The 115,343-nt window shown below is 39.6% G+C and carries 113 protein-coding genes, 2 tRNA genes and 1 pseudogene (1 of these 116 cut by a window edge); 28 read left to right on the forward strand and 88 right to left on the reverse strand.

The window, feature by feature from the left end; genetic code table 11:
* Positions 1-178: 178 nt before the first annotated feature.
* The 6 genes from BN2458_RS05135 to pheS form a co-directional block, all read right to left on the reverse strand.
* Positions 179-2,458 carry a PD-(D/E)XK nuclease family protein gene (locus BN2458_RS05135; protein ID WP_034343722.1) on the reverse strand — a complete coding sequence of 760 codons (2,280 nt, stop codon included), beginning with the start codon at positions 2,456-2,458 and terminating at the stop codon, positions 179-181.
* Between the two features lie 42 nt (positions 2,459-2,500).
* Positions 2,501-2,941 (reverse strand): hypothetical protein, encoded by a 441-nt coding sequence (locus BN2458_RS05140; protein WP_034325666.1) that lies wholly within the window; start codon positions 2,939-2,941, stop codon positions 2,501-2,503.
* 36 nt (positions 2,942-2,977) lie between these two features.
* Positions 2,978-3,457 carry a hypothetical protein gene (locus tag BN2458_RS05145; protein ID WP_034343724.1) on the reverse strand — a complete coding sequence of 160 codons (480 nt, stop codon included), beginning with the start codon at positions 3,455-3,457 and terminating at the stop codon, positions 2,978-2,980.
* Between the two features lie 264 nt (positions 3,458-3,721).
* Entirely contained in the window at positions 3,722-5,665 is a 1,944-nt protein-coding gene (gene tkt, locus BN2458_RS05150) for a transketolase (RefSeq protein ID WP_034325662.1), read from the reverse strand.
* A gap of 24 nt (positions 5,666-5,689) precedes the next feature.
* Positions 5,690-8,095, reverse strand: coding sequence for a phenylalanine--tRNA ligase subunit beta (gene pheT / locus BN2458_RS05155; protein WP_034325660.1), 2,406 nt, complete (start codon positions 8,093-8,095; stop codon positions 5,690-5,692).
* Complete coding sequence (gene pheS / locus BN2458_RS05160) at positions 8,095-9,084, reverse strand: phenylalanine--tRNA ligase subunit alpha (protein ID WP_034325748.1); 990 nt, start codon at positions 9,082-9,084, stop codon at positions 8,095-8,097. Before pheS ends, pheT begins: the two co-directional genes overlap by 1 nt.
* A gap of 193 nt (positions 9,085-9,277) precedes the next feature.
* On the opposite strand from pheS, the gene BN2458_RS05165 reads away from it, so the two are divergent.
* Positions 9,278-9,619, forward strand: coding sequence for a histidine triad nucleotide-binding protein (locus BN2458_RS05165; RefSeq protein WP_034343726.1), 342 nt, complete (start codon positions 9,278-9,280; stop codon positions 9,617-9,619).
* Positions 9,620-9,702: 83 nt separating this feature from the next.
* Complete coding sequence (locus BN2458_RS05170; RefSeq protein ID WP_034325656.1) at positions 9,703-11,058, forward strand: MATE family efflux transporter; 1,356 nt, start codon at positions 9,703-9,705, stop codon at positions 11,056-11,058.
* Between the two features lie 6 nt (positions 11,059-11,064).
* On the opposite strand, the gene BN2458_RS05175 is transcribed toward BN2458_RS05170, so the two are convergent.
* Together BN2458_RS05175 and BN2458_RS05180 are read right to left on the reverse strand one after the other, a co-directional pair.
* Entirely contained in the window at positions 11,065-12,177 is a 1,113-nt protein-coding gene (locus tag BN2458_RS05175; RefSeq protein WP_034343728.1) for a glycosyltransferase family 8 protein, read from the reverse strand.
* A 1-nt stretch (position 12,178) separates the two neighbouring features.
* Positions 12,179-13,786, reverse strand: a complete 1,608-nt coding sequence (locus BN2458_RS05180) for an ABC-F family ATP-binding cassette domain-containing protein (RefSeq protein WP_034325651.1) — start codon at positions 13,784-13,786, stop codon at positions 12,179-12,181.
* A 204-nt stretch (positions 13,787-13,990) separates the two neighbouring features.
* On the opposite strand from BN2458_RS05180, the gene ccoG reads away from it, so the two are divergent.
* From ccoG to BN2458_RS05195, 3 genes are all read left to right on the forward strand, one after another.
* Positions 13,991-15,385 carry a cytochrome c oxidase accessory protein CcoG gene (gene ccoG, locus BN2458_RS05185; RefSeq protein ID WP_058122059.1) on the forward strand — a complete coding sequence of 465 codons (1,395 nt, stop codon included), beginning with the start codon at positions 13,991-13,993 and terminating at the stop codon, positions 15,383-15,385.
* A 375-nt stretch (positions 15,386-15,760) separates the two neighbouring features.
* Positions 15,761-16,741 (forward strand): glycosyltransferase family protein, encoded by a 981-nt coding sequence (locus tag BN2458_RS05190; protein WP_034343247.1) that lies wholly within the window; start codon positions 15,761-15,763, stop codon positions 16,739-16,741.
* A gap of 237 nt (positions 16,742-16,978) precedes the next feature.
* Positions 16,979-17,776, forward strand: a complete 798-nt coding sequence (locus tag BN2458_RS05195; RefSeq protein WP_231944731.1) for a methyltransferase FkbM — start codon at positions 16,979-16,981, stop codon at positions 17,774-17,776.
* Positions 17,777-18,145: 369 nt separating this feature from the next.
* Here the strand turns inward: BN2458_RS05195 and BN2458_RS05200 are convergent, their stop codons facing one another.
* The 13 genes from BN2458_RS05200 to folD form a co-directional block, all read right to left on the reverse strand.
* Positions 18,146-19,267 carry a hypothetical protein gene (locus BN2458_RS05200; protein ID WP_034343240.1) on the reverse strand — a complete coding sequence of 374 codons (1,122 nt, stop codon included), beginning with the start codon at positions 19,265-19,267 and terminating at the stop codon, positions 18,146-18,148.
* A gap of 44 nt (positions 19,268-19,311) precedes the next feature.
* Complete coding sequence (locus BN2458_RS05205; protein ID WP_034343239.1) at positions 19,312-20,883, reverse strand: PoNe immunity protein domain-containing protein; 1,572 nt, start codon at positions 20,881-20,883, stop codon at positions 19,312-19,314.
* Positions 20,884-21,159: 276 nt separating this feature from the next.
* The gene (locus BN2458_RS05210) at positions 21,160-21,387 is read right to left on the reverse strand and encodes a hypothetical protein (RefSeq protein WP_034343236.1); all 228 of its coding nucleotides are present in this window, start codon (positions 21,385-21,387) and stop codon (positions 21,160-21,162) included.
* Positions 21,384-21,827, reverse strand: coding sequence for a hypothetical protein (locus tag BN2458_RS05215; RefSeq protein ID WP_034343233.1), 444 nt, complete (start codon positions 21,825-21,827; stop codon positions 21,384-21,386). The genes BN2458_RS05210 and BN2458_RS05215 overlap by 4 nt, the downstream gene beginning before the upstream one ends.
* Positions 21,827-22,675, reverse strand: a complete 849-nt coding sequence (locus BN2458_RS05220) for an ankyrin repeat domain-containing protein (protein ID WP_034343230.1) — start codon at positions 22,673-22,675, stop codon at positions 21,827-21,829. The genes BN2458_RS05215 and BN2458_RS05220 overlap by 1 nt, the downstream gene beginning before the upstream one ends.
* 162 nt (positions 22,676-22,837) lie before the next feature.
* The gene (gene ychF / locus BN2458_RS05225; RefSeq protein ID WP_034343229.1) at positions 22,838-23,938 is read right to left on the reverse strand and encodes a redox-regulated ATPase YchF; all 1,101 of its coding nucleotides are present in this window, start codon (positions 23,936-23,938) and stop codon (positions 22,838-22,840) included.
* The gene (locus BN2458_RS05230; protein WP_034343228.1) at positions 23,939-25,357 is read right to left on the reverse strand and encodes a leucyl aminopeptidase; all 1,419 of its coding nucleotides are present in this window, start codon (positions 25,355-25,357) and stop codon (positions 23,939-23,941) included.
* Between the two features lie 12 nt (positions 25,358-25,369).
* Positions 25,370-26,149 carry a DedA family protein gene (locus tag BN2458_RS05235; RefSeq protein WP_052082157.1) on the reverse strand — a complete coding sequence of 260 codons (780 nt, stop codon included), beginning with the start codon at positions 26,147-26,149 and terminating at the stop codon, positions 25,370-25,372.
* A complete protein-coding gene (locus tag BN2458_RS05240; RefSeq protein WP_034327193.1) occupies positions 26,149-26,688 on the reverse strand; it encodes an adenine phosphoribosyltransferase in 540 nt (179 codons plus the stop codon). Before BN2458_RS05240 ends, BN2458_RS05235 begins: the two co-directional genes overlap by 1 nt.
* A gap of 27 nt (positions 26,689-26,715) precedes the next feature.
* Positions 26,716-27,066 (reverse strand): membrane protein, encoded by a 351-nt coding sequence (locus BN2458_RS05245; RefSeq protein WP_034327191.1) that lies wholly within the window; start codon positions 27,064-27,066, stop codon positions 26,716-26,718.
* A 26-nt stretch (positions 27,067-27,092) separates the two neighbouring features.
* Positions 27,093-27,533, reverse strand: coding sequence for a ribose 5-phosphate isomerase B (rpiB, locus tag BN2458_RS05250; protein ID WP_081951479.1), 441 nt, complete (start codon positions 27,531-27,533; stop codon positions 27,093-27,095).
* Positions 27,534-27,597: 64 nt separating this feature from the next.
* Positions 27,598-28,611: a signal peptidase I gene (gene lepB, locus BN2458_RS05255; protein WP_034327190.1), complete on the reverse strand. Its 1,014-nt coding sequence runs from the start codon at positions 28,609-28,611 to the stop codon at positions 27,598-27,600.
* Positions 28,612-28,624: 13 nt separating this feature from the next.
* Positions 28,625-29,479 carry a bifunctional methylenetetrahydrofolate dehydrogenase/methenyltetrahydrofolate cyclohydrolase FolD gene (gene folD / locus BN2458_RS05260; RefSeq protein WP_034327189.1) on the reverse strand — a complete coding sequence of 285 codons (855 nt, stop codon included), beginning with the start codon at positions 29,477-29,479 and terminating at the stop codon, positions 28,625-28,627.
* A gap of 73 nt (positions 29,480-29,552) precedes the next feature.
* On the opposite strand from folD, the gene BN2458_RS05265 reads away from it, so the two are divergent.
* The gene (locus BN2458_RS05265) at positions 29,553-29,921 is read left to right on the forward strand and encodes a c-type cytochrome (protein WP_034327188.1); all 369 of its coding nucleotides are present in this window, start codon (positions 29,553-29,555) and stop codon (positions 29,919-29,921) included.
* A 102-nt stretch (positions 29,922-30,023) separates the two neighbouring features.
* Here BN2458_RS05265 and hemC read toward each other — a convergent pair whose 3' ends face one another.
* The 12 genes from hemC to BN2458_RS05325 form a co-directional block, all read right to left on the reverse strand.
* Positions 30,024-30,980, reverse strand: coding sequence for a hydroxymethylbilane synthase (hemC, locus tag BN2458_RS05270; protein WP_034327187.1), 957 nt, complete (start codon positions 30,978-30,980; stop codon positions 30,024-30,026).
* A 32-nt stretch (positions 30,981-31,012) separates the two neighbouring features.
* Positions 31,013-32,779 (reverse strand): proline--tRNA ligase, encoded by a 1,767-nt coding sequence (locus BN2458_RS05275; RefSeq protein ID WP_034327186.1) that lies wholly within the window; start codon positions 32,777-32,779, stop codon positions 31,013-31,015.
* Positions 32,780-32,788: 9 nt separating this feature from the next.
* Positions 32,789-34,114 carry a glutamyl-tRNA reductase gene (hemA, locus tag BN2458_RS05280; RefSeq protein ID WP_052082156.1) on the reverse strand — a complete coding sequence of 442 codons (1,326 nt, stop codon included), beginning with the start codon at positions 34,112-34,114 and terminating at the stop codon, positions 32,789-32,791.
* Positions 34,115-34,123: 9 nt separating this feature from the next.
* Positions 34,124-35,035 (reverse strand): polyprenyl synthetase family protein, encoded by a 912-nt coding sequence (locus BN2458_RS05285; RefSeq protein WP_034327185.1) that lies wholly within the window; start codon positions 35,033-35,035, stop codon positions 34,124-34,126.
* Positions 35,036-35,095: 60 nt separating this feature from the next.
* Positions 35,096-35,584, reverse strand: coding sequence for a hypothetical protein (locus BN2458_RS05290; protein WP_052082155.1), 489 nt, complete (start codon positions 35,582-35,584; stop codon positions 35,096-35,098).
* Positions 35,577-35,840 carry a DUF2018 family protein gene (locus BN2458_RS05295; RefSeq protein WP_034327184.1) on the reverse strand — a complete coding sequence of 88 codons (264 nt, stop codon included), beginning with the start codon at positions 35,838-35,840 and terminating at the stop codon, positions 35,577-35,579. The genes BN2458_RS05290 and BN2458_RS05295 overlap by 8 nt, the downstream gene beginning before the upstream one ends.
* Before the next feature lie 10 nt (positions 35,841-35,850).
* On the reverse strand, positions 35,851-37,164 hold the full coding sequence (gene hisD, locus BN2458_RS05300) for a histidinol dehydrogenase (RefSeq protein WP_034343226.1): 1,314 nt from the start codon (positions 37,162-37,164) through the stop codon (positions 35,851-35,853).
* 308 nt (positions 37,165-37,472) lie between these two features.
* Positions 37,473-38,396, reverse strand: a complete 924-nt coding sequence (locus BN2458_RS05305; RefSeq protein WP_058122060.1) for a class II fructose-bisphosphate aldolase — start codon at positions 38,394-38,396, stop codon at positions 37,473-37,475.
* A gap of 20 nt (positions 38,397-38,416) precedes the next feature.
* Positions 38,417-39,250, reverse strand: a complete 834-nt coding sequence (locus tag BN2458_RS05310) for a peptidylprolyl isomerase (RefSeq protein WP_034327178.1) — start codon at positions 39,248-39,250, stop codon at positions 38,417-38,419.
* 65 nt (positions 39,251-39,315) lie between these two features.
* Positions 39,316-40,017, reverse strand: coding sequence for a uroporphyrinogen-III synthase (locus BN2458_RS05315; RefSeq protein ID WP_034327176.1), 702 nt, complete (start codon positions 40,015-40,017; stop codon positions 39,316-39,318).
* Positions 40,010-40,525 (reverse strand): HdeD family acid-resistance protein, encoded by a 516-nt coding sequence (locus BN2458_RS05320; protein ID WP_034327175.1) that lies wholly within the window; start codon positions 40,523-40,525, stop codon positions 40,010-40,012. The genes BN2458_RS05315 and BN2458_RS05320 overlap by 8 nt, the downstream gene beginning before the upstream one ends.
* 25 nt (positions 40,526-40,550) lie before the next feature.
* Positions 40,551-41,735 carry an FtsW/RodA/SpoVE family cell cycle protein gene (locus BN2458_RS05325; protein WP_034327173.1) on the reverse strand — a complete coding sequence of 395 codons (1,185 nt, stop codon included), beginning with the start codon at positions 41,733-41,735 and terminating at the stop codon, positions 40,551-40,553.
* Positions 41,736-42,012: 277 nt separating this feature from the next.
* Between BN2458_RS05325 and BN2458_RS05330 the strand changes: the two genes are divergently transcribed.
* Entirely contained in the window at positions 42,013-42,525 is a 513-nt protein-coding gene (locus BN2458_RS05330) for a DUF4149 domain-containing protein (RefSeq protein WP_034343224.1), read from the forward strand.
* 65 nt (positions 42,526-42,590) lie between these two features.
* On the opposite strand, the gene BN2458_RS10390 is transcribed toward BN2458_RS05330, so the two are convergent.
* The gene (locus BN2458_RS10390; protein ID WP_231944732.1) at positions 42,591-42,848 is read right to left on the reverse strand and encodes a hypothetical protein; all 258 of its coding nucleotides are present in this window, start codon (positions 42,846-42,848) and stop codon (positions 42,591-42,593) included.
* On the reverse strand, positions 42,841-43,338 hold the full coding sequence (locus tag BN2458_RS10395; RefSeq protein WP_231944733.1) for a class I SAM-dependent methyltransferase: 498 nt from the start codon (positions 43,336-43,338) through the stop codon (positions 42,841-42,843). Before BN2458_RS10395 ends, BN2458_RS10390 begins: the two co-directional genes overlap by 8 nt.
* Positions 43,339-43,551: 213 nt before the next feature.
* Between BN2458_RS10395 and BN2458_RS05340 the strand changes: the two genes are divergently transcribed.
* Together BN2458_RS05340 and BN2458_RS05345 are read left to right on the forward strand one after the other, a co-directional pair.
* Positions 43,552-44,394 (forward strand): hypothetical protein, encoded by an 843-nt coding sequence (locus BN2458_RS05340; RefSeq protein ID WP_138117640.1) that lies wholly within the window; start codon positions 43,552-43,554, stop codon positions 44,392-44,394.
* Positions 44,395-44,476: 82 nt separating this feature from the next.
* Positions 44,477-44,686 carry a hypothetical protein gene (locus BN2458_RS05345; protein ID WP_034343220.1) on the forward strand — a complete coding sequence of 70 codons (210 nt, stop codon included), beginning with the start codon at positions 44,477-44,479 and terminating at the stop codon, positions 44,684-44,686.
* A 12-nt stretch (positions 44,687-44,698) separates the two neighbouring features.
* Here the strand turns inward: BN2458_RS05345 and gltS are convergent, their stop codons facing one another.
* Complete coding sequence (gene gltS, locus BN2458_RS05350; protein ID WP_034343389.1) at positions 44,699-45,934, reverse strand: sodium/glutamate symporter; 1,236 nt, start codon at positions 45,932-45,934, stop codon at positions 44,699-44,701.
* A gap of 548 nt (positions 45,935-46,482) precedes the next feature.
* On the opposite strand from gltS, the gene BN2458_RS05355 reads away from it, so the two are divergent.
* A tRNA-Val gene (locus tag BN2458_RS05355) sits at positions 46,483-46,558 on the forward strand.
* Between the two features lie 54 nt (positions 46,559-46,612).
* Here BN2458_RS05355 and lspA read toward each other — a convergent pair.
* Positions 46,613-47,092, reverse strand: a complete 480-nt coding sequence (gene lspA, locus BN2458_RS05360; protein WP_034328378.1) for a signal peptidase II — start codon at positions 47,090-47,092, stop codon at positions 46,613-46,615.
* Between the two features lie 127 nt (positions 47,093-47,219).
* A complete protein-coding gene (gene glmM / locus BN2458_RS05365; protein WP_231944734.1) occupies positions 47,220-48,665 on the reverse strand; it encodes a phosphoglucosamine mutase in 1,446 nt (481 codons plus the stop codon).
* Between the two features lie 86 nt (positions 48,666-48,751).
* On the opposite strand from glmM, the gene rpsT reads away from it, so the two are divergent.
* From rpsT to BN2458_RS05380, 3 genes are read left to right on the forward strand one after another with little or no spacing between them, the layout of a single operon-like run.
* Positions 48,752-49,024: a 30S ribosomal protein S20 gene (gene rpsT / locus BN2458_RS05370; protein ID WP_034328380.1), complete on the forward strand. Its 273-nt coding sequence runs from the start codon at positions 48,752-48,754 to the stop codon at positions 49,022-49,024.
* A 39-nt stretch (positions 49,025-49,063) separates the two neighbouring features.
* Complete coding sequence (gene prfA, locus BN2458_RS05375) at positions 49,064-50,128, forward strand: peptide chain release factor 1 (protein ID WP_034328381.1); 1,065 nt, start codon at positions 49,064-49,066, stop codon at positions 50,126-50,128.
* On the forward strand, positions 50,128-51,150 hold the full coding sequence (locus BN2458_RS05380) for a glycosyltransferase family 10 domain-containing protein (RefSeq protein ID WP_052082154.1): 1,023 nt from the start codon (positions 50,128-50,130) through the stop codon (positions 51,148-51,150). Before prfA ends, BN2458_RS05380 begins: the two co-directional genes overlap by 1 nt.
* A gap of 106 nt (positions 51,151-51,256) precedes the next feature.
* Here BN2458_RS05380 and BN2458_RS05385 read toward each other — a convergent pair whose 3' ends face one another.
* The 3 genes from BN2458_RS05385 to gyrA form a co-directional block, all read right to left on the reverse strand.
* Positions 51,257-52,588 carry a sigma-54-dependent transcriptional regulator gene (locus BN2458_RS05385; protein WP_034343216.1) on the reverse strand — a complete coding sequence of 444 codons (1,332 nt, stop codon included), beginning with the start codon at positions 52,586-52,588 and terminating at the stop codon, positions 51,257-51,259.
* Positions 52,585-53,061 carry a hypothetical protein gene (locus BN2458_RS05390; RefSeq protein WP_034327719.1) on the reverse strand — a complete coding sequence of 159 codons (477 nt, stop codon included), beginning with the start codon at positions 53,059-53,061 and terminating at the stop codon, positions 52,585-52,587. The genes BN2458_RS05385 and BN2458_RS05390 overlap by 4 nt, the downstream gene beginning before the upstream one ends.
* A 113-nt stretch (positions 53,062-53,174) precedes the next feature.
* Positions 53,175-55,643, reverse strand: a complete 2,469-nt coding sequence (gene gyrA, locus BN2458_RS05395) for a DNA topoisomerase (ATP-hydrolyzing) subunit A (RefSeq protein WP_034343214.1) — start codon at positions 55,641-55,643, stop codon at positions 53,175-53,177.
* Between the two features lie 119 nt (positions 55,644-55,762).
* Between gyrA and BN2458_RS05400 the strand changes: the two genes are divergently transcribed.
* Positions 55,763-56,389: a LysE family translocator gene (locus BN2458_RS05400; protein ID WP_034327716.1), complete on the forward strand. Its 627-nt coding sequence runs from the start codon at positions 55,763-55,765 to the stop codon at positions 56,387-56,389.
* 57 nt (positions 56,390-56,446) lie between these two features.
* Here BN2458_RS05400 and BN2458_RS05405 read toward each other — a convergent pair whose 3' ends face one another.
* The 26 genes and pseudogenes from BN2458_RS05405 to BN2458_RS05530 all read right to left on the reverse strand — a co-directional run bounded on the left by BN2458_RS05405 (position 56,447) and on the right by BN2458_RS05530 (position 83,965).
* Positions 56,447-57,319 (reverse strand): ankyrin repeat domain-containing protein, encoded by an 873-nt coding sequence (locus BN2458_RS05405; protein WP_034343211.1) that lies wholly within the window; start codon positions 57,317-57,319, stop codon positions 56,447-56,449.
* Complete coding sequence (locus BN2458_RS05410; RefSeq protein ID WP_034327714.1) at positions 57,316-57,819, reverse strand: HIT family protein; 504 nt, start codon at positions 57,817-57,819, stop codon at positions 57,316-57,318. Before BN2458_RS05410 ends, BN2458_RS05405 begins: the two co-directional genes overlap by 4 nt.
* A 24-nt stretch (positions 57,820-57,843) precedes the next feature.
* Positions 57,844-59,322 carry a Mur ligase family protein gene (locus tag BN2458_RS05415; RefSeq protein WP_034343210.1) on the reverse strand — a complete coding sequence of 493 codons (1,479 nt, stop codon included), beginning with the start codon at positions 59,320-59,322 and terminating at the stop codon, positions 57,844-57,846.
* Between the two features lie 8 nt (positions 59,323-59,330).
* Entirely contained in the window at positions 59,331-59,621 is a 291-nt protein-coding gene (locus BN2458_RS05420) for an acylphosphatase (RefSeq protein WP_034327710.1), read from the reverse strand.
* A complete protein-coding gene (locus tag BN2458_RS05425) occupies positions 59,618-60,409 on the reverse strand; it encodes an alpha/beta fold hydrolase (protein WP_034327707.1) in 792 nt (263 codons plus the stop codon). The genes BN2458_RS05420 and BN2458_RS05425 overlap by 4 nt, the downstream gene beginning before the upstream one ends.
* A 3-nt stretch (positions 60,410-60,412) precedes the next feature.
* Positions 60,413-61,480: a D-alanine--D-alanine ligase gene (locus BN2458_RS05430; RefSeq protein WP_034327705.1), complete on the reverse strand. Its 1,068-nt coding sequence runs from the start codon at positions 61,478-61,480 to the stop codon at positions 60,413-60,415.
* Entirely contained in the window at positions 61,477-64,359 is a 2,883-nt protein-coding gene (gene uvrA / locus BN2458_RS05435) for an excinuclease ABC subunit UvrA (RefSeq protein ID WP_058122061.1), read from the reverse strand. Before uvrA ends, BN2458_RS05430 begins: the two co-directional genes overlap by 4 nt.
* Before the next feature lie 19 nt (positions 64,360-64,378).
* A complete protein-coding gene (locus tag BN2458_RS05440) occupies positions 64,379-64,765 on the reverse strand; it encodes a putative Se/S carrier-like protein (protein WP_034342257.1) in 387 nt (128 codons plus the stop codon).
* Positions 64,766-64,793: 28 nt separating this feature from the next.
* A complete protein-coding gene (gene serA / locus BN2458_RS05445; protein WP_034342259.1) occupies positions 64,794-66,374 on the reverse strand; it encodes a phosphoglycerate dehydrogenase in 1,581 nt (526 codons plus the stop codon).
* Between the two features lie 19 nt (positions 66,375-66,393).
* Positions 66,394-66,858 (reverse strand): hypothetical protein, encoded by a 465-nt coding sequence (locus tag BN2458_RS05450; protein WP_034327698.1) that lies wholly within the window; start codon positions 66,856-66,858, stop codon positions 66,394-66,396.
* 13 nt (positions 66,859-66,871) lie between these two features.
* Positions 66,872-68,520: pseudogene (locus tag BN2458_RS05455) on the reverse strand (30S ribosomal protein S1).
* 94 nt (positions 68,521-68,614) lie between these two features.
* On the reverse strand, positions 68,615-69,436 hold the full coding sequence (locus BN2458_RS05460) for a 4-hydroxy-3-methylbut-2-enyl diphosphate reductase (protein ID WP_034327692.1): 822 nt from the start codon (positions 69,434-69,436) through the stop codon (positions 68,615-68,617).
* Between the two features lie 9 nt (positions 69,437-69,445).
* Positions 69,446-70,750 (reverse strand): 3-phosphoshikimate 1-carboxyvinyltransferase, encoded by a 1,305-nt coding sequence (aroA, locus tag BN2458_RS05465; protein WP_034342264.1) that lies wholly within the window; start codon positions 70,748-70,750, stop codon positions 69,446-69,448.
* Between the two features lie 48 nt (positions 70,751-70,798).
* Positions 70,799-71,845, reverse strand: a complete 1,047-nt coding sequence (locus BN2458_RS05470) for a sensor histidine kinase (protein WP_034342267.1) — start codon at positions 71,843-71,845, stop codon at positions 70,799-70,801.
* Positions 71,835-72,191: a rod-binding protein gene (locus tag BN2458_RS05475; protein ID WP_034326028.1), complete on the reverse strand. Its 357-nt coding sequence runs from the start codon at positions 72,189-72,191 to the stop codon at positions 71,835-71,837. Before BN2458_RS05475 ends, BN2458_RS05470 begins: the two co-directional genes overlap by 11 nt.
* Positions 72,192-72,327: 136 nt before the next feature.
* A complete protein-coding gene (locus BN2458_RS05480; protein WP_173644097.1) occupies positions 72,328-73,347 on the reverse strand; it encodes a flagellar basal body P-ring protein FlgI in 1,020 nt (339 codons plus the stop codon).
* Positions 73,348-73,571: 224 nt separating this feature from the next.
* Positions 73,572-73,649, reverse strand: a tRNA-Pro gene (locus tag BN2458_RS05485).
* A 597-nt stretch (positions 73,650-74,246) separates the two neighbouring features.
* Positions 74,247-75,770: a flagellin A gene (locus BN2458_RS05490; protein WP_034342269.1), complete on the reverse strand. Its 1,524-nt coding sequence runs from the start codon at positions 75,768-75,770 to the stop codon at positions 74,247-74,249.
* A gap of 610 nt (positions 75,771-76,380) precedes the next feature.
* Positions 76,381-78,549: a ferrous iron transport protein B gene (gene feoB / locus BN2458_RS05495; protein ID WP_034326032.1), complete on the reverse strand. Its 2,169-nt coding sequence runs from the start codon at positions 78,547-78,549 to the stop codon at positions 76,381-76,383.
* A 161-nt stretch (positions 78,550-78,710) separates the two neighbouring features.
* Positions 78,711-79,952 carry an Opr family porin gene (locus tag BN2458_RS05500; RefSeq protein ID WP_034342270.1) on the reverse strand — a complete coding sequence of 414 codons (1,242 nt, stop codon included), beginning with the start codon at positions 79,950-79,952 and terminating at the stop codon, positions 78,711-78,713.
* A 21-nt stretch (positions 79,953-79,973) separates the two neighbouring features.
* On the reverse strand, positions 79,974-80,798 hold the full coding sequence (gene panC, locus BN2458_RS05505) for a pantoate--beta-alanine ligase (protein WP_034342272.1): 825 nt from the start codon (positions 80,796-80,798) through the stop codon (positions 79,974-79,976).
* A 9-nt stretch (positions 80,799-80,807) separates the two neighbouring features.
* Complete coding sequence (pyrF, locus tag BN2458_RS05510; RefSeq protein ID WP_034326037.1) at positions 80,808-81,506, reverse strand: orotidine-5'-phosphate decarboxylase; 699 nt, start codon at positions 81,504-81,506, stop codon at positions 80,808-80,810.
* 2 nt (positions 81,507-81,508) lie between these two features.
* A complete protein-coding gene (nusB, locus tag BN2458_RS05515) occupies positions 81,509-82,000 on the reverse strand; it encodes a transcription antitermination factor NusB (RefSeq protein WP_034326039.1) in 492 nt (163 codons plus the stop codon).
* A 1-nt stretch (position 82,001) separates the two neighbouring features.
* Positions 82,002-82,472, reverse strand: a complete 471-nt coding sequence (gene ribH, locus BN2458_RS05520; protein ID WP_034326041.1) for a 6,7-dimethyl-8-ribityllumazine synthase — start codon at positions 82,470-82,472, stop codon at positions 82,002-82,004.
* A gap of 33 nt (positions 82,473-82,505) precedes the next feature.
* Complete coding sequence (kdsA, locus tag BN2458_RS05525; RefSeq protein ID WP_034342274.1) at positions 82,506-83,309, reverse strand: 3-deoxy-8-phosphooctulonate synthase; 804 nt, start codon at positions 83,307-83,309, stop codon at positions 82,506-82,508.
* A gap of 11 nt (positions 83,310-83,320) precedes the next feature.
* Complete coding sequence (locus BN2458_RS05530; protein ID WP_034326045.1) at positions 83,321-83,965, reverse strand: carbonic anhydrase; 645 nt, start codon at positions 83,963-83,965, stop codon at positions 83,321-83,323.
* A gap of 145 nt (positions 83,966-84,110) precedes the next feature.
* Between BN2458_RS05530 and BN2458_RS05535 the strand changes: the two genes are divergently transcribed.
* A complete protein-coding gene (locus tag BN2458_RS05535) occupies positions 84,111-84,794 on the forward strand; it encodes a DedA family protein (RefSeq protein WP_034326046.1) in 684 nt (227 codons plus the stop codon).
* 23 nt (positions 84,795-84,817) lie between these two features.
* Positions 84,818-85,612 (forward strand): bifunctional hydroxymethylpyrimidine kinase/phosphomethylpyrimidine kinase, encoded by a 795-nt coding sequence (gene thiD / locus BN2458_RS05540; protein WP_407081057.1) that lies wholly within the window; start codon positions 84,818-84,820, stop codon positions 85,610-85,612.
* A 13-nt stretch (positions 85,613-85,625) separates the two neighbouring features.
* On the opposite strand, the gene BN2458_RS05545 is transcribed toward thiD, so the two are convergent.
* Both BN2458_RS05545 and BN2458_RS05550 read right to left on the reverse strand, forming a co-directional pair.
* Positions 85,626-86,147, reverse strand: a complete 522-nt coding sequence (locus BN2458_RS05545; protein ID WP_064504561.1) for an ankyrin repeat domain-containing protein — start codon at positions 86,145-86,147, stop codon at positions 85,626-85,628.
* 52 nt (positions 86,148-86,199) lie between these two features.
* Complete coding sequence (locus tag BN2458_RS05550) at positions 86,200-87,633, reverse strand: catalase (protein ID WP_034326048.1); 1,434 nt, start codon at positions 87,631-87,633, stop codon at positions 86,200-86,202.
* Between the two features lie 203 nt (positions 87,634-87,836).
* Here BN2458_RS05550 and ribA point away from each other — a divergent pair, with 203 nt between their 5' ends.
* From ribA to mog, 6 genes are all read left to right on the forward strand, one after another.
* Positions 87,837-88,433, forward strand: coding sequence for a GTP cyclohydrolase II (gene ribA, locus BN2458_RS05555; RefSeq protein ID WP_034326050.1), 597 nt, complete (start codon positions 87,837-87,839; stop codon positions 88,431-88,433).
* A 99-nt stretch (positions 88,434-88,532) separates the two neighbouring features.
* A complete protein-coding gene (locus BN2458_RS05560) occupies positions 88,533-89,891 on the forward strand; it encodes a molybdopterin molybdotransferase MoeA (RefSeq protein WP_034342276.1) in 1,359 nt (452 codons plus the stop codon).
* A 69-nt stretch (positions 89,892-89,960) separates the two neighbouring features.
* Complete coding sequence (locus BN2458_RS05565; protein WP_034326054.1) at positions 89,961-90,185, forward strand: MoaD/ThiS family protein; 225 nt, start codon at positions 89,961-89,963, stop codon at positions 90,183-90,185.
* Positions 90,185-90,646 carry a molybdopterin synthase catalytic subunit gene (locus tag BN2458_RS05570; protein ID WP_034342278.1) on the forward strand — a complete coding sequence of 154 codons (462 nt, stop codon included), beginning with the start codon at positions 90,185-90,187 and terminating at the stop codon, positions 90,644-90,646. Before BN2458_RS05565 ends, BN2458_RS05570 begins: the two co-directional genes overlap by 1 nt.
* Positions 90,630-91,193, forward strand: coding sequence for a molybdopterin-guanine dinucleotide biosynthesis protein B (gene mobB, locus BN2458_RS05575; RefSeq protein WP_011114891.1), 564 nt, complete (start codon positions 90,630-90,632; stop codon positions 91,191-91,193). The genes BN2458_RS05570 and mobB overlap by 17 nt, the downstream gene beginning before the upstream one ends.
* 8 nt (positions 91,194-91,201) lie before the next feature.
* Entirely contained in the window at positions 91,202-91,732 is a 531-nt protein-coding gene (gene mog, locus BN2458_RS05580) for a molybdopterin adenylyltransferase (RefSeq protein WP_034342613.1), read from the forward strand.
* Positions 91,733-91,896: 164 nt separating this feature from the next.
* Here mog and hemB read toward each other — a convergent pair whose 3' ends face one another.
* The 9 genes from hemB to BN2458_RS05625 form a co-directional block, all read right to left on the reverse strand.
* Positions 91,897-92,862 (reverse strand): porphobilinogen synthase, encoded by a 966-nt coding sequence (gene hemB, locus BN2458_RS05585; RefSeq protein WP_034326057.1) that lies wholly within the window; start codon positions 92,860-92,862, stop codon positions 91,897-91,899.
* Positions 92,863-92,873: 11 nt separating this feature from the next.
* Positions 92,874-94,142 (reverse strand): ArsS family sensor histidine kinase, encoded by a 1,269-nt coding sequence (locus BN2458_RS05590; RefSeq protein ID WP_034326060.1) that lies wholly within the window; start codon positions 94,140-94,142, stop codon positions 92,874-92,876.
* Positions 94,143-94,161: 19 nt separating this feature from the next.
* On the reverse strand, positions 94,162-94,842 hold the full coding sequence (arsR, locus tag BN2458_RS05595; RefSeq protein WP_034326092.1) for an acid response regulator transcription factor ArsR: 681 nt from the start codon (positions 94,840-94,842) through the stop codon (positions 94,162-94,164).
* A 387-nt stretch (positions 94,843-95,229) separates the two neighbouring features.
* A complete protein-coding gene (locus tag BN2458_RS05600; RefSeq protein WP_034326062.1) occupies positions 95,230-95,592 on the reverse strand; it encodes a CiaD-like domain-containing protein in 363 nt (120 codons plus the stop codon).
* Entirely contained in the window at positions 95,574-95,840 is a 267-nt protein-coding gene (locus BN2458_RS05605; RefSeq protein WP_034326064.1) for a hypothetical protein, read from the reverse strand. Before BN2458_RS05605 ends, BN2458_RS05600 begins: the two co-directional genes overlap by 19 nt.
* 58 nt (positions 95,841-95,898) lie before the next feature.
* On the reverse strand, positions 95,899-96,702 hold the full coding sequence (locus tag BN2458_RS05610) for a tRNA 2-thiocytidine biosynthesis TtcA family protein (RefSeq protein ID WP_081951424.1): 804 nt from the start codon (positions 96,700-96,702) through the stop codon (positions 95,899-95,901).
* A complete protein-coding gene (locus BN2458_RS05615) occupies positions 96,692-96,994 on the reverse strand; it encodes a hypothetical protein (RefSeq protein ID WP_034326065.1) in 303 nt (100 codons plus the stop codon). Before BN2458_RS05615 ends, BN2458_RS05610 begins: the two co-directional genes overlap by 11 nt.
* 2 nt (positions 96,995-96,996) lie before the next feature.
* Entirely contained in the window at positions 96,997-98,319 is a 1,323-nt protein-coding gene (locus tag BN2458_RS05620) for an MFS transporter (protein WP_034342816.1), read from the reverse strand.
* An 11-nt stretch (positions 98,320-98,330) separates the two neighbouring features.
* A complete protein-coding gene (locus BN2458_RS05625; protein WP_034342819.1) occupies positions 98,331-98,852 on the reverse strand; it encodes a peptidylprolyl isomerase in 522 nt (173 codons plus the stop codon).
* 101 nt (positions 98,853-98,953) lie between these two features.
* Here BN2458_RS05625 and BN2458_RS05630 point away from each other — a divergent pair, with 101 nt between their 5' ends.
* Entirely contained in the window at positions 98,954-99,958 is a 1,005-nt protein-coding gene (locus tag BN2458_RS05630) for a hypothetical protein (protein WP_231944735.1), read from the forward strand.
* A gap of 94 nt (positions 99,959-100,052) precedes the next feature.
* Here BN2458_RS05630 and BN2458_RS05635 read toward each other — a convergent pair whose 3' ends face one another.
* The 8 genes from BN2458_RS05635 to mqnP form a co-directional block, all read right to left on the reverse strand.
* Positions 100,053-100,862 carry an MnmC family methyltransferase gene (locus BN2458_RS05635; protein ID WP_034326068.1) on the reverse strand — a complete coding sequence of 270 codons (810 nt, stop codon included), beginning with the start codon at positions 100,860-100,862 and terminating at the stop codon, positions 100,053-100,055.
* Positions 100,863-100,924: 62 nt separating this feature from the next.
* Positions 100,925-102,976 carry an LTA synthase family protein gene (locus BN2458_RS05640; RefSeq protein WP_231944736.1) on the reverse strand — a complete coding sequence of 684 codons (2,052 nt, stop codon included), beginning with the start codon at positions 102,974-102,976 and terminating at the stop codon, positions 100,925-100,927.
* Positions 102,977-102,985: 9 nt separating this feature from the next.
* A complete protein-coding gene (locus BN2458_RS05645; protein WP_034342822.1) occupies positions 102,986-103,609 on the reverse strand; it encodes a hypothetical protein in 624 nt (207 codons plus the stop codon).
* Positions 103,606-105,285, reverse strand: a complete 1,680-nt coding sequence (locus tag BN2458_RS05650) for a sialidase family protein (RefSeq protein WP_064504562.1) — start codon at positions 105,283-105,285, stop codon at positions 103,606-103,608. The genes BN2458_RS05645 and BN2458_RS05650 overlap by 4 nt, the downstream gene beginning before the upstream one ends.
* 10 nt (positions 105,286-105,295) lie before the next feature.
* Positions 105,296-106,483, reverse strand: coding sequence for a pyridoxal phosphate-dependent aminotransferase (locus tag BN2458_RS05655; protein WP_034326071.1), 1,188 nt, complete (start codon positions 106,481-106,483; stop codon positions 105,296-105,298).
* A 15-nt stretch (positions 106,484-106,498) separates the two neighbouring features.
* Positions 106,499-107,029 (reverse strand): hypothetical protein, encoded by a 531-nt coding sequence (locus BN2458_RS05660; RefSeq protein WP_034326072.1) that lies wholly within the window; start codon positions 107,027-107,029, stop codon positions 106,499-106,501.
* 4 nt (positions 107,030-107,033) lie between these two features.
* Entirely contained in the window at positions 107,034-107,600 is a 567-nt protein-coding gene (locus tag BN2458_RS05665) for a hypothetical protein (RefSeq protein WP_034326073.1), read from the reverse strand.
* A complete protein-coding gene (gene mqnP, locus BN2458_RS05670) occupies positions 107,590-108,480 on the reverse strand; it encodes a menaquinone biosynthesis prenyltransferase MqnP (RefSeq protein ID WP_034326098.1) in 891 nt (296 codons plus the stop codon). The genes BN2458_RS05665 and mqnP overlap by 11 nt, the downstream gene beginning before the upstream one ends.
* A 225-nt stretch (positions 108,481-108,705) precedes the next feature.
* Here mqnP and BN2458_RS05675 point away from each other — a divergent pair, with 225 nt between their 5' ends.
* From BN2458_RS05675 to BN2458_RS05695, 5 genes are read left to right on the forward strand one after another with little or no spacing between them, the layout of a single operon-like run.
* Positions 108,706-109,368, forward strand: a complete 663-nt coding sequence (locus BN2458_RS05675) for a CvpA family protein (protein ID WP_034326074.1) — start codon at positions 108,706-108,708, stop codon at positions 109,366-109,368.
* 15 nt (positions 109,369-109,383) lie between these two features.
* Positions 109,384-110,967, forward strand: a complete 1,584-nt coding sequence (gene lysS, locus BN2458_RS05680; RefSeq protein WP_034342824.1) for a lysine--tRNA ligase — start codon at positions 109,384-109,386, stop codon at positions 110,965-110,967.
* Positions 110,968-112,218: a serine hydroxymethyltransferase gene (locus tag BN2458_RS05685; protein ID WP_034326077.1), complete on the forward strand. Its 1,251-nt coding sequence runs from the start codon at positions 110,968-110,970 to the stop codon at positions 112,216-112,218.
* Between the two features lie 14 nt (positions 112,219-112,232).
* Entirely contained in the window at positions 112,233-112,778 is a 546-nt protein-coding gene (locus BN2458_RS05690) for a DUF1882 domain-containing protein (RefSeq protein ID WP_034326078.1), read from the forward strand.
* A gap of 29 nt (positions 112,779-112,807) precedes the next feature.
* Entirely contained in the window at positions 112,808-113,707 is a 900-nt protein-coding gene (locus tag BN2458_RS05695) for an SPOR domain-containing protein (protein ID WP_034326079.1), read from the forward strand.
* 103 nt (positions 113,708-113,810) lie between these two features.
* On the opposite strand, the gene BN2458_RS05700 is transcribed toward BN2458_RS05695, so the two are convergent.
* Positions 113,811-115,097, reverse strand: coding sequence for a ComEC/Rec2 family competence protein (locus BN2458_RS05700; RefSeq protein WP_081951428.1), 1,287 nt, complete (start codon positions 115,095-115,097; stop codon positions 113,811-113,813).
* Positions 115,098-115,099: 2 nt separating this feature from the next.
* Positions 115,100-115,343, reverse strand: the end of a protein-coding gene (locus BN2458_RS05705; RefSeq protein ID WP_034326081.1) for a replicative DNA helicase. It continues 1,199 nt past the right edge of the window; 244 of the gene's 1,443 nt are visible here — the last part of the coding sequence; its start codon lies beyond the right edge, outside the window; the stop codon is at positions 115,100-115,102.

Genomic DNA, 115,343 nt, shown 5'->3' on the forward strand with positions numbered 1-115,343 from the left:
ATAAATTATAAGGCGTTAGCCACCCAAAAGCTCAAAGAAGCTAAAAGTAATAGCAAATTATGAAAAGATACGAGAGCTTTTACAAAAATATGGAATAAATAAGGAATGAGTATAATGCCAAAATTACAATACAACAAACCCTATAACTCCCAACAAATGCTTAGACAGATTCAAGAATCTATCTATCACATAATTGCGTGAAAGGGCAGTAATTGCAAGTAGAATGCTTTACTGCCTTATCAAACATAATTTCACCTTTAAAAGAATGTAGTCTCTCTAAAAGCACACTTTCTTTCTCCGCTATGCTCTCCTCCTCTATTTTTTTGCATTCTTTTATATCCCAATACAGCAGTTTTATAGGTAAAGAGGCATATTGTGGATAGTTTTGCAAAAAGGCTTGTTTATACAGCAGCAGTGCAAAATCGCTTGTTTTCTCCGCGCTTTTTTCTACCTTGAAATGTGAGCGATATTTGTAGTCGATGATTTCTATACACTCATCATTTTTTTGGATTCTATCCGGGCGCACAGAAAACACAAAATCCCCATATTGCGCTAACATAGACTTTTCAAGGCATAGAATCTCAACCTCCCCTCCTCCCTCATATGTATGCAAAAACTCATCAAGCTCAAGCATAAGAAGTCCAATATTTGCCCTATCCACCGCGCCTATATCATTAAAATCCATACAATTTTGCAACTGCGACATTGCGCTTTGACTTAACTTTTGCACATCTAAAATCTGCCTTTTACCCACATATGGACTATACACAGATTCTAAACATTGATGTAAAATATTTCCAAAAATCGCGCTATCTTGCCCCACATCGCTTAAATATTCCTTGTATTGATAAAAATATCGTCTTGGGCATTCAAGCAGAATCTTAAGCTTACTTGGGCTTAGCTCACGCGGTAGCACACCGCTTAATTTATCTTCAACATACTCTAGCTTCCTCCCCTGCTCCAAAAGTGCAAAATACATATCACCATTATAGCTTTGTATTGGGCTTTTGAGATACGCACCTAACTCATCGAGCAAAAGGCTCTTATGTTTATCATCATTCTCTACATACGATACCACGACTTCACTTGCTGCGCTAAAAATCGCACAATAATAATGCTTTTGCAGCTGCTCCTTATCTTTTATCGTAGGCATATCAAGCTTTTTGCGTAGCGCAGAGTTCAAAAATAAGTCGTTTTGACTAATACTAGGTATCACATCGTCATTAAAATCTACGATAATAGCCCTCTCACACGCAAAACCACGAGATTCTAATACACCCATTACGCGAATTTTTCCGCCCGATATATCATCAATACTACACCCCTCTAGCTCCTTAAGCAAAAGCTCAATAATCTCTACAAAATTACATTTATTAATGCCAATATGTTCCCACATAAAAAGCAGCTCCCCAACATACTCCCGCACCCTTTGACTCGCTCTATCATCATAGACACTAAGGGTGGCTTGTATCTCCTCACTCACGCGATTATATGACACATCTACACGCTCATCTTTATAAGCTTCTCTCATACTTTCAAGCTTTTTATACGCCTCTGCACTGCCTATGTCCTTTCCCATAGCAAAATTAAGATTATGCGCTTTATCAAAAAGCGCGAGATAGCGTGTGAAATCTTCATTTGGCACAATCACGGCAATATCCTCCTCTTTTACGCCCTCTTTGAGCCACTGCTCTATCATATAAAACACAAGCGCAACCTGCGATATACGCAGATTAAAGCTATATGCACTCACTCGTGCGTTTATGGCTTGGGGCTTAGAATCAAGTAAGTTGCCTGTGTGAAAATCAAAGCTATATCGATAAAATGGCTCACATTGCTCTAAAATATGTTTTGGCAAAAATGGCAGATTCACATTATATTCATCAAGGGAGAAATGCACCCTTATCGAGCTTAAGTGGGAGATTTGGGCGAGTAAATGCAGGTGGGCTTTTGTCATAGTGCCCTCAATGTATATATCAATAGATTCAAAACTACGAACAAAGGCTTCATTAATGCTTATTTGCGCGTTTGGTGCTAAGATTAGTCCATCATAATATTTTAGTTCCTCCAAACGTTCCACATAGCGTTTTTTCACCCATTCAAGCACATAGAGATGATCCTCATAGTCCCCATAAGTATCAAGCAATGGAATCTCGCTCATCTGCACCTGCGCTTGAGAAATCTCATCAAAAAAGCCAAATAAAAACTGCGAAGATTCTAAAAAGGCGAGAAAACTCTCCTCAAAGATAAAATTTACCCTTTTTAGCTCACTCGCACAACTCTTTAGAATCTCCATAGCTAGAGGCAAACGCATTTGTTTAGGCAATGCCCTATACCCCTTAATGATAAGAATTTGGGTAAAAAAATCATTCATCATCATATGCGGAGAGAGCAAGACACCCTCATCTAAATGCTGCATTAAAGAGCGATTGGAGCTATAAACCTTGAGCGTATTCATTCAACCTCCGCTTTTTTGGGTTTTGAGTTAGATTCTAAAATCTCACTGACCTTTTTGAAAATAATGCGATTTACCGCTATTTTCATCAATAATTTTAAGGGTATTTCCTTTTAGCTCAAAGCTAGGATTTGCGCCACCGCAAAAATCAAGTTCACCACGATATGAGATGTCCTTTTCTCCATTTTTTCGCTCAAAGATTCTTAAAATACCGCCATCACAAGCATTTCCCATAGGATTATCTTGGAACACCCAAACATCATTCCAATTTTGAAGTCTTGCATAAAAAATCAAGCTTGGATTATATTCAAATTCGCAAGTTCTTTGATAAATTATTTTATTATCAATAGAGATACTGCATTGATTGTTTTTTGCATCTGTGGATATAGTCATTAAGTCGTTTTGAATCTCTTTTTGTATTTGTGATGAGATTTTATTTGCATTTAATAAAATACAACATAGCAATATTAAACTTAATATTTTCACTATTTTATCCTTTATCATAAAAATTCAACAAAATCTTCATTGCTCATTGCAAGATTCTAAAACTTTTGTTATAGATTTTAATTTTTTGCCATCAAAGATAAATTTCTCTTGCTTACAAGTGCCATTATGGTATTCATACTGCGCAATTAAAAGATTGCTATCCTTTTGACTTAATAAAATATCAATACTATCTTTATTATTTGTATCAGGTGTTGTGTTAAATCTACTTAGAATCATATAGTCATCATTTCCGCTCTGTTTATCCAATAAAGAATAAAATCTGCATCCAGTGCCACAACTATGAGGTATTATTGAATATTTACCTGCAAAATTAATCTTTAAATCCACTAACTTACCATTTATATCTCTACATTCTGTATTTGCACACTTGTAGTCTTGCGAGATTTTATGTTTTCCTTGATATATTTGCGCAGGATATTTGCTGAAGTCATTTAAAAGATTATTCGCATTTAATAATGTGAGCAAAAAGAGCGAGTGTAGGAATATGTGTTTCATTTTTTATCCTTTCATATTTCTTAAAAACATTCATCGCAAAAAACTCTTGTTTTGTCTTTTTTATGAGAGGAGACAAAATATATAAGTATAGGCTAGTGGCTTTGGCGCACGAAACTATCCTACCGATAACTCCCCCTTATCGTTCTTAGAATATATTGCTTACCTCTACAATATTTTAAAGATATGTTAAAGTACTTGTAATTGATTTTATTAGCTTTCAAAAATATCTTGAAAGCTAATAAGCTAATCCCAAATTCCACTCAATTATTTTAGGAGTTCCTGTGCCACCTTTACAACATTTTCCACATTAAATCCAAAGGATTCAAAAAGTATATCTCCCTTGCCCGAAGCACCAAAGCTTTGCATACTTATCACTTCATCGGCAAAGGCATACCATTCTAGCCCCCTCGCCGCCTCAATAGCAAGCACCTTGCCCTTACACAAACTTTCTCTATATGCCTTAGACTGCTGCAAAAGCAAATCAAAGCAAGGCACACTCACTACCTGCGCTTTAATGCCAACCTTTAGCAAAGATTCAATACTTTTGAGTGCAAGACTCACCTCACTACCACTCGCTATAAGCGTAATATCCGCATTCTCCTGTGCTTTTAGCACATATCCACCTTTTGAAACATTACTCTTCAATCTCTCATCGCAAGGCACGATTACAGGGAGATTTTGACGAGTAAGCACAAAGGCACAAGGCAGTTTAGAATCCAATCCCACCTGCCAACACGCGATATTTTCATTCGCATCTGCTGGGCGGAATACAAGGAGATTTGGCATTGCCCTAAAATGGCTCAACTGCTCAATAGGCTGATGTGTCGCGCCATCTTCCCCCACGCCTATGCTATCGTGCGTCCAAATATAATATACTTGTGCTTTCATCAAACTCGCCACGCGCACGCTCGCACTCATATAGTCGCTAAAAACAAAGAATGTTGCGCAAAATGGCATAAAGAGACCATAGTTTGCCACGCCATTACTTATTGCACCCATTGCGTGTTCTCTAATACCAAAATGCCAATTCTTACCTTGTGGAAAATCACCCTCATTCTCTAAGTGTGTGTTATTTGAAGGGGCTAAATCCGCACTCCCACCGATAAAGCCCTCCATAGCCTGTGAAATAGCATTGAGAATCTTGCCATTACTTACCCTCGTTGCCATAGACTCGCCTAGCTCAAAATGCGGATAGCTAATGCGCGAATAATCCTTAGCCACCATACTATCAAGACGCTCTTTTGTAATTGATGGGAGATTCTCATACTGCTTTTGCCACTGCGCCACACTAAGTTCACCGCGCTCTTTCATCATTCTAAAAGCAAATAGCACTTCATCAGGCACACAAAAAGCTTTAGAATCTAACCCAAGCTTCGCCTTTGCTTGAGCTATAATCTCCTCTCCCAAAGGTGCGCCGTGCGCTTTATGGCTACCTTCAAGATTTAAAGCATTTTTTGCAATCTTTGTCCGCGCGATGATGATACTCGGCTTAGAGGAGCTTTTAGCACTCACAAGCGCGTTATGAATCTCCAAAAAATTATGCCCATCGCACTGCAATACTTCAAAACCTTGAGAAGTGAAACGTTGCGCTACATCTTCGCTCATAGCGATATTTGTCTTACCCTCAATCGTAATTTCATTACTATCATAGATAAGGATAAGATTCGATAATTGATGATGTCCAGCAAGAGAAGACGCTTCATAACTAATACCCTCCTGCAAGTCGCCATCTCCACATAAGCAATACACAAAATGCGAGATAATCTCCTTGCCAAAGAGATTCTGCGCGTATTTACTTGCCATAGCCATACCCACTGCATTTGCTATACCCTGTCCTAGCGGTCCTGTGGTAATCTCCACACCTTGAGTATGTCCATATTCTGGGTGTCCGGGCGTTTTAGAGTGAATTTTTCTAAAAGATTGCAAATCCTCCATACTCACATCAAAGCCCCATAAATGCAAAAGCGCATACACAAGCGCACTCGCGTGTCCTCCGCTAAAAACTAATCTGTCGCGATTAAGCCAAGTGGGGTTTGTGGGGGCGAGATTCAAATGAAAGTTAAGGGTGCTAGCCACATCTGCAAGCCCCATAGGCGCACCGGGGTGTCCGCTATTTGCCTTTTGCACCATATCGGCGCACAGAAAACCAAGTGTGTGAGACATTTTTTGTAAAAGGGGAATATCCTCTTGCGTAATGTGTGGTTGCATATTTTTCCTTTCAAGTTATAGGATCTAAACGCGCAAAGACGCATTAAAGCTTTTTTGCAAAATCTCCAATGTAGCCTGTGTGGCATTATTGAGTTGAATCTCTTGCAATGTGCCCTCATAAGATTGCAGCACCAAGCGAATGCTAAGTGCCATTTGCTCTCCCAAACTCTCATCACCATACACATCAAGCGGATAAATATTTTGCACGAAATCAATTTTTGCCTCTGTAATTGCCTCGCGCACACGATGAAATGGAATCTGCTTGTCAATTAAGATTGTCAAATCACGCGTAGATTTTTGATACTTTGAAAACTCTTTTGCTTGCGCCAAAGCTGTATCATCTAAATCTAATTCAATCTCGCATATAAAAGTTTCGTTGTTTATATCCAAGTCCAAAGCAACTTGCTGATGAATCTTTGCGATAATCCCCACAGGCTTACCCTGATAATACACGAACGCACTTTGATAAGGGTGCAAGATTCTATCATCTCTCAATCCAAACTGCGCTAGAAGGGTTTGTGAATTTTCCTCATCGCGTATATTTTTGAGGCTTATCTCTCCCACACACCTTTGGCACATTAATGCAAAAGAAAAGAAATCCCAGCTTGCCGCTTTACTATGCGGATAGCACTCATCATTAATAAAGCCACTTGCAACAAAGGCGAGTTTGGTTTTTTCCTCTCGTTTGGCTGTATAGACACTTCCTATTTCAAAAAGCGAAATGCTTTTAAAGCCGAGGTTTTCATTGCGTTTTATAGAATCTAAAAGCGCAGGAATAAGGCTCGTGCGCAATGTATCTAGCTCTTGTGTGATGGGATTGAGCAGGGCAAGATTCTCATCAATTTGCACAAAGCCGAGTTTTTCCAAGGACTGCGAGGAGGCGAAAATATAGTGAATACATTCATTGAAAGCATTAGCAATGAATGTATGAGCTAATTTGCGCTTATTTTTATACGCAAAATACGCTTTAGAGGTATTGTGATGCTGCAAACATAATAGAGGCATAGGCTTAACCTTATCTATGCCATAGATTCGCAACACCTCCTCCGCAACATCTTGGATACTATGTATATCGTGGCGATATGGAGGAACGCCAATCATAAAGAAATTTTCATCGCCTGTGGCTTCGAGGTTAAAGGATAAATGCTTTAAGATTGTAGCAATCTCTTCTTTTTCCAAATGTATGCCTATGATATTATTAATTGCACCAAAGGTCGTCTTAATTATGATTTCATCAGTATTTTGCGAGATAGAATGTGAGCCAGAATACACGAGTGCATCACATACTGACACCATTTTTTTACACAAAAAGTCAATGCCTTGCTCCAAATCCGGATTGCTCCCCCTCGTGCTGCGATAGGTAAGCGCACTATTGCCTTTAATTTTGCGCTCATAAAGAGCCTTAGAAATGGCGGCAGAATTAACATAACTTGCCTCAATAATAAGAATCTCCGACCTTGTGCCAAAGTGCCGCTCACCATAACTTACACCAATTACTGAGAGTTTTTCATTTGCAAATACCGCTTCTAAGCCATTTTCATCTTTTTTTATGCAAAGTTGTGCAGCTAAGCCATTATCCAAAATAATATCCTTACTTTCGCAGTCTTGCAGCTTATAAGCATTAAGAATAACACCGCTCATATAAGTGCCGTATTCTAAGAAATTACACACAATATCATCAAGCAAAGTTCCATTGTGCGCAAGGGCTAAAGCCATATCAAGCGATAAATAGGCTTGTTTCATCTCAACCACACGATAAAGCAAATGCGCGTCAATTTTTTCATCAGTGAGAATCTGCAATACCCGTCCAAGTCCCAATGTAACGACATTATCCATATCACTTTGGTTTTTTAAACGTAGATTGTAGCAGGTAGCCAACTCCCTTGCTATACCAAGCACACTTAAACAATCACCACGATTTGGTGTGGTAGCTACCTCCACCACATCATCGTTAAAAAGCTCTAACTGCGCTACTTCAGCACCAAGCTCCAATCGCCCAGCAGTAGAATCTAGCACCATAATGCCATCATTGATTTTCGGTAGCCCTAGCTCTGTGCTCGAGCAAAGCATTCCACAGCTCTCCACACCGCGCAAAGTCGTTTTTTTGATTGTAAGCTCACCGCTTTTGGTGTAGGGGATTACCGCGCCTTCTAATGCCACTGCCACATACTGCCCTGCTTTGACATTTGGTGCACCGCACACGATTTGTAATTCCTCACTGCCCACACTCACAACACATACATTGAGCTTATCCGCATCTGGGTGCGGGCTTGTAGTCCGCACCTTGCCAACAACGACTTTTTGGGGAATTTTTATAGAATGCACAGATTCTACTTCTAACCCAATACTGCTTAAACGCGTGCAAATCTCTTCGGTGGAAATTCGCGAAATATCAATAAATTGTGATAACAAATGTCTCGTAAAAATCATTAGAACTGCTCCAATACGCGTAAATCACTCTCAAAAAAGCTACGCAAATCATTCACTCGACAAATCAGCATAGCAAACCGCTCTACACCAAGCCCAAAGGCATATCCACTCACATCTTTATATCCCACAAAATCAAAAACTTTTTGATTCACAATGCCACAGCCTAGCACCTCAAGCCACCCTGTATGCGAACACACACGGCAGCCCTCGCCCTTGCAAAACACACAGCTAATATCCACTTCGGCACTTGGCTCTGTAAAAGGAAAGAAGCTCGAGCGAAAGCGAATATCTACATTGCCAAACATAAAATGTAAAAAATCCTCTAAAATATATTTCAAATGCGAGAAATTCACCTTGTCTTTTGAATCTACGACAAGTCCCTCAACCTGATGAAACATCGGCGAATGCGTCAAGTCATAATCTCGCCTAAACACGCTACCCGGAGCTATCATACGAATGGGGAGTGAGCCCTCTTGCATTGTGCGGATTTGCACTGGCGAAGTATGTGTGCGCAAAAGCATAGAATCTTTAAAATAAAATGTATCTTGCATATCGCGTGCTGGGTGATATGCGGGGAGATTCAAAGCCTCGAAGTTATGAAAATCATCTTCTATGAGCGGACCGGTTTGCAGTGAAAAATTCATATTAACAAAAAAATCAATGATTTTATCCATTGTCTGGTAGATTGGATGTCCTTTGCTTGTATGACGCAGTGAGCTAAACAAACTCGCATCAACTGAATCTTTAGCCAAATCTGCCTGCATTTGTTTTGCAAGTAGTGTGCTTTTTTTATCGCTCAAAAGATTTTCAAAAGATTCTTTATAGGTGTTTAATTCTGTGGCGAAAGCCTTTTTTGCCTCACCTTGCAGTGCTTTAAGCGTGGCAAATTGTTGTGTCAAAAAGCCTTTTTTGCCAATCATTTCTACCCGCAATGCCTCCAAATCCTGCAGATTCTCTACCTGCTCCAATCGCTTTAAAATTTCCTGCACTTGCGCTTTCAATGCCTATCCTTCATTTTCTAAAGTAAAATAAAATCGGTATTGTAGCACATTTAAAGTTTTTATTGTCCTTTATTGCTATAATGAAAGCTTCAAATTAAATTTTCACTTTTAAGAATTCAAAGTATAGAATCCATATTTTGCAAATCGCTTTAGATTCTATAAAACCACAAAGGAGTAAGTAATGGCAGAAAAAACGATTTTTGAAAGAATTGTTGCGGGGGAGATTCCCTGCAAAAAAGTGGTAGAAAATGATAAATTCCTTGCATTTTATGATATTGCTCCTCAAGCACCGGTGCATATTCTTGCAATACCAAAGATATGCGTAAAAGATTTTTCCCTCGCTTCTAGAGAGCTTTTGGGCGAGCTGTGTGAATTTGCGCAAGAGGTCGCAAAGCTCGTAGGTATAGACAAGAGCGGATATAGAATCATCACAAATATCGGTGCAGATGGTGGGCAGGAAGTCCCGCATTTGCATTTGCATATTTTAGGTGGCAAAAAGCTTTCAAGCATTATCGTAAAATAGCGCACTGATAAATACCAACACATAAAAACGCCAACTTACGCAATGTGCTGTAAGCACTCAAAATAACATTACAAAGTAAGGCAATGGTTTATACTTTTAATCACAGAATCCGCAAGATTTTTCGCATAGCCCTGCCCTCTGGGGGTAATTCATTCCTTGATATTGCAAATGTCGCTGTGGGAATGTATTTTATCGCTCATATCTCGGCAGATGCGGAAATCACAAAGCACAATATCGTAGCACTCGGGCTTGGTATGAACTACTGGATGTTTTTATTTGCCATTACCACGATTTTTTATGTCGGCACAAACGCACAAATCTCCCGTGCCTTTGGCGAACGAAACTTCACAAAAATGAATAGAATCTTAAGTACGATGAGTGTTGGGGCGATTGTATGTGCCATTCCTATTTTTATTCTTACCTCTGCACTCAATGAGATATATTTTGACTGGATGGATGTAGGAAGCGAGGCAAAAGCACTTGGTATGCTCTATCTTAGTTTTATTTTTTATAGCATTCCTGCGCTTTTTGCAAAGACGATTTTCATCTCCGCACTCGCAGCCACAGGCGATACAAAAAGCGTGTTTTTTATTAAGATTCTAAGCACCCTTTTAAATATCGCCCTCAATTATATACTAATTTTTGGTGTAAATTCGCTTGGTATCCCGCCTCTTGGTATCGCCGGGGCGGGAGTGGCAAATGTGATTACATCATATTTCGAGGGACTTATACTCTTTGGGATTTTGTGCGGGGCGCATAAATATCTCAAATTTGCCTCCCTTGTTGAGTGGCGTGCACTCGCTCTTGGCTTACGCATAGGCATACCATCAGGCGTGGAGCGGGTATTGACGATTTTTTCACTCGTGTTAATTACGAAATTTATGACAGATTATGGCTTAGAAGTCATCACCGGATTCCAAGTTGGCTCACGCGTAGAGAGCTTTATCTTTATGCCCGGCTTTGGATTCCAAGTCGCTGCAATGGCATTAATGGGGCAAATGTTAGGGGCTAAACGCATAGATTTAGCCGAATCCTTTGTGCGCACAACTTTACTTATCTCCTCAATTATTATGGGGATACTCGGCATAAGCTTATGCCTACTAGGCAAAGAACTCACCGCTATTTTTACTACCGAACCTGCGGTGATTGATTATTCTTTTGCCTACCTTGTCGCAGTGGGTGTATCCCAAGTGCCACTCATTTGGATTTTTGTGCTTGATGGTGCAATGCGCGGGGCGGGAGCTGCAAAGCTTTCGCTTTGGGTAAATACAGGGAGTATTTGGCTATGCAGAATCTTACCGATGTGGCTATGTGTGTGCTATGGATTTGACGCTGTGTATATCTTTGCGATCATCTGTGTCGAAACATTCTTACGCGCTTTTATCTTTGGGTATATTTTCCATAAGGGCATATGGAAGCGATATATTGCGAGAATCTAAGCCTTATCATTTTTTTAAAGCATATTTTTTTGGATTTATCTTAACTCTTATCTTTCGCACAAATGGTCTTATAAAGTTTTTTTCTACAGGTTTAAAAACAAAAACAATCAAAGCCACACAAAAAGCAAGGGGATTATAATGCATTATTTTAATCCTCTTAAGCTCCTTATTAAAAATAGGAGTTTGTGAGGCAATATCCCACCATCGCTGATAATAAGGATAAAAAAGAACAAACTTGCTATGAGATTGAATATTTTGAGCTGGAGTGCGCCAAGGCTTTGCATAATTATTATAATGCACAATTTTAGCATTAGGAAGAATTTGTGTATAAGCTTCAAACCCTTTATTATAAATGTGCCCCAAAAGAAACCCATACTCTTCAGGCAATATCAATATCTTTTCATTCAGTGCAACATTGAGTGCATCTTGGTCGGGACATTGAGGAATATAATGTTGTAAGAACTCAAAGCATTGGGTTTCTATATGATTTGCTCGGTAAAGAGACATATTAAAAAGCATAAAACCCGAGCAAAAATAGCAAGACAAATTCTTTCTCATATCAAAACCTTCACCATTCTTGCTTACAGACTGCAAAATAAATGGTTCAATACGAGCATTCGCACCTTTTGGGAGCGGACTATTCACGGCAGCAGCGATATATTCCCCTAAATCCATTGCAAAAATCTCTCTTATATCGCATAATATGAGAGCATCGACATCTATATACAAACACCTTTCTATCTCCTCTGGAACAAAACGAGACAATAAAATTCTATAATAGGCAATATAATTTTTTTGTTTTTCAAATCCCCATTTTGGAAAATGAGCAAAAATACTATCATCAACAATATGTATGCGAATCTCACAAGGATAAATCAAAGAGAGTTGCTCTTGTAAGGCTTGAAGCTTATCTTGGCACTCTTGGGAGAGTGTATCGCTTAGGATATGAAAGATATAGCCCTCTTCCTCATCTTTTTCTTGTAGCTTTTGAGTTAATACCCCCCCCCCTATATAATCTCTAAAAATTTTTGTTTTATCAGTATTTTGAATAATATTTACAAGAAGCACACTAAGATATTTTATATAATTTTCGTCAGCATTAAAAACAATATGAAACATTTTATTTTCCTTTTTCTAAATATTCCTCATAACTCCCGCGGAAGTCAATAATCTTAGCTCCTTTATTATCAGAATCCGCAATAATTTCAATGATTCTATTCGCATACGCGTCTATTAGCTCCCTATCGTGGCTTACACAAATCACATTGCCGCTATATTTATAGAGTGCCTCGCCAAGTGCGATAATGGATTCTAAATCTAAATGGTTTGTCGGCTCATCAAGCACCAAGAAATTTCCACCTTCAAGCATAAGCTTACTTAGCACCATTCTATGCTTTTCGCCTCCACTTAGAGCATTTATGGACTTCTCTTGCTCCTCACCACTAAAGAGCATTCGCCCAAGCGCATTGCGTATCTCACCGCTTTCTTTTTTCTTATCAAAGCTTCTAAGCCACTCATACAGGCTCTCCTCGCCCTTTATCTCCTCGCTTACATTTTGCGGGAAATAGCCTCTTTGTGTCGTAGCACCCCATTTGACACTTCCACTATCGGGCTTAAGCTCCTCTACAAGAATCTTACACAATGTGCTTTTACCCACACCATTTGCCCCGATAATAGCGATTTTATCCCCGGGCAAAATCTTAAGATTCACATTTTTTAGCACACATAAATCCCCATAGCTTTTTGAAATATTTTCGCACTCTAGAGCTTCGTTGCCAATAGGGCGGTGAGGCTTAAACACAATGCTAGGGTCTCGCCTAGAGCTGACTGCAAGGCTTTGAATATCAAGTTTTTCAAGCTGTTTTTGTCGGCTGGTAGCTTGACGAGCCTTACTTGCATTCGCAGAGAATCGTGCAATGAAAGATTCTAATTCCTCTTTTTCTTTGAGTTTTTTATTGCGTTCAGCTTCTTGTTGTTTGGCAATAAGGGTGCTTGCGATATACCAATCATCGTAATTCCCGCTAAACTCGCGCACCGAGCCAAAATCCATATCTAAAATATGGGTGCAAACGCTATTTAAAAAGTGCCTATCGTGGCTGATGACTACAAGTGTGCCCTCGTGACGTTTGAGATTTTCTTCAAGCCACGCGATAGAGTGCAAGTCAAGGTTGTTTGTCGGCTCATCAAGGAGTAAAATATCTGGTTTTGGAAAAAGCACCTGTGCTAATAGAATCTTAAACTTATCCCCGCCGGTAAGTGTTTTCATCAACTCATTATGCGCACTGGCTTCAAAGCCCAAATCCTCTAAAATCTTTTCAATTACCACTTCGCATTCATACATCGGGTCTTCTTCAGCGCATATCATCTCAAGCTCTCCAAGCTCCTCATTTACCTTATCATCGCTCAAATCGCCATTTTCATAGAGATATTCCTTGCGCTTTATCGCATCATAAAGTCGCTTATTGCCAATCAGCACGGCATCTTTGAGGCTTAGCTCTTCAAAAGCATATTGATCCTGCCCCAAAACGCCCATTTTTAAACCCTTTGCTATGACTATCTCGCCGCTACTTGCTTCATATTCTCCACTTAGGATTTTAAGAAATGTAGATTTTCCCGCGCCATTTGCGCCAATAAGCCCATATCGCTTATGGGCATCAAGGCTTAGATTCACATTTTCAAAAAGCTTTTTTGTGGGATAGCGCATTGTGAGATTAATCGTTTGCAACATTTTGCAATCCTTGTAAAAAAATAAAGCGCGATTCTAGCATAAAAATGTGAGGAATATTTGATGAGGCTAAAAATATGTAATTCTATCTTTTGACATATGAGGAATAACAATGGCTATTAATTAAAAATTAAGGTAAAAAGTTAGAAAATCCACACTTACACTTCAAACAACAAACTTGCATTAAGTGCATTTAAGGAGAAAAGTATGGATACCGCGCTTAATCATACAGAATCTGTGTCGCATTATCGCAATAAACGCTACATCGTGTATGCTATTGCAACTTTCTGTTTGCTTGTCTTTCCTTTCATAAAGATTAATGGCAATCAAATCTTTTTGCTTTCTTTTGATCATAAGCAACTCCACTTACTCGGGCAAATCTTTGATGTGCAAGAATTTTATCTTATGCCATTTTTGCTTATTCTTATGTTTGTGGGAATCTTCTTTATGACTACCCTTGCAGGTAGAATCTGGTGCGGCTGGGCTTGTCCGCAGACGATTTTCCGCGTTATTTATAGGGATTTATTACAGACAAAAGTCTTTGGTTTGCGTAAAAGAGTTAGTAATAAGCAAGAAAAGATGGATTTAAGCACTTTTGGTGCGAAAATTAAGGCGGTATGTGCGTTTTTAATTATTACTGTGCTTTGTCTTATGGCTTCTGCAAGTCTTATGTTTTTCTTTACGCCGCCAAGTGATTTCTTTGTATATATGAGCGACCCGCTCAATCATCGTATTTTGCTTGGATTCTGGCTGGGATTTGGACTATTTTTTATCCTTGATATTACTTTTATACAAGAAAATTTCTGTATTTATATGTGTCCTTATTGCCGCGTGCAAAGTGTGCTTTTTGATGATGATACGGTTATGGTTGTCTATAATCATAAACGCGGTGGGGCGGTATATGACGCAAAGGGAATGAAATTTGAACTTGCGCCTAAAAAGCAAGACCCAAATAATGAATGCACCAACTGCAACGCCTGTGTGCGCGTGTGTCCTACACATATTGATATTAGAAAGGGTATGCAGCTTGAATGTATCAACTGCCTTGAATGCGCTGATGCGTGTGCTGATGTGATGAGTAAGTTTAATAGACCTTCGCTTATTATGTGGAAATCCTCTGCTTCGATTGATAATGATGGCAAAGTGAAATTTTTGCGCTTTAGGACGATTGGCTACATTGTTGTTTTGGCTGTTGTGTTAGCGTTGTTATTTTTTGTTGGCACGACAAAGGAGACTATGCTTCTTGATATTGCGCGCAGTGCCGAACTCTATGAGGTGCGCACTCATCGTGTTGTAGATAATCACTACACTATGGTGTTTAACAATACAGATACGCAAGAACATCAAATGTATTTCGAAATCCTTGATGTGAAAGGTGGCGATATAGCAAAACATCTCAAGATTCTAAAACCAAAAGAGTCTTTCGCTGTAAAAGCTGGTGAAAAATTGAAAAAAGTCGTAACCATACGCACAGAAGAAGTGCTCCCAGAAGATCATTATGATATTATTATCCGCGCCTTTGCGGTTGATGATAAAGATAGAATCTTTGTAGAGCGCAAGACAAACTTTGTCTATCCAAATCATAGTAAGCTTAAAGATTAGAGTTAGATTCAAATATTAATGCTGGGATAGTTTCCTAGCATTAATACATACAATTCCTATCTTTTAATTTATTTCAAGCTAAATACAAATAGCCCAATCCACCACATATAAGCTATATATTAGTTTCACTTCATTACAATACGACATTTTTATTGTATGGATACAAAATGACACTTCACAGCAAAATTATATTTTACAAAATGCCTCTTAGTTTAGACTTGCTAGATAGGTGCAGTGGGGGGGGGGGAATAAGCTAAGATTTTTTGGTTTAGCCACCCTCAAACACCCTACCCAAATTCATTTTATTGCGTTTTATTCTTTCTTTATCGATTTAATCCCTATTTGGTTTATGTATTTTGTCCCTAGGGAGACAAAATGCTAGAAACTTATGCACCCATTGTCCTTTTTACCTACAATCGTCCCAAACATACGGCTCAAACTATCCAAGCATTAAGCGCAAACCAACTTGCGCTAAAAAGTGATTTATATATCTATCAAGATGCACCAAAGCCAAATGCTTCACAAGATATTTTACAATCCCACGCACAAACAAAAAACTATATTCAAGATTTTATTACAAACAATACACAAAAGCCTCTTTTTAAAAGCATTACCTTTATTGAGCGCGAACATAATTTAGGACTAGCAGATTCGATTATTGATGGCATAACTTATGTTATCAATCAATATCAAAGAGCTATTATCCTAGAAGATGACATTATTGTATCACCTGTATTTTTAGACTATATGAATACAGCATTACAAAGATATGAAAATGAAGAAAAAGTATGGAGTATTACAGCGTGGAGTTATCCCATAGACACAAGTGGCTTGGGAGATTGCTATTTTTGGCGTTTGCCTCATTGTTGGGGCTGGGCAACTTGGGCGAGTAGATGGCAATATTATAAGCGCGACATCACTTGGGCGTTAGAAAATTTCTCACAGAGTGATATTGATTATATCAATATTGATGGAGTGGCGCGTTATTACGACCATCTTCTTGCAAATGCTCAAGGCAAAATTAAAACTTGGGCGATTTTTAATTACCTCATTGGCTACAAACATAATACTCTTAATCTATGCCCTAGCACCTCGTATGTCAAGCAAATTGGTTTTGATGGAAGTGGCGTGCATTGCGGTAAAGAAGGAGAGGTATTTAATGTCTCACATACCAATATGAAATTTCCAATTACTTTCCCACAAGAAATTATAGAATCTCCACTTGCCTTAGAGCGCATTAAAGCATTTGAACTTTCGCTTAAAAAACCTCTTCCATTGCGAGTTTATAGAAAACTCTGCAGAATCGCACATTCTCTTAGCCAAAAAGTAAGCTATTTAAGCGGGGGGGGGCAGTAGATAATATTCTAACTATTGATACGCCTCCCTATTATGCAGAGGTGGCATAATGTATCAAAAGCTAGATACACCCTACACTTGTACTAATCCTATTTTATTGCTAAGCTTTAATCGCCTTGATACACTTAAGCGAGTGCTACACATTATAGATCTGTCCGCCCAAGCAAAATCTATCTTGCAAATGACGGCGCAAGGGACAATAAAATATGTCCCAATGGTATCAGTGAAAAAGAGCAGGTGCATTCTGTAAGAACCTTTCTCATAGATAGCATAGCTCATTTTGATTTTCCTTGTGAAGTCAAAACACGCTTTTTAGATTCTAATCTTGGTTGTAAAAAAGCTGTAAGCTCTGCGATTTCTTGGTTTTTTGAAAATGAAGAACAGGGCATTATTTTGGAAGATGATTGTTTGCCAAATATAAGCTTTTTTCGATTCTGTGATGAATTATTAGAAAAATATAAAATGCAACAAAATATCTTTATGATAAGTGGTTGGAGTGCGCTAGACTTTGCCCAAAATACTTCAACAGAAACGCTCTCCCCCAAAGCACGCTTACAAGAAGACTATTACTTTTCAAAATATAATCACATTTGGGGTTGGGCTTCTTGGGCAAGAGCGTGGAGCAAATATCAGCTCGAATTTAACGAAAGTGAAATAAAAACGCTCCATAATTTTTGCTCCACAAAAGAAAAATACTACTGGTATAAGATATTCAAAACCTACGCACAAGGCAAAATAGACACTTGGGATTATCCTTGGACTTATAATATTTGGAAGCACAATGGCTTGTGTATATATCCCAAAAATAATATGATTTTAAACATCGGTTTTAATCGTGTCGATGCCGCACATACCACAGGAGATTCTAAATTTGTCTCTATGCCCTCTTATGAGCTATGCTTCCCTCTCACTCACCCAAAAAGCATAGAACAAAATAGTAAGCTTGATAAAGCAAATTTTCATATTGTATTTAACACATTGCCACTCTATAAGAGAATCTTACGCAAGGCTACACGTATATGGCAGATTCCATAAAGACACTAACATAAAGGCGCGAAAGTTTTACTCTCTATTAGCCCAAGTCGCAGGGAAAGACCTAATCATTTATCGTGTATTTTGACATCTCTCAATTTTTACCTACAATATCATTTATACAAAATATTTTACAAATTGCATTAAATCATATAGGAGGTATTTTTATAGCTCACCTAAATTTAGCACTGCCACACCCCCAAAATTCCAATATCCACGATAAAGCAATTGTTTATAAAGAAAGATATATAAAAAACAAAAGAAACCTAATAATATAAGACATACGCACCCATAAACTTGCAAACAAAGCCTTATCTAATTCAAAAGCTTAATATATCCACTAATCAACAGCTCGTGGCTTTTTTGATTTGTTTATCTTTGATGATAAGTTTTCACAAATGGATACGTATTAATGCCTTTAAGCTGCATTTTAGATTCTAAAATATCCTTATAAGTCTGTTGCTGTTTAGAATCTCCCGTATCATAAATGCTTTGCCTTGCAAGCGCACCTGCACTTATTAGATTAAACCAAATGAGTGCTATACCTTTTTTATCTTCATCATCAAGTCTTGCATATCTACTATCAGTTGCTGGTAAAATAATGCCCTTAGCCACATAACGCCAATGAGTGATACTTTCAAAAATATTACTTAAAGCATTGCCCTCAGTAACTGCAAGGCTTTTTGTAATCATAGGATTATTTTTAAGCGCATTTTGATAATCCCCATTTGTAATGGCAATTTCAAGCATTTGTGCCGCTATTTTATTAAGAGGCAGATAAATACCATTATCAAGTAAAAAGAGTATGAGAGTTGCCGCGTCTGTATTGCCCCAAAGTGCTGACTGCATAAGAGCATTGAGCGCGCGAGTATTTAGCCCAGAGAGTGCAAAATGCGCATAAGCACTCACAAGCAAGAGAGAATCTTGCTTACTTAATCCCTCACACAGCAATTTTTCACCACTTAAAGCATAAGAATCTAGACTCACAAGCCGCCCTAAAAGCTCTTTGCTTGGTTGTGAATGTGTAAAATCTATAATATGCCACACCTTTCTATCATTTATTTTTTCAGGCATAAAAGTTAAAATAAAGCCTATTTGTTCCTCTGCCACGCGTAAGCAAGTAATGCAAGGTGAGCGAGTGTCCATTATTGCCAATTGCATAAGATAGACTTTAGCAAGTGTAGAATCTTTTGCCAATGTCGCAAGTTCTTTGATATGGGGGATATTCTCCGCGTTGTCCCTTAGAGGCATTTTGCGAGATTTTTGGATAGAATCCACAATCAAAGAAAGAGCTTTAGATTCAGCTTTTGCATTATGATTTGTCTTTATTTTCTTATCATTTGTGCTCATCTCGCATTGAAGCACACCACCCAAATCTGCCTTACTTGTTTGCAAAAAAGCATTTTTTATAAACGCTTCTTTAAATTGCGGCAGAGTGAAATCACTTGCACACACTAATGCCACAGATATAACCAAACTCATAATATATCGCATTCCCTCTCCTTGTGCCCAAAACCTAACATATTTATACAACAAACCTATATCAAATCATACGGGAAATATTTATAGCCTTTAAATTCTTCTTTATCTACACCTAAGATTTTTAAAACAGCTGCTCCTTCATAATTCCAATATCCACTATAAACTAATCTCTCGTCAGGATATTTATGATCTCCCCACCAAGCCTCACTTCTGCTTTTGCTATACCATTGCTTAAGATAGGTTTTAAAATAATCGCTCTCTTTGGTTTCAATAAAAAGCTTAAGCATATCGTATTTTTTGAGACTTTGCGCCATTTTTGAAAAGTCCTTTTCCGCTCCCTTACTCGCTAGAAAATGAAGCAACCAATCATCATAATATGTGTCCTCCTTTTCCCTCTCGCTCACATTAAGCTGCTCTAATACCCAAGAAGTATTCATATCGCACAGAATCATCACAGCAAGTTTTTCAGTATTTGTAGTGTAATCACTTATATCAAAATTATTTTTCCATTCATTGAGACTTTTTACAAAGACTTGCTTTATAGATTCTATATCATCACCCCTAGAATACATTGCCGTTGCTATGCAAAAGTTTTCGCTGTAAATATTATGGCTCTCATTGTATTTTTTCAAAAACTTCTCTTCCGCCCTAATATACCTATCAAAATATTCCTCATCTTTGTGAATATCTCTTAGTGTTTTTGGCGTTTTTGGCTTTTCATCGTCAATCTCTATGGGCGTTTTTTGATAGCTCTTATCCTCCAAACGCTCATAGTAGATTCTCACCTGCTCAGGCACAGTAAGAGTCGTATCGATATTATATTCCTTGATAAGCTGTTCCCAGCTCCGCGCACCTGCTGCTTTTAAAAGTTCCTCATTTGCACCACAATTACAGTAATCCAGCACAGATTGAGGCTCACTATACTCACCTCTACCCTCAAGTATCCTTTTGCCATTCCTTTCAACTTTGTGGCTTTTTTCCATATAGCCCACCGCATTGACCTCCGCCCCATACTTGAGTAGCAGCTGTATGCTAGCTCCCATTGGTGCTTCACGGGCGAATGTAGAATTTCCAGCATACATCAAAGGCGTAGCTCCGATATTTTTACCACCCAAATCCCAGCCATCGCTTAGAGTTGGCGGGATATTTTTCACATTTGGATTCGCACCATATTTGAGGGCAAATTCAAGATTAGGTGCCTCATTCATCTCCGCCCAAAAATGCAATTTTGTCTCACCATTCCTGCCATAGACTTCCCACCTCGCGCCCTTGTTTAAAAAGTATTCAATCACAGATTCTCTCTTTTTTCCCTCAAGGTCAATATACGCAAGAAGCGCATTATCACCACGATATTCATAATCTGCCCTTAGTCCGCACTTTTCAAGGAGTTCAAGCATTGCAAAATTTTTACTAGAGCTATTTCCCGCACAAGCTAAAAGTTCCACAGGATCGAGGAAAGATTTATTATACTCGAAGCACTTTTCATAGAAAGTTTCTTTCACAGGATAAACCTTGAAAAACTCACTCACGCTATCCAAATTATTGTTTCTCACCACACTAAACAACTTAGATTCTAATTTTTCTTTTTGTTCTTGACTCATCGCCTTGAGATCCTCTAGTGTTTTCATTGTGTCTCCTTTGGTTAAATATTCTGCAACTATGAATTGAATATGCAGATAATATCAAGGCTTTTGCTTTTTGATTTGTATATCACGCATAACAATAAATAAAAATTCATAGCTTTAAATTAGTGTCTTTATTTCCTTTTTGATGTTTTACTTCTGGAATCTAAATCCACTTTAGTAGCCTTCAATTTTGTATTAAAATATTATCTTTATTTAATTTATGGTTTTTTGAATGCTTTTCTAATGACGAAATTAAGCGCACTGCAGAAGATGAGTTTTTTAAAGAATGGCAGGAATATGTAAAATAAGCCCTTGCATAGAATCTAAAGTGTTTTTTAAATGCTCATTGTAAAACTTCCCTTGATTTGCCATTTGAAATTCTAACCATTCTTTGGCATTTAGACGACTGCCTTTTAAACTCCAAGCATTAAGATATTTTTCATCACTAAAAGATTGTATAGAAAAAAAATAAAAATGGAGCTGGTTGGCACTTAGTGTTTTTGTCATTCAAATCCCTTTAATTTATCCATAAGCGCGTATTCAAAGTCGTTTTGCGATTCTCTCCAGCTTTCATAGTCCTCATCATCTGATTCTGCTTCGTCATAATCCTCACCATAAAACTCAAGCAGTTCGCAAGAATCATAATCCCTATCGTCGCTCTCTACATACAAACTTTCGTAAATCTCATCGGCGTTTTCATCTAAGTCTTTTAACCAAGCTTCTTTGCATTCTCCTTGCAATTCTTGTGCATCATATTGTAAAAGATAATTTAGGTTGTCGTTAAAAATGATATTCGTTTCATCAAGACTTTCATCATTTTTCCATTTGTAATATTGTGCTCTAAAAATTTCAAATATTTCTTGCCTCAGATTCTCTTGCGCACAAGCACAAAAATCTTTTTGAAATTCCTCTAAATTTTTAGAGAAATAACTTTCTTTTAAATCCATCACTTAGCCTTTTTCTTTTTCTCCAAAAGTTCATTGTAGATTCTGTATTGCTCGGATAGTTCTAGGCTTGTATCAATGTTATATTCTTTGACTAATTGCTTCCAAGTCTTCGCACCTGCTTCTTTTAGAAGCTTTTTGTTTTTACCGCCATAGGCTACATCTAATATAGAGCGAACTGCAAACCAAGTGCCATCGTCTCTTAAGGAACAATGCACGGCATTTACCTCCGCTCCATATTTTAATAATATTTCGGTGCAAGATGCACCCCTTTCATCTGTTGCGGCTGCATATAGGGGTGTAGAGTCGATATTATTCCAACCTACTCTAAGCTCATCGTCCGTTTTGATAGATTTCATTTCTATATTAGCCCCGGCTTTAAGAGCAACTTCTAGTGCTTTGGGCTGACTAAATGCAAAATAATGTACAGGAGTGTTTCCATATTCACAATATGTTTCAAATGTAGCTCCTTTACCTAAAAAGTATTCAATGACTTTTGGATTTTTTCCTCCCCAGACAATATAACTACTTAAGGCATTCCAATGTTCATGCTGGTCATCAGCTTTTAATCCTAAGCTTTCAAAATACTCTATCATTGCAAAACTTTTGTCTTTATTATACGCAAGCCCTGCATGAGCTAGCACAAAGGGAGAAGGGAAAAAGGGTTCAAGTTCGACCTTTCGCCATCCGATGTTAAACCATTTTTCAAAAAAGATTTCAGGAATTGGATAATCCTTTAAAAACTCTTTCACTGCTTCAAGATTGTTTGATTTGATAAGCTCCCAAAACTTATCTTTTATGTCGCCCCCACTTTCTCTAAAGATAGCTTTGAGTTCCTCTAGTGTTTTCATTGTGTCTCCTTTTAAAGTCAATTTCACCAAACCTTAAATTAATACAATACAGCGTTTTGTAGGTATGAATTTATCTTGTGTGTTTTGCATTATATCCCCTCTCTGTATGAAGCATCTTTCATCTGCGTATTGTATCGTTTTTTTTTTTTTGTAAATGCAAGGTTAGACATTGAATCTAAAGTGCATTACATCACCATCTTGCACGATATATTCTTTACCTTCAATACGCATAGCCCCAGCTTCTTTTGCTTTTGCCTCGCCACCATATTTGATAAAGTCCGCATAGCTAATACATTCTGCACGAATAAAGCCTTTTTCAAAGTCTTTGTGTATCACAGCTGCAGCTTTTGGTGCACTATCTCCTTTTGTAATCGTCCAAGCTCGCACCTCTTTAACCCCTGCGGTAAAATAGCTCATAAGCCCAAGTCGCGCAAATCCCTCTCTAATAATCTGCGTTAATCCACTCTCACTCGCTCCAAGGCTCGCTAAAAATTCCCCTCGCTCCTCATCGCTCATACCTACCATTTCTTCTTCAATCTTTGCACACAGCTTAATCGCTATGCCACCATTTTGGAGTGCGTATTCGCGCACTTTTTTCACAAACTCATTATCAGATTCTAAGCCCTCTTCATTGACATTTGCCCCATAAATCACTTCTTTATTGGTTAAAAATCGTAGTTCGCGATTAAGTGCGATAAATTCCTCACTTTCACGTTTAGCAAAGCTTCGCACGGGCTTATTAGATTCTAAATGCGCTAAAAGCTCTTGACAGAGAGTAAGTTGAGTATTTACGCCTTTTTGAGATTTGCTCTCTCTTTGGAGTTTCTCAATGCGTTTATTCAAACTTGCCATATCGGCAAAAAGCAGTTCTAACTCAATAATTTCAATATCATCAATCGGGTCAATGCGCCCCTCAATATGCGTGATATTAGAATCCTCAAAACACCGCACGATATGCAAAATCATATTACATTCTTTAATATTTGCTAAAAATTGATTGCCTAATCCCTCACCTTTACTCGCACCTCGCACAAGTCCGGCAATATCCACAAACTCCACGACAGAGTGCTGAATCTTTTGAGGATTGACAATTTTAGCCAACTCTTGCAATCTTACATCAGGCACACTCACAACTGCCTTATTTGGCTCAATCGTGCAAAAAGGATAATTTGCTGCCTCCGCATTTTGCGCTTTTGTGAGAGCATTAAAAGTCGTGGATTTACCGACATTTGGCAAACCTACAATACCGATTGATAATCCCATTTATGCTTTTCCTTGTGCTAAAATAAATTCTATCCCTGCTCTCACACCTGCACCACTCGCGCCACTTGGATTAATATCCCATTCTTTCTCGACATACGCAGGTCCTGCAATATCAATATGAAGCCATTTTTGCTTAAACTCTTCTCTAATAAATTCACTCAAAAACAATCCCGCACTTATTGCCCCACCATAACGTGATGATGAAATATTGCATACATCGGCAATCTTAGATTCTATAAGTTTTTTAAGATGACGATTAAAAGGCAAAGTCGCCATAAGCTCACCACTCTCTAACGCATATTTTTCAAATTGCGCCTTAAGCTTGTCATTATGCCCCATAATGCCGCTTGTATATTCGCCCAAAGCTACCACACACGCCCCTGTGAGCGTGGCAAAATCAATAAGAATATCTGGCTTTAAATCTTGCGCGTAACTCAAACAATCAACAAGCACCAAACGCCCCTCTGCATCAGTATTCCTTACCTCAATAGTTTTACCCTCACGCGAATAAAGGACATCATCGGGTTTATACGCATTGCCACCTATCATATTTTCCGCTGCACCTACAATCGCGTGAATCTCAATATTAGCCCCAAGCTGCGCTATGGCTTTGATAATCCCCATAACAGCGCACCCACCGCTTTTATCAGCTTTCATCGTTACCATATAGTCCGCAGGTTTAAGCGAAAGTCCGCCACAATCATAAGTAAGCCCTTTGCCTACAAGCACAATGCGTTTTGTCGCACCTTTAGGTTTATAACTCAAATGTATGAGACGCGGAGGATTTACTGAAGCAGCATTGACAGCTAAAAATGCACCCATTTTTTCCTTTTTCAAGTCTTCTTCATCTAATATCTTACATTCAAGATTCCCTACTTCTTTGCTCAATTCTTTAGCATATTTAGCAAGGTATTTAGGTGTTGCTACTTGTGGGATTGTATTTACCAATTCGCGCGTTTCATTCACACTTGTAGCGATGATTTGCGCCTTTTTTAGAATCTGTGCGTCTTTTATTTCACCCTTTACATCAAGCAGATTTAATTCCTTTAGCTTTGGCGCACTCTTTTTGCTCTTGTAACTCACACATTCATATTCCCCACACAATGCACCCACAAAAAGTGTATAAGCCTTGTCATCTTTGAGTTTTCCCTCTATACTAACACTCACACTCTCATATGGGAGATTCTTAAAATACTTTACGATACCTGCCCCAGCTTCTCGTATAGAATCTGTCTCAATAGATTCTATACAGAACACAAGCGTTTTTAAATCTTGTATAAAAAACTTACCCTCTCCCTCAAAACCAAAGCTCTTACAGAGTTTTGCATAAGAGGATTTTGCAAAGGCACTTTTTGTCAAAAGCACCGCCTGTGCGCCTTTTGCATTTGTAGTTTGTGATTTTACAATGCGAATTTTCATTTTCTTGCTCCTTTAGTGTAATTTACGTTGGGTAACCTCGCTATCCCGATTTGCCTTTTTTTCAAGCCCTTTTTGAATCTTTTCGATTTTTGTATCAACTTTTTTGGTTTGTGAATGAAAATACCACATCACACCCCCGCCAATCGTAATAGCAAGAGGTATAAGTAGATATGGGTGATCTTTAAACCAATCAAGCACGATAAAAATTTCTTCGCCAAAAATATAGGTTAGCACAATAGTAATCGCCGCCCAAACCCACGCTGAAAAAAGATTAATGATAGCAAACTTAAGCGCACTATAACGCGTAGTGCCAATACTCATAGGGATAATAGTCCGCATACCATACATATAACGTTGAATAAAAATAATAGACCAACCATACTTTTTAAGCAATAAATGCGCAAGAGCAAATTTTCTCCGTTGAGAAGTAAATTCCTCTTGAATCTTTTTGCGATTGAATCTCCCGATATAAAAATAAATTTGATCGCCTACAAATCCACCAAGCCCAGCGACCAAAATTGCTATAATGAGATTCATTTTGCCATCGTGTGTAGCAAGTCCAGCAAAAATGAGCCCCAACTCTCCCTCTAAAATGCCCCAAAAAAACAAAATAACATAACCCCAATCTTCTACATATTGATTCCATAAATGTGTAATAAACTCTTCAAGTGAGAATCCAGAGCGTTTATATAGCACAAAAAGTGCGATGGCAATAGCAATCACCAAGCCCCACACCAAAATACGCTTTGGTTCATTCTTTGCGTATATAATTGCCTTCTGTATGAGATTCATTACTTGCCCTCATATTCTACGATACTAAAGACTTTTGTATAAGGCATTAGCTTTTTCTCGCCCTCTAAACCCTTAAGATTTATCACAAATGCTGCCTCCACACAGGTTGCACCCATAGATTTTATGAGCCTTACACTTGCTTCTGCTGTTCCGCCTGTGGCAATTAAATCATCGACAAGCACCACCCTTGCATTCTCTGCATTTCTAAAGGCATCTATATGCATCTCAACTTCATCAAAGCCATATTCAAGGCTGTATTTTTCACTCACTGTTGTATATGGTAACTTGCCTTTTTTGCGTATAGGAACAAAACCCACGCCCATAGCATAGCTAAGTGCCGCTCCAAAGATAAAGCCGCGCGCCTCAATCCCGGCTACAAAATCAATTTTTTGTCCCTCGTAGCGCATTTTAAAAATCTCTATCACTTCACTAAAGGTTTTTCTATCCCCTATAAGCGTGGTAATATCACGGAATATAATGCCCGGCTTTGGGTAATCATATATCGCGCGTATAGAATCTGCTATGTGCTGATTATTCATTCTTTCTCCTTTATTTAGATTCTAAGCCTAGAGTAGTGCCTCGATTTTTTGCTCTAGCTCCTTGATACGCGCCTTGTATTTATCCGTCTCAATTCTATATTGAGAGTTACGCGCCTTAAGCACTTTCACTTCATTTTTTAGAGCATTCATTTCTTGTGTCAAAATATCTATATTTCCAAGTGCTCTTTGAAGTTGTAGTTGATGTTTGCGTATAAGAATCTCCGCCTCATTAAGTGTAAGTTTCATAGAAGCGGAGGTGCGTTCCTCTTTTTGTGCCACAGAGCGATAAAAAAAAGTCCGCACAATCATATATAACACAAATAAAATAAATCCCGTTAAAAAAAACCATTGCGTAATTGAAGTTCCTATTGCGTGCATTGTTCCCTCTCTTTCAGATTCTAAAACTATCTTAGAATACCTAGTTTTTCCACGCGCATAAGATGCCTGCCACCCTCAAACTCCGTGCTAATAAACGCCTCGAGGATTGACTCCACCTCTCCCACACCACTAATGCGCTCCCCCATACATAGCACATTTGCATTATTGTGCGCACGCGCCATTTTTGCCATATACGCATCGGTGCAAAGTGCAGCGCGGATATGTTTGTAGCGATTAGCAGCAATGCTCATTCCAATTCCACTTCCACAGATAAGAATCCCACGAGAAGATTCTAAATCTATCGCCTCACACACCTTTTGCGCAAAATCTGGGTAATCCACCCTATTTTCACTCTGTGGCGCAAGATCAACAACTTTAAATCCCCTCTCTTGTAAAAAGGCTATTACAAAAGCCTTTAGTTTGTATCCCGCGTGGTCTGTGCCGATAAAGTAGGTTATCTTACTCATTATTTTTCCTTTTCTATTATTTTTTAGAATCTTTAGCGCAATGCCTTAAAACCATCGCTTCTTGTTATTTTGGCATTGCTTCCCTCATCATCTCTTCTAAACCCTCCACACTCTTAAACATTCTTTCCCAACGAATTGTATAACGTCTGCTCTTATCCTCATCAGCCCCCGATTCTTGGCTATTTGCCTTATTGATACTAAAGTATATAAACCACGGCTGCCCGATGATGTTTTTATAAGGCACACTCCCCCAAAAGCGTGAATCTAAGCTATTATTGCGATTATCTCCTATCATAAAAAACTCATCATCAGCCACCTTTATGTAATACATATCATTATCAAGCCGCATCATCGCAATGGGTTTCCTACCGCTTTTCATCGTGGTATAGGCGATATTTTTATCCTCAATAAAAGATTCCAAAGGCTCATCGTTATAAACCCTACTCCACAAATCGCAGCCCTCCTCCATATCGCCGATATTCGCGCCAGTCATTCCCTCCTTACACACTTTTTGGTAAAGTTTGCCATTTTCATCGCTGTAAAAATACTCGCTAAATGGTGTTTTATAAAACACGCTATCATAGTGAATGCCCGGATGTCGCCCCATATAGGGATTTTTCACAAAAAGTTTGCCTAATTTTTCTACGACAATATGCCCAGAGTAATGCTCCCTCACATATTCATCGCCCTCAAATGGGTGTAAGTATAAACCACTCTCATCAAATATCACTTCATCTCCACCAACCGCGAAAGTGCGTTTGACAAAGTAAGTTTTTTCTATGTGCGGTGGGATAAACACTACAACATCGCCTCTTTTTGGACGCTCACCCTCGAACAAATGCCCATTACCCTTGAAGTCAGGCAAAACATTAATTTCAAGCCAAGGAATGCGCGGTATAGGAATCCCATAGCTAAATTTTTTCACAAATAAAAAATCACCCTCAAAAAGTGTGCTTACCATAGAGCGCGTAGGAATCACAAAGGCTTGCATAATGAAAAATATCAGCACGAGCACGATGATAATAGTCCCCGTCCAGCTTGAAGTAAAAGCCCATAATTTGCTAAAAAAATTCTTCATCTTTATCCTTCGTTTATTGTTGTAGCTTTAGTCTGTATCGTGCTGCTTTGTAAGTGTTTTGCAAAAGTGTAGCAATTGTCATAGGTCCCACACCACCGGGCACAGGAGTGATATAGCTTGTCTTTGGTGCGACATTTGCGAAATCCACATCGCCAACAAGTGCGCCGGATTCTAAGCGATTAATCCCTATATCAATCACAATCGCGCCCTCTTTTACCATATCCGCGCTAATCAAGCCCACCTTTCCCACGCCCACGCATACAATATCCGCATTGCGCGTATAAGCCTTGACATCACGCGTAAGAATATGACAACAGCTCACACTCGCTCCTGCGTTAAGCATAAGGCTTGCAAGCGGCTTACCCACGATATTGCTCATACCCACAATTACTACATCTTTACCGCTTAGCTCTATATCATAGGCTTTAAGCAGATTCATCACCCCTAGCGGCGTAGCGGGGACAAAGCCATCAAGCCCCGCGGACAACCGCCCAACATTAAAGGGATTAAACCCATCAACATCTTTTTTAGGATTAATCGCCTCGAGAATCTTAGAAGTTTGGATATGTTGAGGAAGCGGGAGTTGGACAAGGATTCCATCAATATTTGGATTATTGTTAAGAATCTCAATCACAGAGAGTAACTCGTCCTCTGTGATGCTTGGAGGCATTTCGTGTGTTACAGAGTAGATTCCCACGCGCTTGCAAGCCTTTGCTTTCATCTGCACATAGGCACAACTTGCCGGATCATTCCCCACCAAAATTACTGCTAACCCAGCAGTTACACCATTTTGTGCGAGTGCCTTAATATCCTCGGTTAATGCTTTTTCTATCTCTGCACTCAAAGATTTGCCATCTAGCAATGTCATTTTAAGCCTTTGTGATTGTCGTTTTGCTATTATAATACAAGATTTTAAAGAAATTTGATTGAAGCGAGGATTTATGAATAAAAAGCTAATTTTGCTTGTAATTTTAGGTGCATTGTGCGCGAATGACGAAGATATAGAGCTAGATTCTATAAGTGAGAATCACAGCAAGAAAGAATATACTAGTAGTGAATATGGCAAGAATCTCTATGAAAACCCACGAGGCATAGCGTGCAATAAATGCCACGGCGATAAGGGCGAGGGTGCTATTATCGCGCATTATAAGCATAAAGGCGTAGAAAAATCCCTCCACGCCCCACGCATTAACAACATCGAATTTAGTGCATTTACCAAAGCCCTCAACACACAAAAAGGCGTAATGCCAATTTATTACCTTACCGATGAGGAAATTACTGCTATTTATATGTATCTCTACCGCCCGTAAAGTCGGTGTTTAAATAGATTGCAAAACTTACTTAGAATCTACAAGTAGCGCAATTTTAATTTTATGCACGAAAGCGCAATACTTTAGATTCTCTTTATTGCCTCACGCAAACGCCATTTTTTCAGCCCTTGCTAGAAGCTCTCTCGCACCCTTTTCAATGAAACTTTTAGCGAGATTTACACCTAGATTCTCACTCGCACTTATATTATCAAGTCTCATTGTGTCAAAAAGAGAATCTGTAATCACCTCACTCCCATTAGGAAGCCCCACGATAGCTTGAAGCGAAAGCACATTACCGATATATCGCGCATACACACCTATTGGCACTTGACAGCCGCCCTCTAGTGTGCGCACAAATGCCCTCTCCGCACTCACGCAAAGCGCACTTTGGGCGTGAGAGAGCTTTGCAATATGAGAAACATATGGAGAATCTTCGCGCATTTCTATCCCTAGCGCACCTTGTCCCATTGCGGGTATCATAAACTCCAGCGGCACGATGTAGGGCGCATCTTTTGTGCTAATCTCTAAGCGATTAAGTCCAGCTTGAGCGAGTATAATCGCGTCAAATGTGCCATTATGGAGCTTTTCTAGCCGCGTTTGCACATTACCGCGCACACTTAATGTATCCAAATCCCCGCGCATTTTTTGAATCTGCATAGAGCGGCGCAGCGAAGTCGTGCCTACCTTAGCACCCTGTGGCAAACTCTCTAAATTGGGATATTTTACACTCACAAAGCAATCACTCGGGTCTTCACGTTCTGTAATTGCAACTAAACCAAGCCCAGAAACAAACTCCACAGGCACATCTTTCAGGCTATGCACAGCTAAATCAATCTCACCGCTTAAGAGCATTTCCTCCAATTCTTTTGTAAAAAGCCCCTTGCCACCGATTTTTGCAAGTGGCACATCAAGGATTTTATCACCGCGCGTTTTAACAATCTGTATGCGAGATTCTAAGCCACATTCATCTTTTAGGCGAGACTTAATGTATTCCGCCTGCCACAATGCCAACACACTCCCGCGTGAGCCTATCACAAGCTCTTTTTGCGAATCTGCCATTTTTAACCCCTTTATTAGTGATTATTTCTAGCTCACTTTATAGATTCTAAAATCTGCGCCACCAGCACATCTTTATCCGCACTCGGCATTTCTTGTCTTTCTAAACCCTCGCGCTTAATAAACTCGATTTTACCCTCATTTAAACCCTTGCCAACAATAAGCGCGTGATTAAATCCTAACAGCTCAAAATCTTTCATCTTTGCGCCAAATCGCTCATCGCGCTCATCAAGTAACACATCAATACCCTCTTGTTTTAGCTTTTCATATATCTGCCTTGCGTATTCACTCTGTGCGCTATCTTTAATATTTGAGATGATAATTACCACTTCAAAAATATTCACTTCCTTGCTCCACACACAGCCTAATTCATCGCTTTTTTGCTCCAAAATCGCTGGTAAAATACGCGAGATTCCAAAGCCATAGCAGCCCATAATAAAGGGCTGTGCCTTGCCATTTTCGTCCAAATATTGCGCATTCATCGCACGAGAATATTTATCACCGAGCTTAAAGATATGTCCCACCTCTATGCCTTTGGTATAATGCAGTCTGCCCCCACATTTAGGACATAAATCCCCCTCTTTTGTACTTGCCAAATCCGCGTATTCTAAATCCGCAAAAGTGCTTAAATCCACACCCACAAAGTGATAATCCTTTTCATTCGCCCCGCAAATAAGATGTTCTGCATCTCTTAAGCTCTCATCAAAATAAATATGCTCCGCTTGGGTAATGTGGCGCAAACCATACGCGCCGATGAATCCCGCACTAAGTCCCGCCTTTTCTATCTCCTCCACGCTCACATCGACTAGCTCAAGATACACATTTGCGCGTTTATTAATTGCATTTAGCATTTTTACTTCCTCGGCTTCATCATCGCCACGTACAAAGAAAAAGGCTAAATCCGCACTTCCATCGGCTTTAAGTGCCTTTTTTACAATAGCCTTCATTATATAGAATCTATCAACTTTAAAAAACACACTCACAGATTCTATTGTCTTTGTATCTGGTGTGTGAAATCGCGCAAACTCTGCCTTTGGTGGATTGCTATCATACTGCACTTCCTCTGCGCGTGGTGAGGTGCGTTGCGCCCTTTTACTTGCCTCAATATTTGCGCCATAATCACAATTTTGACATACGACTATCGTATCCTCGCCACAAGGTGCTAAAACCATAAATTCCTTACTGCCACTCCCGCCAATTGCACCAGAATCCGCCTCTACGATTTTAAAATCCACGCCCATTCTCTGCAATATTCTTTTATAAGTCTCCTCCATCGTATCAAACTCTCTATCTAAATCCTCATAAGAGCTATGGAAGCTGTATCCGTCTTTCATTATAAATTCTCGCCCACGCATAAGCCCAAATCTCGGGCGCAATTCATCACGGAATTTTGTGTGAATCTGATAGAGATGAATAGGTAGCTGTTTATAGCTTTTCACGCCACTTCGCGCAATATGTGTAATCACTTCCTCGTGCGTAGGTCCTAGCACAAACTCATTATCTTTCCTATCCACAAAGCGCAAAAGCTCTCGCCCATACTTCTCATATCGCCCAGATTCTCTCCATAGCTCCGCGGGAGTTACAAAACCCATTAAAATCTCTTGCGCACCACTTTTATCCATTTCCTCTTTGACAATAAATCGCACCTTATCAAGTAGTTTTTTCCCAAGCGGCAAGAAATTATAAATCCCGCTACCAATCTGCTGTATAAATCCCCCACGCACAAGGTATTGGTGGCTCTTTAGCACCGCATCTTTTGGCGATTCCTTAAGCGTATTGACAAAAAGTTGTGAAAATTTCATAGCTTTCCTTTAAAAAGTAGTGTCTTTCTCACATTTGTAGCCATTAAGCATAATGATTTCATCATTAATATCAAACATACTCTTCATTACCTCTATCACAGGGTCGCCGTGGTGACTCTCACTCGCCTGTCGTAAGCGCATTGTCGGCTGATGAAGAAATGTATTAAACGCGTTATGTAAAATTTTCTCTACATTATCGCGATACTCTTCGGGCAAAAACCCTTTCTTTACCGCCCTATCAAGCTCTTTAAGCGCGGACTGCTTCGCTAAAAAGCGTATATGCTTAATCACAGGCTCAACGCTCAAAGTCTGCAACCAAGTAAAAAAGTTTGATGTGAATCTCTCCACGATTTTATGTGCCTCTTTCGCGCTTTCCTCTCGCGCATTTTTATGCTCCTGCACCACCTCTTGCAAATCATCTACACAAAATACCGACACATTTTCATCATTCAAAGATTCTATATCACGCGGCAGGGCTAAGTCGAAGAAATACCGCCTTTCCTTGTTTGACACTATCATATCTTTTGTAATAATATAGCCCTGCGCACTTGTCGCGCTAAAAAGCAAAGGAAAGGCATTCACAAGTTGCGGGAGATTTTCATAAGATTCTATATGAATCTTATCTGCTCCAAGCTCCCCACTCAAGGCTTTTGCATTGTATAATGTGCGTGAAACAAGCGTAATCTTTGCTTTCATATTCAACAAATGCTTACAGACTAAGCGTCCCATTTCCCCACTACCAATCACCAAAACCGGTAAAGATTCTATATATTGTAAATCTTCACACAATTTTTTATGCGCCATAAACACAGCAGTAGAGGCGATTGAGACGCTATTAGCCGAAATATCTGTTTCCTTTCGCACACTCGCTGCACATTTAAATGCAAAGTGCATTAAACGCGTCATATCTTTCGCACACAGAGCGTTATCAAAGGCAAGTTTATACGCACTTTTAAGCTGTCCGGTAATTTGTGTCTCACCAACAACGAGACTATCAAGGCTTGAAGCCACACCAAAAATATGATAAATAGCATATTCATTGAGGCGCAAAAGTGCAATTTCCCTCACTTGTTCCACAGGCAGAGTGCTTGATTTTGCAAAACATTCAAAAATATGCTCACGCGCACTTTTTCTATCGTGCATACTCACATAAAGCTCCACGCGGTTGCAGGTGCAAAGCAAAACACTCTCTCTAATCGCATCACACGCATTAATCTCGTGCAAAAATGGCACAATTTTTTCTTCTTTCACACTTAATTTTTCGCGCATTGCTATATCTACTTTTTTATGCGAAAAACTCACAACCATATACTGCATTTGCATTTTTTCCTGCATAGTAGCCTCCTAGAATGTGCGATTAAGCATTTGTGAAATGATTTCATTAAGTCTTTCATTACCCTCAATGGCAATGGCTTCAGTCGCCTTATTCGCATAGAATCTCGCTTGAGCTAGGCTTTTATCTATCACATTATGCTCTTGCATTTTGATTTTTATCCACATTTCTTGCTCACTGCTTAGATTTACACCACAATATGAGACTAAAATCTCCTTTTCCTCATCATTCAAACACTCGTATAAATCCATATAGGGCAAAGTCGTTTTACCCTCTTTAAAATCGCTCATCGAGGGTTTTCCAAGCATTTTAGAATTTTGGGTAATATCAAGCACATCATCAATAATTTGAAAAGCTATGCCGAGATTTTCTCCATAGATTCTATAAATATGTTTATTAAGTCCCTTTAAAATCGCTCCACACTCCGCCGCAGCGACAATAAGTGCAGCGGTTTTATCCGCGCACATACGAATATAAGATTCTCTATCGGTATGAAATCTCGCAGACAATCGCACATCTTCAATCTCGCCCACAGACAAGCGCACAACCGCAGAGGATACGCTTTGAGCTAATTCTACATTTAAAATACTTAACTCATTAAACGCCTTAGAATACAGCACATCGCCGAGCATAATAGCGTTTTTATTGCCAAAAGTCGCGTTAATTGAGGGATTGCCCCGCCTTGTTTGTGCATCATCAATCACATCATCGTGCAAAAGTGAGGCACTTTGAATCATCTCAATAAGCGCGCACACCCTCAACGCGTCCTCATTGACATCGCTAATGCTAAGCAGGAGCTTACTGCGAAGCATTTTGCCCTGACTCAAATGGCTATACATCGCATTGACTTCGTCATTCCCGCACTCTTTGACATAGGTATGAATATATGCCTTAATGCGCTCACACGCGATTTCTATATTCACAATACCTCCTTGTTGTTTTTAATTTTGTTTCATACAAAAGCAACACCTTACAGATTCTAGTTACCCCGCATCTTGCTCGGTAGATTCTGAATCTTGTGCCTTTTTCTTACTCGGCGAAATGCGCTCATCAAGCACACTCACGCCCTGCCCCTCGATATAAAGTTTCAAATATGCCTTTTCCTCTTTATTGATAAATTCTTTAAAAAACATCACCAAATGCGGAGCGGCTCTTTTTTCTGTGGAGTTACCAAGGAGTATTTTATAAGAATTGCGCTGATAATCAGTATAAAGCACCACCTGATGATTAAATTTATCATAACGAATATGAAGCACGAGTCCATAATTTTTATAAAGCGTCCAGCGAAAGAGCAACTCTTTTTGCACATCACCCACTTGAAATGTAGCCTGATAGGTTTGCTCCTTTTCTAGCTCTAGCTCACGCTCCCACGCCCAAAGTGGTACCGAAGCCTGCAATACACTAAAAAGCAAGAAAGGCATAAAAAGAATAAAGTAACGCAAATGTAAGAAACTTATCTTTTTGTTATTCATAATTACCCAATATTTTTGCCATAGAATCTATTGCAAGATTATTTTTTGCAGCACTTAAAATCTCTTTGTTCGCCTCGTCAAAATAATACTGCTTGAAAGCAGATTCTATATCGATATTTTGCGCCTCCAAAAGTGCCTCATACACTGCCACACGCTCGAGCAAAGCTTCAAGCTCTAAGCCTACCAATGTGGGAGAAGCATTCAAAATAATCTCTTTCCATTTATCTAATGGTGTGCCCTCAAAAAATATATCCATATTTAAACCTTTATTTTGTATTGATTTTTCTTATATCATCTAGGCGCACCAAAACCGCTTGAGCGTGTGCGTTAAGCGATTCACACTGGGCTAAAAGTGCGCAAGATTCACCCACCTCTTTAAGTGCATTTGATGAAAATGAAATAATAGAACTCTTTTTCATAAAATGCTCCACACCAAGGGGTGAGAAAAACCGCGCACTGCCACCTGTTGGCAATGTATGATTAGGACCTGCGAGATAATCCCCGATGGGCTCACTCGAATATTCCCCTAGGAAAATTGCCCCCGCGTGTTTGATATATGGCAAAGATTCAAAAGGTGCATTTGTGAGAATCTCCAAATGTTCGGGCGCAAGGGCATTTGCTATCTCTATACTCTCTCCTAAATTGCGTGTTTGTATCATTACAGCGCGGTTGTCTATACTCGCCTGTGCGATTTTCACACGCGGTATCGTTGGCAGAATCTCATTTATGTGCTTTTGCACAGATTCTATAAGCGAAGCACTATCGCTTATAAGAATAGAACTCGCCATTTCATCGTGTTCAGCTTGTGAAAGCAAGTCATAGGCGACATAACGCGGATTTGCACTAGAATCCGCGATGATACCTATCTCGCTTGGACCGGCTATCATATCGATATTGACATCGCCAAATACAAGCTTTTTTGCACAAGCCACATAAATATTGCCCGGACCGGTAACTACATCGACTTTTTTAATCCCCTCACAACCATACGCCATAAGCCCTATGGCACTTGCACCGCCGATTTTATACACCTCGGTAATCCCGCATAAATGCAAAGCCGCAAGTAAGAGGGGATTAGGCTCATTATGTGGTGCTGGAGTGCAAACAACAATCTCCCTTACCCCCGCCACAATCGCAGGAATAGCATTCATTAAAAGTGAGCTAGGATAAGCTGCCTTGCCACCGGGGATATATAGACCCGCGCGATCCATTGGCGTGAGCTTTGAGCCAAGTATGCTTCCACTCTCCTCACAATCAATCCAGCTTTTTGCCTTTTGCTTTTGGTGAAAAGCGTAGATTCTATCATAGGCAAGGTGTAGGGCGGATTTAAGCTCAAGCGAGAGATTATCATAGGCTTGTTTGCACTCTTGCGGTGCAATGCAAATATCTTTAAAATCTCGCGCTTCCCACATATCAAAACGTGCAATGTGGGATTTGAGTGCCTCTAAACCATTTTGGACTATATCATCAAGCAAACCCTGCACGACCTTAGAGACCTCTTTCATATCCATTTTGCCACGAGCAAGGAGTACCTCAAAGTCAGTTTCAAATGTAGGCGAGCGTGTATCAAGGACTTTCATCATTTTCCCCATAATTAAAAAAGTAAATTAAAGATTATATACAGCTACTCTAAACAAACTCATCACAAGGCGCGTGAGTTTTTATTAGAATCTCACGCGCCTTGTGATATTTTCCATATACAATCAAATATAACTTAAATAACTTTGATAACATCATCGGTGGTAAGGCGGTATATCCACGAATGATAGAAGTTTTTGCAAAAGCAGATTCTAAAATGAAAGTTTTTGATGATCTTTAGAATCTACGCTCTTGCTTGGTAGCATTATAGAAATGTAGATTCTCAACTATCCTAGCTTAGCAGCTTGGTTTATATTTTCCCCGCACTACCAAGTATGCCCATTCGCTCTACCATAACCTTTGTGATAGATTCCATAGCAGGAGCAAAAAATTTACGCAAATCAAACTGCGTATTATCGGTATTTGCAACCCTTCGCACCTCTGCGATAAAGGCGATACGCAAATCTGTGTCAATATTGATTTTGTTAATACCACCTCTAATGGCTTCTTTGAGGAAGTCAAAAGGCACACCCTTGCTTCCTTTCAAATCACCACCCGTGGCTAAAAATGCCTCTCTCACATATTCAGGAATAGAACTCGCGCCGTGCAATACGAGGGGGATATTTGTGCGTCTTTTCACTTCCTGCAAACGCGCAAAATCAAGCTTTGACTCACCCTTAAACTTAAATGCGCCGTGGCTCGTGCCAATAGCCGGAGCGAGATAATCCACCTTTGTAGCCTTTACAAACTCCTCAGCCTCATCGGGATTAATCAGCACCGCGTCCTTTTCGCTCACAGAAATATTATCCTCAATCCCCATAAGCCTACCTAGCTCCGCTTCCACGCTCACGCCCTTAGAATGCGCGTATTCTACGACTTGCTTTGTCGTTGCAAGATTTTCTTCAAAGGGATGATGTGAAGCATCAATCATCACAGAGGTAAATCCCGCATCAACAGCCTTTTTACAAGATTCAAAACTTGTGCCGTGGTCGAGATTAAGTGCCACAGGAATATGCGGATAACGATTGGCTAGAATATTCACCATTCCCACCGCCATATCAATCCCCATATACTTTATCGCCCCCTCACTCGCTTGAACGATGATAGGTGATTTAGCCTCATTCGCTGCCATAAAAATAGAATTAAGCATTTCAAAATTCACAAAATTGAACGCCCCAACGCCATAACCTTCTTTATGCGCCTTAAGTAATATTTCACTACCGCTTACGAGCATATCTCCCTCCTTATTAGAATCTACTTTGTAATTTCGATTTTTGCCTTTTGTCGCAATGCTTGAATCTTCTGTATCATACCGCCTTGCACACTTTGCATTTTAAGATCATTTTCAATCATCTTTTTTGCCTCATTATAAGGGATAATCTTTGGCTCGCTCTTACGCTCAAGATAGATGATATGATAGCCAAAAGGTGTAGCCACAGGCTCTTTGCTATAAGTGCCGGGCTTCAAATCAAAGGCGGCTCTTGAAAAATCAGGGTGCATCATCGAGCGTTGGAATACGCCCAAATCGCCACCATTTTTTTGTTGCTTTGAAGCCGGATCAATAGATTTTTCATTTGCAAGCTCGATAAATCGTGCCTCCACTTTGTTTTTTGCTGCTTTATCAAGCTCCTTGATTATTGCTTTCGCTTCAACTTCACTTTTTACAAGAATATGTCGTGCCTTACCCTCTTGATTGATGAAAAGCCCCTCATTTTCTTGATAAATCTTGCGTATTTGCGCATCGCTCACATTTGCCACTTGTATGCTATCAGCTTGTTTTTTTGTCCATAAATCAATTAAAAGATTATCTTTGACATTGTTTATAATCTCTGTGTATTCCTTAGAAGTATCGAGCTTTTCCTGCTTTGCAGCTTTTAGAATAAGCTGACGATTGACAAGCTCATTAATCAACGCTTCCTTTTCTTGGTCGCTCAATTTGGAATAATTAAAATTAGGAATGGTCTGTTTTAAAATCTCCATATCCTTATCGGTAATTGCTTTGCCATCGACCATCGCATAAGTCTTTGCATATATAAAAGGCGCACACATACAGAGAATTCCTACACATAGTTTAAGTTGTATTTTCATTTTTTGCTCCAAAATTTAAAATGTGCGCGATTGTAGCACTTAAAGCTAAATAAAATGTAAGTGTGCTAAAAGTTGCGCTCCCTAGCAATGTCTTTAGCAAATGCAATGCAGGATTCAAAATTTGCACTTGGGCTTACATACGCAGTGATGTGCTTATCAAAACGCGCAAAGGTGCTCTGCCCTATCGCTATGGCAATATATAAATCCTCCCAACCAAAATTTGCCACAAAGCTATCATACGCGCTCGGTGCGCTAAAGATAATCACACTCTTAGGCTTTGGCTTTAACTCTAATGGAAGTTTTTGCGGGATATTTTCATACATAATCGCCTCTTCAATACAGATTCCAGCATTTTTGAGGATAGAATCTAACCCAGATACAATCTCTTTGGCGCGGAGATAGAGTGCCCTACGCCCTTGCAATAGCGGGATAATCTCTTGTGCGAATGTCTTGCCGTGCGCACTTTTGCCTACAAACTCCACTTTAGCTCCCTGCTCGTATAAAATTTTCGCACTCGCCGGACTTATCACAAAGCTCGGTATTTCTTTCCAATGTGCGAGAATAGGGCTAAAATGGAGGGTATTTGGGAGATTTTGCGAGGCGGATTCTATAAGTGATTTTATCGCATACGCAGAAGTGAAAATAAGCGCGTCAATGCCTTCTAGTGTATGTGTGAGTGGCGCAAAAACAATTTTATTTGTAATGAGGGACCTTACCCCCTCAATCTTTCTCGTGCCCGCCAGCACCACCCCATAGGTTTCATTCATACTTTTTGAAAAGATTCCAAAAATACAAGCCCACCACACCGCTAAAAATCAACGCAATGCCAAGTATAAGACTAATGAGCGTTGCCAAAATTTCGGGGAAAAGCACAAATAAGACTCCTAGTAGCACATAGAATAAGCCTGTCATTGTAATGCCAACTTTCACGCTTTTTTCTACCATACGAGAGAGCTTGTAGGCGTGGATAAACCACAAAATCCCTTTGAGAATAAGCCACAGAGCGATAAAAAGCGGTATAAAGTTTTGCGCGATGTCTTCTCCGCCAAAAAGCAACACCAAGCCAAACACGCACGAGAGGATACCATCGACTAATATCATCGCATAGCGCATTTGCATAAAATAAATAATCTCGCCCAAACCACTCAAAAACATAATAAATCCCACGAAATAGGTAAGAAATGCCATTGTATCAAGAGGATTCACAATACACACCGCACCCAGCGCAATAAGGGAAATACTAAAAGCTATCCACAACACACGATTAAAGTGCATTTCTACTCCTTTAAATTTATAAATTTTATGCAGATTCTATATTTTTAGAATCTGCTTGCGTATTTTTTGAAATTGCTAAAACTAAGCCAATGGCAATACAATTTGCGATAAGTGAACTCCCACCATAACTCAAAAATGGCACTGCAATGCCCTTTACAGGCGTGATACCCGAGATACCAAAGGCATTGATAATGAGTGAAAAACCAAGCAAAAGTGCCACGCCAACACAAAAAAGATAGTACATTTTGTGCGAGGTGCGATTTGCAATGCGAAAAAGCCTAAGAAGTATATAAGCAAAAAGTAACACTATGCCAAAGAGCCCCACAAATCCAAGCTCCTCGGTAATCCCAGCTAATACAATATCCGTATGCACATCACTTAAAAATCCAAGCTTGATATAGCCCTCACCAAGTCCAGAACCGAAGAATCCACCGCTTGAAATAGCATTTGTAGCGTGATAGATTTGATAAGGTTCGGGTAAGCCACCTATGCGGAGGTTTTCCGCCCAGCCCTGTGGCAAGAGAGCTAGAACTGAATCTTGTGCGCTCGCCCACCACGACTTTACACGCAAGATTCTATGCGGGCTCGTGATAATAGCGAGAAATGCCGTGCCAATTGTGCCTAAAAATATCACACCAAGCAGCCGCAAACTCCCCCCAGCAAATAAAAGCATAACACCAAGTGTCAAAGCCAAAAGCACTACCTGCCCCAAATCATTCTGCAACACCGCGATAAGCACCACCGCCACGATGAAAAGCACGAGATAGGGAATAAAGATTCTAATCTCATCTTTCATTGATAAATGCACATTGCTGACAAACTTACGCGAAAAACTCCACGCCAAAAAATACACAAAACCAATTTTGAAAAGCTCGGAGGGTGCGAGAGAAATAAAAGATAGCCTAATCCAGCGTTTCGCCCCACCGGCAGAGCTTACAAGCCCTTGTGGCAAGAAGTGCATACCCACCATAAGAATGATAGAGATGATAAAAATCGCTAAACCAATGCGTCTAAAATAAGTGTTTATATCTATACGAGAAAGTAGCCACATTAGCATAATGCCAAGACAAGCAGCGATAAGCTGACGCGTAAAAAAGTGAATTTGCGAGTAACCATAAAAACTTGTGATATATACCCCTAAGGAATAGGACATTACCACACCAATACTTAGAAGCAATATAACAGCATAAAAAAGCTTAGAATCCGCCATAGCACTCACTTTGTTTTATGATAAATCTTTCATTGTATTATGTGAAGAAAAACTAGCAATGCGATATTACCAAAACATTGAGAAAATGTAAATTTAAGCCATTGTGAGCAAAAACTCCTCTTTAATCGCCCAAACATCAAGCAAGACATTCTTTGCTCGGTGGCTGTTTATTTCAAAAATACTTACAAGAAAATAAAGAATTTTGTTATAAGAATCTTAAGTAAAAGTTTATAATTCTTAAATACAATAAACAAAAATCAAAACAAAAGGACTTCCTATGAAAATCTATAAAGTTTTTCAAACACTTGATGCAATCTACATTTTTCTACTTAGTATAGGCGTTGGGTGCATTATTTGTGCTGGATTTTCTGCTGCTACTATCTTTCGAGCCGCTGATTTTGTGCCAGATTTGACTAGAAGTGATAGCGGCTTGATTATGGGGCTAATTTTTATCAAATGTAATTATTTATTCGATTTTCTTGCGGCTGTGATTATCATCTATGAATTGACAAGTAGCTACTTCACGCGGTATTTTAGCCACGCCAAGCACAGAAAAATATGGCTACTACTCGGCGGGGTAAATGTCATACTCATCTTTCTATTCACGCTTTACTACACGCCTTATATTATGGAGGCTCAAGCCTTAAACACGATTGATACTAAAGCATTTGATTCTATGCATAAGCAAAGTGAGCTTGTGTTTAAGATTCTCCTTATTACGCTTAGTGCCTCTGCGCTATGGAGAGGCATCATCGGCACTCGCCCACAACACGCAAACGCACAACCTTGATGTTAGAATTACATTAAGTTATAGATTCTTACACTTTAAGAATCTATAAGCTTCAAGGCATAATATTATTGCTTGTTTCTTGCAATCACAAGCAATGAGCCACCAAAGCAATTTGGCAAAAATAGTATAAGTTTGTTTTCTAAGCGACACATACCAAGCAATGCACTATTTATTAATCTAGGCGGTGGCACATCGCGTAACTCTTTAGAATCTGTGTTTTGTGCTTTTGAAGCTGGGTTTAAAATAGCACGAGCTAATAAAAGTGGAGTAAGTGCGATAAAAAAATATTGCGCAGATTCTATACTTAAGCCACATTCACACATAAGCCTTGAGCTCACTTTTGATATACCGCCGCTTATGATGCACACTCACATCGTGTGCATTCCACAGCCATTTATGCGCTGGCGCACTTAAGGCAAGTAGGCTTTTTTCATTATTTTTCAACATACTCTTCATATTTAAAAGTGCATTTTTATCATCATCAATATGCTCTAGCACATCAAAAGCAAAAATACAATCAAACTCATCTTTAAAAGGCACATCAAGCAAATCCATACAATACAAATCCTTTATGCCATAAGTTTTGGCATATTCTAAACCTTGTGGGTGAATCTCCCCCAAAGCAATATTATGAAATCCTTGAGAGAGAAAATGTCTTGTAACACTCCCTGTACCTGCGCCCACATCTAGAATCTTTGCGTGTTTGCCACTATCGTTTGGATAAACATTGGCAAGTATGCAGCTTACACTTTGATAAATAAACTCTCGCCTTGCAATATGCCAAAAATGCTTATTTTCAGCCAAATACAGCATATCCATACCTTGCGTTGGGAAATGGTGTGAGGGAGCAATATCTAAATGATCAGATTCTAAAGAAGAGATATTATGCGGGGGGCAATTAAATAATATTCCCCCTACAAAATTGGGATTTTCAGTCTTTTTGGCATATTATTTTAAACGATAATCACCCATTTCTTTATAATCTCTGTCTCAAAATCTACGCACATATTTTTGGCACTTCTGATTTTGTATTACGTTTTTTTTAGCACGATTTGGATACTTTTTGGTGTAATCACAAGCTATATCATTCTCTACAAACATCATTACAAATCCCTTGCCCTCCTTTATACTATCTTGTTCTCCTTGTCTCCGCAAACTATATACTACGCACAAGAATGCCGCAATTACGCTATGCCACTCTCACTTACAAGTATTTTTTGCACTTTGTTATATCTTATCTTTGAATCAATGCACGATAGATTAAACTCACGCATTAATAGTTGGTATTTCTTAAGTATTTTGCTCTGTGGAGTAGCATTAGTCCTCACGCATTATTATGCCTATGTTTTTGTATTTTGTGTGGGTATAGTTTTCCTTATACAAAGTATTTTTACTCACAAATTTTTTAGACCGCTTTTTATATGCTTTGGACTAATGGGACTTGCTGGAATCGTATGGATAAGTATTCATCATTTATATGGTGGTTTTTTGTATCGTATGGATGCAGCGTGGGTATTTGAAAGTAGCCTGTGGTGGCTACTTTTTAGCACTATTTTATCTTGTTTTGGCAAATTTACTTGGATTCTCATTGCTTGTAGCCTACTTTTTGCCTTTAGATATAGTGGTTTTGCTCCTTATAGGCAATATGCACCATTTTTGTATATTGTAGGTTTAGAGTTCATTATCATAAGTCTTATATTTTTTAATCTCTCGCAAACAATGGACAAACGATTTTTTATAGAGATTTGCATTCTTATTTATTTCTTTATTGCAAATGTTTTGCTTTATTCACAAGCATTTTTACGCTATTTAAAACCCATTGTCTTAGCCATTGCATTGACACTCACAGCACATAGTTTTTTTTATTAACGCAAATTATCATAAAGAAGATTTACGCGCAGGAAGCGAATATATAGCTAAACATTTTGATTCTACACAATGCCTCCTACCTGTGCGCTGGATAGCCTGCAAACGTTATCTTCCACAATTTGAAGCAATAGAAAAACCACTCGTGCAACAAGAATGCGACCTTATATATTTTACCGCAGATAGAGAAGATACAAATTTTGCAAATACTCGCATCACCCTAGAACAACATAATATCAAAGACTACAAATTCATATCTTTCAATGGTGCGGTTGTGGTGATTAAAGAAAAATAGCTTTTAGCTATTTTATATAAATAACTGCAATATACTTTGTATCACCACTGCGTTAATCAAATCAATAAAAAATGCCCCAACAAGCGGCACGACAATAAATGCCATATGGCTTGGTCCATAATGTGAAGTAACCGTTTGCATATTTACCATAGCCGTGGGGGTCGCGCCAAGCCCAAATCCACAATGCCCCGCAGCAAGCACCGCCGCATCATAGTCTTTGCCACAGAATCTAAAGGTAACAAACACGGCAAAAGCCACCATACACACTGCTTGTGCGCTTAGAATGACAATCATAGGGAGTGCAAGTGCCACGAGTTGCCAAAGATTAAGCGTCATCATCGCAAAGGCAAGGAAAAGTGAGAGGGAGACATTGCCAAGCACAGAAACTTCCCTGTCAAAGACTTGATGAATATTAAGCGCACTTAAGGCATTGCGTAAAATCACGCCCACAAAGAGACAATGCACAAATGTTGGGAGATTAAACATAGGAAACACACTCTTGCTATACTCGCTCGATAAAGTCCCTACAAGCAGACACAACGCAATGAGCGCAAGAGATTCAATAAAACTAATGGGCGTGATGAGCCGCTCCTTTTGAGGCGTCTCAAAGCCGTGGGGGTCATCATTATTATGCTCCTTACCCGGAATCTTAATATTGTGTTTATTTATCAAGTATCGTGCTGTAGGTCCGCCGATAAGCCCACCCATAACAAGCCCAAAGGTCGCACACGCCATAGCCACTTCGGTAGCTGCCGCAAAATTATAAGGCTCGGCTTTGAAAATATCCGCCCACGCTGCACCTGTGCCGTGCCCACCGCTCATTGTAATGCTACCGCCAAGCATTCCAAGCAATGGATCTACACCCATACCATAGCTCACACCAATACCGATGAGATTCTGCAAGAACAAAAGCCCGGTTACAAGGACGAGAAAAATCACAAGCATTTTACCGCCCTTTTTGAGCGAGGCAAAATCCGCACTTAACCCTATGGAAGAGAAAAATGCTAGCATTAATGGATCTTTGAGTGAGGAGTCAAATTTTAACTCAATAGCAAATGTTTGGTAAAAAACGAGAATAAACAAGGCAACAACAATCCCTCCTACAACAGGTTCAGGGATATTATAATCGCGCAAAAACCTGACTTTAGCAATGATGTATCGCCCAAGGAGCAACACAAATACCATACACACAAGCGTGAAATAAAAATCAAAAGAAAATGTGCTAAGCGTTGCACTATCAGCCTTGATATAGCCCAATACACTCGCACCATTTGAATCTTTTGCCTCTATGTATAAAAACTCGCCATTACCTGCTAGAGCGGTGATTTTGCTACTAGAGGGCAATGTGCTAGTGGCACAAGATTCTAAAGTAGTGGCATATAAGCTTGTTTCATTTTTGGTTACATAGCTATTTGCCCACGATGAAATAGGCTTCATATCTTCAGGCTTATGCCAAGCACACTCTTGGGGTGTCTCTAATGTTTCTTGCATCGCTTTTAGCAGACCCCTGCCACCCTCTTGTGTGATAGAATCTTGGGCTACCTCGCTTTGATTTTGTGGTATTTCTGTATATGCGTTAAGGGGGGGGGGGCTTACCATAACAAACATAACATAGATACACGCTATTTTACAAACCCTAAACATACTCTCTCCTTACACAATTTCGCAGTGTATATTAAGCTATAAAAACTTTAAGAAAAATTAAATATTTTTAAGATACAATCCACATCTCCACAAGATTCCAATAATAATGCGATGATTTTATTATGTCGCTTGTGCCTTATCTGCTTGAAAATGATCGCGTAGCTCAGTTGGTAGAGCACTACCTTGACATGGTAGTGGTCGCTGGTTCAAGTCCAGTCGTGATCACCATTTTTTAGAATATGCTCCGTTTTTAAACACTTCACGCACAGATTCTATAAGGATTTAGTTAGATTTTTCTCCCTTAAGCATTTGTAAAATAATAATTACCACACTGCAGTCAATCAACACATCAGCGAGATTAAAAATTGCAAAATCAAACCAATAATGCCAATACACATAATCCACCACGCCGCCGTGGATAAAGCGATCAAAAACATTTGAAAGTCCCGAACCTAGCAAGATTCCAAGCGCGGCATAATATTTGATAAAAAAATCACTCATAAGTGCAAAAATCAGCACCGCGCATAAAAACACGATTTGTATATATTTCAAATATTCCTCTAAAAAACTAAACATTGAAAACGCCACGCCTTTATTATACACAAGAGCCCTACCGCCAATAGTAAGTGCCTCACTCTCCCATTCAAAACCCCCAAGCATAATAAGCTTTACCCACTGATCAAGCACAATGCTTAAGACAAAAAGCGCCACGAACACCGCAATTTGCTTTTTGTCAATGTATTTTAGAGACGAATATTTCATATATCCTACTTTTAATTTTTATAATTTTCTACTTGTGGCGCATTCAAAGCAGATTCTACACTTCACTTGAATATTTAAAATCCATATCAAACTCTGCACCCAAAGTATGCTTTAAATACATAAGATTCTATACATTTAATTGCTTTTGAAAAAACTCTGTGAGTATTTCTACCTGCTCACTCACGAGTTTAGAATCCTTGCCCTCTACCAAAATTCTAAGCTTATTTTCTGTGCCAGAGTAGCGCACAAGGTGGCGATTACCCGATTGCGTAATAGAATCTAGCTTTTCTTTTAGTCCTGCGATACTTTCAAGTGGCTTTTTGTGCGCGACTTTGAGATTGACTAGCTCACTTGGGTAGAGTTCAAAAGGATTAAGTGCCTCGTGCGAATTTTTTTTGCTTTGAAGCAGTAAAGCCAAGACTTGCAACGCACTCACTAAGCCATCGCCTGTTTTAGCATAATCACTAAAAATAATATGTCCGCTACTCTCCCCACCAAAATTTAAATCGCGCTCTTTCATCATATCCCACACATATTTATCGCCTACATTGCAACGATAAAGCGTGATATTGTGAGATTTTAGAAACTCCTCAAGCGCGAGATTACTCATCAATGTGGTAACAATGGCGTTATTTTTGAGCGCACCAATTTGTTTTTGATAGAGTGCAAGCGCACCAATGAGCTTATCGCCATTGATAATGTGCCCCTCATTATCCACCACTACAAGCCTATCCGCATCGCCATCAAGCGCAAAGCCCACATCTGCGCGATATGTGCGCACCTCCTGCGCTAAGGTTTCAGGGTGCATAGCTCCGCACTGCTTGTTGATATTGTATCCATTAGGCTCATCATTAATAGCTATCACATCAGCTCCTAATTCACTCAACACAATAGGAGCAACACGATATGCCGCACCATTAGCACAATCACACACTATACGCAATCCTCGTAAAGTTAGATTCTTTGGAAAAGAATTTTTAATATGCACAATATAACGTCCCACCACATCATCAATACGCTTTGAACTACCGATTTCTAGCCCACTTTTGAGTGCGCTTTGGAGCGAGGTAGGATTGTAATAATAAGATTCTATACTTTCTTCTTCTTCTTGAGCAAGTTTATAACCATAATGATTAAAGAATTTTATACCATTATCATCATAGGGATTATGGCTTGCGCTTATCATAATTCCCGCATCGCATCGCATATCCTCTGTCAAAAAAGCAACGGCGGGAGTAGGCATAGGACCAATTTGTATCACATCATAGCCCACAGAAGTGAGAGCAGAAACAAGAGCGTTTTCTATCATATAACCGCTACGACGTGTATCCTTGCCTACGAGAATCTTATTTGTCAATGAATGTTGGCGAAAGTGTATCCCCGCACTTGTTCCTAAAGCTATCACACTTGAGGGAGTAATCACTTCCCCCGCACGTCCTCGGACACCATCAGTGCCAAATAGTTTTGCCTCTTTTTTAGAGCTTGTTTGAGAATCTGCGGCTTTTACACCTGTTTTTTTGCTTATCTCATCTTTGTTTTTTTGAGGCACTTTTGCCATATTCGCTCCTTTCATTATCACTCCTTAAACTTTTAAACTGCATTTAATCAAACTTTTGGCAGAATCTTGCCCTAATTTTTTAAAAAAAGGACTAATACACTATGGCAAATCACAAATCTGCAGAAAAGAGAATCCGACAGACCAAAACAAGAACGGAACGCAATCGCTACTACAAGACGCGTATTAAAAATATCGTACGCAACCTAAGAGAAGCAGTAGCAGCCAAAGATGTAGCTAAAGCGCAAGAAGCACTTAAAGTTGCCAATAAAGAGCTTCACAAATATGTAAGTAAGGGAATCTTAAAGAAAAATACTGCTTCACGCAAAGTCTCTCGCCTCAATGCAAGCGTGAAAAAACTCGTTCAATCTGCGTAAATAGCGCGTTCTTCGTATAGATTCTAAAAAGTAACTTGTATGCTTGTAGATAAGCTTAAGCCCATTGTGGCGCGTTATGGTGAGATTTCACAGCTTCTCACTTTAGAATCTACCCTTGCAAATATTAAACAATTAACTCAACTAAGCAAAGAGCAAAATGACATTGAGCCAATCACACAAAAAGCAAAGCTGTATTTTGCTACGCTTGAAAATATCACGCAAAACAAGGCTTTGCTAGAAGACAAAGAACTTGGTGAGTTAGCAAAAGAGGAGCTTAAAGATTTAGAATCTGCTAAAGCCACATTAGAAGAGGAAATCAAACTTCTTCTAATCCCCAAAGACCCAAATGATAGCAAAAATATCTACCTTGAAATTCGCGCAGGCACAGGCGGAGATGAAGCGGGAATCTTCGTGGGGGATTTATTTAAAGCGTATTGTCGCTATGCAGATTTACAAAAATGGAAAGTTGAAATTATCAGCTCAAGCGAAAATAATGTCGGTGGCTACAAGGAAGTCATCGCCCTTGTCAAAGGCAATGGCGCGTATTCTAAGCTCAAATACGAGGGTGGTACTCACAGAGTGCAAAGAGTGCCAAAGACAGAATCTCAAGGGCGGATTCACACTTCAGCTATCACCGTGGCGATTATGCCAGAAGTCGATGATGTAGAAGTCAATATCAACCCGAGTGATTTAAAGATTGATGTTTTTCGCAGCGGCGGACACGGCGGACAGAGTGTGAATACCACAGATTCTGCGGTGCGTATCACGCATATTCCCACAGGCATTAGTGTGTCAATGCAAGATGAAAAATCACAGCATAAAAATAAAGATAAAGCAATGAAAATCCTCAAAGCAAGGCTTTATGAAGCCGAGCTTGAAGCGCAAAACGCCCAAAATAAAGAAGCTAGAAAGTCTCAAGTAGGCAGCGGGGATAGAAGCGAGAGAATCCGCACATATAATTACCCGCAAAATCGCCTCACAGACCACCGCATAGGTTTAACGCTTTATAGCCTTGAGGAGATTATGCTTGGTGGGCTACTTGATGAATGTATTAATCCCCTCATCGCTCACGCACAAAGTCAAGCTATGGGAAGTATTGAATAATGGCGCAAAACCTTCAAACACCACAAGATTCTAAGACAAAGAAAAGAATCTATTTTTGCGATGGAGCGGTTAAAGGTAAGATCCCCGCTATACTTTCCAGGCATTATGATATTGAGATTACACCGCATAATCCGGATTATGTGTTTTATTCTGTTATGGGTAATGAGCATATCAATTATGATTGTATTCGTATTTTTAGCACAGGCGAGAATGTGAGGGCTGATTTTAATTTTTGTGATTATGCTATTGGTTTTGATTATATGCAATTTGAGGACAGATACTTGCGCTATCCGTTCTATCTCCATTACAAAGAAGCGATGGAAAAAGCGCGAAATAAACATCTTCATATTACACCCCAAACCCTTGAAAATAAGAAAAGATTTTGCACCTTTGTTGTCAGTAATGGCAAAGCAGATTCTATAAGAAGTCAGTTTTTTGATAAGCTTATGCAATATAAGCACATAGATAGTGGCGGCAAATATAAAAATAATATCGGCGCACCTGTGGCAGATAAACTCGCATTTTTAAGTGAAGGAAAATTTAATATTGCTTTTGAAAATTCAAGCGCCAATGGCTACACGACAGAAAAGCTCATAGAAGCATTTGCCGCAGGAACGATTCCTCTTTATTGGGGCGATGAAAGCGTAAGTTTGCCTTTAGATTCTAGCGGGGGGGGGGTAAATCCCAAATCTTTTGTGCGGCTCAATGATTTTGCGAGTTTTGAAGAAGCCATAGCCTATATTGAATTTTTAGATACACATAATGATGCGTATCTAGCGATATTGCGAGAAGAAACATTTTTAGATTCAAATCACGAGGCAATATTTGATAAAAAATTAGAATCTTTTTTGCTTCATATTTTTAATCAGCCACTTGAAAAGGCTTATCGCAGAGGTTTTGGACAATGGCGATGTAATATTGAAAAACGATATAAGAAATATCAAAGAATAAGGAGTCTCACCAACACCTGTGTGAATATCATCAAAAATCCCATTCGTAGGATAAAAAAATTATTCAAATAAGCTAGATTCTAAAAGTTTTTAAAGCCTCTCATTCTTTACCATTTTTAGAAATCCCACTAGCCTACTGCAATTTTATATGTTCCACAAGCAAGGTAAATTTTCAAAACTACTTAATATCATATCTCGCAATCTTATGACGCAAAAGCTCTACGCTCATTCCCAGCATATCGCTTGCCCTTTGTAAATCATTCGCACATTCTTTAAGAATCTGTGTGATGAGCTCCTTTTCAAGTGCAGCTATACTGCCCTGCTCTGCGTTTGCGCTCTTTAGATTTGTGCCGCTAAAGGCTTTTGTGCGAGATTCTAAAGACAAGTCCTTCACGCTGATTTCATTGCTATCGCTCAAAATCCCCGCCCTCTCCACGACAGATAAAAGTTCGCGCACATTACCATACCATTCATAGTTTAAAAGTGCCTCTTTCGCCTCCTCAGAAAAAGACTTTTGCGGAAAATTATATTGCGCACACACAGATTCTAGCTTCCACTCACTAATAGGCAGAATCTCCTCCTTACGCTCTTTAAGCGGTGGGATAGGCAGAGGAATGGTTTGTAGCCTAAAAAACAAATCCTCTCTAAATTCATTTTTGCCTATCTTTGCCTGTATATCAGCATTTGTTGCAGAGATAAAGCGCACATCAATCTTAATGGGCTTTGAGCTACCAAGCCGTGTAAGCGTTTTTTCCTGCAATACACGCAAAAGCTTTGCCTGAAGTGCAAGGGGCATTTCACCAATCTCATCCAAAAACACGCTGCCACCACTTGCAGATTCTAAAATACCGGGCTTTGGATTTGTAGCGTCTGTAAAGGCTCCTTTTTCATAGCCAAAGAGTTCGGATTCTAATAAATGCTCTGGTATTGCCGCCATATTAAGCGCAACAAAAGGCGCATTAGCACGAGCAGAATTGCGATGTATGAAGTTAGCAAACACATCTTTACCCACACCACTTTGTCCCAGAAGCAATACATTCGCATCAGTCTTAGCAACCTTTAGAGCTAGGGCTTTAACCTCTTCAAGCTTTGGCGATGAGGCGATAAACTCCTTATCATCTGTGCTTTTTGGTGGTGTTTTTTGTGTCTTATGCACGATTTGTGCCGCCTTGTGTGTGCGCTTTATTGCCTCTATGAGCTCTTCTATCTCAAAACCTTTGATGAGAAAGTCTTTCACACCCAAACGAATGGACTTTATCGCATTTTGCACGGAAGCATTCCCTGTGATGACAATCGCTTCATATCGTCCATTCAGCTCCTGCAAAAAGCTCAAGCCGTCCATTTGAGGCATATTAATATCAGTGATGATAAGCTCAAAACTCTCATCGAGCTTTTTAAGCGCGTCCTTTGGATTCTTAAAGCTTACCACTTCATACTCTGCATAGTCCTCAAATGCGGTTTCTAGGGACTTACGATAATTAATATCATCTTCTACAATGGCTATCTTCATACCTGCTCCTTTGCTAGGATATACATCATAATGCTTTTATTGACAAGCTTTGCCTTTACCCTCGTTGGGGCGATTTCAAGCCTCACACGCGATTGTAGGGCATTATCCCTCCCACTCGTATCCTCGCGCACATAAACTTTATGTTGCAGCAAACATTCAAGCACCTGCTCCTTTTCCTGCTTGATAATAGAGGTGATAAAGTAAGCCATATCGTCCATTATGGGATACCTACTCGCGTCTATTTCACACTCTTGTGTAACTATATAGCCCTTGTGTGCTTGATAGTTCATCACGTGTGATACACGATAAGATTCTCTCTGGGCTAGATTGTCCTTACTCACAACCTTATATGAGATGAGGAGTTCTACCTCTGCATTTTCAAATCGCTCTTCGTAGGGCAATTCATCAAGGCTACTCACGCCCTTGAGTGTGCTAAAACATAAAAGCAAAATGATACAGAACCGAGCACACATTAACCTAGCCTCCACCTCTTTATCTATACTTTAAGCCCAAACCGCCCCACTATAACTTTGCCACTTCGCATTTTATGCTTTCAAGATTTTAGAATCTACCACAGGTACCGCCCTCACTCAGGATTAGATTCATTCAAATCATCTTCTTTAGGCTCTTTAGGACAGACATTCGCATATGCGACTTTATCCTTGCCTACATTGACGATTTTCACACCGCTTGTATTGCGCCCTGCCTCGCGAATCGCCTCTGTATCCACGCGTATCATCTTGCCCGAGCTTGTAAGCACCATTAAATCCATATTTTCATCGTTAATATTTACCACGCTGACAAGATTCCCTGTCTTTGAAGTAAGCTTTTGAACGATTACACCCTTACCAGCACGAGACTGCAGACGATACTCACCGGCAAGTGTTTGTTTGCCAATCCCCTGCTCACTCACGGTTAAGAGCTTATCTGTATTGCTTGTGATGGTCGTAGCGGCAATGACATAATCTTTATTTGCTTTAAACTTAATGCCACTTACCCCACGACTAACCCTCCCAATCTCGCGTAATTCATTCACGCTAAAACGGATACACATACCTTGATGAGTTGCGATAAACAATTCCTTGACGTTCAAATCCACAATATGCGCTGTTACAAGCTCATCTTTCTCATCAAGATTAATCGCCCTTACGCCCACGCTACGAATATTACCATACTCTTTTAGATTTGTGCGCTTGACAATACCATTTTTTGTAAAGAATACAAGCGATTTATCATCATTAAAATCTGTCGTGGTAATAGTCGCCATAATCTTTTCATCAGGCTGGAGATTGATAAGATTCACAACTGCCTTACCAATGGCTGTGCGCCCCGCTTCTGGAATCTTATACACCTTGAGCCAATAGAGCTGCCCTTTGTTTGTTACAAACATAATCGTATCGTGCGTATTTGCCACAAAGAAAGATTCTATAAAATCATCATCGTGCGTATTTCCACTAATCTTGCCCTTACCGCCACGATTTTGCTTTTCATAAGTTTTAAGTAATACACGCTTAACATAGCCCCTATGGCTCATTGTAACGACTACCTTTTCATTAGAAATTAAATCCTCCACATCAATGGCATCATAATTTTCTTCAATTTGTGTGCGCCTCTTGGTGCTAAACTTATCCTTGATTTCTAAAAGCTCTTCTTTTACAATGTTTTTAAGCTTTTCTTCACTTTTGAGAATGGATTCTAAATAAGCGATTTGCTCTTGTAATTCAGCATATTCAGCATTGATTTTATCTCGCTCTAAACCTGTTAGTCGTTGCAAACGCATTTCAAGGATTGCTTTTGCTTGAAGTTCGCTTAGTTTAAATTTTGCAACAAGCGCATTTTTTGCAGATTCAGAATCTGCGGAGGCACGAATCGTTTTAATCACCTCATCAATATTATCAAGTGCAATGATTAAACCCTCTAAAATATGTGCTCTCGCCTTTGCTTTCTCAAGCTCAAAAATCGTACGGCGGATAATAATCGTCTTGCGATGAGCGATAAAAATCTGCAAAAGTTCAAGGAGATTAAAAATCTTTGGCTCTTTATTATTAATAGCAAGGAGGATAATCCCAAAGGTGCTTTCCATTGTCGTGGATTTAAAAAGATGATTAAGCACAATCTCGCTCATCGCATCGCGTTTAAGCTCCACTACCACGCGAATCCCCTCTCTATCACTTTCATCGCGCACTTCTGAAATGCCTTCAATAATTTTCTCTTTTGCCAGCTCACTAATTTGCTCTACAAGTTTTGCCTTATTGACTTGATAAGGCACTTCATCAATGACAATAATGTCTTTTGTCTTTGTTTTTTCAATATGCACTTTAGCGCGCACACGGATTCTACCCCGTCCGGTGCGATACGCCTCTAAGATTCCGGCTTTGCCATAAATAATCCCACCTGTTGGAAAATCAGGTCCCTGCACGAGTGGGAGTATATCCTCCACATCACTTGTATTGTTATCAATCACATAAATAAGCGCATCTATAATCTCATCAATACGATGTGGTGGGATAGAAGTCGCCATACCCACAGCAATCCCGCTTGAACCATTTACAAGCAAATTTGGAAATCGTGTCGGCAAAACATCAGGTTCCTCAAGCGTGTTGTCATAATTTGGCACAAATTCCACGGTGTCTTTTTCAATATCACGGAGCATTTCCTCACTTGCACTTGTCATACGCGCTTCGGTATAACGCATAGCCGCTGCGCCATCGCCATCAATGCTACCAAAATTTCCCTGCCCATCGACAAGTTCAAGTCGCATAGAAAAATCCTGCGCCATACGCACAAGCGCATCATATACTGCTGTATCACCGTGCGGGTGGTATTTACCAATCACATCGCCCACGATTCTAGCACTTTTTTTGTAAGGGCGTCTAGGTGAAAGGCTTAGCTCGTTCATCGCGTAGAGAATCCTCCTATGCACCGGCTTTAGCCCATCTTTTGCATCAGGTAACGCCCTACCTACAATCACACTCATAGAATAATCAAGATAACTGCCTTTGATTGATTCATCAAGTTGTATATCTATACTTTTCTCTTCCAATAGACTCTCCACTTTTAGCTCCCTTTTGTTTTATAAAACGCGTATTCTAGCCTATATTGCTTAAAAATAGGCTTACTTCTTGCGTAAAATAGTATATAATTTTACCCACATTACACAAGCGGGAATTTTAAATGGACATTAATGAAAAAATCATACTTTTATGCCTAATGGGATTTTTTGGCGCGATTACTCCCGGACCTGATATACTCCTTACATTAAAGACTACTTTGCGCTTTGGTGTGGGGCAAGGATTCAAAGTGCTATTAGGTATCGCAAGTGGCTGGTGTCTATATCTTACACTCATTTACGCGGGGCTTAGTCATTGGCTCAATACCCCTATTGCACAGCTTATTCTTAGTATTATAGGCGGAAGCTATTTGCTCTACCTAGGATTCATAATACTTACAATGAAAGCACAAAACTATGATTTAAGCATATCGCAAGAGGAGCGCAAAGAGGGCTATATACAGGGACTTATCATTAATCTCTCAAACCCCAAGGCTATTTTATTCTTTGTATTTTTGGTTACACCCTTTATTGATGAGGGTATGGAGCTAGGATTTATTGCACTATGGTGCTCACTCTTTGCCGCCTTTGTGTGTATAATCATATGCGCTAGTGTAGCACGGAGCCATATCAACACCCGCGCCTTTGTTATTATTGATAGAATCTGCGGTGTGCTCTTTGTATGCTTTGCGTGGCTTTTATATTTTGAATTTGGCGAATTATGCGTGGAAATTACCAAAGCCGCTTTTTAATTCTAAAGCTTATTTTTAAGACTTAGATTCTAACAAAACAGAATGTTCTTAGAATCCTCACCACAACTTCAATTCTGTATCTGTTTTTTTATAAAGATTCTTATTTTTGCCCTCCATTTCATACTCAAGTGCAAAACCATATTTAATATTTGTCGTGCCAGATTTTTTAAGCCTTATATTCTCATAGGTATTACTTGGGATTCTAAGGCTCGTTACCACTGCGCTACTATTTGGTGGGATTCTCTTATTGACCTCTGCTTCATTTATTAATTCTCCATTGATATATAGTGCCACATAGCGCACATTTATCACCTTAGAGCTTTGATTAGATACGCTAATATTCGCACTGCCCTCGCCAAGATTGAATGATGAAGCATTTAATGTAACATCACTATTTTTGATACTCACCGCAGGAAGTGAGCGTGAAGCGAGAATATAACGTGCTGGAGTATCACCTCGATGATTTTGCGCATACATATCTGCACCATTTGACAAAAGTAGCCTTATCATCTCTGTATTTTTTTTCATTACCGCATAATGCAAGGGTGTATTGCCCAAATGCTCGTCAGCTACATTGACCTCCGCACCCTTAGCAATGAGGGCTTTAGCAAATTTATAATTATTGAGTGCAACCACCTTGAGCAAAGGGGTTTCGCCGTGGCAAATCGCATTCACATCAGCCCCGCGCTCAATTAAGAGATATAAAATCTCCATATTCCCCTTGCGTGCCGCATCATATAACGGTGTAGAGCCGCGCAAACGTGCTTCAATATCAGCGCCAAGATTAATGCCCTTTCGCACTTCAGTGTAGTTATTGCTAAAAAGCAGATGATTGTATCTATCATTCGCCCCATAGCTTAATACAGATAATCCCCCACACGCACACATTATCACAAATAGTCGTGAAAAAAATATGTTTTTTGCGCTCATTTCATATCTCCTCGTTGTGTAAAATATTTCTCGCTTAGCAATTTTATTTTTATATAAATACTATCAAAATCCATACCAAAAGTGCGAGCCTCTGCTATGCTCGTCATAAAGTTCGTATCACCCATATAGCGAGGCACAAAGTGCATATGCAAATGCTCGGGTATCCCCGCACCACCAGCTTTTTTGATATTTAAGCCCACATTCACACCCTGTGCGCCATACTCATACAAAAGTGCAACTGCCTTATGTGAAAGCATATGCAAGTGTAGCCAAGTCTCTAAAGGCAACTTTTCGGGCGAATCACAATGCTTAAGAGGCAAAAGCATAAAATGTCCGGGTGTATAAGGATAAAGATTCATAACGCCAAATACCAATTCATCGCGGTAAATCACGTGGTTTTTTTCATCATCTTGCGGATTATCTGCAATAGTGCAAAATATACAGCCCTCCTCACTCGAACCAAAGTATTTGCTCCGCCAAGGTGCATAGATTCTATCCACTATCTTATCCCTTCTGAATCCTGTTTAGATATAATTCGGCGCGTCATTACTAAAAAGCACCAAATCACCGGGCTTTGAGCAAGATTTAAGCATATCTTCGAGCTGTGTTTTGGACTTCAAAATGATTCTTTGAGCCTTGTGAATATGAGTTTGTAGAATTTTTGCATTAAGCTCTCCGGTAATAATCGCAATATCAAACACCTCATCAATAGCTTTTGCAAGCTCTATATTTGCCTCTTCTGTGCTTTCTACAATGCCCGGTGTTACGATAATTTTCCTACCATTATAGAGAGATGAGAGGCGAATAGCCTCTTTCATTCCTTTAAGATTCCCATTAAAACTATCATCAAGTATCATTTTCTGATTCGTCTCAATTTTATTCAAACGATGAGGCACAGGCTCTATTCTCCTTACAGCCCTTTGTATATCCTCTATCCTCACGCCAAATTCTGCGCCCATATAAATGGCAACACTAAGATTTGTGACATTAAAGTATCCTAAAACCATTGTTTCAAATTTATACCACTCGCCTTTTATAAATAGCTCAAAACTCGTGCCTTCAAGCGTTGCTTGGATATTACGCACTTCTTCAGGAAAATACTGAATCTTCTTTGCCACACCCGGTGCTATTTCTTTTGGCTTAGGATTATCCTTAAATACAAAAGCCTTTTTTAGCCTCTCACTCTCGAGTAACTCAAATTTTGTCGCCACGATATTATCAATATGCTTGAAATACTCAATATGTTGCTCACCTATCTCTCCTATCACCGCATAATGAGGATTCAAAAAATGCGCAATTTGCGATATATCTCCCTTCTCTCGCGCTCCGGCTTCAGCGATATAGATTTCGGTCGTATAGTCAATATTGTGATTAATATCCGCAACTATACCTGTGTATGTATTCACACTGCGAGGTGTAGCATACGCGCGATATTTCTCCTTTAGAATCTGCTCTATAAAGTTCTTAATACTTGTTTTGCCATAGCTACCTGTTACACAAATAATTTTTAGATTAGACATAAGTTTTAATTTGCTATTGGCAAGAGTTACAAATCTATCAAGCAAGACTTTTTCATACATACGAGAGATAATCACTGCAAAGCCTAGCGGCATTAAATCAAGCAATCCACTCTCTATGCCTAGAAAGTAACATAGACTTTTATTAAAAGTCATAAAGATAAACAAAATAACAAAATATCGAACAATTCTTTTTGTGAAATTAAGCTTTTTATCAAGTCTCAAATACCACACAATAATGGCTATGGCATATACCATACTCAATGCGACAAGTAAATAATCGCCAAGCGGTCGAGTAAGAAAAAACGTCCCAAAATATAAAGTAAAAGGCACAAGGCAGTAATAAATATGCCACATAAACTTGTGATGTCTAAAAATCGCTCGTTTAAAGCTGTAATTGTACCACTGCAAATTTGTCGCTAGATAGAGTGCTAGAGTTACTACAAACACCCACTGCGCTATCATATCAATAACTAACATATCCATTTTTATCCTTACTTTAAAATCTCAAAGCCAATAAGGTTTTCATCTTCTGCAAGAGACGTAACCTTAACATTTTTCACAACACTTTTTATCGTGCCTACCCACAAAATATCCTCGAGCTTACCCAAAGCCTGCAAATCTCCCTGTGCCACTACACGCACGCTGCCGTCCTCCATATTGCGTATATGTCCCACTATGCGTTCTTCCTCCACATTTATATTATTTACCCTTGATTTGATAAATTTACGAAAACCCACGCCTTGCACCTTGCCTAAAATAACAAATTCTTTACAATCTTTCATTTCGCACTCCTGTATAAATTTTCTATCATTTTACCCTGCTTTAAAAAAAAGTAGTGGTCTCCTTCCAATGCAAAAAAACGACTTTTTTGAATCAATCTCGTCATCCTTTCTCCACAAACAAGTGGCGTAGCCTTATCATCTTTACCCCAAAAAATACTCGCCTTTCCTTTGTAAGTTGCAAACTGCGATGAAAAATCTTCATCAACGACATTCTTAAAAGTTTGATACATTACCTCACTCATCTTTTTCACATCATTTGAGCGAAATATTTTACCAAATGACGAAAGCCCACATTTACCCATAATCTTTGCAAGCATAATCTTAGCACGAACAGCTAAAGATTTAGATACTAAAATCCCAGCAGATGAAAGCAAAATAATCTCACGCGGCTCACACAATATGGCGACTTTCCCACCAAAGCTATGTCCTACGATAATAGAATCTTGCGTCTTCGTGCCACTTATATCATAAAGGAATTTTTGCATAATCTGCGCGTAATCCTGCGTATGAAGCACCTTTGTATTAGGGCTATTGCCAAAACCGGGCATATCAACATAAATATGCAAGAAATCTTTAAAATAATTTTCAAAGGCGACTTTCATTACTTCTTTATTGCTCCCCCAGCCGTGCAAAAAAAGCATAATAGGAGCGGAATTGGTGCTTTTAGAATCTGCGCTTAATTCCATATCGGGCGTAGATTCTACACGAGATGCAACATCTAGCACTTCTCGCCTTTGGTAGCTTATCTCAAAATACTCCCCTTGATATTCTATGCGCCTTTGTGCCATTACTTATTTTCCTTTTGCGTGATGAATCTGCTCAATGTATTTATAACTCACATTGATATTATGCTTTTTTGGCAAACTATATGCTAGACTATCTACCATAGAGACAAAATCCTCAAACAAATAATTCGCCATAGAACCAGGAATGGGGTTAATTTCATTCAAATACACCTCATTATCAATCACAAAAAAATCACATCGTATTAATGCCCCCTCAAAAGCATTTTCATACAATGCAGTAAAACTCTCTTTTATCTTAGCTTCAAGCTCTGGGCTAATATCTGCCTTTAGCACCTGCGATGTGCGCGAGAAATCCAAATATTTATGCTCAAAATCAAGCAATTCTTTTTTGCTTGGCTCCTCGATGATAGAGTATGCAAACTCGCTCCCTGCACCACTTTTCACCTTGCACCCTGCGAGATTATATTCTTTAATGCCACTTGTGAAATGCTCTGCCAAAATCATATCATCATATTCAAAAGCCAAATCCATAGCATATTCTATTTCCTTTGGTTCATTTACCACACTCACGCCAATAGAGCTACCAAGTCGTGCGGGTTTTAGAATCAATGGATACTTAAGATTGCTTAATTTATCCTCCACATTTTTAGAATCTTCACGCGTTAAGAGTGCGTATTCTAAAACCTTTACACCCCTTTCACGCGCAAAAAGCTTTGTGAGAGCCTTATTGAAACTCATCACGCTAGATTCTGTGCGAGGACCGATAAATGCAATTTTATAAAAATCAAGCAATGCGCTTATGCTTCCGTCCTCACCATCTGCGCCGTGAATAAGATTGAGCACAATATGAGGCGTGATAGCATTTAATCCAAAAAAGCTCTTTTTATAGAATCCTCCCTGCCCTACGAATAATTCTATACATTTCTTATACGCGCCAGAGCTAAAAAATTTTGACTTCATAGAATCTGCAGGAATAAGATAGAATCTATGCTCACTATCAAGAAAAATAAAGGATTCTATTTTCTCACCTAGAATCTTTTTTATGGCAATCGCACTCACAATGCTAATCTCGTGTTCAAAACTCACGCCACCAAATAGCACATCATATTTCATTTTTTCTCCCTTGTCTTATGATTTCGCGCAGGATTTTTGGCTAAATCTTGCTTGTTTTTAAGCATTTCATCACGTTCTAAATCTTTTGCAAGATATTTGCCCGTATAACTTCCGCTCTTAGTGTAATTACTACTTATATGCGCCACCGAGCCACAATCAACAACTTTTCCGCCACCAGCCCCACCCTCGGGTCCCATATCGATAATATAATCAGCATTCTTAATCATATCCAAATTATGTTCAATAACAATCACAGAATTGCCTAAATCCACCAAATGATGAAGCACTTTTATCAGTCTATCCACATCAGCAAAATGTAGCCCAGTGGTAGGCTCATCAAGCACATAGAGTGTCTTACCTGTATCCTTGCGACTTAATTCCTTAGCGAGCTTAATCCTCTGTGCTTCGCCCCCGCTAAGTGTGAGGGCATTTTGCCCTAAATTGATATAGCCTAACCCTACATCTTGGAGTGTTCGCAGTTTTTGAGCGATTTTTGGCACTTTTGCAAAAAACTCCAATGCATAATCCACGCTCATACCCAGCACATCAGCTATATTCTTACCCTTGTAGGTAATTTCAAGCGTTTGGGGATTATATTTCGCGCCCTTACACGCATCGCATTTCACCATTATGTCGGGCAAAAAGTGCATTTCAATCTTTATCTCTCCCTCGCCTTGACATTTTTCACATCGTCCGCCCTTGACATTAAAGCTAAAGCGTCCCACGCTATAGCCTCGCACCTTAGATTCTTTAGAATCTGCAAAAAGTGTGCGTATATCGTCCATAACTCCCGTATAAGTCGCGGGATTACTACGAGGAGTGCGCCCGATAGGACTTTGGTCTAAATAAATTACCTTATCCAAATGCTCTAGCCCTGCAATCTCCACGCCATCGCATTTTTGCACCTTTCGTGCATTATTAAGAAGCTCTTGGGCTACGGGTAGCAAAGTCTGCAAAATAAGTGAGCTTTTACCGCTACCACTCACGCCCGTTACACATACAAATTGAGAAAGCGGGATAGACACACTAAGATGAGTAATATTATGAATATTTACATTAGAAATTTTAAGCCACTGCGATATTTTGCGCTTATGCGGATAGAAAATAATTTTCGTACCTTTCACATACTCCGCAGTGAATGTGTTTGTATCCAAAAGCTCCGCTATATTTCCGCTAAACACGACTTCCCCGCCGCGCAATCCCGCCTCTGGTCCAATATCCACGATATAATCCGCGTTTAGAATCGTCTCCTTATCGTGCTCAACAATAATCACGCTATTACCCTTTTCCTGCAAACTACGCAATGTCTTAATGAGGCGCAAAGTATCACGCTCGTGAAGCCCTATGCTTGGCTCATCAAGCACATACATTACCCCTGTAAGCCCACTACCAATTTGACTAGCAATGCGTATGCGTTGAGATTCTCCCCCGCTAATGCTCCTCGCATCGCGCCCCAAAGTGAGATAGCCAAGCCCCACATCATAGAGAAAAAATAATCTCTCGCGGATTTCTTTCAAAATTGGCTCGGCAATAAAGCGATTTTGCTCGTTAAAATAGGAAAACGCACTCGTATCATTAAAAAATTCATAAACCTGCTGTATGGGCATATCAATAACTTCCCCTATGCCAAGCCCAGCAACCTTAACACTTAAAGATTCTAGCTTCAAGCGGTGTCCATTACAAGTAGGACATACCTTTTCAGTCGTATAATCCCCCAAATCCTTATCATCTTTTAGCATATCATAAGCAATTTGCAAAATACCTTTCCAAGGACGTTTTAGCTTACTTGACCTCCATTGAATCTCTACTTCTTGCTCATTACCATAGAGCAGACTGCTCTGCTGTGATTTACTTAACTCCTCAAAGCTAAGATTTGGGTCAATCTTTGCGCTACGACAAAACGCATAAAAAAGCTCCGCGTAATAATTGCGATTGAATCCAAAGATAATTTTGATACCGCCCTTATTTAGCGGTTGGGATTTATCAAGGATTTTTTTCAAATCAATGGCATACTTCGCCCCAAGCCCCAAACAATCCTCACACGCACCCTTTGGTGAGTTAAATGAGAATCCAAGCGGCTCTAGCTCCTCAAAACTCACCTTACACTTAAAACACGCGAAATGTTCGGAATAATGCAAAAACTTTTTTTCGTCATTATGAATAATCTCTACTTCAATTTCGCCATAAGATTCCTTAAGTGCTTTTTCTACTCCTTGCGCGATACGCGTGTGGTTTTCCGCTATATTCACTACCCTATCAATCACAATTTTAATGCTATGCTTTTTATTTTTAGCAAGTTCAATCTCTTCATCAAGTCGCACCATTACGCCATCAATCATCGCTCGCACATAGCCCTTTTGGCGCAAGGATTCTATTTTGTCATTAAAACTCCCCTTTTTTTCCTTGACAATAGGCGCAAGGAATATCATCTTTGCGCCATCGGGGAGATTGAGAATCTGCTCGATAATATCTGTCGCACTCATTTGGGAAATTTTCTCGCCACATATATGGCAATGCTGAATACCCACACGCGCGTAAAGCAGACGCAAATAATCATAAATTTCTGTAATCGTGCCAACCGTTGAACGTGGATTCTTACTTGTTGTCTTTTGGTCAATAGCAATCGCGGGAGTGAGTCCCTCGATTTTATCCACATCAGGCTTACCGACTTTATCTAAAAACTGCCGAGCATAACTTGAGAGAGATTCTATATATCGGCGTTGCCCCTCTGCATAGAGTGTGTCAAAGGCAAGAGTGGATTTACCCGAACCCGACAAACCTGTAAAAACAACGAGCTGATTTTTAGGAATACTAAGATTGATGTTTTTTAGATTATTCTCACGCGCACCGCTAATATGAATATGATTATAATCCTTCAATATCTATCCTTAAAGTGAATTAAAGGTGTATTATATCGTGCTTAATATGCTTTTGTGCTAATAGTGAGCTAATAGATTTTATAAAATCTCCTTGAAAATTTTTATTTTTGATATTATCCCCTGCAATGTTGCTTTTATCAATTTCGCAATTTTGAATCTTGACGTTTTGAATGCTATCATTTTGCATATTTTTAGAATCTACATTGTGATAAGATTCACAATCCCTGCCCCACTCAAGCAAAATAGACAAGGTGCAGTTATTGCTATATTCCTTTGGTGTGGGGACAAGCTGTAAGCTAAAATCAAAATCAGCAAATAGAGGGGAGCTTAGAATTCTCTGTGTGGCGAATGCACTAGAAGAATTCTCAAAGATGATGTAAGTCTGAAAAGGCATAGAATCTAGCACGGAGCTTTCACTCTACTTAAGATTCTATTTAAATATTAAGCATTTTGACATTAATAGCTGCGGGGATTTGCTCAAGCTGCTTTAGCACCTCGCTAGAAACTTGTGAATCTACAAGTATCACTGCCATAGCCTCTTTATTTTGACGAGCAAGGTGGAAATCGGTAATATTGACTTGATTGTCTCCTAAAATACTTCCCACGGAACCAATCACACCGGGCACATCGGTATTTCTAAAGAAAATAATATTACCCTTTGGCTCAATATCAAATTGAAAATTATTAATCGAAGTCAAGCGCAAGTGCTTATCTTCAAACACCGTGCCACTTAATGAAAGATTCTCATTTTGTGTGCTTAGGCTAATAGAAATGTGATTTTTGTAAGTATCACTTGCTTGCTTCTTTTGAACTTTCACATCAATACCGCGCTCTTTTGCCATAAAAGGCGCATTGACATAATTAATCTTGTCGCCTAAACTCGCCTTGAGCGCACCAACAAGCGCAAAAGTCTGCAATGAATCCGCATAGGAGCTAATCTCACCCTGTGCTTCTATGTGAATCGAAGTGATCACACCCTTATTTGCCTGTGCTGCTAAGAATCCTAGCTTTTGCATAAGCTCAAGATAAGGTTTTACCATACTTGGGAGTTCGGATTCTTTTATAGGGAGATTGAGTGCATTTGGATAGCTTGAGCCTCGTGCCGCCTCAATAGCTGCCTCCGCAGCTTGAATAGCAATCTGCTCTTGAGATTCTAATGTATTTGCTCCAATATGTGGCGTTACATAAACATTTGGCAAATCAAGCAAAGGATTATCAATAGCTGGTTCTTTACCAAATACATCAAGCCCAGCCCATTTAATCTTGCCACTCTTTAGCGCATCATAAAGGTCTTTTTCGTTATACAAACCACCCCGCGCGCAGTTAATGAGTATCACGCCGTCTTTCATTTTTGCGATTTGAGCCGCCTTTATCATATCTTTTGTTTCCGCATTTTTTGGTGTATGAATCGTAATAATATCGCAGGAGAGAATATCATCAAAGTTTGTTGTGTAGGTAATACCCACATCGGTGGCTTTTGAAGGCAAAATATAAGGGTCATAAGCCAAAACCTCCATTTCAAAGGCTTTCGCACGCAGTCCCACGCGTGAGCCAATATTGCCAAAACCAATAATGCCTAGTTTCTTGCCTTTAAGCTCAATCCCATACCAATCTTCACGTTTCCATTTGCGCTCATTTTTAAGCTGTGTATTTGCACCGGGAAAATTACGCACGGCGTTGATAAGATGAGCCATTGTGAGCTCCACTGCGGCGATAGTATTTGCAGTAGGCACATTCATTACTACAATACCCTTGCGAGAACAACCCTCAATATCGACATTATCTACGCCCACACCTGCACGCACCACCGCGCGTATTTGCCCCGAAGATTCTAAAAATTTCTCACCCACATCAGTCGAGCTACGCGTAATTACCACATCAGCACTTGAAATTTTGCTAAGTAGTTCATCTTTTGGTATAGAGGCAAGATTCTCCATCTCAACATCACTCTGTGTGCTAAGTAAATCAAGCCCTCTTTGATGGATATGGTCGCATACGATGACTTTATATTTCATATTCACTCCTTTTTGCAGTTTATTGCACGCTAAATTGCAGACGATAGTATTTCAAATCTGCTAAGAGCTTCTCATACATTGCTTCATCACTTACAAACACCATAAGTTTAAGCACATTGCCTGATTTGTAATAGGCAGATTCTATATTATTTTGCGCTAAAACCTGCTTCACACAAGCAAACTTATACTCATCAAGGTCATCGATGCTAATAGCCGAAGGTATCGTGCGCTTGGCATCAGGTGCGAGAAAATCAAAACGAATACTAAGTTCTGTCGCCGGGTAGGCATAAGGCAACTCGTCATTATCTGGGACAAAGCCTAGCCAATTCTCCTCTTTGTGTTCTATCTCGCCACCCACTTGAGGAAGCTCCATAGGCTTTGCTTCAAAAGCAGGTGCTACTGATATTTTATCAAGATACAAAACCCCATAAATAGCCGCACCTATAACAGCTACAAGCACCGCAACGAATACAAGCTTTTTCACTCCCTACACTCTCCTAAAGGCGATTTTTCAGCTTATCGCCAAGAGTTTCTCATCAGAATTAAAAGTCTTTAATGCTTCTTTTTCTTTTTGTCTTTCTAGCCTTTTGATAGAAGCTCTCACTTTGTTATTTTCCTCATCAATGTGAGCTATTGCGCAAGATATTTCATCTCCTAGCTTAATCTCCTCTTTTTCAAGCGGATAAATCTCTTCATTGCGAATGAGTGCTTCCATTTCATCAATTTTCACAAAGATACCAAAGTCTTTTATGTCTATCACCACACCTTTTACCACATCATCGGCTTTATGTGTTTTACCAAATATTTTTGCTGGAGATTCTAAAAAGACTTTACGAGAAAGCGAAATTCGCTCATTCTCCTTATCAATCTTAATGATTTTCACCTCTATTTCATCACCCACTTGCAATCCATCTTTACACTTTAGATTCTTATCCCAATACGCGTCCTCATTGTGTAACAGCCCATCTACTGCGCCAATCTTGATAAACGCACCAAAGTCTGTTAAAGTCGCTACCTTGCCCTTAAGCACATCGCCAACTTGATGTGCTTTGCTAAAAGCAATAAAAGGTTTATCAAGGAGTTTTTTAAGCGATACGCGCAACTTTCTCGTCTCTGTATTAATCTCTATAATCTCTACATCAATTTCCTGCCCTACGCTCAAGTAACTTGAAGGATGCTTGATATTTTTATCCCACGAGATTTCAGAAATATGCAAAAAGCCCTCAATATCATTCCCCAAATCCACAAATACCCCGTAAGGCTCTATATTACTTACACTTACTTTAATAGCATATCCCACTTCAAGCTCTTTTTCTATTTCTACCCACGGGTCGCCATTGAGTGCTTTCATAGAGAGTGTAAATCGTCTTTTTTTATCATCAAAGCCAAGCACCCTCACCATTACTTCATCACCTTCTTTGAAATTCTTTGAGGGATTGATTGGTCCTTTATGGCTAAGCTCCGTGTAATGCACTAGCCCCTCCACGCCACCTACATCGACAAAGATTCCAAAGGGTGCAATTTTAGTAATCACACCCTTTTGCACCTCATCATTCTTTAGAATCTTCTCACATAATTCCTTGCGCTTTTCATCATCAAGCTCAAAAAATCTTTTGCGCGATACAATGATTGAATTACTCTCCTTATCAACCTTAATAATGGCTACCTTGTATGTTTTGCCTTTTGCCTTATCGTCCTCGCGAATTGCAGAGTCTCTGCGTGGCATAAATACATCTATGCCATCATACTCCATCACAAAACCACCCTTATTTTTACCAATTATCTTTGCTTCGATGATCTTATCTTGATAACCATCTGCGAGTTCCGCTATTTTCTCAACAATCCTCTTCATTTTCTGCGCTTTTATATATGAAGCACTCGGTCCCTGCCTTGATTGAGATACAAATACTTCAATCCTATCGCCTTTTTTAAACAACAACTCACCATTTTTAGTAATTTCAGAAATTCTAAGCCTTGCCTCGCGTTTTGCGTGTGGGATTGCTACCATTGCGTATTCATCATTTATCTCTACAATCTCGCCCGTCTGTATCGCACCTTCATCTGCCCCTTTTTCACTCGCTGCATATAAAGTAGCAAAATCCTCTTCATCGATAAAAGAATTATCGTTGTCCAAATTCACTAACATCAAAACCCTTTGCTATGGAAATTAAAATCTTGCAGATTCTACCAAAGCAAAACCTTGCTATACCTTAAGAATATCCGCACGCTCAAAAAATCACCTAAAACTGCTCAATTTTCTCCCTCACGCCCTCAATGATCCAATCCGGTGTAGAAGCCCCTGCGGTAATGCCGCATAGCTTTTTACCTTTAAACCACTGCTCTTGCAGCTCGTTTTTATCCTCTACCAAATAGCTATTTTCGCAATAATTTTGAGCAATTTTAAGCAACTGCTTTGTGTTTGAAGAGTTTTTGCCACCCACTATTATCATTATATCTACTTCTTTGCTGAGTTCAAGCACCGCACTTTGATTCTCAAAAGTCGCATTACAAATCGTATTAAACACACGCGCTTCATTTGTTTGAGAGATAATAAAGGCTGCTATCTCACCAAACTGCTTTATCTGCTTGGTTGTTTGCGATACAAGGGCTACTTTTTTCTGTAATTTGCACTGCGCTATTTCATCAACACTTGCCACAATCTCCACATTCTCGCCATAACTCGCCACACCTTTGACTTCTGGGTGATTCCTATCGCCAAAAACAATGATTTGATAACCCTCTTGGGACATCTTCTTTACAATTTTTTGGGGCTTTGTTACAAAGGGGCAAGTCGCGTCAATCACATTATTACCGCGTTCTTTTAAAATCTCTAAATCCCCCTTAGTAATGCCATGTGTGCGCACGATTACATTATCACACTCTTGCACTTCCTCTAGATTCTCTCCCAAAGTTACACCAAAATCCCTTTTTAATCTATCAATTTCTTTTGCATTATGTATAAGCGGACCAAAGGTAATAGCATTACGATTATCCTCGGCGATTTGAATTGCCCTCTTCACGCCAAAGCAAAAGCCATATTTTTGAGCGAGTTTTACTTGCATCATAAATCCTTACTCATTGATATTTTCTATATGTGTAATTGAGGAAAGATAATCAAGAAATTGTGGAAAAGACACATCAATACACGCGCTATCGCTTATCTCACCTCCGCACACAAGCATTGCTATGGCAAAGCTCATCGCAATACGATGATCGCCAAAAGAATCTACCCGCGCCCTCTTAAGTTCGCCACCACACACACTAAATCCGTCTTCAAATTCCTCGCATTTTATCCCCATAGCGCGTAGATTCGTAATTGTAGCGTGGATTCTATCACTTTCTTTTACGCGCAACTCTTTCGCATTAGCCACCCTTGAAGTGCCACTCGCCACTGCAAATGCAATACTAAGGGCTGGAATCTCATCTATAAGCCACGCTATCTCGCTCTCCACATTGATAGCCCGAAGGCTCTTGCCACACACCTCAATATCCCCCACTTCCTCATAAAGTGAGTGGTGAAGCTCGTATTTTACCTCCGCACCCATAGCTTCTAAAATCTTAAAAGCTTGTATGCGTGTTTTATTTAAAAGCACATTTTTAAGCTTAACCTTTGATTGTAGCACACACGCTGCCACCGCAAAATAAAATGCGCTCGAAGGGTCTGCGGGCACACACAAATCAAAGGATTCTAATTTTTTACGCCCCTGCCCCTTAAATTCCAATTCATACGCACCATTTTCTTGCTCTTTTGTGCTCATTTCCACGCCCATACCCTGAAGTATATTTTCTGTATGATTGCGACTTAAAAATGGCTCATAGAATCTCGAAGTTCCCTCTGCCTGAAGCCCTGCTAATATCATTGCACTTTTGACTTGTGCGGAGGCAATCTTGCTTGTGTAATTAAAGCTCTTTATCTCCCCGCCTGTAATGCTTAAAGGCGCATAGGCATTGTTCTCTCTCCCTATAATATGCGCTCCTATACTATTTAATGGCTCAATAATGCGTTTCATCGGGCGTTCATTCAAGTATTCATCGCCACTTAGGACAAAATGCCCCTTAACCCCACTCAAAAATCCTGAAAAAAGGCGCATTCCCGTCCCCGCATTCCCACAATCAAGCACCTTGTGAGGCTCTTTTATCTGCTTTGGTGGCGTGAGGATTAAAACATTTTCTTTTTGCTCCACGCCAAGCCCCAATTCACGCGCAATATGCAGGGTATGCAGAGTATCCTCACCCATAAGGTAATTTTCCACTCTACAAGAGGCACTTGCCAAAAGCGCAAAAATCACGCTACGATGCGAAATAGATTTATCGGTGGCAATCCCGCTAAACTCGCGCTCAAAGCCCTTTGTCGCTGTAATTTTTGTAATACGCATTCTACTTTCCTTAAGCCAAATTAAACGCGCATTATAACAGCAAGATTCTTAGCTTTTAGCAATTTTTATATAAAAGATTTTATCATCTGTGTTTTCATTGAGCGAAATACTACCATTGTGCGCATTGACGATTTGCTGACACAATGCCAAGCCCAAGCCATTACCCTTTAGCTTTGTCGTCTTAAATGGCTCAAAAAGCAAATTCTTATCGGCGATACTCGCGCCATTATCGCTAAAGATAAAGCACCAAAATGCCTCGTCCTCGCTAAAGCTCACATTCACCACGCCATTACTGCACTCGCCCTCCTCAATCGCGTCAATGGCATTTGACAAGAAATTTTGCAGCACGATACTAAGCAAATCAAAATCAGCGAAAATTTGTGCATTAGATTCAAGATTAAAGTTAAAATCAATGGGTTTAGAGTAGGTATAATGCCCCACACTCTGCATTAGCTCGTTTTTAAACTCACCTAAATCACGCAATGTGCGATTTGCATTCACACCTTTTGTCCAAAGCAAAGTCGTGTTAATCAGCCTTTCCACACGCCAAATTGCCTTTTTTATCTCTAGCACGAGCGGTTTTACCTGCACTCCAGCGCGTTTCAAAAGCGTAGAAGTAAGGAGTGAAATCGAGCCTATGGGGTTTCGAATCTCGTGTGCCAAATGCGCGGAGATTTGTCCCATAGACGCAAGTCTTTCTTGTCGCTTTTGGTTTGTAATATTTGTCGCACTCATCACTTTTTTGTCATTTTTCACGCTAATTTGCAGGAGATAAAACTGCTCCTTATACGCTACTTCACTTTCGCCCTCGCCCAAATGTGCCACATTCTCAAACATATCTGCGATTTTACTCGCCTCTGCATTACGATAAAACACATTTCCATTGGTTTCCATTACACAAATTGCTTGTGGTATAAGCTCAAGCACCCATTCATACAAGGCTTTTAGGCTATTAAAATCACTTTGGAGTTTTTTAAATTCCTGCTCTGTGCCATAAGTACTTTGAATCAATGTAGCGAGAGTTTCGAGCAAAACACTTTTATCGCTACTATTTAAATGCTCTAAAAGACTTGGGTTGATGACATTATTTTCCATAAGGATTATTTGTCCCTCTATGTGCCAAATGCACCCTACCTGCGCTTTGTTGCTCCTTTAGATAATTAAACAAAAGCTCACTATACCCAAAACTACCGCTTAGCTCTTGGCTTAGGTTATCAATATACATAGAGTGGTAAATATCGCTCCCGGGCTGTTTTGGATAAAGTGTATCGTCATTTTTAATTGCGCTCTCAAGCATAAATTTAAGCAAGATAGATTCAAATTGGTCGGTTTGCTCCCTTAGTGCCTTGTCGTCCTTTGTCTCATCTACGCGTGAAAGTTGTGAATCTTGCGCCCTTTGATACGCAGAGATTGCCGCTGCATTATTAATACTATTCATCATTTTGCGCTCCTTAGAATCTATAAAGATTATGAATCTTTAGCATAATTATAGAATCAAGCATTAAGCCTACTGCAAATTTTACATCTTTGATAGATTCTGTAATTTTTTTAAGCCCTCGCATTTGCACTCCTTTTTTTTACATTACTTCTATTTCCGCTCTCAATGCGCCCGATTTGCGCATACTCTCGAGGATTGAAATCACATTGCGCGGGGTTGCACCCATTCTCTGCAATGCCTTGACTACGCTTGAAACCGTGGGTTTTGCGCCATCTGTGCTACTAATCGTGCCTTGTGCCTTGCTCATTATTGTGCCGTCCTCAAGCTTCACTGCCTCGGGGTCATCGGGCATTTCATTAGAGATTTTTATCGTAATATCGCCGTGCGTGATAATCACCGGGTCGATTGTGATGCCCACACCCGCTACAATCGTGCCAGACTTTTCATCAATCACTATACGTTCTTTATGTGAGTAATCTACCTCGACTTCCTCAACTAATGCTAAAAATTCAACCATACTCAAATTTTCCGGCTTATTGAGCTTAAGTGTCCGCGCATCTACCGCTACCGCAACCGCATCGCCAAACACCTCATTAAGCGTTTGCTGAATCTTAATCGCATTTTGTAAATCTGTTTTTTTCAAGCTCAAAGTCGCATTTTGCTGATTATAGAGATTGTAGCCCACTTCGCGTTCCACACTCGCCCCGCCAATGATTGTGCCAGAGAGTGCGCTCCCGCTCTCGCCCATAAGGATATTGCCCTGTGCTAACGCATAAATATTACCATCAACCCCTGTAAGAGGCGTCATTACGAGCGTTCCACCGCTGATAGACTTCGCATCGCCAATAGAAGAGACGAGAATATCAAGCTTATCGCCCTGTCTTGCAAAAGGCGGTAAGCTCGCAGTTACCATAACCGCAGCGACATTTTTTGATTTTATATCATTTGCGGAGAGTTTGACATTTACACTCTCTAGCATATTTGCTACGCTTTGCATAGTGAATTTTGAGCCACTTTTATCACCACTTCCATTTAAACCTATGACTAAGCCATAGCCCACTAAGCTATTTTCTCTAATCCCCACAATTTGTGCCACTTGCGAGATTTTTTGCCCATAGAGAGATAGAGCGCATATTATGCTAAGCAACACACCAAGCATTAGTCGCGCACCAAAGGATTCTAATCCCTTATACATTGCTTCATCATTCCTACCTGCACTTACTTGACCCATATCGCTTCCTTGCTTTAGATTCTAAAGCAAGGAAGCAAAACACATTCCTTTATAAACTCATCTATTTACACATTTTCAAAATACTACAAGCTACAATGCTACATATGATATAAAAAGAATAAAAGATTTTGTAAGTCTTAGAATAGATACAATGGTCGGAGTAGCGGGATTCAAACCCACGACCTCACCCACCCCAAGGGTGCGCGCTAATCAGGCTGCGCTATACTCCGCGTTGAAAAGTAAAGGTTGTATTATAAGCGTATTTTGTTAATAAAAAATTGTAGATTTTAGATATTTTGTTTTTTATAAATTTACTTCTATTTCCCTCTTTTAAAAAAGATAAATAAAGAAAGGTGGGGATAGAGTGCAGATTATGCTAGGATATACATTGATTACAGATAAATTATCTTTATTTGGATTCTATGCTGATTTTTACAAAAGATTTTTATTAAGGAAATTTTAACATAGATGAAACAGCCTCCCTCACAAGATAAGGGAGGAGAAGGAGCGGAGGAGCTATAAGAATGGCAAACCTCGTTTAATGTCAAAAAATGCAGCTTCACACGCACGTTAGCACGACTCCTTGCTGCATTCGCTAGATGCCTCGTCCCTGAGATGACCTAGCTAAACAAAGAACCTAACCACACCCCAAAAAAAGAGAGCTAAGGAAAACTAAGCTCCCAAGAGGTGAGTTAAACCAAGCCTTGAACTAAAAAGCCAAAGCCAAGTGTCGCGCTAGGCTAGAAGCCTAATCGCGCTATTTAAAAGATTTAAAGCCCTAAGCCCGAGCTCAAGAGAAAGCACCGAGCCTAAAAGAAAGCCTAACCTTAGTTAAGTAATCTTAAGATGTTTTGTTGGATAGCATTTGCTTGAGAAAGCGCGTAACTACCAGATTGAGCCAAGATATTGAGCTTACTAAATTCAGAGCTTTCAGCGGCAAAATCCACTTCGCGGATACCAGATTCAGCTGCCTTAACATTCACTTGAGTAATAGTGATGTTATTGACTGTGCTCACCATTTGTCCTTGAACAGAACCAAGGTCTGCCCTAATCTTATCAAGCATTTTTTGAGCAGATTCAGCAATATCCATTGTTACCATTGCACCGCGTAGGGTTGTTACACCAGCACCAAGGTCAGCTCCACCACTTGCGATTACTGCATTATAGTTCGCACCAGCAGCAGATTTCACATCGGTATTAAACACACCTGTTATGTTTCTTAGGTTTACCGTAGTTTGAGCTACTTTAGTTTCATCATTATATCCTGTTGAGCTAATATTCACACCACTTACAATAACATCTCTTGCGTCAGTTCGCACTAATGAGAGGCGTCCATAGTTACTAGAACCATCACCAGTAAGATTTTGTCCGCCATTTACATTTTCAATCGCTACAGGTCCTTGTCCGACAGGACCATTCATTTTCAAAGAAATACCGCGTCCATCCATACTTCTTAGATTCAAACGACCAAGATTATCCGTATAGGCTTCAACACCTGTGTGCATTGTAGCTGCATTGAAAGCTTGCACCAAACGACCATCGCTATCATTCTTTTGAATCCCAATAATATCCCCAATAGAGACACCATTAAGCATAATACCCGCCATACTTCCACTTGCAATAGATGTATCAGAAGTTGTAATAACATTCGCTTGAGCGCGAATACCTGTTTTATCAGAGTTTTTATTAATCACTTCTGTCAAAACACCAAGTCCTGTCCCTGCTGAATGCGAAATCTTCACAGATTCCAAAGTAACATCATTTACACCATCAACATTTTTAAAGGTTACAGTTACTTCACCAGAAGCAGTAACTAAAGCACCTGTCTCAATACGAGTTTGTCCAATTTTGTCAGATGTAGTCGCACCAATAGATGCCTTAATAGATTGGTTAGAATACGCACCCACTTGGAATTCTTTATTAGAGAATGCACCAGAGAGCAACGCCATACCATTGTATGTAGTTGTATTACCAATATTATCAAGACCTTCAATAAGTCGCTTGATGTCCATTTGAATCATCGAACGAGATTGTGTGCTTTGTCCATCTTGAGCTGCTTGAACCGCTTTAGTTTTGATTGTATCAAGGATTTTGATTTGCTCGTCCATCGCTTTATCCGCAATTTGGATAATCCCCATACCATCGTTTGTATTTCTAATCGCTTGTCCTAGCGCACTTGCTTGAGAGCGCAAACTATCGGCGATAGTCATACCTGAAGCATCGTCTGCAGCCTTGTTAATGCGGAGACCTGAACTCAATTTCTCCATTGAATTTTTGAGATTGTATTGAGTAAAGGTAGATTGTGCGTGCGCATTGAGCGCGTTAATGTTTGTATTGACTTGGAAAGCCATAGCAACTCCTTTATTTGTAATTTCCTTAGGCGTCCTTGCCTTTAGGTTGAGATACATATCGGTAAGAACATAGAAATTTTAATAAATTTTTAGTTTTTTGGATAGTTTTTAAGGGAGTGCAGGGAGATTTTGCGGAGATTTTGTGAAGTTTTTGCCTATTTTGCGGGGGGAAATAGGGGTAATACAGGGTATGTGGGCTAGAGTATGGCTCGTTTGTAGGGTTGGGATTTTTGAGATTTATAATGAAATTATTTAGAATAGATTCACATTCTTATCATTTATCTACCCAAATAAATTTATCCTAATATACAAATGAAAAAATAAAAAGATAAACCCTAACCACAAACATAAAAAAACTGCAAATATAAGCACATCATATCTTGCTTCTTTGATTAATATAAAGATTATAAGACAAAACAATAATAAACCACAAGAAACGATAAGCATAATACTTCTTTCGCCAATAAATAAAATGCAGACTATGCTTAAAAGAGCACAAATTGACATTATTGAAGTGGATTTATGAAAAAAAGATAAGAGTAAAACTATTGAAAGTAATAAAAATAATAATACCACACTTTGCCTTTGGGTAGATTCTAAACTGATATATTTAAAGCAACAAACGCGCTAGTGTATATCCCACAAAAGCAAAAATATATGAAACTGCACTTGTAAAAAGAAACAGATAAATAATATATCGCTTTCCACCTGCTTCTTTACCAAAGACGATAGTTGCTGCAAAACAAGGGTTATAAAACATAATGAATAAAATAAATGCAATCGCGCTAGGCAAACTGATATATTCGTTAAGCACATCGCGCAATGCTAAGTCATTGTTTTCATCTATATCATCACCAAGTGCGTAGAGCACACCCATACTTGAAATGATTGTCTCCTTTGCCAAAAGCCCATTGAGAAGCGAAACAGAAAGTTTCCAATCAAAATCCATAGGTGCAAATATAGGCTGTATAAACTGCCCTATGCGCCCCAGATAACTCTGCTCCACTAAAGCCGCTTGATAGTTATGATAAATTTCATCAATTTCATCTTGCAATGTATCATTTTCTTGTGTAGGATTCACACTCTGTTTTAGAAACTGCACTGATTGCGTCATTTGCTCCTCTAAAACTGCATTTTTAGGGAATTGCGTCCCCACCCAAATAATCACTGAAGCGAGCAGTATAAAAGTCCCCGCTTTTTTCACATAACCCACCGCTTTATGCCAGATACTAAAAGCAATGAGCTGTGCGCTCGGCAGACGATACTTTGGCATTTCCATTACAAAAGGTTCATCATCGCCCTTAAACGCGGTAAGTTTTAGAATCTTTGCCATACATAGCCCAACAAGTGCGCCAAAGATATAGATTCCATACAAGACATTACCCGCCATTTGTGGCGCGAAAAATGCCCCGATAAAGAGCGTATAGACAGGCAAACGCGCCCCACAACTCATAAAGTTAATAATAAAGAGTGTAAGCATTCTATCATTATGATTTTTGAGCATTCTTGTGCTCATAAAAGCCGGAACAGAGCAGCCAAAGCCTGTTACAAGCGGAATAAAACTTTTGCCGTGCAAACCAAACTTATGAAAGAATCCATCGAGCAAAAATGCTACACGCGCCATATATCCGCTGCCCTCCAAAAGCACGATACCAAAAAAAAGGATTAAAATATGTGGCAAAAAGCTTAGCACCGCGCCCACACCGGCGATAATACCACCAGAAAGCAAGGAGGCTAAAAACTCATAGGGCAAAGTCTCCTCGACCCAATCCCCAAAACTCGCCATACCCTCCTCAATCCACACTTTAGGAAACTCTCCAAGATAAAAGGTAATTTGAAACAAAAGCCACATCAAAAGTAGAAAAATAGGGATTCCAAGATATTTATTGAGTAAAATATTATCTAGTCGTTGCGTAAGTGAAGGCTTTGCGGGAGCATTTAAATGCGTGGCTTCCATACTCGCGCCCTTAGCAAAACTCAACATATCATTATGAAACACGCTCCGCACATTTTTTTCATCACTTTGCAGATATAGCCTATTAATACATTTTTGAGTAAATGCACTCAGCTCACTCCAGCATCCTTTGTCGTGGAGAATTTCACTTATAAAGCTATCCTGCCTTAAAAGCCTTATAGCCACATCACGCATACTGCGCACCCCTCGATAATTTAAATGTAGAATCTGTGCTACTTCGCTGTATTGCTTCTCTTGCAAAAAAGTTTCAAGATTGTTTATTTCCTCCTCCAAAAAGTCCGCATACACACGCTTATTACGCTTCTCACCGCTATTTGCAACTTTGATAATAGAATCTAACAACTCATCTATATTATCCCCATAAAATGCCGACACACTCACGCATTCCGTGCCAAGTATCTCGCCCAAAAGTGCGCTGTCAATGTGGATTCCCTCTTTTTTTGCCTCATCACTCATATTCAATGCTAGACACATAGGCGTGTGTAAGTCCAAAAGCTGTGTGCTAAGGAATAAGCAACGTTCTAAATGTGTAGAATCAACTACATTTAAAATCACATCATACTTTTCATTTTCCAAAAACTGCCGCGTTACGTGCTCTTCAAAAGAATAGTCATTTAAAGAATAAGTCCCGGGCAAGTCGATAATACGCAATATATAATCTTTGTATGTAATAGATGCCTCCGCCTTTTCAATCGTTACACCGATAAAATTCCCCACTTTTAAATGCACACCGCAGATTCTATTAATAAGTGATGTTTTGCCAACATTTGGCTGCCCCACACATACGATAGTAATTGTTTTCATTATATAACCTCTATACCCACCATAAATTATTATGGTATCTTAAAACAACAAAATTAATATTTATTCTTAGATTCTAATTTTATACTACAACTCTATTGATTTTATCGCAAGTAAAAAATAGCCTTAACTTGCAGATTATGAAATCTCTCAATTTTTATTATCTAAAACGCCAATTTCACGCCAAGATTCACATTTGTGCTATGCGGATAGTAAAGCTCTTTCCCGCCGTGCGTATTAAGCACATTAAGAATCCCGCTTAAATGCTCTGTGAAGCCAAAATCCACCAAAAGATTCACTTCATTTACTCTATCGTAAGGATTTTGCATACTCGTGTAGCTAATCCCTCTAAACTTCGTGCTACCATACACCACTGCAAAACTCACTCTATCAATGGCAAACATCACTTTCCCATACCACAAACTTGCATCTACCCCTTCAAGCAAAGCCCTTCCACCCCACATAAAAAATGGGCTTATACTATTGCCAAGCGTGTTGAGCGAACCCCAGCCGATATTACTTCCCGTGCTAATATATCCCGCACTCGCCTCTGCCATATCTTTGACACCCACATAAATTTTTACATCGGTATTGTAGCCATTGCCAGAATTTCCCCCGAGTCTGCCATAAGTCTGCTCGAAGCTTGTCGCAAAATGTCCGCTAAGCCCCAGATAAGATTTTGAGCTCTCATATCGGGCATTTGCTTTCACACCAGCGGCGTAAAATACCGCAGAGGTTGCTATACCATAGGTTTTTATGCTAAATTTTTCACCGATATGATACTTGAGGCTAAGCTGTGTTAATCCCAACGCACTATGAGGATTTACATCATAGAATCCTGTCATTTTGTTATACTGCACATAGCCGCTATTTTTTACCCATAGTGCCTCAATAAGCATATTTGGCAAGGAACGATTACGTAGCCACACGCCATCTATGAGCCTATCCACCCATTCTGAATCCACAAATACTCGCCCGAGCTTGATGCTCGTATTGCCATCAAAATATTCCAAATAGCTCTGTCCTAGCATTGTGCGATCATTCATATAAAAATCCCTTGAAGCATCACCCTCACCATAGCGATTGGGATTGTTCAAAAGCGGTGCTGCGCTCCATTGTGAATGTCTATCAGCTTCATACAACACACCAAGAGCACGAAAACTCACCGCCAAGCGCAAATATTTATAAAATGCCGAGTGGTAGGCTAATCCCACAGAACCTACCACATAACCAGCCTCACTCAAATCATTTTTGCTCTTCACATTAGCAGGATTTTTTTGCCCATTGATATAGTTGCCATAAAGCGTTACATCGCCGCTTGATACGCCATTTTCTAAGGCTTCATCAATACTATCATAGCCCCAAGCAATAGCACACGCACACAATATAAAAGCAAGTTTTTTCATTTTCTCCCTTTAAATTCTCGTTTATATCCATAGATTATCAAGGAGACGTGTTGTGCCAACTTGAGCGGCAATAAGAAAAATACTCTTACCCTTTTCTACCCTCTCAATAGGCTTTAACTCCCTATCAAAAAAATCCGCATAAAAGATTCTATCCACACTCTTTAAACCCTCCAAAGCCAAAGCGCGCAAATGCTTTGCTTCAGCCTGCCCCTTTTCCACCTCATTTTTTATAGCTTCAATCGTGCGCGGGATACAAAGTGCGCTTTGCCTTTGTTCTGGGCTTAGATAAATATTGCGTGAGCTAAGTGCCAAGCTATCGCTATCTCGCATTATAGGACAAGGCACAATCTCCACAGGCACAAATAAATCACGCACCATTTTTTGCAAAATCAACACTTGTTGTGCATCTTTTTGTCCAAAATACGCACAATGAGCGCGAGTAAGCATAAAAAGCTTTAAAACTACTCGCAACACCCCAGCAAAATGCGTAGGGCGGTCAAATCCCTCTAAAATATAGCCCATATTTTTAGGCGGAGAAAGACTCACCTCATCATCAAAATACATCTCCTCCACACGAGGGGCAAATACCGCGCTCACACCCGCCTTTTCACATAAAGCAATATCTTGCTCTAATGTGCGTGGATAGCTGCCAAAATCCTCATTTGCCCCAAACTGCGTAGGATTCACAAAAATAGAAACGATTGTGTAATTATTCTCTTTTATAGAAGATTCTATAAGGCTCAAATGCCCCTTATGCAAAGCCCCCATTGTCGGCACAAAGCCCACACTTCCATTAAGCCCAGCACGAAACTCTTGCAGAGCTGCCCTACTTTTTAGCACTTTCATCAATGCCCTTTATTGAAGAATCTTTAAGATATTTTCCACCACTTGCAGCGGATTCTCTGCTTTGTAAATGGGACGCCCAATGACCGCAAAATCGCTTTGCGCTGCTTTTGCATCCTTAAGTGTTGCCACGCGTTTTTGGTCGTCTGCCCCCTCGCCAAATGGGCGGATACCGGGTGTAATCGTAAGAAAATTTGATTGAGTGCGTTGCTTGATATAGAGGCTCTCTTGCACCGAGCATACCACGCCGTCAATACCACAACGATACGCCAAATCCGCAAGTTTAAGCGTATGGGAGAAAAGCGAGGCATTATAAATCTCTGCAAAACTAGAATCTTCAAAGCTTGTAAGCGCGGTAACGCCAACAATAAGAGGGATTTTGGCTTGATTTTTAAGCTCCGCAATAGCCCTCATTGCCCCTTCCCCACAGCTTGTATGGATAGTGAGCATATCCACATCTAATTGGGCGCATTCTTTGATAGAATCAAGCATTGTATTTGGTATATCATAAAGCTTCAAATCTAAAAAGATTCTATAATTACCATATTTTCTTATCATTTCTAGCCCAGCGATACCATCGCGGATAAAGCTGCGTAAGCCCACTTTGAGCCATATATTTTGCTTATGTTTGGGATTAAGTGTTTGCAAAGAATGAAGCAAGGTAAGATTCTGCTCTAGGCTTGGGTTATCAAGGGCAATACACAGCTTCATTATTATCCTTTCGCATTTTTAGAATCTAGACAAGTCTCTAAACCAATGCCCTGCGCTTTAGGATTGTTTGTAATAGATTCTCTCGCACTTTTTTTACTTACCTTGCCTATTGAATCTAGCACACCATTAATAAATCTCGGCGCATTGTCTTCGCCACCATAGAGTTTGCATAGCTCCACTGCTTCATTAATCACCACAGGCGTATCAGTATCGGTATAGAGTATCTCATACGCACCAAGTCGTAGCATAGCGCGCTCCATTCCACCAAGACGAGAAAAATCCCATTCTTTTAAATGCGAAGTAATACTTTCATCAAGGCTTTGTAGATTATCTAGCACCCCTTGCAAAAGTGCGTAAGCAAAATCCTGCTGCTTATTCTTAATTTTTTTTTCGCTAAACATATCACGCGCAAAAAGCAAGATATTTTCATTACCTACATCATAGGCGTAAAGCATTCCAATAACCGCTTCCCTCGCCTGTGTGCGTGTCGCCATATTACGCCCCAATATTCCTATAAAGGTTAATCAGCTCAATAAGCCCTGCCATAGATTCAAAGCCCTTATTTCCTGCCTTTGTCCCGGCTCGCTCAATGGCTTGTTCGATATTATCAGTTGTTAGCACTCCAAAAGTTACCGGCGCACCATATTTAAGCGTAACATTAGCAATACCCTTAGTCGCCTCCGCAGATACATAATCAAAATGTGGCGTAGCCCCGCGAATCACCGCACCTAAGCAACACACACCATCATATTCGCCTTGTGAGAGAATCTTTTGTAATACAAATGGAATCTCATACGCGCCCGGCACAAGCACCAAATCAAGCAACTCATCGCGTCCGCCGTGGCGCAAAAAGCAGTCTTTCGCCCCCTCTACCAACCTATCGGTAATCAAATGATTAAAACGCGCACTCACAATCGCAATGCGCTCATCGCCCACTAGCTGTAATTTTCCCTCAACGATATTCATTGTAACCCTCCAAATATTATTTTTAATCCCGCACTATTTTGTATGCAGGAATGAATCTAATGCGCAAAGCTGTTCTACAAGCGGGATAAGCGCATTAGTCTGCACCATATTTGGTCCATCACTTAGAGCTTCTTTAGGATTTAAATGTGTTTCCATAAAAAATCCATCTACACCCACAGCCGCCGCTGCACGAGCGAGATAAGGCACAAACGAGCTATCACCTCCGCTTTTGCTCCCTGCTGCCCCGGGCATTTGCACACTATGAGTCGCATCAAAGACGACAGGAGCAAACTTACGCATAATCACAAGTGAGCGCATATCTACGACAAGATTCCCATAGCCAAAAGTGCTTCCACGCTCTGTGAGCCATACGCGGTATTTTTGCGCCTGTTCATAACTCGCTTCACTACCACCACGCGTTTTAATCGCCTTTAACACGCTATGTTGCATATCTGCGGGATTCATAAACTGCCCTTTTTTGATATTCACAATACAATCAGTCTTCGCCACCGCTACGATTAAGTCTGTTTGGCGGCATAAAAATGCCGGAATCTGCACTACATCAGCGACTTTAGCGATAGCTTGGGCTTGGTGGCTTTCGTGTATATCGGTAATGATTTTGTAGCCAAATTTTTTCTTAATCTCGCCTAGAATCTCCATACCCTCTTCTAAGCCCGGTCCGCGATAAGATTCTAAACTCGTGCGATTTGCCTTATCAAAACTTGCCTTAAAATAAAAATCAATATTTGGATTCTCATTCAAAGGCTTTAATGCCTCTGCTACCGCACTTAATGCCTCATATCCCTCAATCACGCAAGGTCCGCTCATTAAAATCATTTTTTCTCCTTTTAGTTAATTTTATTAATCAATTTAAATTCACGCTTTATCATATTATAGTTAAAGATTTCTCCTGTTTCAATAATATAATACCACCCATAAATATTAAGCTCCCCCCTATCAAATCGCTCCTCCACAAATGGATAAGTCATTAAATTTTCAAGCTGATGCTCGACATTCATCTGCTCCATAAGCCAAGTGCGCTTTGCTTTCGAGCTGGGTGCTAACGCATCGACTTTTTGCTTTACTGGCTCTAAAAGCTCTATCCACTTTTTTACATATGGCGCATTATCTAACTTTGTTGAATCTTCATAAATAGCCGAACACGCCCCGCAGTCGCTATGTCCGCAAATAATTACATTTTTTATGTTAAGAATACTTAAAGCATATTCGATAGCTGAAGTCGTTGCGAGATACCCACCGCGTATGCCCTTGTCTTTCCCCAAATATGGCGGGACGAGATTCCCCATATTGCGTATTACAAACAAATCGCCGGGCAAAGTGTTTGTGATAAGATTTGGCACGACACGCGAATCGGTGCAGGTAATCAGTAAAGTATGGGGTTCTTGGTGCTTTTTGAGGCTCTCATACAAAGCCTTATGCTCGTTATAGTCCTCCTCGCGAAATTTCACTGCCCCTTCAAACAACTCTTTCATTACCCTCTTATCCTCACTTAGTTGATTTTCTCTTTTTTAAAATAACAGATTCTGTAAAAAACTTATGGCATTATATCAAACTAAAATAATCAAAATTAATAAAATCTTAAACACCTTAAAGTGTGCATTAATTAGGAGTGTATAAATGGGCGAAATCTTAAGCAGTATGATTAATTGGATTGTGGAACTTGTAGGGACTTTGGGCTATGCGGGAATTTTCATAATGATGTTTTTAGAATCTAGCTTTTTTCCCTTTCCCTCCGAAGTGGTGATGATTCCTGCGGGATATTTGGTTTATACAGGCGAGATGAATGCCTTTATCGCCGTGATATGCGGGGTTGGTGGCTCACTTGCTGGAGCATTGTTTAACTACTATCTTGCCTTAAAACTCGGGCGAGAGTTTCTTATCCGCTATGGCAAATATGTCTTTTTCACAGAGGAGACAATGCAAAAGGTGGAGATATTTTTCAAAAAACACGGGCATATCAGCACTTTTGTGGGGCGTCTCATTACTATCGTGCGTCAATACATCTCCCTACCTGCCGGACTTGCGCGTATGAATCTTGCGAAATTTTGCCTCTATACTTCGCTTGGCGCAGGGATTTGGGTGATTATCCTCACTATTATCGGCTATTATGCGGGGGCATTTTTCACGCAGATGAGCCTAGATTCTATCATTCAAGCCTTTACTTCAAGTAATCCCTCCGCAGAACAACTCGAGCTTAAAAGCCTCGTCAAACAGGCGGGATTGTGGGTATTTGGCTTCGTGCTCGTGGGCGTGGTGGGCTATCTCTACTATTACCGCTACACGCAAAAATCAAAATCTTAAAGGATTCTCAAATGTCAAATATCATACAGCCTCAAATGCAAAATGCTATTCCAATCCTCACAATCGCAGGGAGTGATTGCAGCGGTGGAGCAGGGATTCAAGCGGATTTAAAGACTTTTAGCGCACATAAACTTTTTGGTATGAGCGTGGTTTTAAGCGTGGTGGCTGAAAATACCGCGCGTGTAATTTCTAGCTATGATATACCCATTCAAGCGATTGATGAACAATTTGAAGCAGTGTTTGAAGATATTCCACCAAATGCCACAAAGATAGGAATGCTCGGCTCAAATGCAATTATTGACTGCATAGAACAGAATCTACTTTTCTACAAACCCCAAAATGTTGTGATTGACCCCGTGATGTTTGCCAAAAATGGCTTCCCGCTTATGCCTAAAGAGACACGCGCTTACTTTAAGGAGAAGATTCTCAAACTTTGCAATGTGCTTACGCCAAATATCCCAGAGGCACAAGAACTTTGCGGGTTTGATATACATAATGTAATAGATATGAAAAAAGCGGCGCAAAGGCTGTATGATATGGGTGCAAAGGCTGTTTTACTTAAGGGCGGACATAGTGAGCAAAACGCCGATGATGTGTTTTATAATGGAGAATTTCATATCCTACCCTCGCCAAAAATTGATACCAAAAATACACACGGCACAGGCTGCACACTCAGCTCGGCAATCGCTTGTAACCTCGCTCTAGGCTTTGATAGCCTCACTGCGATACAAAGGGCAAAAGAATATATTTTTAATGCAATTTTGTATTCACTCAATCTTGGCAAAGGCAATGGTCCAACAAATCACTTTTTTAGGTAGATTCTAAAATATTTTACATCTCTCGCACCCTTTTGGTATTTTTGATATTGAAGAAAAATAAAGCGAGTTTTTGCAAAAATGTGGGCTTTGTGTGTGAATATTGCAGGAGGAGCTTTAGAATCTGCTTTCTCCCAAAGAAACAAGCGCAATTCATCGGGCTTAAACCCATACCGCCATCGCCATTAGGATTTGCACCATATTGCAACAAAAGCTCGGCTATATCATCATAGCCCTTGAAGCACACACCTGCAAGTGGTGTGTGATTTTTGTCGTTTTTCTTATCAACTAATGCACCGCACTTCAAAAGTAGCTCTGTGGCTTCAAAATGCCCATTATATGCGGCAAGCATAAGAAGTGTATTGCCACTTTCATTGCTAAGATTCACATTAAGCCCTGCATCAAGCAGGGTTTGCAAAGATTCTACATCATTATGACGCGCACAATCAAGTGCATATTGGCAAAGCTCCATAAGCTTCGCCTCCTCCTCTTGCGTGAAACTTATATTGTTTATGCTACCTTGAGTATTTTTACTCATTGCCACTCCTTGCCATTCATTCTGCCACTTTGCTACACTTTTTAAGGTGCAATTAAAGCACAAGCTCTTCTACGCGTTTGCCATAGGCTGGGTCAGCCTTTTTGAAATGCTCAATTTGACGCTTTTTAATCTCATTTGGCACACCCTCCATTGCGTCTTTGATGTTTTGGCACAATGCCTCTTTTTGCTCTGTATTCATCAAGCGATACAAATCTCCTGCTTGCACGAAATAATCGTCCTCTGTGTCGCGGTGATTGTAACGATTTGCTACATCGCCACCCTCTGTGCGTAGTGCAGGTTCAAGCGCATTAGAATCTTCGGCATAGTCATTAAAAATACTTGGATTATAATTTCTCTCCCCGCCAAAATCACCTCGCTGCATATAACCATCTCGGTGTGTATTTGCCACAGGGGCGATACTCGCATTCACAGGAAGCTGGGAATGATTAATGCCTAAGCGGTATCGCTGCGTGTCACCATAGCTAAAAAGCCGTCCTTGTAGCATTTTATCGGGGCTATATCCAATGCCGGGCACAATGTTTGCGGGGTTAAATGCGGCTTGTTCTACTTCAGCAAAATAATTCTCTGGATTCTTATTTAGCTCCAAGATTCCCACTTCAATCAATGGATAATCCTTATGACTCCACACTTTTGTCAAATCAAAAGGATTGAAGCGATAGTTTGCCGCCTCTTTTTCGGGCATTACTTGCACACAGAATCTCCATTTAGGGAAATTACCCTTTTCAATGTTTTCAAACAAATCTTTTTGATGAGATTCTCTATCTTTGGCAATAATCGCCTCCGCTTCTTTGTTTGTGAGGTTGTGGATTCCCTGCATTGATTTGAAGTGAAATTTTACCCAAAAGCGTTCATTTTTGGCATTGATAAAGCTATATGTATGGCTACCAAAGCCGTGCATTTCTCGGTAACTGCGTGGAATCCCCCTATCGCTCATCAAAATCGTTACTTGATGCAAACTCTCTGGGTGCAAACTCCAAAAGTCCCACGCTGCTGTTGCAGAGCGCAAATTTGTCTTTGGGTCTCGCTTTTGTGTATGGATAAAATCCGGGAATTTCACCGCATCTTTGATGAAAAACACAGGCGTGTTATTGCCTACAATATCCCAATTTCCCTCATTTGTGTAAAATTTAAGTGCAAAGCCTCGCACATCTCGTTCCGCATCGGCTGCGCCTCGCTCACCTGCAACGGTGGAAAAGCGCAAAAACGCCTTTGTTTTTTTGCCCACTTTGCTAAAAATATCCGCCTTAGAATATGCTGAAATATCATTTGTGATTGTCAGCTCACCATAGGCAGCACTTCCTTTTGCGTGCACTACGCGTTCGGGGATTCTCTCCCTATCAAAGTGAGCGAGTTTTTCTAAAAGCCAAGTGTCTTGCAAAAGTGTAGGACCTCTGCTCCCTGCTGTAATTGAGTTTTGATTATCGCCTAATGGTGTGCCTGTCGCTGTTGTGAGTTTTTTACTCATAATGTCTCCTTTTAATGTTAAAGTTATGAAGCGATAATATAACCCACAATAATTAATGGATAATTATTATCTTTTAATATTTCTTAATTTTAAAGCTCATATTTTCCACCAAACATAAATGTTTTAACAAAAGATTTAAAAAAATATTTTACAATGCGCGGCTTCAATTATATAACCTAATATACAAAGATAAAGGAAAAAAAATGAAATATGATATTTCTCAACAAGCGCACCTACCCACGCGATTTGGGGATTTTCTGGCTGTAAGCTTTAGGGAATATTTAGAAAAATCTAACCCACTTAGCACACCGAGCGAACATTTGGTTGTTTTTACGCAAAACTTAGGAGAAGTTCCACTTGTGAGAATCCACTCCGAATGCCTTACCGGCGATGTTTTTGGCTCTAAAAAATGCGATTGTGGCAATGAACTTGCCCTTGCAATGGAGCAAATCGCACATAATGCTCAAGGAGGAATGCTTATTTATTTGCGTCAAGAGGGGCGAGGTATTGGGCTTTTTAACAAAATAAACGCCTATGCCCTGCAAGATAAAGGCTATGACACGGTGGAAGCAAACGAAAAGCTAGGATTCCAAAGTGATGCAAGAAATTATGACATTGTGGGAGAAATTTTTAAGCATTTTCATATCACACAAATCAACCTACTTACCAACAATCCACGCAAGGTAAGTGCGATAGAACCTTATGCAAAAGTGGTGCGCCATAGCATTATCACGCCCACAAATCCTCATAATGAAGCCTATTTGGAAGTCAAAAAGCAAAAACTCGGGCATTTGCTTTAGAATCTAAAATGCACTTGAGAATATGGGCGTTTAGATTCTATTGCAATACAGAATCTGCCCTCACAATGTTAGAGCGCAAATTTATCACAAGGAGCGATTATGGCATACCCTACCCTGATAAGCTATAAGGAAGCGTTGGAGCTTTTAGAATCCCTTCCGCTCACACCTCTTGGCACACAACGCGTGCATTTCAAAAATGCGCTCAATAGAATCTGCGCCCAAGAAATCAAAGCCCCCTGCAATGTCCCCGCTTACCCCACCGCAGCAATGGACGGCTATGCGATAAACTTTGATGATATGGCACTTTTAGAAAGTGATGGCTTAGAAATTTCACAAATTAACAAAGCAGGGAATCCAACGCGCCCCACACTCACAAAGGGTTGTGCGATAAAGGCTTTCACAGGCTCTATAATGCCTCATAATGCCGATACACTCGTGATTGTAGAGCATATTGAAATAAGAGAGAATAGAATCTTCTTAAACATTCAAGCCCATAAAGATTTTATTCATAAAGCGCAATGGGTGCGCCAAGTAGGCGATAACTACAAGCAAGGTGAAGTTTTACTCCATAAAGGCGATAAAATCGGTGCGTTTGAGATAGGGCTACTCGCCGAGCTCAATTGTAACTTTATCCAAGTCTATCAAAAAGTGCGTGTAGGTATAATATGCGTAGGTGATGAAATTATTGAGGTAGGCGAGATAAGCGAGAATGCAAACATTGTGCGAAGCGTGAATACACATCTTTTAGAATCTTTGCTACTCCAAATGGGGCAAGAACCTATCGTCTATCCACTGCTTAAAGATGATAGGGATAAGATTAAATCCACCTACCAAAGCGCCTTACAAGAATGTGATATGGTAGTAAGTGCGGGTGGTATGAGTATGGGGGACTATGACTTCACACAAGTTGTCATTACAGAATGCGCAGATATGGTGTTTAAGGGAGTGCGCTTAAAGCCGGGTAAGCCTGTCGCCTGTGCCTTGTATAGCGGGAGAAAAAGCATAGATTTAGAATCTATGCAAAATTTAAAAAATGCGGATAGTCTAAAATCCACGCAAGAGGGGCAAGATTCTAAAACCATAGAAAACACACGAGTTTTAGAGAGAGCAAAGCCTATTTTAGGGCTACCCGGATTTCCAAACTCCTGCGCCCTCACATTCCTCCTGTTTGGCTCTGTGCTTCTTGCGCGTTTGCAAAATAGAATCCACAAGCCCTATATTTTTGAAGCTACCTTACTTGAGGATATTAAGCGCAGTGATTCGCGCTTGGAATTCCGCGCCTGTGAGATTCATAACAATAATGGAATCTTACAAGTGAGCTTCAAAAATAAAAAATCCCTACAAAGCTCAATGATAAATAATCTTACACACAACACTGCCGTGGCGATTTTAGAGGAAAATGGCAGTGATTTAAAGGCGGGTGCGAAACTAAAAGTGATGTTTTTAAATCACTTTTAACACAAGTTTTGCTATGCTTTTGGGATTGTAAAAAGCATAAATTGTGAAGTATATTTTAAAGGAGTGGCGATGATTAGGGTGGAATTTCTAGGGCCAATAAGCAACATTCCCGCGCGCGAACTAGAGGCACAAAGTCTCGCAGAGCTTAAGGAACTGCTAAGCAAGGATACATCTCTACACTCGTGGCTTGATATTAGTGCTGTGGCAGTCAATGATGAAATTATTGAAGACCTCTCCTATCCTCTTTCTTATGGCGATAAAGTGGCACTTCTTCCTCCTGTATGCGGTGGCTGATGCTCAATCTTTATAAAGGAGCATTGCCTACTTGTGAGATTTATACCAAATGGGAGAATCTCGCCCAAAGCAAAAATGCTGGAGCATTGAGTATTTTTACGGGTATCGTGCGTGCAGAAAATAACATAAGCGCATTGAGTTTTGATATATATGAGCCGCTTTTACGCAAATGGTTTGATAAATGGCAACAAAAAGCGCAGTATCATTTTGATACATATATTTGTATGGCTCACAGCGTAGGCGATGTGCTATGCGGACAAAGCTCTTATATGTGTGGCATTATCTCCGCACAACGCAAAGGTGTGCTTGGTATATATGAAGACTTTATAGAGGATTTTAAAGCAAATGCACCTATTTGGAAATATGATGTTATCAATCATCAAAGAATCTATGCCAAAGAACGCAGCAAACCTTTGCAAGGTAGCGGTATTTTAGGTAGTCAAAATGACACATCATTCTAAACTCACGCACACGCCCATTATCTTTGCCTTTAGTGGAAAAAGTAATAGTGGCAAAACGACACTTATTTGCAAACTCTGTGAATATTTAAAGCCAAAGGCAAAGGTTGCTGTGATTAAGCACGACCCAAAAGATAAGGCTATTTTTGATACACAAGGCAAAGATTCTTATGAGTTTTTTCAACGCTCTAGCGCAGTAGCCCTGCTCTCCCCTACTCGCACGATTTTACAAATAAAGCATAATGAAAATTCTCAAAACACGCAAGAAATAGAATCTAATGCTCTATTTAGAGTATTAAAGCAATTTAAAAGCTATGATTATATATTTATTGAAGGGCTTAAAACTTTGCCTTTTCCACGCATTGTGATAGCAAGAGAGCATATAGAATCTTCATATATTCCTTATGCAAATGCTTTTGCTATTGATGAGAGTGTCAAAAACACCCATATTCTCCCCTCTAATTTGCCTATTTTTAATCTCAACGATGTGGGGCAAATTGCAGCATTTATCAATGCTTATCCCAAATCTACTTCATTTAAAGGAGCATAATGCAAAATATGCACACTATCAAAATAGGCATTTTGGTTTCAAGTGATAGAGCCTCTCAAGGTGTATATGAGGATATTTCAGGCAAAGCAATACAAGAGGTTTTAAATGAGTTTATTTTAAATCCTTGTGAATATCACTATCACATCATTAGCGATGAGCAAGAGTTAATAGAAAAAAACCTCAAGCTTTTAAGCGATAAAAAAGGTTGTGATTTAATCGTTACCACAGGTGGCACAGGACCAGCCAAAAGAGATGTAACCCCAGAAGCGACACAAAATGTGTGTGAAAAAATGCTGCCCGGCTTTGGGGAGATTATGCGGAGTGCAAGCCTCAAATATGTCCCAACAGCGATTCTTTCTCGTCAAAGTGCGGGGATTCGCGGAAAAAGTCTTATTATCAATCTGCCGGGTAAGCCTAAAAGCATTAGAGAATGCTTAGAAGCCGTATTTCCTGCTGTGCCTTATTGCCTTGATTTGATTGAGGCGGGTTATATCCACGCTAATGAGGAGCAAATAAAGATTTTTCGCCCTAAAAGCTAGATTCTTAAGAATCTGCTTTATATAATTTGCATTTGCCAAAAGATATAAACACCCCATACAGCCGCCTTTAGAATCTTAGGCTAAAATCCAAGAAAGCATTTTGAGCAACTATTTTTAGCGCACACTTACAAAACCAAGCGAAACTTTTTTTTGCATTTGAGATTTTATAAAAGCTTCGCTACTTCTTTGGCGTGATAGCTAATGATAATATCCGCTCCGGCGCGTTTAAAGCCTAGTAATGTTTCAAGCATCACACACTCATAGTCGATTATCCCAGCCTTTTGAGCGGCTTTAAGCATAGCGTATTCGCCACTCACATTATATACCGCTAAAGGTAGCAAAGTCTGCTCTCGTATATCACGCACGATGTCAAGATAGGCAAGTGCAGGTTTTACCATCAAAATATCCGCGCCCTCTGCCTCATCAATAAGGCTCTCTAAAATCGCCTCTCTACGATTAGCACAATCTTGCTGATACGAGCGTCTATCGCCAAAACTAGGCGCGGAGTTTGCCACATCGCGAAATGGTCCATAATATGCACTCGCAAACTTTGTAGAATAGCTCATAATGGGTATATGTGTGAATCCTGCTTTATCCAAATAAGCGCGTATAGCACCCACCATTCCGTCCATCATCGCGCTCGGGGCTATCATATCGCCCCCACAGCTTGCGAGCACCACCGCTTGCTGTCCTAAAATCTCAAGTGTTGCATCATTATCAACACTATTAAGTTTCTTATCGATAATCCCACAATGCCCGTGGTCTGTGTATTCGCAAAAGCACAAATCAAGCGTAACAATCATTTGCGGAAACTGCTTTTTGATAGCCTTTATCGCCTGTGCTACAATATTCTTATCGCTAAGTGCCTCGCTGCCACAAGAATCCTTATGTGAGGGCAAACCAAAAAGTATAATATGATATATGCCAAGACTAAGGAGCTCCTCACATTCTTTGAGTATATTATCAATACTAAGCTGATACACCTGTGGCATTAAAGGGATTTCGTTCTTAATATTTTCTCCCTCTATGACAAAAAGCGGATAGATAAAATCCTCTTTTCTAAGGTAATTTTCCCTCACTAATGTCCTCATTGACTCTTTTAAGCGCATTCTTCTTAATCGTCTAAACATCACATCTCCTTTTAGTTTGGTTTATCTTCTATCGGGCAGTAATCCTCCACTACGCAGTGATGAATAATGAAAATATTGCAACCATTTTCGTGTTTGTAGCTAAGGTCAAATCCCTGATTGTCAAGCGTATTTTTGATAATGTACATACCAAGCCCAAAGCCTTGAGATGAAGGGTTTTTTTCATTTTTAAAATATGGCTTGAAATAATCTTTGAGCGGGTGGGTTAGAGGCTCACCTCGTGAGCTTGTATAAAGGCGGTCATTTTTCACATATACACTTACCTTGCCGTCCTCGCTGTATTTTATAGCATTATCAAGGAGATTTTTTAGAGCAATCGCAAACAAATCAAAATCCGCTTTTATGAGGGCATTTGGCGAAAGAAATGTGATAGGACTAGATTCACTCGCTTCATCAATGAGGAGCATATTTTCAGTGTGGGCTATCAAATCACTGAGTAAAAACTCCTGCTTGTTGATGTGGTAGTTTTTCGAGTTAATTTCCTCTATCTTTGCAAATTCATTAATAAGTTCATTGAGACGCGTGAAGCTCGAGCAAAGCTGTTGTTTTTGTTTAGAATCTTGCACCATTTCTGCGACAATGCGCCCTTTTGTGATAGGGGTTTTTAGCTCGTGCATAATCGAACGCAAAAGTAAGCTACGAGATTCATTCAAGGATTTAATTTTGTTTGAAGCCTTATAAAATTCGTGATAAAGTTCATCGATTTCATCTTTTGCATCCTGCTCATAGTAGGTATCAAAATGCCCCTCTGCAAATTGCTTAATTTGCCCTTTCAACACTTTTATTGGCATAAGGCTTTTAAGCACAATAAAAAACACAAAAGTGAGTAGCACGATGCCAATAAGTGTGATAATATAAAAATTTTCATAAGATTTGTGCGAATTATCCCTATAGAGTGTCGCCTCATCGCTTGTTTCAAGGAGGATATAAATGCCATTTTGCGTATTAATCGCCTTAGCAAATATACCATCAAAATCATATGGTATTTTATTAATCTCTTGCAGCACGCGCTTAATCTCATCCTCGCTCACAGGGGTAAAGTGTATATTATTAAGATATTGCTTTATGGTAGGGAGATCTGCGCCAAACTGCATAAGCTCATTAATCGTAGCGGTAAATTGCCCATAGCGCACTTGCGAGAGAAGCTCCTCATTTTTAATATGGTCCTGAATAAAATAATAAGAGACAGCAAAGAAGCCAAACAACGCGCATAGAAACAAAACGACAATTTTAAAAAAAATAGAATGGCGAAATTGAAACATTGTATCTTAAACTTTGTGGCTATGTTTCAAGCTTGTAACCCACTCCGCGCACAGAAATAATGTATTGTGGGTTTCGTGGATTTTCCTCAATCTTTGAGCGCAATCGCCCAATAATCACATCAATACTTTTATTTGAGCTTTCTGGATTAATAGATTCGGATTCTATGGCGATAGCCTCACGTGAGAAAACATGTCCCTTTTTACTAATAAGTAGAGTGAGAATCTCATACTCTGCGCGTGTAAGCTCAAGCTTTTTTTCTTTAAAAAAGACTTGGCGACTATACTTGTCGATTCTAAAAACGCTGTCTTTCTCTTTATCTTGCTCTTTCACGCTTTTTTTATTGTAGCGTCTAAGAAGAGATTGAATCCTCGCCACAAGCTCTTTTGGGTCATAAGGCTTTGAAATATAATCATCAGCTCCGGATTTTAAAGCCTCGACTTTATCATCAATATCACTTCTTGCAGAAGAAACAATGATGGGAACGCTATTTTGCTTCGCCACCCTTTTGCACACCTCCAAGCCATCAAGATTTGGCAATGTCAAATCAAGTAGCAAGACATCAAAATGTTTTGCATTTACCGCACTCATACCAGTATAAGGCTCGTCATAATTGGTTACATTCATATCATATTGCTTTAGGTAGCTTGTGATAATTTCTGCCAACTCTAAATCATCTTCAATCATTAGAACTTCTAACATAATCCAAACCTTTGCTTCAAGTAAAATGCGCGATTCTATAATAAAACACTTTTTAGATAGCTTAAGTAAATTGTGAAAGGCATAATTTGTTTTTGTGAGCTTATTTACACACATACAAAAAACTTAAATACCTGTGAGATTTATTGTATTGTAAGGATTCACAAGTGCGTAGCTTCTTAAAAAGACACCGCCCAAGTGGGGTAGTGGGCGGCTCAATAAAGGTTTGGTTGTTTCGTAAGTATCCAGTAAGGGAGGAGTTGGAGGGGGATAACCTCCCTTTGAGATGATACTCACCTAAATGGGTTAATCCATCACCTCACCCTATCTCATTCGGGTCAAAGGCTGGGTCAAATTGTAAGCGAGATTATTAAATGTAGATTTAACAAACTATCTCTTAATATCACTTAATCGTTCAGTAATCACACTCAATTCATATTCTAAAAAGTTTATAGTAAGATTGAGCTTTGTTTGTAATTCTTTATTATGCTCTGCCTTGAGCCCTTCAAAAAGTACTAAAAGTCGCTCTTGGAGCATTTCTAAAAACTCGCATTCCTCACGCAAAGCCTCACTTTGCGCCTGTGCGAAAGGAGCGCGTATATTTTGCACACTTGGCATACCCTGAATGCTTTGCATATTTTGCGTGTCTATCGCTGAAGTTGAATGTATAGTAACACTTTGATGAGTATAAGAATCCTCGCTAGGCTGGGAAAGCTCATCAATTGTTTGCAGCACTAAATCTTTGATGTCCATCGTAGTAGCCACCTTTGAAATTGAATTAAATCCTCTTGAGATTGCGCGTTTATGAAAAATTCTCTTTGGGCTTGATTGACTTGTGGAAATGTCTGCTGCACAAGCATTAGGCGCTTTATCGCTCTTTGAGCTTCTTTGCTCTCTGGAGATTCTAAAAGAATCTCGCGATAAATATTCAGCGCGTCCTCTTTGAGCCCATACATCTCATAAATACGTGCTAAGGCTATTGTCTTAATAGTTTGTGCCATTTTGTATCCTTTGGGCGATATTCTATAATTTTTTTGTTTGCAAATACTTTAAACAATCTCAAAGTTTAAAATACCGCTCATCACAAAAGCTCTCCGCGTGGATATTGCTAAAGGCATTTTTGAGTGATTTAAAAAAAAAGGGATTTTGCTCCTCTATGTTTTTTAAGAATTGCTTTGTCTGTTCGCGCACATATGGTTTTTTATCAGAATCTAACCAATTAATGGGACAATTACAATCAGGTGCAATATAAATGTAATTACTTGCAATGAAATCAATTATTTGTCTCTCTCGCACAAAAATGAGCGGGCGGATAACTTCTAAACCATTCTGCGCACGATATATTGGTGGCATAGAGCGCATTGCTCCATTATAAGTAAGATTCATAAAAAAGCTTTCCGCCGCATCATCAAGATGATGTGCAAGGGCAAGTTTATTAAATCCTCCCTCTAATGCCTTACTATATAAAGCACCGCGTCTCATACGAGAGCAAAAGCTGCAATAAATTGTCCCCTCCCGCTTGTTTTGCTCCAAAATCTCATAAATATCGGTGCGGTAAAGCTCGTAGGGAATGCCAAGATTCTCACAATACTCGAAAATATACTCATACTCCCCACCCCTGCCATAATCAATAGTAATCGCCTTATAATCAAACTTAAATGGTGCGTGTTTGTGCATATAGGCGAGGATTGTGGCTAAAAGTATAGAATCTTTCCCGCCACTCAAGCCTAGCAGGATTCTATCTCCCTCTTTGATAAGGTTATACTGCGCATTTGTTTTGCCAACAAGGCGCAGAATTTTTTTGCTTATTGTGGGCATTTGTGCGAGATTCTTTTTTTGAGTTTGGATAGGGTTATTTGTCATTTTGATTTTTATCTTCTTTTGGGAATTTAATTTCTATATAATCTTTACTCCCATCTTGTGTTTCTATTCTTATTGTTTCATACTTGTCATTGTCTTCTTGTGTGTCATTTGCTTTATCGGTGTCTGTATTCCCTCTTTTTATAATCGTCTCTCCATCATCTAAAACCCAACTTCCATTCTTTGAATGATCGCCTTTTCGCGAACGCGTGAAGTAATCTCTATTTTGATAGATTAAAAAGCATAAGTATAGCCCCATTGCAGAGGCAATGATGATTTTTTCGTATAGTTCCATATTTACCCCTTGTGCAAGACAGATAGAATCTGATCTTTTTGAATCAGTGTATCATCATATTTGATAATGGCAACATTTTCGGTTTGGTTGATATACCATTCAATCAAACCGGGTTGATTATCGAGTAACTTAAGGCACGATAAATCCACTTCTTCTAACGACAGATAAATATTCTTGTGATTTTTTGGATTCTGTAAAAATATTATCAATAGCAATGCCCATACAACACACACGAGCGCGATAATGATTGAGAGGCTAAAAAGCCCAATTTTGTCATAGAGCCACCCGCCACAGGCTCCACCAAGTGCGCTTCCCACATATCCAAGCGTGGTAAAAACACCAAGTGCCGCACCTTTTTGATGTGCCTTTGGGTAGCGACTAGCCAAAGACTGCATAATAGGCTCGTGTATCGCAAAGCCTACAAAAAAAAGAAGCACTGCCACACCAAAAAGTATAAGTGTATTGCTACTCACCGCATACGCCATAAGAAAATACGAGATAACAAAGGCGATAATACCAAAGAGCATTACGGATTTAAATTGTCCCTTTTTTTGCGCAAAAATTGATGAGGGACCCATAGCAAAAACCCCAGCGAGTGCAGCAGGGACATAGATATACCATAATTGAGATTCGTCCAAATCAAAATGATGAGTGAGCGTGATACTCACGCATATAAAGGCAAAAATCATCAAAAATTTTTGCAACAACGCGCTTAGATTCATAATAAGCAGATTCTTATTTGTGAGAATCTGCTGCATACTGCTATCATTAAATTGATACTGCACACGCGGCGTGTCCGGGACACTTGTATATAAAATGATAATAGAGACAACACAAAGTGCGCTTGTGATAAAAAATAGGGTATTGAGCCCAAAATAACTAGCAACTACGGGGCTTAAAAACATAGCGAGGATAAAGCTTATAAATATCCCTGCCCCCATTACTGCCATAGCCTTATTTCTCTGCTCCTCACGCACTAAATCGGCAATCTGTGCGCTTACCACCCCACCAATCGCCCCAGCCCCTTGCAAAAATCGCCCGATGATAAGCATAGTAATATTTGTAGAAAACGCGCAAACTAAAGAACCAAGTAAAAAAATCAATAGCCCAATGCCAACGATATGTTTGCGATTATATTTGTCGCTTAAAATGCCAAAGGGCGTTTGAAAGATGATTTGTGTCATCGCATAACCACCCGCAGCCAAACCAGCAAGAAATGCGCTCGTGTGAAATTCATCGGTATAAAGCCCAATGATAGGCAAAACAATAAAAAGCCCAAAAAATCGCAGACTAGAAATAAGTGTGAGAGGGAGTAAATGCTTCATCGTGCTACTGCCTAAGATTCGGGGAGTGTTTCGCAAATGGTAATTGTTTTTATCACATCGCCTTGACTAATAGAATCTAACACAGCAAGGCTTTTTTTATCTTTTATCTCAATCCTACCAAAAACCGTGTGTTCTCCATCAAGATGGGGTTGTGGGGCAAAACAGATAAAAAATTGACTCCCGCCTGTATCCCGCCCAGCGTGAGCCATAGAAAGCGCACCTCTCGTGTGTTTGTGGGGATTATCGCTTAGTTCGCACTTAATACGATAGCCCGGACCTCCTGTGCCATTACCAATAGGACAACCACCTTGAGCGACAAAGTGAGGTATCACACGATGAAAGGCAAGATTATTATAAAATCCGCTTTGGGCTAAAGTGGCAAAATTTGTAACAGCCTGTGGTGCTTCTTTGAAAAGTTTGCAAGTCATTGTGCCAAGCGATTCTCCGCTTGGTTTGCATACTTCTATAAGAGCGTAATTGAGTTTTTCTAACTCATCTTGATTAATCTCATATACCTTTAATTCCTCTCGCATTTTTTCTCCTTTATGTCGTATGAGTTACCTTAAAAAAGCATAAAAAATGTGCGGATTCTACCGATATTAACTTAATCATTTTTGAATAGAAGGGATACAGAGTGCTAAGGCGAGATGTTTTTCAGGGTATTTTTTATATATGTGCGTGTATGATGTGCGCGTGTGTAGCCCTGCTTAATGCCTCTGAAGATTCAGTAGATGCAGTGATGGAGGGCTATGAAAGTCCGCAAAAGCTTTTTGCAGACATCAAGTCTCCAAATGCAGATTCTAAAACAGAATCTAGCACACAAAAAAATGCAAGTAACACAAACGCGGGAGAGTCAAAGATTGACCCTAGAGATATGAAGTTACCCTCTCAACCCCAATGGATTTATTCTACTGCAATTATTGAAACTTCTTTTTTTGATGGCTCATTTAGAAAGGGGCTTGGGACACTCTTACGCAATGGATTATATATTACTTCTGCTGATGTGATATATAATGGTAGGATTGTGCCTAAAAAGATTTATGCGAAAATGCAAGATGATTTAAACGCAAATATGATGTGTGTGGCGAGTTTAAGCATTAAAGCACTTGATTTAGATTCAGGACTTGCGCTACTTAAGGTTACCGACTATGTGGATAGCTCCTGTCAAATGCGCGAACAAAAAAGCTATTACCAAGATAGAATCTATAAGCGATTTGGCATTGATGTGTTTGCCTCAAATGCCATTGTGGCTAAACATACAGAGGCTTTTTACCCATATCTTAATAATGCGTATTTGTTTGTCGCTCAAAGCTTAAAGCTTGAAAAATTTGCTACCTATTATGACTATATGCAAAAAAAAGAAAATGTGTATGGTTTTGAAATGGAGCGGGATTCTTATGAGGAATTCACTTATGGAAGGGCATTTTACGATAAAAAGAATGTGTTTTTGGGGATAATGAGCAGGGTAGGCAATGGACATTTACCTGTCTTTATTAATCGCAATGTGATTCAAGATTTCCTCTGTGAAGTGCAAGAGCAGGGTATCATAAACGATAGCGATACAGCCAAATCCTGCGCAAAGCTGGGCGCAAAAAGAGTGCGCTTTTTCGCAAGTGAAAATGCTATGAGTTTTTATTAATATGTAATTTGCATTACTTTAGGTGTTATGGCGGATATACTTAAGGCTAGGTGATTAAATTCTACTATTTCAAACATTGTGTTATGGCAAGATTCTATTTTTTAAATCTTTGCTTAATATCATTAAGTGTGAGCGCATTTTTACCCATTAGTGTGCTTGGGCGCACGAGACTGCTTTCATAGTTATACACTTTAAACCCCGCGTTTATAGCGTTTTTCACAATAGCAGAGCTTTGGGAATAAGTTGTAATAATGCCTTGAGAATCAAGTAGTGTAAAAAGTGTGCGAAAATATGCCTCACTCCACAAAGCGGGATTTTTCTTCGGGCTAAAGGCGTCTTGATAGATGATATAAAAATAATCTTTTGGGAGCAGAGCCAACATAGCAAGGGCATCGCCCCTATATATATAAAAATTAAGCTTTAGCGTATGAAATGCCATACTTTTGACGCACACGCAAGAATTTGGCGTAGCAGCACAGAATCTTAGTAGTTCATTTATGGGCTTTTGATACGCACTCAAAAAAGGTGGATATGTAAAATCAAGCAAGTTGTCAAAAATATTATAATCCTGCTCTGGCGAGTAAATACTTATCTCGCCCTCATAGCCCATTGTGGCTAATGTTGCAAGGAGCGCGAAGCTATTGTATCCTAGCCCAAAGCATATATCTAGTGCGTAAATATGCTGTGGCAGCGCACTAGGAAAATCCTCTTTCTTTATTATGTTGGCAATGCTAGATTCTAAAATAGCATTTGTGGTGTTTATAGAAGTCAAATGCGCCAAGGAGGGATAAATATGCTTATGCAAAGTCTCATTGAGTGCGCCATCTTTCAGGCTATGATAACATTCATCAAAAAGTGCATTATACGCACTTAAACTCCCATCACTACTTTCGCGTAAAAGCACACTTTACCCTAATATATTAGAATCTTATCACTTACTAAAACTTCCGCGCACAAAAACGATTGTTACTCACTATCTTTAATCACATATCCATTTTTTAGAATCCACCAACTTAGTGCAGTGGCTTGTTGCGCCCTCTTGTAGAGATTTTGCGCATTTTGTTTATCGTCCTCATAAGTCGCCACGCTGTGAAAATACTCTATCACATCATCTTTCGTGTAAATATATCTATCTGTGGCGACTGCAAAATAACCCTGCGCGGTATTTTTCTCACTCAATGCGATAATATTATTATTACTCACAAGTGGTGTGCCAAAGCTATGATATGTGTAATTATGCGGTGCTATGAGCTCCAAAATACTTGGTGTAATATCAATATGTGAGCCGATATTTGTATTTTTGGTAATCTCAAGCACCGGCGAATAGATGATAAGCGGGATTGTATTGCTTACCTTATGCGAAGCTGTTTTTGGATATTCCCTATCGTAATGATCGCCTGTGATGATAAAAATAGAATCTGGCAACACACGTGATATTTCCTGTATAAAATGTAAAATCTGCTTATCTTGATACCAAATATGCCCGAAAAGCCGCGCATCTTGCTTATTGTAATTCTGCTTTGCGAGAAATTGTCTAATCTCATCAAGTGGAACATCAAACTGCTCGAGTGGCACATCATAGGGCGGGTGATTTGAAGTTGTCAAAATCATATTAAAGCTAGGCATACCTCTATATTTAAAAACCTCATCACGCACAAAAGTGTAAAGATAATGATCATACGCACCCCATAATCCCTCATAAGGCGCAGAGTAGTCATTAAGTTTTGCATTATTTATAACATTAGTGTTATAAAACATATTATCAAAGCCCTGTGTCGCAGTGTATTGGTCAAGCTTTTGCCAAATACCGCTGCCACCATAGTAAAAATTTGTCCTATAACCTAAATCTTTCATAATCACACCCGGTGCAGTCATAAAGGGCTGCAGAGTGCCTAAAATAGAATTTACCGGTATTTCTGTTTGAAATAATCCCGTGAGTTGCACATCGAGGCTTTTGATTGTCGAACCTGCATTTTGCAAAAATACACCAATTTTTACCCCGTGCTCATCATTAAGTAAAGACTTCAACCCAGAGGTGAGATGAATATCGTCAAATTCTTTATCAAAATGCCACTCACTCAATGATTCAGCCACTATATAGAATATATGGTCGATTTTCTTTTCACTCATATTTGTTACTTTTTTTGCCAATAATTCTTTTAAATCATAGGATTCTTTTTTGTCATCAAGCTCAAAATATTCTCGCACGACTTCAAGCGGACTTTGCGAGGTGTAGTCGCTAAAGTGAGAGTTTAAGATTCTCGCGTAGCCTCTATATACAAGGTAGAGATTGCGAAATGCACCGGGTGAGATTTTACGCAAAAATGAATCTTCCACTGGCTTAATCACTTGGTCTAAACTAGCACCCTTGAAACTAAAGGCAGAGTTGATAGAAAACATCATCAAAAGTGCAAAAATGACAAATAAAAATATGGTGGCGATAGTAGATTCTTTGCGTGTGGAACGCGAGTGAATGGAGCTTAAGGGGTCATAGCCATACTCACGCGTAACCTTGCCAAAAATCCTCACATAAAAATATATGAAAATCGCGGCGAACACAAGCCATAAAATCACTTTTGAAGTAATATTGTATTGTCCGCTTATGCCGGTATGAAAAATTGCCTTTCTATCATCAAAGATTAAGCCAAGCAAATTCACATTAAAAACATCATCAAAAATTTGATAAAAGACAACTTCGCTTATCCCCACAAAAAGCGTCAAAAGCACGACACAAATCGCATAAAAAAGTAGCACAAACCACCGCGCCCTTGTCCAAAAAAATAAGATTCCAAGAAGAAAATACGCAATACTAAAAGCCGCGATACTCCTTGAATCATAGCGCAGCCCATTAATAAAAGTATCGATATATTCGCCAAAGCCCACCCCCTCGCCTATAGCATTATGATACACGCCGATATAGAGGACAAAAAACAGCTTCATCACAAAAAACAGCACAAACAAAAATAAACTAAAAATGATTGACTTCACAAGCAGCTTTTCAAACCACTTTGCTTCCATTAAACCCCCTTAAATTTTTCTAACCAATACCCCGCTCGCCCGACATAGAAGCGCCGCTATACAGCCCACGAACAAAAATGGGTCTAAGATATAATTTATAAGAGCAATATCCCCTAAAATCCCCAAACTATAAGTAGCAAGCACAAATAGCATTATATAGCCCATAGACGCACACAAAAGGTAGCACACAAGTGTTAGCACAAGAAATAAAAAAAGGTGAATTTTAAACTCTAAATGGTAAATATCAATAAAACCATAGGTAAAGTCTGCATAAATTATTGCACCCATAAAAATCCATATATATTGAATGCTTGGCGGGAAGATTCTTTGCATAACATTATACAGGCTCAAAAGATACGAATCTTGGTGTATTGCAGAATCTTTAGAGATTAGAATCCGTAAAAAGACAAAGCGCACGAGCCACGCAGCGCACAAAGAGACAAGAATCATACTTGGCATATCAAAAAGTGCATAAGCATACGCACACAAGCTCCATTCAAAAATTGGCATATTAAAAACGAAAAGCCATATTATTGAAATCGCAAAAATAAAGCTCATTTTGCACTTTTGGAACATTGCCACGATAGCACCTAGAGCGATGATATTTATCATTAATGCTGCTACTATACTCACGCACAACTCCTACACACAAAACTTGTATCGTGCAAAAAGCTCGTTTCAAATCCTGTGTGAGATTTTGAATCTATATTTAGCTCATTTAATTCATCAGCACTACTCGTATTATCTGTGTGAATCTTGCCATCTTGCATCTCAAGTAAATACTCTTTTGCCCTGTAAAGCTCGCGTTGAATTTCATTCTGCATATTATCGATTCTATACAGATTCTCTTGTATTTTACGATTAACACGCATTTTGTGAATCTTATCCATATCCCACTGCTCGAGCGCACTTTGAAATGAAAGAGTTTTAAGCACAGATTTTGGCAACAGCGCACTTCTTATGTGTTTGCGCCCATAGGTATAAGCAATATGCACAAACTCGTCATTGATAGCCACGCTAGGATAGGAGACTTCATTTTGAGGTAGAGTATCGAGCAAAAGCACGGGCACAAAGATAATTTTAGCATCTAACAGACTTTCTTTTTTAAGTTCATATAGCCACAGCTCTGCGCGATTATTACCCCCCTGCACATTTGGCTGATTATGAAGCAAAAACACCGAATCAAGTGCATTAAAAAGCACAGAGGAGGAATCATAATTTTTGAGATTGCTCGGCTTTGCCTCCGCACACTTTACACCACATTCGCTCACAAAAAGTGTATTTTCATAGGCTTTGTGATTGCGATAAACACCAACGCTTGAATGTAAATCTAGCGGCACAAAGCTTGGCTGAAGCTGTGATTGAAGATAGGTAGGGCGCATAGAAGATTGAAGCGTGAGTGCTGAGCTAAAATCAAGCAAGAGTGGATATTTGCTTAATAGCTCGTGATAGATTGGCAGGATAAATCCCCCATCACTTTTAAGCATAGGTGGTGTGCGCACGAGATGAGAGAAATTCAAAAATGGGCTTAAATGTAGCTCTTTGATATAACGCAAATGGCGCAAGTTGTTATGTTGCGAGGCTTTTTGTGAGTGAAGATTCAAATCTATATGAGTTTTAGAATCTACATCGTGCAAGGCTTTGCTCTGTGAAATCTTAATGTGTGAATCTACGCCATTATAAGGAGTAGATTCTAATTGCAACCAATAGATTTTGCTTGTCGCCCAGCCACCCATACTCACGCCCACGACAAATAAATGCACCCTGCCCTGCGTATCTACAAAGCTTACGGGATTGCCTAGTTTTTTGATAAACTTTCCGCTTAGGTTCGAAAGCATAGGCGCGCTTAGCAGGAGCTGCGGCTCACTCCAATGCCCCACTGATTTAGAATCTAAGTGCCAACTCGCAGCAACAGAATCTGTATTTTCAGTATGTGGGATTGAGAGGGATTGAGAATCTGCATTCTTACGAGATTCTATGCTTGAGTCATTTTTATCCATATAAAAAAAACTTTGGTAAATCCCTACATCTCGCGCACCCTCCCTACTCCCGGCAAAATACAAAAGCATAAAGTCTGCATCACTCACTTGCGAGACATTCACTATCGCACTCGCGTGTGCTTGAGGCTGTGCATTTAGCACATCAAAATAAGTAATAGAATCTGCTTCATTTAGTCTATCTTGCGGTATTATAAGATTATAGCGCGACAAATCAATAAACCCACTAGGCGACTTATCGCTAAGAATGCTCCAAGTAGCACACAGGCATAAAAGCAGGGCAAAAACGATATGTTTTTTATATTGTCGCACTTAAAAATACTTATAAAAGTGATTTTACAAAGTGTGAAATGCGCTCCACTCCCTCTTTGAGCTGCTCGAGAGAACACGCAAAAGATAAACGCGCAAATCCTTCCATACCAAAAGCCGAGCCCGGCACGAGTGCTACACCCTGCTCTTGCAATAAAGCCTTACAGAAATTCATAGAATCTTTGCCATATTTGGGCAATGCAGAAATATTGATAAAGAGATAAAATGCACCTTGAGGCTTAAGTGCGCTAAGATTCTGTATATTATTAATAGAATCTACGACAAAATTCATACGCTCTTCAAATGCCTTGCGCATATCCTCTATATCAGCGTCTGCCTCGCCTTTGAGGGCTAGAATCGCCGCCTTTTGTGTGATAGAGTTAATATTAGAAGTGCATTGACTTTGGAGATTATCCATAAGCTTGATAAGCTTTTTATCCTTACAAGCAAGATAGCCTATGCGCCACCCTGTCATCGCCACAGACTTACTTAAACCATTAATGGTAATCGTGCGCTTATTCATATCTTCGCTAATCGCAGCCGCAGAGGCAAACTCCACTCCATACACGAGCTTTTCATACATTTCATCACTCACCACCCACACATTTGTGCCTTTAAGCACCTCCGCCAATTCCTTTAGCTCATCTTTGGTATAGACCATACCACTAGGGTTTGAGGGTGTATTGAGCACAAACATTTTTGTTTTATCAGTTATAGCATTTTGGAGTTGTTTTGGTGTGATTTTAAAATCATTTTTTTGCGTTGTTTGCACAATGAGAGGCTTCCCACCACTAAAAGTTACAAGCTCGGGGTAAGTTACCCAATACGGAGAGGGGATAATCACCTCATCACCATTATCTACTAATGCCTGAAATACATTAAAAAGCGAGTGTTTTGCACCATTACTCACAAGTATTTCACTCGTTTCGTAGGATAGATTATTTTCACGCATTAGCTTTTCTTTAATCGCCTCACGCAACTCCGGAATCCCCGCCACGGCAGTGTATTTTGTGAATCCACTCTTTAATGCTCTAATCGCCTCATTTTTTATCACCTCTGGCGTATCAAAGTCTGGCTCACCTGCCGAAAAACTTAGCACATCTTTACCTGATGCCTTTAGTTCACGTGCAAGTGTGCTAATAGCGATTGTCGTAGATTCTTGTAGAAGTTCTACTCGTCTTGCATAAATTGATTTTTCCATTTTCTTCTCCTTAAGCTATTCTTTAATATCTGCAAGTTTAAGCGTAAATTCTATCTCACCCTTGCTTAAGCGCATTTCTTTTGCAATCGCATCAATGCTCCAACCATCACGAAACATACCAATAATACGTTTCTCATCAATATTTGTTGCGCTTGAGCCTGAAAAGTAGCCAAACTCTCGTATTTTCTCCTCAATGCTAACTATTTTTTCCTCTATATAGTCGCGCTCTTTATTGACCTGTGCCTCTAGAATCTCCACTTGACGATATACATTAACAAGCGCATTATTCACTACATCAATGCTTTCTGTTTTAATTTTATTATGCAAGGCGGTAGTGCTAAGCTGATTTTCAAGCTCACTATCCTTAATCCATTTGTGAATCTTAAAAATTTCGTTATTAATATCCTCCATACCCTTTTCAATGCGTCTAATCCTCTTACTCACATCAAAATTGCGTGTGTAGTTGAAAAATGCCGCCAAGCAGACGATACCAAGCGATATAAGCCCCACAATCATACTGATACTACTCATTGAAATTCCAAACATTCCCTCACTCCTCTGTTGTGTATATTTTTTTAGCATTGAGGATAGATAAACGCTCCATTTGTGCTACAAAATTATCAAAATCCCCCGTATCATTGTAGTGCATACGTTCAAATTTTATGATTCTATTATGAATCGCACTACCAAAAATACCAATATATCGTTGCGGGAAGACAGGCAAAAATATACGCATATAATACTCTGCCCCCTCCTCAAATACATCTTGAGGCATACACAGCACACTATGCCCCACAAAATCCGCTACACCCCCAAAATCCAGCGGTAAATACTGCGTTGTTTTATTACGCAACATCTGCTCGATATTTTCAACCTTTTGATATAGCTCTACAAGTAGCTCGAGCAGCACTTCATCAGTATCTTGTGTGCGATTTTTTGATTTATTTTTATTAAGCCATTGCATTATAGAACCATAGCGATACTGCGAAAGTGCGACAAACTCTCTATCACAAGCCATTTTGTTGCTTTCATCTATTTTTGAAAACGCCACTTCAAGCTCACAGGGCACGATACGTGTGTAAATCCCGCATTGCTCCAAAATGCCCTTAATATCCATACACAACCCCTATTGAATCTGCCAAAATACATAAAAAGAGCATAATACCCAAATAACCATTAGTTACAAAGAAAGCTTTAGGGATATTTTTCAAATGCACACTCACTAAATACTGCTCATAGCATAGAATCATAGCAGCGAGACAAACGCCAATTTGCGCAATGATATGAAGCTCTGCCACATATACAAAACCTGCCCAAAATCCCACTGCAAATAAATGACAGCATCTTGAAATCCACAAGGTAACCCTTACACCAAAATACGCAGGGATTGAATGGAGATCATTTGCCTTATCAAATTCCATATCCTGTAATGAATAAAGTAAATCAAATCCAGCCACCCAAAAAAGCACACCAGCAGATAAAAGCACACTCCAAAGTGTAATCTCACCCATAATCGCAATGACTCCAGCAATGGGGGCTAATCCTAAGCACACGCCAAGCACCCAATGCGCTATGGCACTAAAACGTTTGGTATAAGAATAAAATGCCAAAATTGCTAAAAATGGCACACAAAGGTAAAATGCAAGATTGTTGATAAAATAAGAAACACACACAAAAAGGAGTGCGTTAAAGACATTAAAGATAATGAGCCACGCTAAACTAATGCGCCCATCAACGCTAGGACGAGCCTTTGTGCGTGCGTTTAAGATATCAATATCCCTATCTTTGAGGCGATTAAACCCCATAGCAAAATTTCTCGCACTAATAAGTGCCAAAGTACACAGCAGGAGTGTCCCCCACCCGCACCACGGAATCCCATACATTTGCATACTTGCCACGACCATTGCGATAAGAATAAAACTACTTGAAAAAATCGTATGTTCAAACGCTACAAGATCGCTAAAACTTTTTAATTGCATTTTAAAGGTTCTAAACATACTCATTACGCTACATTCCTTACACTTTGCTTTATATAGAATCTTAGGTTCTGTGAAAATATTTTACAGCAAAAAACGGGGGATTCTAAAATACCTTACCAAAAAATAAGCTAAAACTCTTGCAAAATAAGGCAAAATCGTTTAATATTACTGCATTTTTTTGCCTCTTGTCTCTCTCATCTACCAAAGACAAAAAAAGAGAATGCAACAAAAAGGATTATCACAATGGATACATTAAGCTATATTGACATAGGAATTTTAGTTTTGCTTATTTTGCTCTCTATCAAGGGCATTTGGCAGGGCATTATTAGAGGGTTGGCTAGTTTTTTAGGCATCTTGCTTGGGATATTTTTTGCTTCAAGATTCTATACAGATGCGGGCGAGTGGTTTGCTCATACAATCTATGATTTCAACTCCACAGATCTAAATGCCCTTGTCGGCTTTGTTATTCTCATCACGCTCATTTGGTCTGTATTTTTGCTTGTGGGCGAAATCATATTTCGTGTGCTACACTTCACGCCTCTAGCCGTGCTTGATAGGGCTTTTGGCTTGGCTTTTGGATTCTGTAAGGCGTTTTTGCTCCTCTCTATCGTTGTCTTTGGTATCTCACAGATTGGTTGGCTCAAAAACTTTTCCCAAAATATTGAGCAAAATAGCTCCATTTTTCCCCTAATGAAGAATCTCGCTGTGCATATTATGAATCTTGATGAAGTGCAAGAGGTAGCAAAGAATTTACAATCTCCACAAAAGAATATAGAAGCAACCATTAACGAACAAATCGATAAAGTAAAAGAGCCAATAGAGAATGTAAAAAATGAGGCGAAAAACATCACACAGGAAATAAAAGAGGGCGCACAAAATCTGCAAGAGCAGATAAATTCTCATTAAAGGTTACTTAAAGCTATGTTTTCAAATTTTTATGTCCAGCAACGTATCAAAAAAATGCAACTTATGCAGGATTTAGGGTTAAACCCTTACAGCAATGAGCTTTCACGCACATTAAGCAATCGCGCGTTTTTAGATAAATACACATATCTTTTAGAATCTGCTGCGCCAGATTCACAACCAAACCCTACCGCACATTCTCAAAATACAGAAAATCCACTAGAGAGTCAGACGGAAAGCATAGTTGGGCGCGTGAGATTTATCCGCCTTATGGGAAAAGCGTGTTTTATTAAGATTCAAGATGAGAGTGCGATACTTCAAGCATACATATCAAAAAATGATGTCGACGAGAACTTTTCATATATCAAAAAAATCCTTGAAGTGGGGGATATTATCAATGTTAAGGGCTTTGCTTTTGTAACCAAAACGGGCGAGTTAAGCATTCACGCACAAAGCTTTAGCATACTCACAAAAAGCATCGTGCCATTACCTGAAAAATTCCACGGACTAAGCGATGTAGAGCTACGTTATCGCCAACGATATGTAGATTTAATCGTCAATGAAGAAGTAAAAGAGCTTTTCAAAATGCGGAGCAAGATTATCTCGTGTGTGCGGAGATTTTTTGAGCAAAAAAGCTTTTTAGAAGTCGAAACACCTATGCTCCACCCAATCCCCGGTGGCGCGAATGCAAAACCTTTTATTACTCATCACAATGCCCTGAATGCCGACAGATATTTACGTATCGCACCAGAGCTTTATTTAAAGCGGCTTATCGTGGGAGGATTTGAAGCGGTTTTTGAACTCAATCGTAACTTCCGCAATGAAGGAATGGACCACTCACATAATCCAGAATTTAGTATGATTGAATTCTATTGGGCATATAAAACATACGAGGACTTAATCACTCTCACACAGGAGCTTTTTAGCTTTATTTTAGAATCTCTTCATCTCCCCAAGATTCTATATTTTAATGACCACGAGATAGACTTTAACAAGTGGAGCATTATTAGCTACAAGGACGCTTTGGTGCAAATCGGCGGACTCGATAAAGAACTTATAAATGATAAAAATGCGCTCCTTAACCTTTTGCAAGAAAAACATCTCAAAGTCGATAGCCAAATGCCCTATGGTAAGCTTTTGGGCGAGGCATTTGATGAATTTGTTGAGCATAAACTCATCAATCCAACTTTTATTACGCAATATCCCATTGAGATTAGCCCACTCGCAAGGCGCAATGATAGAGATTCTAATATCGCCGATAGATTCGAGCTTTTTATCGGTGGGCGGGAGATTGCCAATGGCTTTAGCGAACTCAACGACCCACTAGACCAATTTGAAAGATTTAAAGAACAGGTAAAAGCAAAAGACGCAGGCGATGAGGAAGCACAATATATGGATGAAGACTATGTGTGGGCGCTTGCTCACGGAATGCCACCCACCGCGGGCGAGGGCATAGGAATTGATCGCTTAGTAATGCTTTTAAGTAATGCAAAAACAATTAAAGATGTAATTTTATTTCCTGCATTAAAGCTAACTAAAACAAATTTTGATACAATACATTTTCAAGATTCAGGCGAAAACGCAACCAAACAAGGAGGGTAGATGAGTTACATCATTAAAGAGCAGGATAGTGAGATTTTTGAACTCATAGAGAAAGAGCTAGAGCGGCAAAACGAGCATTTAGAGATGATAGCGAGTGAAAATTTCACATTTCCTAGCGTTATGGAGGCTATGGGAAGCGTTTTGACAAATAAATATGCTGAAGGCTACCCTTTCAAGCGCTATTATGGTGGGTGCGAATTTGTGGATAAAATCGAGGAAATTGCCATTGAGAGAGCAAAAAGGCTTTTTGGGGCAAATTTTGCTAATGTGCAACCGCATTCAGGCTCACAAGCCAATGCAGCAGTCTATGCTGCCCTCCTTAAACCTTACGATAAAATACTCGGTATGGATCTAAGCCACGGCGGACACCTCACGCACGGCGCAAAAGTCAGCACTTCAGGACAGCTTTACCAAAGCTTCTTTTATGGTGTGGAACTCAATGGCTATATCGACTATGATAAACTTGCGCTTCAAGCACAAGTTGTCAAGCCAAATATCCTTGTATGTGGATTTTCAGCCTATACGCGAGAGCTTGATTTCAAAAAATTGCGCGAGATCGCAGATTCAGTAGGAGCTTTACTTATGGGTGATGTAGCGCACGTAGCCGGGCTTGTCGTCGCTGGAGAATATCCCAATCCGTTTCCACATTGCCACGTCGTTACGACAACTACACACAAAACTTTACGCGGACCAAGGGGTGGTATGATACTCACAAACGATGAGGAGTTAAGCGCAAAAATCAATAAAGCTGTGTTTCCCGGTATCCAAGGGGGACCGCTTATGCACGTGATTGCCGGCAAAGCAGTAGGTTTCAAAGAGAATCTAAAGCCAGAGTGGAAAACATACGCAAAACAAGTCAAAGCAAATATTCAAGCCCTTGCAAAAGTGCTTGTAAAGCGCAATTATAACCTTGTGAGTGGTGGGAGCGACAATCACTTGGTGCTTATGAGTTTCTTAAACAACGATTTTAGTGGTAAAGAGGCGGATTTGGCTTTGGGTAATGCCGGAATCACCGTCAATAAAAACACCGTGCCGGGCGAAACTCGCTCACCTTTTGTAACAAGCGGTATTAGAATCGGTTCGCCGGCTTTGAGTGCGCGAGGTATGAAAGAAAAAGAGTTTGAGTGGATTGCAGAAAAAATTGCGGATATCCTTGATGATATTCACAATACAGACTTGCAAGCCAAGATTAAAACTCAAATCAAAGATTTTTCAAAAAGTTTTAGAATCTATGATAAACCAATTTTTTAGCAGGAGGGGAAGTCGTGACAGAGATGGATCTTAAACTCATCAAAATGGACACATCACATTACTATAAACGTGTCAATGGCTTGGGGACAAAAGTCAATCATATGGGACGGATTTTGTATGACAAATATGAAAGAGTCGATGCGATGCTTACTTCAATGCTTATTAGCAAACATTTTAAAAAAGAAATCGTCCTTGCACACTCACTCCTACTTGCCAAAGGGGCGAAAGTGGAAAATATCGTATTTGATTATAATGGGCGCAATCCAGAGAGATTCTACCACCGTGCGCAGTTACTCTTGCGTGAGGAGGGCTTCTTGAACTTTACCGCGTTTCGTTCCAAGACACCCGGGCATTTGCACCTCTATGTGCATAAGGGACACACAGAAATCAATGAGGGAAAGCGACTAGCCAAAACTCTCTCTCTTAAGTTAGCGCAACACTGCCCAAAAGAATGGAAAATCTTTCCAAGTGATGAGGTGCCTGCAAACTTCAATATTCTAGTCCTACCCTATGATGTGTATGCCAAAGAGCGTGGAGCAGCGTGGGCAAGGCATATGTAAGCCTACCAATATAAAATTAAGGAGCAATAATGGAAACAAAACGAGAACTAAATGATATTTTAATCAACGATGATGACTTGCAAAAGCAAAACCGCACAAAAAGATTGATGATGATGATTGCAATGGCACTCATCTTTTTATTTATTTTGATTGCGGTTGTTTTTGTCGTTACACGTGATGAAGAGGAGCTAAGCGAACGCCAAATGGCTGCCAATAGTGGTTTAACTCCTTTAGAGCCATCAGATCCATTCGTGCAGATTCCACTTGAGACCAAAGAAACAGAGAAAGATCCATTTCAACAAGTATTAGAGGATATTCGTAACCGCGCAGAAAATAATCAAGTGGCACAATCTACAACAACCCAAGAGCCTACACCACCAAGACAACCAATTGTCGAGAACAAACCAACTCAACAGCCTGTGCTTCCTAGCAAACCGGTTTCACAGCCCACGCAAACCCAACCCGCAAAGCCTGTAAAACCTGCAAATATGACAGCTACTACAAACACGACAAAAGAACCTACAAAACCGGCTCAAACAGCTGCGCCAAAACCAGCAACAACTAAGCCGACTACTACGCCTACCACAGCCACACCGCTTAAACCCGCACAAGCAACCCAAAGCGATCCTAACAATATCGCAAGTATATTTAGTGATGTCTCCACGCCACAAATGGATACATCAAAAAATGGACAAATCGCAGAGAAAGGATTCTATTTACAAGTGGGATCTTTCACAAATAAGCCGAATGCAGAGTTTTTAAAGCAAATTAGCAATTATAGCTATCGCGTGTATATGGGGACTTCAACAAATGGACAAGCCACTACAAAGTATCTCATTGGTCCTTATAAATCTCGCACAGAGGCAAGTAGAGATTTACCAAATTTCAAGGCTCTCGTGCCTGACCCGGTGCATTTTGAGGTAAAATAATCCTCATCATGGGGCTTTAGCCCCCTAGATACCAGTAAAGTTTTCAAAATATCGTAGCACTTGTTTATGTACTCGACAAACACGATTAAAAGGCAATCCTTACTTATACGCTTTTATAAACCATATAACCAAAAAACAAAAGCGCGAGCAAATGAAGTGTGTAATACAACCTTTTTGTATAAATTGCCCCGATTGCGCACAAAGTAAAAATACACAAAAACCACCAAGGCGTATAAAATTCGATAGAATTAATTTGCAGATTCATAGCCCACTGCAAAAACTCATCACACAATGCCCCAACTCCCACAATATGTGCTATCAACATAGCCGGGAAAAACACGACAAAAAGCAAACTAATTGGGATACTTAGTAAAGATAAAGAAGTGAAGTAAGGAAAAAACCAATGTGTCAAAGGGAGCATATCAAAGAAAATAAGCGTATTAAATAAAAGCACATATAGCACTTTAGAATCTAAGCGCACATATTTTACAAAGAGATAGATAAAAAACACACCACTTACAGACAATCCAAAGCCTATACTAAATATAAGACGTGGAAAGAATGCCACACACACGCACACCACAACAACAAGGAGTCTAAAGCTAAAAAGCTTAATCCCACTATATACGACTAAAAATCCACACACTGCCATTGTAAAAGCGCGTAAAAACGAGGGTGTAAAATCAAGCAGCAACAAATACGCAAAAAGCCCCACAAGCACCATAAATCCCACATCAAAGTATTTGTTACGATAGCTTAGCCTATGGTGGAAGATTCTATAAATACTACTAAGAATCCACCCTAACACAAAGCTCAAAATCCCCAAGTGAAAGCCGCTAATAGCAATTAAATGCGCAATACCTAGCCTAGCACTCAAGTCTCGCCAAATGCTCGGCAAAGCATCTGCCATAAAAAGTGTTTTATACAAAGAGGCGATAGCAGATTCAGTATGTTGGGTTTCTATCCATTCCCTTAGAAAATCCCTATAATCCCGCTCATTCAGCAAGGAAATGCGATAAGAGACAAAAAAACAATGCTGCAAGTAGGATACAAACGAGCACTCAAGCCCCTTGCCATAAATTCTCACAAATCTATGCGACAAGTCCTTAATATCCTCCCTGCTTGTTGTGTAGAATATCTCACCCTGTTTTGTTTTAAGTTTAAGCACCTCATAAGTTTTGCCATTTTTATGCTTCGTGTATTGATTGATAACTTGTGCGTATATTTCTTTATTTTCCTTTGTGCTAAACTCCCTATACGCGCGGTATTCCTGCCACAAATTCAAAGCAAATACAATCACACAAGCACACACAAAAACAACCCATTGCACCCTTGTGCTAAAAAGCTCCACATCAAAGGGAGAATGCGAAGCTTTTATAGAATCTTGCACGATTAAAAAATATTTGGCATATCAACTTGCGGAGAACCGATAATATCCTCGATATTAATCGAGCCACCGCTCGTATCATATTCTGGCTCACGCGGCTTATCCTCAAAGCGCGTAAAGCGTTTATTAAATTGAATCTCAATGGTTTTTACCTCTCCATTTCTGTTTTTGGCAATGATAATTTCGGCAGGTTCAATCTCGCGCTCTTGATGCTCGGGCTTAAAATCCTTTTCCTTGCCCTCCTTTTTT

The organism is Helicobacter typhlonius (assembly GCF_001460635.1).
In the GTDB taxonomy this organism is placed as follows: Bacteria; Campylobacterota; Campylobacteria; order Campylobacterales; family Helicobacteraceae; genus Helicobacter_C; species Helicobacter_C typhlonius.

Coding starts and splice junctions, on each gene's coding strand:
- BN2458_RS05135 (WP_034343722.1), bottom strand. CDS start 2,458: ATGAATACGCTCAAGGTTTATAGCTCCAATCGCTCTTTAATGCAGCAT.
- BN2458_RS05145 (WP_034343724.1), bottom strand. CDS start 3,457: ATGAAACACATATTCCTACACTCGCTCTTTTTGCTCACATTATTAAAT.
- tkt (WP_034325662.1), bottom strand. CDS start 5,665: ATGCAACCACACATTACGCAAGAGGATATTCCCCTTTTACAAAAAATG.
- pheT (WP_034325660.1), bottom strand. CDS start 8,095: ATGATTTTTACGAGACATTTGTTATCACAATTTATTGATATTTCGCGA.
- BN2458_RS05165 (WP_034343726.1), top strand. CDS start 9,278: ATGGCAGAAAAAACGATTTTTGAAAGAATTGTTGCGGGGGAGATTCCC.
- BN2458_RS05170 (WP_034325656.1), top strand. CDS start 9,703: ATGGTTTATACTTTTAATCACAGAATCCGCAAGATTTTTCGCATAGCC.
- BN2458_RS05175 (WP_034343728.1), bottom strand. CDS start 12,177: ATGTTTCATATTGTTTTTAATGCTGACGAAAATTATATAAAATATCTT.
- BN2458_RS05180 (WP_034325651.1), bottom strand. CDS start 13,786: ATGTTGCAAACGATTAATCTCACAATGCGCTATCCCACAAAAAAGCTT.
- ccoG (WP_058122059.1), top strand. CDS start 13,991: ATGGATACCGCGCTTAATCATACAGAATCTGTGTCGCATTATCGCAAT.
- BN2458_RS05190 (WP_034343247.1), top strand. CDS start 15,761: ATGCTAGAAACTTATGCACCCATTGTCCTTTTTACCTACAATCGTCCC.
- BN2458_RS05200 (WP_034343240.1), bottom strand. CDS start 19,267: ATGCGATATATTATGAGTTTGGTTATATCTGTGGCATTAGTGTGTGCA.
- BN2458_RS05205 (WP_034343239.1), bottom strand. CDS start 20,883: ATGAAAACACTAGAGGATCTCAAGGCGATGAGTCAAGAACAAAAAGAA.
- BN2458_RS05210 (WP_034343236.1), bottom strand. CDS start 21,387: ATGACAAAAACACTAAGTGCCAACCAGCTCCATTTTTATTTTTTTTCT.
- BN2458_RS05215 (WP_034343233.1), bottom strand. CDS start 21,827: ATGGATTTAAAAGAAAGTTATTTCTCTAAAAATTTAGAGGAATTTCAA.
- BN2458_RS05220 (WP_034343230.1), bottom strand. CDS start 22,675: ATGAAAACACTAGAGGAACTCAAAGCTATCTTTAGAGAAAGTGGGGGC.
- ychF (WP_034343229.1), bottom strand. CDS start 23,938: ATGGGATTATCAATCGGTATTGTAGGTTTGCCAAATGTCGGTAAATCC.
- BN2458_RS05230 (WP_034343228.1), bottom strand. CDS start 25,357: ATGAAAATTCGCATTGTAAAATCACAAACTACAAATGCAAAAGGCGCA.
- BN2458_RS05235 (WP_052082157.1), bottom strand. CDS start 26,149: ATGAATCTCATACAGAAGGCAATTATATACGCAAAGAATGAACCAAAG.
- BN2458_RS05240 (WP_034327193.1), bottom strand. CDS start 26,688: ATGAATAATCAGCACATAGCAGATTCTATACGCGCGATATATGATTAC.
- BN2458_RS05245 (WP_034327191.1), bottom strand. CDS start 27,066: ATGCACGCAATAGGAACTTCAATTACGCAATGGTTTTTTTTAACGGGA.
- rpiB (WP_081951479.1), bottom strand. CDS start 27,533: ATGAGTAAGATAACCTACTTTATCGGCACAGACCACGCGGGATACAAA.
- lepB (WP_034327190.1), bottom strand. CDS start 28,611: ATGAAGAATTTTTTTAGCAAATTATGGGCTTTTACTTCAAGCTGGACG.
- folD (WP_034327189.1), bottom strand. CDS start 29,479: ATGACATTGCTAGATGGCAAATCTTTGAGTGCAGAGATAGAAAAAGCA.
- BN2458_RS05265 (WP_034327188.1), top strand. CDS start 29,553: ATGAATAAAAAGCTAATTTTGCTTGTAATTTTAGGTGCATTGTGCGCG.
- hemC (WP_034327187.1), bottom strand. CDS start 30,980: ATGGCAGATTCGCAAAAAGAGCTTGTGATAGGCTCACGCGGGAGTGTG.
- BN2458_RS05275 (WP_034327186.1), bottom strand. CDS start 32,779: ATGAAATTTTCACAACTTTTTGTCAATACGCTTAAGGAATCGCCAAAA.
- hemA (WP_052082156.1), bottom strand. CDS start 34,114: ATGCAGGAAAAAATGCAAATGCAGTATATGGTTGTGAGTTTTTCGCAT.
- BN2458_RS05290 (WP_052082155.1), bottom strand. CDS start 35,584: ATGAATAACAAAAAGATAAGTTTCTTACATTTGCGTTACTTTATTCTT.
- BN2458_RS05295 (WP_034327184.1), bottom strand. CDS start 35,840: ATGGATATATTTTTTGAGGGCACACCATTAGATAAATGGAAAGAGATT.
- hisD (WP_034343226.1), bottom strand. CDS start 37,164: ATGAAAGTCCTTGATACACGCTCGCCTACATTTGAAACTGACTTTGAG.
- BN2458_RS05305 (WP_058122060.1), bottom strand. CDS start 38,396: ATGCTCGTAAGCGGTAGTGAAATATTACTTAAGGCGCATAAAGAAGGT.
- BN2458_RS05310 (WP_034327178.1), bottom strand. CDS start 39,250: ATGAAAATACAACTTAAACTATGTGTAGGAATTCTCTGTATGTGTGCG.
- BN2458_RS05315 (WP_034327176.1), bottom strand. CDS start 40,017: ATGAATGAAACCTATGGGGTGGTGCTGGCGGGCACGAGAAAGATTGAG.
- BN2458_RS05320 (WP_034327175.1), bottom strand. CDS start 40,525: ATGCACTTTAATCGTGTGTTGTGGATAGCTTTTAGTATTTCCCTTATT.
- BN2458_RS05325 (WP_034327173.1), bottom strand. CDS start 41,735: ATGGCGGATTCTAAGCTTTTTTATGCTGTTATATTGCTTCTAAGTATT.
- BN2458_RS05330 (WP_034343224.1), top strand. CDS start 42,013: ATGAAAATCTATAAAGTTTTTCAAACACTTGATGCAATCTACATTTTT.
- BN2458_RS10390 (WP_231944732.1), bottom strand. CDS start 42,848: ATGTGTGAATGTGGCTTAAGTATAGAATCTGCGCAATATTTTTTTATC.
- BN2458_RS10395 (WP_231944733.1), bottom strand. CDS start 43,338: ATGCTGTATTTGGCTGAAAATAAGCATTTTTGGCATATTGCAAGGCGA.
- lspA (WP_034328378.1), bottom strand. CDS start 47,092: ATGAAATATTCGTCTCTAAAATACATTGACAAAAAGCAAATTGCGGTG.
- glmM (WP_231944734.1), bottom strand. CDS start 48,665: ATGAAAGGAGCGAATATGGCAAAAGTGCCTCAAAAAAACAAAGATGAG.
- rpsT (WP_034328380.1), top strand. CDS start 48,752: ATGGCAAATCACAAATCTGCAGAAAAGAGAATCCGACAGACCAAAACA.
- prfA (WP_034328381.1), top strand. CDS start 49,064: ATGCTTGTAGATAAGCTTAAGCCCATTGTGGCGCGTTATGGTGAGATT.
- BN2458_RS05380 (WP_052082154.1), top strand. CDS start 50,128: ATGGCGCAAAACCTTCAAACACCACAAGATTCTAAGACAAAGAAAAGA.
- BN2458_RS05385 (WP_034343216.1), bottom strand. CDS start 52,588: ATGAAGATAGCCATTGTAGAAGATGATATTAATTATCGTAAGTCCCTA.
- BN2458_RS05390 (WP_034327719.1), bottom strand. CDS start 53,061: ATGTGTGCTCGGTTCTGTATCATTTTGCTTTTATGTTTTAGCACACTC.
- BN2458_RS05400 (WP_034327716.1), top strand. CDS start 55,763: ATGGACATTAATGAAAAAATCATACTTTTATGCCTAATGGGATTTTTT.
- BN2458_RS05405 (WP_034343211.1), bottom strand. CDS start 57,319: ATGAGCGCAAAAAACATATTTTTTTCACGACTATTTGTGATAATGTGT.
- BN2458_RS05415 (WP_034343210.1), bottom strand. CDS start 59,322: ATGGATATGTTAGTTATTGATATGATAGCGCAGTGGGTGTTTGTAGTA.
- BN2458_RS05420 (WP_034327710.1), bottom strand. CDS start 59,621: ATGAAAGATTGTAAAGAATTTGTTATTTTAGGCAAGGTGCAAGGCGTG.
- BN2458_RS05425 (WP_034327707.1), bottom strand. CDS start 60,409: ATGGCACAAAGGCGCATAGAATATCAAGGGGAGTATTTTGAGATAAGC.
- BN2458_RS05430 (WP_034327705.1), bottom strand. CDS start 61,480: ATGAAATATGATGTGCTATTTGGTGGCGTGAGTTTTGAACACGAGATT.
- serA (WP_034342259.1), bottom strand. CDS start 66,374: ATGAAATATAAAGTCATCGTATGCGACCATATCCATCAAAGAGGGCTT.
- BN2458_RS05460 (WP_034327692.1), bottom strand. CDS start 69,436: ATGCAAGTAAAACTCGCTCAAAAATATGGCTTTTGCTTTGGCGTGAAG.
- aroA (WP_034342264.1), bottom strand. CDS start 70,750: ATGCGTATTACAAAAATTACAGCGACAAAGGGCTTTGAGCGCGAGTTT.
- BN2458_RS05470 (WP_034342267.1), bottom strand. CDS start 71,845: ATGGAAAATAATGTCATCAACCCAAGTCTTTTAGAGCATTTAAATAGT.
- BN2458_RS05475 (WP_034326028.1), bottom strand. CDS start 72,191: ATGATGAATAGTATTAATAATGCAGCGGCAATCTCTGCGTATCAAAGG.
- BN2458_RS05480 (WP_173644097.1), bottom strand. CDS start 73,347: ATGCTTGGTGTGTTGCTTAGCATAATATGCGCTCTATCTCTCTATGGG.
- BN2458_RS05490 (WP_034342269.1), bottom strand. CDS start 75,770: ATGGCTTTCCAAGTCAATACAAACATTAACGCGCTCAATGCGCACGCA.
- feoB (WP_034326032.1), bottom strand. CDS start 78,549: ATGAAAACAATTACTATCGTATGTGTGGGGCAGCCAAATGTTGGCAAA.
- BN2458_RS05500 (WP_034342270.1), bottom strand. CDS start 79,952: ATGAAAAAACTTGCTTTTATATTGTGTGCGTGTGCTATTGCTTGGGGC.
- panC (WP_034342272.1), bottom strand. CDS start 80,798: ATGAAAGTGCTAAAAAGTAGGGCAGCTCTGCAAGAGTTTCGTGCTGGG.
- pyrF (WP_034326037.1), bottom strand. CDS start 81,506: ATGAAGCTGTGTATTGCCCTTGATAACCCAAGCCTAGAGCAGAATCTT.
- nusB (WP_034326039.1), bottom strand. CDS start 82,000: ATGGCGACACGCACACAGGCGAGGGAAGCGGTTATTGGAATGCTTTAC.
- ribH (WP_034326041.1), bottom strand. CDS start 82,472: ATGAATATCGTTGAGGGAAAATTACAGCTAGTGGGCGATGAGCGCATT.
- kdsA (WP_034342274.1), bottom strand. CDS start 83,309: ATGATTTTAATGAGCGGACCTTGCGTGATTGAGGGATATGAGGCATTA.
- BN2458_RS05530 (WP_034326045.1), bottom strand. CDS start 83,965: ATGAAAGAGTTGTTTGAAGGGGCAGTGAAATTTCGCGAGGAGGACTAT.
- BN2458_RS05535 (WP_034326046.1), top strand. CDS start 84,111: ATGGGCGAAATCTTAAGCAGTATGATTAATTGGATTGTGGAACTTGTA.
- BN2458_RS05545 (WP_064504561.1), bottom strand. CDS start 86,147: ATGAGTAAAAATACTCAAGGTAGCATAAACAATATAAGTTTCACGCAA.
- BN2458_RS05550 (WP_034326048.1), bottom strand. CDS start 87,633: ATGAGTAAAAAACTCACAACAGCGACAGGCACACCATTAGGCGATAAT.
- ribA (WP_034326050.1), top strand. CDS start 87,837: ATGAAATATGATATTTCTCAACAAGCGCACCTACCCACGCGATTTGGG.
- BN2458_RS05560 (WP_034342276.1), top strand. CDS start 88,533: ATGGCATACCCTACCCTGATAAGCTATAAGGAAGCGTTGGAGCTTTTA.
- BN2458_RS05565 (WP_034326054.1), top strand. CDS start 89,961: ATGATTAGGGTGGAATTTCTAGGGCCAATAAGCAACATTCCCGCGCGC.
- BN2458_RS05570 (WP_034342278.1), top strand. CDS start 90,185: ATGCTCAATCTTTATAAAGGAGCATTGCCTACTTGTGAGATTTATACC.
- mobB (WP_011114891.1), top strand. CDS start 90,630: ATGACACATCATTCTAAACTCACGCACACGCCCATTATCTTTGCCTTT.
- mog (WP_034342613.1), top strand. CDS start 91,202: ATGCACACTATCAAAATAGGCATTTTGGTTTCAAGTGATAGAGCCTCT.
- hemB (WP_034326057.1), bottom strand. CDS start 92,862: ATGTTTAGACGATTAAGAAGAATGCGCTTAAAAGAGTCAATGAGGACA.
- BN2458_RS05590 (WP_034326060.1), bottom strand. CDS start 94,142: ATGTTTCAATTTCGCCATTCTATTTTTTTTAAAATTGTCGTTTTGTTT.
- arsR (WP_034326092.1), bottom strand. CDS start 94,842: ATGTTAGAAGTTCTAATGATTGAAGATGATTTAGAGTTGGCAGAAATT.
- BN2458_RS05600 (WP_034326062.1), bottom strand. CDS start 95,592: ATGGACATCAAAGATTTAGTGCTGCAAACAATTGATGAGCTTTCCCAG.
- BN2458_RS05605 (WP_034326064.1), bottom strand. CDS start 95,840: ATGGCACAAACTATTAAGACAATAGCCTTAGCACGTATTTATGAGATG.
- BN2458_RS05610 (WP_081951424.1), bottom strand. CDS start 96,702: ATGACAAATAACCCTATCCAAACTCAAAAAAAGAATCTCGCACAAATG.
- BN2458_RS05615 (WP_034326065.1), bottom strand. CDS start 96,994: ATGGAACTATACGAAAAAATCATCATTGCCTCTGCAATGGGGCTATAC.
- BN2458_RS05620 (WP_034342816.1), bottom strand. CDS start 98,319: ATGAAGCATTTACTCCCTCTCACACTTATTTCTAGTCTGCGATTTTTT.
- BN2458_RS05625 (WP_034342819.1), bottom strand. CDS start 98,852: ATGCGAGAGGAATTAAAGGTATATGAGATTAATCAAGATGAGTTAGAA.
- BN2458_RS05640 (WP_231944736.1), bottom strand. CDS start 102,976: ATGGAAGCAAAGTGGTTTGAAAAGCTGCTTGTGAAGTCAATCATTTTT.
- BN2458_RS05655 (WP_034326071.1), bottom strand. CDS start 106,483: ATGGAAAAATCAATTTATGCAAGACGAGTAGAACTTCTACAAGAATCT.
- BN2458_RS05660 (WP_034326072.1), bottom strand. CDS start 107,029: ATGTTTGGAATTTCAATGAGTAGTATCAGTATGATTGTGGGGCTTATA.
- BN2458_RS05665 (WP_034326073.1), bottom strand. CDS start 107,600: ATGGATATTAAGGGCATTTTGGAGCAATGCGGGATTTACACACGTATC.
- mqnP (WP_034326098.1), bottom strand. CDS start 108,480: ATGTTTAGAACCTTTAAAATGCAATTAAAAAGTTTTAGCGATCTTGTA.
- BN2458_RS05675 (WP_034326074.1), top strand. CDS start 108,706: ATGGATACATTAAGCTATATTGACATAGGAATTTTAGTTTTGCTTATT.
- lysS (WP_034342824.1), top strand. CDS start 109,384: ATGTTTTCAAATTTTTATGTCCAGCAACGTATCAAAAAAATGCAACTT.
- BN2458_RS05685 (WP_034326077.1), top strand. CDS start 110,968: ATGAGTTACATCATTAAAGAGCAGGATAGTGAGATTTTTGAACTCATA.
- BN2458_RS05695 (WP_034326079.1), top strand. CDS start 112,808: ATGGAAACAAAACGAGAACTAAATGATATTTTAATCAACGATGATGAC.